General features: G+C 72.1%; 102 protein-coding genes, 3 pseudogenes and 1 riboswitch (2 of these 106 running past the window's edge). Of the genes and pseudogenes, 58 read left to right on the top strand and 47 right to left on the bottom strand.

What is annotated here, in order from left to right; translation table 11 throughout:
- A protein-coding gene (locus ACIPSJ_RS46180) for an arginine deiminase (protein ID WP_401355383.1) crosses the window boundary here: on the bottom strand, nt 1–76 show its 5' end (the start). 1,187 nt of this gene lie to the left of the window's left edge; the window shows 76 of its 1,263 coding nt (coding positions 1–76); its start codon is at nt 74–76; its stop codon lies off the left edge, out of view.
- A gap of 18 nt (nt 77–94) precedes the next feature.
- Nucleotides 95–1,525: a basic amino acid/polyamine antiporter gene (locus ACIPSJ_RS46175; RefSeq protein WP_401355381.1), complete on the bottom strand. Its 1,431-nt coding sequence runs from the start codon at nt 1,523–1,525 to the stop codon at nt 95–97.
- A 148-nt stretch (nt 1,526–1,673) separates the two neighbouring features.
- Here ACIPSJ_RS46175 and ACIPSJ_RS46170 point away from each other — a divergent pair, with 148 nt between their 5' ends.
- Nucleotides 1,674–3,419 carry an alpha/beta-hydrolase family protein gene (locus ACIPSJ_RS46170; RefSeq protein ID WP_359221942.1) on the top strand — a complete coding sequence of 582 codons (1,746 nt, stop codon included), beginning with the start codon at nt 1,674–1,676 and terminating at the stop codon, nt 3,417–3,419.
- A 19-nt stretch (nt 3,420–3,438) separates the two neighbouring features.
- Here the strand turns inward: ACIPSJ_RS46170 and ACIPSJ_RS46165 are convergent, their stop codons facing one another.
- Nucleotides 3,439–4,608 (bottom strand): MFS transporter, encoded by a 1,170-nt coding sequence (locus ACIPSJ_RS46165; protein ID WP_401355378.1) that lies wholly within the window; start codon nt 4,606–4,608, stop codon nt 3,439–3,441.
- Between the two features lie 678 nt (nt 4,609–5,286).
- On the opposite strand from ACIPSJ_RS46165, the gene ACIPSJ_RS46160 reads away from it, so the two are divergent.
- The 7 genes from ACIPSJ_RS46160 to ACIPSJ_RS46130 all read left to right on the top strand — a co-directional run bounded on the left by ACIPSJ_RS46160 (nt 5,287) and on the right by ACIPSJ_RS46130 (nt 9,613).
- The gene (locus ACIPSJ_RS46160) at nt 5,287–5,478 is read left to right on the top strand and encodes a hypothetical protein (RefSeq protein ID WP_401355375.1); all 192 of its coding nucleotides are present in this window, start codon (nt 5,287–5,289) and stop codon (nt 5,476–5,478) included.
- Nucleotides 5,479–5,493: 15 nt separating this feature from the next.
- Entirely contained in the window at nt 5,494–5,634 is a 141-nt protein-coding gene (locus ACIPSJ_RS46155) for a hypothetical protein (RefSeq protein WP_401355372.1), read from the top strand.
- The gene (locus ACIPSJ_RS46150; protein WP_401355369.1) at nt 5,613–5,906 is read left to right on the top strand and encodes a hypothetical protein; all 294 of its coding nucleotides are present in this window, start codon (nt 5,613–5,615) and stop codon (nt 5,904–5,906) included. Before ACIPSJ_RS46155 ends, ACIPSJ_RS46150 begins: the two co-directional genes overlap by 22 nt.
- 212 nt (nt 5,907–6,118) lie before the next feature.
- Nucleotides 6,119–6,296, top strand: a riboswitch (cobalamin riboswitch).
- Nucleotides 6,297–6,350: 54 nt separating this feature from the next.
- Nucleotides 6,351–7,415: an ABC transporter substrate-binding protein gene (locus tag ACIPSJ_RS46145; protein WP_401355367.1), complete on the top strand. Its 1,065-nt coding sequence runs from the start codon at nt 6,351–6,353 to the stop codon at nt 7,413–7,415.
- Entirely contained in the window at nt 7,412–8,425 is a 1,014-nt protein-coding gene (locus ACIPSJ_RS46140) for a FecCD family ABC transporter permease (protein ID WP_401355365.1), read from the top strand. Before ACIPSJ_RS46145 ends, ACIPSJ_RS46140 begins: the two co-directional genes overlap by 4 nt.
- A complete protein-coding gene (locus tag ACIPSJ_RS46135; protein ID WP_401355362.1) occupies nt 8,422–9,243 on the top strand; it encodes an ABC transporter ATP-binding protein in 822 nt (273 codons plus the stop codon). Before ACIPSJ_RS46140 ends, ACIPSJ_RS46135 begins: the two co-directional genes overlap by 4 nt.
- On the top strand, nt 9,224–9,613 hold the full coding sequence (locus tag ACIPSJ_RS46130) for a (2Fe-2S) ferredoxin domain-containing protein (RefSeq protein ID WP_401355359.1): 390 nt from the start codon (nt 9,224–9,226) through the stop codon (nt 9,611–9,613). Before ACIPSJ_RS46135 ends, ACIPSJ_RS46130 begins: the two co-directional genes overlap by 20 nt.
- A 562-nt stretch (nt 9,614–10,175) precedes the next feature.
- On the opposite strand, the gene ACIPSJ_RS46125 is transcribed toward ACIPSJ_RS46130, so the two are convergent.
- A complete protein-coding gene (locus ACIPSJ_RS46125; protein ID WP_401355356.1) occupies nt 10,176–10,334 on the bottom strand; it encodes a hypothetical protein in 159 nt (52 codons plus the stop codon).
- Between the two features lie 145 nt (nt 10,335–10,479).
- On the opposite strand from ACIPSJ_RS46125, the gene ACIPSJ_RS46120 reads away from it, so the two are divergent.
- From ACIPSJ_RS46120 to ACIPSJ_RS46105, 4 genes are all read left to right on the top strand, one after another.
- A complete protein-coding gene (locus tag ACIPSJ_RS46120) occupies nt 10,480–10,695 on the top strand; it encodes a hypothetical protein (protein ID WP_401355354.1) in 216 nt (71 codons plus the stop codon).
- Nucleotides 10,696–10,725: 30 nt separating this feature from the next.
- The gene (locus ACIPSJ_RS46115) at nt 10,726–11,130 is read left to right on the top strand and encodes a tautomerase family protein (RefSeq protein WP_401355351.1); all 405 of its coding nucleotides are present in this window, start codon (nt 10,726–10,728) and stop codon (nt 11,128–11,130) included.
- A gap of 105 nt (nt 11,131–11,235) precedes the next feature.
- Entirely contained in the window at nt 11,236–11,661 is a 426-nt protein-coding gene (locus ACIPSJ_RS46110) for a DUF1622 domain-containing protein (protein WP_359221949.1), read from the top strand.
- Complete coding sequence (locus tag ACIPSJ_RS46105) at nt 11,658–11,927, top strand: hypothetical protein (RefSeq protein WP_359221951.1); 270 nt, start codon at nt 11,658–11,660, stop codon at nt 11,925–11,927. The genes ACIPSJ_RS46110 and ACIPSJ_RS46105 overlap by 4 nt, the downstream gene beginning before the upstream one ends.
- Here ACIPSJ_RS46105 and ACIPSJ_RS46100 read toward each other — a convergent pair.
- A complete protein-coding gene (locus ACIPSJ_RS46100) occupies nt 11,912–12,166 on the bottom strand; it encodes a hexameric tyrosine-coordinated heme protein (RefSeq protein ID WP_359221953.1) in 255 nt (84 codons plus the stop codon). The two genes, ACIPSJ_RS46105 and ACIPSJ_RS46100, sit on opposite strands and share 16 nt — an antisense overlap.
- A gap of 176 nt (nt 12,167–12,342) precedes the next feature.
- On the opposite strand from ACIPSJ_RS46100, the gene ACIPSJ_RS46095 reads away from it, so the two are divergent.
- The gene (locus ACIPSJ_RS46095; protein WP_401355347.1) at nt 12,343–13,299 is read left to right on the top strand and encodes a MerR family transcriptional regulator; all 957 of its coding nucleotides are present in this window, start codon (nt 12,343–12,345) and stop codon (nt 13,297–13,299) included.
- Nucleotides 13,300–13,341: 42 nt separating this feature from the next.
- Nucleotides 13,342–14,025, top strand: a complete 684-nt coding sequence (locus ACIPSJ_RS46090; RefSeq protein WP_401355344.1) for an FMN-binding negative transcriptional regulator — start codon at nt 13,342–13,344, stop codon at nt 14,023–14,025.
- Nucleotides 14,026–15,024: 999 nt separating this feature from the next.
- Here the strand turns inward: ACIPSJ_RS46090 and ACIPSJ_RS46085 are convergent.
- A complete protein-coding gene (locus ACIPSJ_RS46085) occupies nt 15,025–15,762 on the bottom strand; it encodes an anti-sigma factor antagonist (RefSeq protein WP_401355342.1) in 738 nt (245 codons plus the stop codon).
- A gap of 129 nt (nt 15,763–15,891) precedes the next feature.
- Here ACIPSJ_RS46085 and ACIPSJ_RS46080 point away from each other — a divergent pair, with 129 nt between their 5' ends.
- The gene (locus ACIPSJ_RS46080) at nt 15,892–16,236 is read left to right on the top strand and encodes a helix-turn-helix transcriptional regulator (RefSeq protein ID WP_401355339.1); all 345 of its coding nucleotides are present in this window, start codon (nt 15,892–15,894) and stop codon (nt 16,234–16,236) included.
- A gap of 406 nt (nt 16,237–16,642) precedes the next feature.
- Here the strand turns inward: ACIPSJ_RS46080 and ACIPSJ_RS46075 are convergent, their stop codons facing one another.
- Entirely contained in the window at nt 16,643–16,858 is a 216-nt protein-coding gene (locus ACIPSJ_RS46075) for a tautomerase family protein (RefSeq protein ID WP_401355337.1), read from the bottom strand.
- A gap of 194 nt (nt 16,859–17,052) precedes the next feature.
- Here ACIPSJ_RS46075 and ACIPSJ_RS46070 point away from each other — a divergent pair, with 194 nt between their 5' ends.
- Nucleotides 17,053–17,916 carry a helix-turn-helix transcriptional regulator gene (locus ACIPSJ_RS46070; RefSeq protein ID WP_359221964.1) on the top strand — a complete coding sequence of 288 codons (864 nt, stop codon included), beginning with the start codon at nt 17,053–17,055 and terminating at the stop codon, nt 17,914–17,916.
- A gap of 309 nt (nt 17,917–18,225) precedes the next feature.
- Nucleotides 18,226–19,791, top strand: a complete 1,566-nt coding sequence (locus ACIPSJ_RS46065) for an SDR family oxidoreductase (protein WP_401355333.1) — start codon at nt 18,226–18,228, stop codon at nt 19,789–19,791.
- Nucleotides 19,792–19,889: 98 nt separating this feature from the next.
- Here ACIPSJ_RS46065 and ACIPSJ_RS46060 read toward each other — a convergent pair whose 3' ends face one another.
- Both ACIPSJ_RS46060 and ACIPSJ_RS46055 read right to left on the bottom strand, forming a co-directional pair.
- Nucleotides 19,890–20,297: an NAD-binding protein gene (locus tag ACIPSJ_RS46060; RefSeq protein WP_401355465.1), complete on the bottom strand. Its 408-nt coding sequence runs from the start codon at nt 20,295–20,297 to the stop codon at nt 19,890–19,892.
- A gap of 9 nt (nt 20,298–20,306) precedes the next feature.
- Nucleotides 20,307–20,795 (bottom strand): annotated as a pseudogene (locus ACIPSJ_RS46055) (NAD(P)-dependent oxidoreductase); the annotation flags it as partial.
- A 272-nt stretch (nt 20,796–21,067) separates the two neighbouring features.
- Between ACIPSJ_RS46055 and ACIPSJ_RS46050 the strand changes: the two are divergent.
- The 4 genes from ACIPSJ_RS46050 to ACIPSJ_RS46035 all read left to right on the top strand — a co-directional run bounded on the left by ACIPSJ_RS46050 (nt 21,068) and on the right by ACIPSJ_RS46035 (nt 24,630).
- The gene (locus ACIPSJ_RS46050; RefSeq protein WP_359221966.1) at nt 21,068–22,057 is read left to right on the top strand and encodes an AraC family transcriptional regulator; all 990 of its coding nucleotides are present in this window, start codon (nt 21,068–21,070) and stop codon (nt 22,055–22,057) included.
- 70 nt (nt 22,058–22,127) lie between these two features.
- The gene (locus tag ACIPSJ_RS46045; protein ID WP_359221967.1) at nt 22,128–22,910 is read left to right on the top strand and encodes a peptidoglycan-binding domain-containing protein; all 783 of its coding nucleotides are present in this window, start codon (nt 22,128–22,130) and stop codon (nt 22,908–22,910) included.
- Nucleotides 22,911–23,042: 132 nt separating this feature from the next.
- Nucleotides 23,043–23,297 (top strand): Smr/MutS family protein, encoded by a 255-nt coding sequence (locus ACIPSJ_RS46040; RefSeq protein WP_359221968.1) that lies wholly within the window; start codon nt 23,043–23,045, stop codon nt 23,295–23,297.
- Nucleotides 23,298–23,430: 133 nt separating this feature from the next.
- A complete protein-coding gene (locus ACIPSJ_RS46035; RefSeq protein ID WP_401355331.1) occupies nt 23,431–24,630 on the top strand; it encodes a hypothetical protein in 1,200 nt (399 codons plus the stop codon).
- Between the two features lie 54 nt (nt 24,631–24,684).
- Here the strand turns inward: ACIPSJ_RS46035 and ACIPSJ_RS46030 are convergent, their stop codons facing one another.
- Both ACIPSJ_RS46030 and ACIPSJ_RS46025 read right to left on the bottom strand, forming a co-directional pair.
- Nucleotides 24,685–31,497, bottom strand: a complete 6,813-nt coding sequence (locus ACIPSJ_RS46030) for a glycoside hydrolase domain-containing protein (protein ID WP_401355329.1) — start codon at nt 31,495–31,497, stop codon at nt 24,685–24,687.
- A 379-nt stretch (nt 31,498–31,876) separates the two neighbouring features.
- Nucleotides 31,877–32,530, bottom strand: coding sequence for a TetR family transcriptional regulator (locus tag ACIPSJ_RS46025; protein WP_401355326.1), 654 nt, complete (start codon nt 32,528–32,530; stop codon nt 31,877–31,879).
- 57 nt (nt 32,531–32,587) lie between these two features.
- Between ACIPSJ_RS46025 and ACIPSJ_RS46020 the strand changes: the two genes are divergently transcribed.
- From ACIPSJ_RS46020 to ACIPSJ_RS46010, 3 genes are all read left to right on the top strand, one after another.
- Nucleotides 32,588–33,265 carry a class II aldolase/adducin family protein gene (locus ACIPSJ_RS46020; RefSeq protein ID WP_401355323.1) on the top strand — a complete coding sequence of 226 codons (678 nt, stop codon included), beginning with the start codon at nt 32,588–32,590 and terminating at the stop codon, nt 33,263–33,265.
- Nucleotides 33,262–34,191 (top strand): carbohydrate kinase family protein, encoded by a 930-nt coding sequence (locus ACIPSJ_RS46015; protein ID WP_359221975.1) that lies wholly within the window; start codon nt 33,262–33,264, stop codon nt 34,189–34,191. Before ACIPSJ_RS46020 ends, ACIPSJ_RS46015 begins: the two co-directional genes overlap by 4 nt.
- 182 nt (nt 34,192–34,373) lie before the next feature.
- Nucleotides 34,374–34,769: a luciferase family protein gene (locus ACIPSJ_RS46010; protein ID WP_359221976.1), complete on the top strand. Its 396-nt coding sequence runs from the start codon at nt 34,374–34,376 to the stop codon at nt 34,767–34,769.
- A gap of 48 nt (nt 34,770–34,817) precedes the next feature.
- Here the strand turns inward: ACIPSJ_RS46010 and ACIPSJ_RS46005 are convergent, their stop codons facing one another.
- Nucleotides 34,818–35,597: a DeoR/GlpR family DNA-binding transcription regulator gene (locus tag ACIPSJ_RS46005; protein WP_359221977.1), complete on the bottom strand. Its 780-nt coding sequence runs from the start codon at nt 35,595–35,597 to the stop codon at nt 34,818–34,820.
- Nucleotides 35,598–35,721: 124 nt separating this feature from the next.
- Between ACIPSJ_RS46005 and ACIPSJ_RS46000 the strand changes: the two genes are divergently transcribed.
- Nucleotides 35,722–36,636, top strand: a complete 915-nt coding sequence (locus tag ACIPSJ_RS46000; protein ID WP_401355319.1) for an SIS domain-containing protein — start codon at nt 35,722–35,724, stop codon at nt 36,634–36,636.
- A 2-nt stretch (nt 36,637–36,638) separates the two neighbouring features.
- Nucleotides 36,639–37,499, top strand: coding sequence for a ketose-bisphosphate aldolase (locus tag ACIPSJ_RS45995; protein WP_401355317.1), 861 nt, complete (start codon nt 36,639–36,641; stop codon nt 37,497–37,499).
- Here the strand turns inward: ACIPSJ_RS45995 and ACIPSJ_RS45990 are convergent.
- The gene (locus ACIPSJ_RS45990; protein ID WP_401355315.1) at nt 37,486–38,616 is read right to left on the bottom strand and encodes a methyltransferase; all 1,131 of its coding nucleotides are present in this window, start codon (nt 38,614–38,616) and stop codon (nt 37,486–37,488) included. The two genes, ACIPSJ_RS45995 and ACIPSJ_RS45990, sit on opposite strands and share 14 nt — an antisense overlap.
- Before the next feature lie 67 nt (nt 38,617–38,683).
- Between ACIPSJ_RS45990 and ACIPSJ_RS45985 the strand changes: the two genes are divergently transcribed.
- Together ACIPSJ_RS45985 and ACIPSJ_RS45980 are read left to right on the top strand one after the other, a co-directional pair.
- Nucleotides 38,684–39,334, top strand: coding sequence for an alpha-ketoglutarate-dependent dioxygenase AlkB family protein (locus ACIPSJ_RS45985; protein ID WP_401355313.1), 651 nt, complete (start codon nt 38,684–38,686; stop codon nt 39,332–39,334).
- A 103-nt stretch (nt 39,335–39,437) separates the two neighbouring features.
- A complete protein-coding gene (locus tag ACIPSJ_RS45980) occupies nt 39,438–40,676 on the top strand; it encodes an ROK family protein (RefSeq protein WP_359221983.1) in 1,239 nt (412 codons plus the stop codon).
- Nucleotides 40,677–40,742: 66 nt separating this feature from the next.
- Here ACIPSJ_RS45980 and ACIPSJ_RS45975 read toward each other — a convergent pair whose 3' ends face one another.
- From ACIPSJ_RS45975 to ACIPSJ_RS45960, 4 genes are read right to left on the bottom strand one after another with little or no spacing between them, the layout of a single operon-like run.
- Nucleotides 40,743–41,651: a phosphotriesterase gene (locus tag ACIPSJ_RS45975; protein ID WP_401355311.1), complete on the bottom strand. Its 909-nt coding sequence runs from the start codon at nt 41,649–41,651 to the stop codon at nt 40,743–40,745.
- Nucleotides 41,648–42,232, bottom strand: coding sequence for a DUF4865 family protein (locus tag ACIPSJ_RS45970; RefSeq protein WP_401355308.1), 585 nt, complete (start codon nt 42,230–42,232; stop codon nt 41,648–41,650). The genes ACIPSJ_RS45975 and ACIPSJ_RS45970 overlap by 4 nt, the downstream gene beginning before the upstream one ends.
- Nucleotides 42,233–42,257: 25 nt before the next feature.
- Nucleotides 42,258–42,647 carry a cupin domain-containing protein gene (locus ACIPSJ_RS45965; protein WP_401355306.1) on the bottom strand — a complete coding sequence of 130 codons (390 nt, stop codon included), beginning with the start codon at nt 42,645–42,647 and terminating at the stop codon, nt 42,258–42,260.
- 5 nt (nt 42,648–42,652) lie between these two features.
- The gene (locus tag ACIPSJ_RS45960; RefSeq protein ID WP_401355304.1) at nt 42,653–43,207 is read right to left on the bottom strand and encodes a TetR/AcrR family transcriptional regulator; all 555 of its coding nucleotides are present in this window, start codon (nt 43,205–43,207) and stop codon (nt 42,653–42,655) included.
- A 229-nt stretch (nt 43,208–43,436) separates the two neighbouring features.
- Between ACIPSJ_RS45960 and ACIPSJ_RS45955 the strand changes: the two genes are divergently transcribed.
- The 3 genes from ACIPSJ_RS45955 to ACIPSJ_RS45945 are packed head-to-tail and all read left to right on the top strand — an operon-like array spanning nt 43,437 to nt 47,031.
- Nucleotides 43,437–43,727 carry an SHOCT domain-containing protein gene (locus ACIPSJ_RS45955; protein ID WP_401355301.1) on the top strand — a complete coding sequence of 97 codons (291 nt, stop codon included), beginning with the start codon at nt 43,437–43,439 and terminating at the stop codon, nt 43,725–43,727.
- The gene (locus ACIPSJ_RS45950) at nt 43,724–44,473 is read left to right on the top strand and encodes an ABC transporter ATP-binding protein (RefSeq protein WP_359221991.1); all 750 of its coding nucleotides are present in this window, start codon (nt 43,724–43,726) and stop codon (nt 44,471–44,473) included. Before ACIPSJ_RS45955 ends, ACIPSJ_RS45950 begins: the two co-directional genes overlap by 4 nt.
- Complete coding sequence (locus ACIPSJ_RS45945) at nt 44,470–47,031, top strand: ABC transporter permease (protein WP_401355298.1); 2,562 nt, start codon at nt 44,470–44,472, stop codon at nt 47,029–47,031. Before ACIPSJ_RS45950 ends, ACIPSJ_RS45945 begins: the two co-directional genes overlap by 4 nt.
- 311 nt (nt 47,032–47,342) lie before the next feature.
- On the opposite strand, the pseudogene ACIPSJ_RS45940 reads toward ACIPSJ_RS45945, so the two are convergent.
- Together ACIPSJ_RS45940 and ACIPSJ_RS45935 are read right to left on the bottom strand one after the other, a co-directional pair.
- A pseudogene (locus ACIPSJ_RS45940) lies at nt 47,343–47,748 on the bottom strand (ATP-binding protein); the annotation flags it as partial.
- A gap of 183 nt (nt 47,749–47,931) precedes the next feature.
- Entirely contained in the window at nt 47,932–48,255 is a 324-nt protein-coding gene (locus tag ACIPSJ_RS45935) for a hypothetical protein (protein WP_355721680.1), read from the bottom strand.
- Nucleotides 48,256–48,613: 358 nt separating this feature from the next.
- Between ACIPSJ_RS45935 and ACIPSJ_RS45930 the strand changes: the two genes are divergently transcribed.
- Nucleotides 48,614–49,738: a PLP-dependent cysteine synthase family protein gene (locus tag ACIPSJ_RS45930; protein WP_401355295.1), complete on the top strand. Its 1,125-nt coding sequence runs from the start codon at nt 48,614–48,616 to the stop codon at nt 49,736–49,738.
- Between the two features lie 21 nt (nt 49,739–49,759).
- Here the strand turns inward: ACIPSJ_RS45930 and ACIPSJ_RS45925 are convergent, their stop codons facing one another.
- Nucleotides 49,760–50,230, bottom strand: coding sequence for an SRPBCC family protein (locus ACIPSJ_RS45925; protein ID WP_401355292.1), 471 nt, complete (start codon nt 50,228–50,230; stop codon nt 49,760–49,762).
- A gap of 88 nt (nt 50,231–50,318) precedes the next feature.
- On the bottom strand, nt 50,319–51,137 hold the full coding sequence (locus ACIPSJ_RS45920; protein WP_359221996.1) for a DeoR/GlpR family DNA-binding transcription regulator: 819 nt from the start codon (nt 51,135–51,137) through the stop codon (nt 50,319–50,321).
- A gap of 529 nt (nt 51,138–51,666) precedes the next feature.
- Here ACIPSJ_RS45920 and ACIPSJ_RS45915 point away from each other — a divergent pair.
- A complete protein-coding gene (locus tag ACIPSJ_RS45915) occupies nt 51,667–53,931 on the top strand; it encodes a hypothetical protein (protein ID WP_401355462.1) in 2,265 nt (754 codons plus the stop codon).
- Here the strand turns inward: ACIPSJ_RS45915 and ACIPSJ_RS45910 are convergent, their stop codons facing one another.
- The 4 genes from ACIPSJ_RS45910 to ACIPSJ_RS45895 all read right to left on the bottom strand — a co-directional run bounded on the left by ACIPSJ_RS45910 (nt 53,932) and on the right by ACIPSJ_RS45895 (nt 58,723).
- Complete coding sequence (locus tag ACIPSJ_RS45910) at nt 53,932–56,358, bottom strand: right-handed parallel beta-helix repeat-containing protein (RefSeq protein WP_393546740.1); 2,427 nt, start codon at nt 56,356–56,358, stop codon at nt 53,932–53,934. It abuts the gene before it with no gap.
- 121 nt (nt 56,359–56,479) lie between these two features.
- Nucleotides 56,480–57,085 (bottom strand): hypothetical protein, encoded by a 606-nt coding sequence (locus ACIPSJ_RS45905; protein WP_401355289.1) that lies wholly within the window; start codon nt 57,083–57,085, stop codon nt 56,480–56,482.
- Nucleotides 57,086–57,399: 314 nt separating this feature from the next.
- Entirely contained in the window at nt 57,400–58,224 is an 825-nt protein-coding gene (locus ACIPSJ_RS45900; RefSeq protein ID WP_401355286.1) for an MOSC domain-containing protein, read from the bottom strand.
- 43 nt (nt 58,225–58,267) lie between these two features.
- Nucleotides 58,268–58,723, bottom strand: coding sequence for a DUF6643 family protein (locus tag ACIPSJ_RS45895; RefSeq protein ID WP_355726666.1), 456 nt, complete (start codon nt 58,721–58,723; stop codon nt 58,268–58,270).
- Nucleotides 58,724–59,002: 279 nt separating this feature from the next.
- On the opposite strand from ACIPSJ_RS45895, the gene ACIPSJ_RS45890 reads away from it, so the two are divergent.
- Nucleotides 59,003–60,367, top strand: a complete 1,365-nt coding sequence (locus ACIPSJ_RS45890; RefSeq protein ID WP_401355460.1) for a TerD family protein — start codon at nt 59,003–59,005, stop codon at nt 60,365–60,367.
- Nucleotides 60,368–60,380: 13 nt separating this feature from the next.
- Here the strand turns inward: ACIPSJ_RS45890 and ACIPSJ_RS45885 are convergent, their stop codons facing one another.
- A complete protein-coding gene (locus ACIPSJ_RS45885) occupies nt 60,381–61,556 on the bottom strand; it encodes a glycosyltransferase (RefSeq protein ID WP_401355283.1) in 1,176 nt (391 codons plus the stop codon).
- Between the two features lie 57 nt (nt 61,557–61,613).
- On the opposite strand from ACIPSJ_RS45885, the gene ACIPSJ_RS45880 reads away from it, so the two are divergent.
- On the top strand, nt 61,614–62,405 hold the full coding sequence (locus ACIPSJ_RS45880) for an aspartate/glutamate racemase family protein (RefSeq protein WP_359222003.1): 792 nt from the start codon (nt 61,614–61,616) through the stop codon (nt 62,403–62,405).
- An 89-nt stretch (nt 62,406–62,494) separates the two neighbouring features.
- Entirely contained in the window at nt 62,495–63,052 is a 558-nt protein-coding gene (locus tag ACIPSJ_RS45875; RefSeq protein WP_359222004.1) for a hypothetical protein, read from the top strand.
- Between the two features lie 97 nt (nt 63,053–63,149).
- Here the strand turns inward: ACIPSJ_RS45875 and ACIPSJ_RS45870 are convergent, their stop codons facing one another.
- Nucleotides 63,150–64,193, bottom strand: a complete 1,044-nt coding sequence (locus tag ACIPSJ_RS45870; protein WP_401355279.1) for an O-antigen ligase family protein — start codon at nt 64,191–64,193, stop codon at nt 63,150–63,152.
- 169 nt (nt 64,194–64,362) lie between these two features.
- Between ACIPSJ_RS45870 and lnt the strand changes: the two genes are divergently transcribed.
- The 4 genes from lnt (at nt 64,363) to ACIPSJ_RS45850 (ending at nt 69,459) form a co-directional block, all read left to right on the top strand.
- Nucleotides 64,363–65,976: an apolipoprotein N-acyltransferase gene (gene lnt / locus ACIPSJ_RS45865; protein WP_401355277.1), complete on the top strand. Its 1,614-nt coding sequence runs from the start codon at nt 64,363–64,365 to the stop codon at nt 65,974–65,976.
- 67 nt (nt 65,977–66,043) lie between these two features.
- Nucleotides 66,044–66,523, top strand: a complete 480-nt coding sequence (locus ACIPSJ_RS45860; RefSeq protein WP_359222010.1) for an NUDIX domain-containing protein — start codon at nt 66,044–66,046, stop codon at nt 66,521–66,523.
- A gap of 54 nt (nt 66,524–66,577) precedes the next feature.
- Entirely contained in the window at nt 66,578–67,390 is an 813-nt protein-coding gene (locus ACIPSJ_RS45855) for a 3-hydroxybutyrate dehydrogenase (RefSeq protein WP_401355274.1), read from the top strand.
- Nucleotides 67,391–67,467: 77 nt separating this feature from the next.
- Nucleotides 67,468–69,459, top strand: a complete 1,992-nt coding sequence (locus ACIPSJ_RS45850; protein WP_401355271.1) for a helix-turn-helix domain-containing protein — start codon at nt 67,468–67,470, stop codon at nt 69,457–69,459.
- A gap of 40 nt (nt 69,460–69,499) precedes the next feature.
- Here ACIPSJ_RS45850 and ACIPSJ_RS45845 read toward each other — a convergent pair whose 3' ends face one another.
- The 4 genes from ACIPSJ_RS45845 to ACIPSJ_RS45830 form a co-directional block, all read right to left on the bottom strand.
- A complete protein-coding gene (locus tag ACIPSJ_RS45845; protein ID WP_401355269.1) occupies nt 69,500–70,768 on the bottom strand; it encodes an MFS transporter in 1,269 nt (422 codons plus the stop codon).
- Between the two features lie 452 nt (nt 70,769–71,220).
- Nucleotides 71,221–72,243 carry a TolB-like translocation protein gene (locus ACIPSJ_RS45840; protein ID WP_359227098.1) on the bottom strand — a complete coding sequence of 341 codons (1,023 nt, stop codon included), beginning with the start codon at nt 72,241–72,243 and terminating at the stop codon, nt 71,221–71,223.
- Nucleotides 72,244–72,286: 43 nt separating this feature from the next.
- Nucleotides 72,287–73,549: an MFS transporter gene (locus ACIPSJ_RS45835; RefSeq protein WP_401355266.1), complete on the bottom strand. Its 1,263-nt coding sequence runs from the start codon at nt 73,547–73,549 to the stop codon at nt 72,287–72,289.
- A gap of 26 nt (nt 73,550–73,575) precedes the next feature.
- The gene (locus ACIPSJ_RS45830; RefSeq protein WP_401355265.1) at nt 73,576–74,463 is read right to left on the bottom strand and encodes a glycosyltransferase; all 888 of its coding nucleotides are present in this window, start codon (nt 74,461–74,463) and stop codon (nt 73,576–73,578) included.
- Between the two features lie 296 nt (nt 74,464–74,759).
- Here ACIPSJ_RS45830 and ACIPSJ_RS45825 point away from each other — a divergent pair, with 296 nt between their 5' ends.
- The 8 genes from ACIPSJ_RS45825 to ACIPSJ_RS45790 all read left to right on the top strand — a co-directional run bounded on the left by ACIPSJ_RS45825 (nt 74,760) and on the right by ACIPSJ_RS45790 (nt 86,028).
- Entirely contained in the window at nt 74,760–76,199 is a 1,440-nt protein-coding gene (locus ACIPSJ_RS45825; RefSeq protein ID WP_401355263.1) for a sugar transferase, read from the top strand.
- Between the two features lie 32 nt (nt 76,200–76,231).
- Nucleotides 76,232–77,281 carry a Gfo/Idh/MocA family oxidoreductase gene (locus ACIPSJ_RS45820; RefSeq protein ID WP_355726689.1) on the top strand — a complete coding sequence of 350 codons (1,050 nt, stop codon included), beginning with the start codon at nt 76,232–76,234 and terminating at the stop codon, nt 77,279–77,281.
- A gap of 30 nt (nt 77,282–77,311) precedes the next feature.
- The gene (locus tag ACIPSJ_RS45815) at nt 77,312–78,286 is read left to right on the top strand and encodes an SDR family NAD(P)-dependent oxidoreductase (RefSeq protein ID WP_359227089.1); all 975 of its coding nucleotides are present in this window, start codon (nt 77,312–77,314) and stop codon (nt 78,284–78,286) included.
- Nucleotides 78,283–79,422 (top strand): DegT/DnrJ/EryC1/StrS family aminotransferase, encoded by a 1,140-nt coding sequence (locus ACIPSJ_RS45810; RefSeq protein WP_401355260.1) that lies wholly within the window; start codon nt 78,283–78,285, stop codon nt 79,420–79,422. The genes ACIPSJ_RS45815 and ACIPSJ_RS45810 overlap by 4 nt, the downstream gene beginning before the upstream one ends.
- A complete protein-coding gene (locus ACIPSJ_RS45805) occupies nt 79,419–80,108 on the top strand; it encodes an acetyltransferase (protein WP_401355258.1) in 690 nt (229 codons plus the stop codon). Before ACIPSJ_RS45810 ends, ACIPSJ_RS45805 begins: the two co-directional genes overlap by 4 nt.
- The gene (locus tag ACIPSJ_RS45800; RefSeq protein WP_401355256.1) at nt 80,105–81,223 is read left to right on the top strand and encodes a DegT/DnrJ/EryC1/StrS family aminotransferase; all 1,119 of its coding nucleotides are present in this window, start codon (nt 80,105–80,107) and stop codon (nt 81,221–81,223) included. The genes ACIPSJ_RS45805 and ACIPSJ_RS45800 overlap by 4 nt, the downstream gene beginning before the upstream one ends.
- A gap of 81 nt (nt 81,224–81,304) precedes the next feature.
- On the top strand, nt 81,305–84,907 hold the full coding sequence (locus ACIPSJ_RS45795; protein WP_401355254.1) for a DUF4082 domain-containing protein: 3,603 nt from the start codon (nt 81,305–81,307) through the stop codon (nt 84,905–84,907).
- Between the two features lie 74 nt (nt 84,908–84,981).
- A complete protein-coding gene (locus ACIPSJ_RS45790; protein WP_401355251.1) occupies nt 84,982–86,028 on the top strand; it encodes a glycosyltransferase in 1,047 nt (348 codons plus the stop codon).
- Between the two features lie 17 nt (nt 86,029–86,045).
- Here ACIPSJ_RS45790 and ACIPSJ_RS45785 read toward each other — a convergent pair whose 3' ends face one another.
- Entirely contained in the window at nt 86,046–86,717 is a 672-nt protein-coding gene (locus ACIPSJ_RS45785; RefSeq protein WP_359226163.1) for a hypothetical protein, read from the bottom strand.
- A gap of 68 nt (nt 86,718–86,785) precedes the next feature.
- On the opposite strand from ACIPSJ_RS45785, the gene ACIPSJ_RS45780 reads away from it, so the two are divergent.
- The 3 genes from ACIPSJ_RS45780 to ACIPSJ_RS45770 all read left to right on the top strand — a co-directional run bounded on the left by ACIPSJ_RS45780 (nt 86,786) and on the right by ACIPSJ_RS45770 (nt 90,990).
- Nucleotides 86,786–88,816 carry an O-antigen ligase family protein gene (locus ACIPSJ_RS45780; protein WP_401355248.1) on the top strand — a complete coding sequence of 677 codons (2,031 nt, stop codon included), beginning with the start codon at nt 86,786–86,788 and terminating at the stop codon, nt 88,814–88,816.
- Nucleotides 88,813–89,712: a glycosyltransferase family 2 protein gene (locus ACIPSJ_RS45775; RefSeq protein WP_401355246.1), complete on the top strand. Its 900-nt coding sequence runs from the start codon at nt 88,813–88,815 to the stop codon at nt 89,710–89,712. The genes ACIPSJ_RS45780 and ACIPSJ_RS45775 overlap by 4 nt, the downstream gene beginning before the upstream one ends.
- 168 nt (nt 89,713–89,880) lie before the next feature.
- Nucleotides 89,881–90,990 carry an acyltransferase family protein gene (locus ACIPSJ_RS45770; protein ID WP_401355243.1) on the top strand — a complete coding sequence of 370 codons (1,110 nt, stop codon included), beginning with the start codon at nt 89,881–89,883 and terminating at the stop codon, nt 90,988–90,990.
- Between the two features lie 35 nt (nt 90,991–91,025).
- Here ACIPSJ_RS45770 and ACIPSJ_RS45765 read toward each other — a convergent pair whose 3' ends face one another.
- The 14 genes from ACIPSJ_RS45765 to ACIPSJ_RS45700 form a co-directional block, all read right to left on the bottom strand.
- Nucleotides 91,026–92,009 carry a class I SAM-dependent methyltransferase gene (locus tag ACIPSJ_RS45765; RefSeq protein ID WP_359226170.1) on the bottom strand — a complete coding sequence of 328 codons (984 nt, stop codon included), beginning with the start codon at nt 92,007–92,009 and terminating at the stop codon, nt 91,026–91,028.
- Nucleotides 92,003–92,680 carry a class I SAM-dependent methyltransferase gene (locus tag ACIPSJ_RS45760; RefSeq protein WP_359226172.1) on the bottom strand — a complete coding sequence of 226 codons (678 nt, stop codon included), beginning with the start codon at nt 92,678–92,680 and terminating at the stop codon, nt 92,003–92,005. The genes ACIPSJ_RS45765 and ACIPSJ_RS45760 overlap by 7 nt, the downstream gene beginning before the upstream one ends.
- A gap of 43 nt (nt 92,681–92,723) precedes the next feature.
- Entirely contained in the window at nt 92,724–93,536 is an 813-nt protein-coding gene (locus tag ACIPSJ_RS45755; RefSeq protein WP_401355240.1) for a glycosyltransferase family 2 protein, read from the bottom strand.
- A complete protein-coding gene (locus tag ACIPSJ_RS45750; RefSeq protein ID WP_359226176.1) occupies nt 93,533–94,621 on the bottom strand; it encodes a hypothetical protein in 1,089 nt (362 codons plus the stop codon). The genes ACIPSJ_RS45755 and ACIPSJ_RS45750 overlap by 4 nt, the downstream gene beginning before the upstream one ends.
- A 35-nt stretch (nt 94,622–94,656) precedes the next feature.
- The gene (locus tag ACIPSJ_RS45745; RefSeq protein WP_401355237.1) at nt 94,657–96,192 is read right to left on the bottom strand and encodes an oligosaccharide flippase family protein; all 1,536 of its coding nucleotides are present in this window, start codon (nt 96,190–96,192) and stop codon (nt 94,657–94,659) included.
- Nucleotides 96,155–97,021, bottom strand: coding sequence for a chain length determinant protein (locus ACIPSJ_RS45740; RefSeq protein ID WP_359226180.1), 867 nt, complete (start codon nt 97,019–97,021; stop codon nt 96,155–96,157). The genes ACIPSJ_RS45745 and ACIPSJ_RS45740 overlap by 38 nt, the downstream gene beginning before the upstream one ends.
- 51 nt (nt 97,022–97,072) lie before the next feature.
- A complete protein-coding gene (gene wecB / locus ACIPSJ_RS45735; RefSeq protein ID WP_401355235.1) occupies nt 97,073–98,203 on the bottom strand; it encodes a non-hydrolyzing UDP-N-acetylglucosamine 2-epimerase in 1,131 nt (376 codons plus the stop codon).
- Between the two features lie 3 nt (nt 98,204–98,206).
- A complete protein-coding gene (locus ACIPSJ_RS45730) occupies nt 98,207–99,466 on the bottom strand; it encodes a nucleotide sugar dehydrogenase (RefSeq protein WP_359226184.1) in 1,260 nt (419 codons plus the stop codon).
- On the bottom strand, nt 99,466–100,239 hold the full coding sequence (locus tag ACIPSJ_RS45725) for a WecB/TagA/CpsF family glycosyltransferase (protein ID WP_401355232.1): 774 nt from the start codon (nt 100,237–100,239) through the stop codon (nt 99,466–99,468). The genes ACIPSJ_RS45730 and ACIPSJ_RS45725 overlap by 1 nt, the downstream gene beginning before the upstream one ends.
- Nucleotides 100,236–101,405, bottom strand: coding sequence for a hypothetical protein (locus ACIPSJ_RS45720; RefSeq protein WP_401355229.1), 1,170 nt, complete (start codon nt 101,403–101,405; stop codon nt 100,236–100,238). The genes ACIPSJ_RS45725 and ACIPSJ_RS45720 overlap by 4 nt, the downstream gene beginning before the upstream one ends.
- A 284-nt stretch (nt 101,406–101,689) precedes the next feature.
- Nucleotides 101,690–102,289 (bottom strand): acyltransferase, encoded by a 600-nt coding sequence (locus tag ACIPSJ_RS45715; RefSeq protein WP_355727182.1) that lies wholly within the window; start codon nt 102,287–102,289, stop codon nt 101,690–101,692.
- Nucleotides 102,286–103,179 (bottom strand): dTDP-4-dehydrorhamnose reductase, encoded by an 894-nt coding sequence (rfbD, locus tag ACIPSJ_RS45710; protein WP_401355227.1) that lies wholly within the window; start codon nt 103,177–103,179, stop codon nt 102,286–102,288. The genes ACIPSJ_RS45715 and rfbD overlap by 4 nt, the downstream gene beginning before the upstream one ends.
- Nucleotides 103,180–103,277: 98 nt before the next feature.
- A complete protein-coding gene (rfbB, locus tag ACIPSJ_RS45705) occupies nt 103,278–104,264 on the bottom strand; it encodes a dTDP-glucose 4,6-dehydratase (RefSeq protein ID WP_359226194.1) in 987 nt (328 codons plus the stop codon).
- Nucleotides 104,261–105,328, bottom strand: a complete 1,068-nt coding sequence (locus tag ACIPSJ_RS45700; protein ID WP_401355224.1) for a glucose-1-phosphate thymidylyltransferase — start codon at nt 105,326–105,328, stop codon at nt 104,261–104,263. Before ACIPSJ_RS45700 ends, rfbB begins: the two co-directional genes overlap by 4 nt.
- Before the next feature lie 148 nt (nt 105,329–105,476).
- Here ACIPSJ_RS45700 and ACIPSJ_RS45695 point away from each other — a divergent pair, with 148 nt between their 5' ends.
- Entirely contained in the window at nt 105,477–106,235 is a 759-nt protein-coding gene (locus ACIPSJ_RS45695; protein ID WP_359226197.1) for an IclR family transcriptional regulator, read from the top strand.
- A 96-nt stretch (nt 106,236–106,331) separates the two neighbouring features.
- A pseudogene (locus ACIPSJ_RS45690) lies at nt 106,332–107,465 on the top strand (PP2C family protein-serine/threonine phosphatase); the annotation flags it as partial.
- A gap of 307 nt (nt 107,466–107,772) precedes the next feature.
- Here the strand turns inward: ACIPSJ_RS45690 and ACIPSJ_RS45685 are convergent.
- Nucleotides 107,773–108,198 (bottom strand): ATP-binding protein, encoded by a 426-nt coding sequence (locus ACIPSJ_RS45685; RefSeq protein WP_401355222.1) that lies wholly within the window; start codon nt 108,196–108,198, stop codon nt 107,773–107,775.
- Nucleotides 108,199–108,398: 200 nt separating this feature from the next.
- Here ACIPSJ_RS45685 and ACIPSJ_RS45680 point away from each other — a divergent pair, with 200 nt between their 5' ends.
- The 5 genes from ACIPSJ_RS45680 to ACIPSJ_RS45660 form a co-directional block, all read left to right on the top strand.
- The gene (locus ACIPSJ_RS45680) at nt 108,399–109,166 is read left to right on the top strand and encodes an IclR family transcriptional regulator (RefSeq protein WP_359226201.1); all 768 of its coding nucleotides are present in this window, start codon (nt 108,399–108,401) and stop codon (nt 109,164–109,166) included.
- Nucleotides 109,167–109,237: 71 nt separating this feature from the next.
- Nucleotides 109,238–110,758 (top strand): glycerol kinase GlpK, encoded by a 1,521-nt coding sequence (gene glpK, locus ACIPSJ_RS45675; protein ID WP_359226203.1) that lies wholly within the window; start codon nt 109,238–109,240, stop codon nt 110,756–110,758.
- 120 nt (nt 110,759–110,878) lie between these two features.
- Nucleotides 110,879–112,381 carry an FG-GAP repeat protein gene (locus ACIPSJ_RS45670; protein WP_401355219.1) on the top strand — a complete coding sequence of 501 codons (1,503 nt, stop codon included), beginning with the start codon at nt 110,879–110,881 and terminating at the stop codon, nt 112,379–112,381.
- 82 nt (nt 112,382–112,463) lie between these two features.
- Entirely contained in the window at nt 112,464–112,760 is a 297-nt protein-coding gene (locus tag ACIPSJ_RS45665) for a hypothetical protein (protein WP_401355217.1), read from the top strand.
- Nucleotides 112,761–113,027: 267 nt separating this feature from the next.
- Nucleotides 113,028–113,247: the start of a hypothetical protein gene (locus ACIPSJ_RS45660; RefSeq protein ID WP_359226207.1), read on the top strand. The gene runs 800 nt beyond the window's last position; the window shows 220 of its 1,020 coding nt (coding positions 1–220); it begins with the start codon at nt 113,028–113,030; the stop codon falls past the right edge of the window.

Raw genomic sequence — 113,247 nt, 5'->3', positions numbered from 1 at the left:
CCAGCACCCTGCGCAGTCTGCCGACCTCGGAGTGGACGCCGAACGCCGCCTGGTTCGTGGGGACTTCACTGCTCACGGTGCACCTTCCGGGGACTCAGAGGCTGATCCAGCCGAGCGCCAGGGCGAGGATCCCGACCACCGCCCCGGCGACCGACACGGCCAGGACGACGAGTTCACGCGGCGAGAACAGCCGCCGGCCCTGCTCCCGGCGGGCCATCACGAACAGCGCGGTCGCCGGGGCGTAGACGATGAACGAGACCAGGAGGTACTTCGGGCCCGCCGCGTAGACCAGGAACGCCGTGTACACCGTGGCGAGCAGGCCCACCACCAGCTCTCCCCGGCGCCGCGCGGGCCCGGCGATCCGCGCGGCGAAGGCCGCCGCCAGCAGGTACGGGATCAGCGACAGCGCACTGGTCAGATCCAGCGCGAAGTCGAAGGCGTCGTCCGAGAACAGCGTGACGATCAGCACCACCTGGGACAGCAGCGTGGTCATCAGCAGCGCCGGTTCGGGCACGTCCGCGGCGGTCGCCCGGCCCAGGAACCGCGGCATGTCGTCGTCCTTGGCCGCCACGAACAGCACCTCGGCGGCCATCAGCGTCCACGCCAGATACGCGCCGAGCACCGAGACGATCAGCCCCACGCTGACGAAGACCTGCCCCCAGGTGCCGACCGCGTGCTCCAGCACCCCGGCCATGGAGGGCTGGCGCAGCTGGGCGATCTCGGCCATCGGCATGATGCCGTACGACACGATCGTCACGGACGCGAAGACGCAGAAGACGCTGAGGAAACCGAGCAGGGTGGCCCGGCCCACGTCCGCGCGCCGCTTGGCGTGCCGGGAGTAGACGCTGGCGCCCTCCACGCCGAGGAAGACGAACACCGTGGCCAGCATGGTTCCGCGAACCTGGTCGAAGAGGGAGCCCGCGTAGGAGGCGCCGTGGAAGTTGGCGGCGAACACGTCCGCCTTGAAGTAGAACAGGGCCAGGATCACGAAGACCAGGATCGGGACGACCTTCGCGACCGTGACGATCCGGTTGACCGTCGCGGCCTCCTTCACGCCCCGCCGGATCAGCAGGAAGAAGGCCCACAGCCCGATCGTCGACAGGGCCGCCGCCGGCACGGTGTCGCCCTCGCCGAGCGCCGGCCACACCGCGCCCACCGTGGACATGATCAGCACCCAGTAGGTGACGTTCCCGACGCAGGCGCTCGCCCAGTACCCGAACGCCGAGAAGAAACCCAGGTACTCGCCGAACCCCGCCTTCGCGTAGGCGTACACCCCGGCGTCCAGATCCGGCCTGCGCAGCGCCAGCGTCTGGAAGACCAGGGCCAGCATCAGCATCCCCGCACCCGCGATCAGCCAGGCGATCAGCGCGCCCGCGACCCCGGTCTCCTCCGCGAACCGGCGCGGCAGCGAGAACACCCCGGCGCCGACCATCGAGCCGACCACCATCGCGGTCAGCGTGGGCAGCGTCAGCTTGGCCGCAGGCGGCGAGGAGCGCGGACTCTCGGTCGTCTGGGCCTGGGCCATGCCCACCACGATGGGATACCCGGTACCGCTCTGCACCTTTTGCCGCGCGGGCGAGTGCCCCTGAGGGGCCGTCCGGACGCGTGTCCCTGAAGGGCCGTCCGGATGCGGCGGCCGGTGCGGTGGCCGATCGTGGTCCCGAGGTGGCCAAGTGAGTGGTGCGGGCAGGGCTCTGAATCGTACGAAGGACCGGACCCGTCGGCTGACGGCCCGGCTGCGCCGGCACGCGGGCCCCGACCGGGTGGTCCGGCGGCGGCCGTGCTGGGGCGGGATCGCGGTGGCCGTCCTCTGCTACTGCCTGTCCCTCACCCCCTCCCTCCTGCCCCGCGCCTGGTGGCTGCAGGGACTCGCGGCCGGCGTCTCGGCGGCGGTCGGCTACGCCGTCGGCACGGTGGGGGAGACCGTGGTCCGGCTGCTGCTCCGCTGGGCCGGTTTCCGGATCCGCCCGCGCCTGCGCCGGACCCTGTGGGCCGCCCTGGGCGGGCTCGGCGCCGCCGCGGTCGTCACCGTCACCGCCTGGAGCGTCCGCTGGGAGGACGAGGTCCGCCGGGTGGTCACCCTGCCCCCGCACCTGGTCTGGTGGCAGTGGGCCCTGGTCCCGGTCGTGGCCGCCCTCGTCGCCACGCTGCTGCTCCTGGCCGCCCGTACGGTACGGCTCGGCACCCGCGTCGTCGCCCACGCCTTCGACGCCCTCGTCCCGCGCCCCGTCGCCTGTGCCACCGGGGTGGCCCTCGCCGTCTTCGTGATCGTCGGAGTCGTCCAGGGCTTCCTGCTGCGCGGAGCGCTCGACGCGATCGAGAGCGCCGCGTCCCTCGCCGACCAGGGCACCACCGAGGGCGTCCACCAGCCCGGCCTGCCCTCCCTCTCCGGCGGCCCGCAGTCGGCCGCGCACTGGGACACCCTGGGCGCCAAGGGCCGTGACTTCGTCGGTACGGCCACCACCCGCGCCGACATCGCCGCCTTCACCGGCAAGCCGGCGGTGGATCCGGTACGGGTCTACGTCGGCCTGCGCTCCGCCGACACCCTCGACGAACGCGCCGCCCTCGCCGTACGCGAACTCGAACGCACCGGCGGCTTCTCCCGCGGGATCCTCGCCGTCATGGGCACCACCGGCACCGGCTGGATCAACGACCAGGGCAGCAAACCCCTGGAGTACATGTGGGGCGGTGACACCGCCGAGGTCGCCATGCAGTACTCCTATCTGCCCAGCTGGGTCTCCGCGCTCACCGAGGACGAGGCCGCCGCCACCGGCCGCGCCCTCTTCGACGCCGTCTACGCGAAATGGCGGACCCTGCCCGCCGGCTCACGCCCCCGGCTCCTCGTCTACGGCGAGAGCCTCGGCTCCTTCTCGATGGAGTCCGCCCTCGGCGGCTCGCTGTCCCGGCTCACCTCGGAGACCGGCGGCGCGCTGTTCGTCGGGCCGACCTACGACAACCCGCTGTGGCGGACGGTCACCGCGCAGCGGCAGCCGGGCAGCCCCGAGTGGCGGCCCGTGGTCGCGGACGGCGCGCACGTGCGGTTCGCCCAGGTGCCGGCGGACTACGGCATCCCGGACGCGCCCTGGGGCGAGCCGAGGGCGGTGTATCTCCAGAACGGTTCCGACCCGGTGGTCTGGTGGTCGCCCGCCCTCGCCCTGCACCGGCCGGACTGGCTGGACCGGCCCCGGGCCCGGGACGTCTCACCCGCGATGCGCTGGTATCCGCTGCTGACGTCCTGGCAGGTGGCCTGCGACCTCGCCGGGGCGGACAGCGTGCCGGACGGCTTCGGGCACCGGTACGGGACCATGCCGACGAGCGCGTGGGCGGAGATCACCCGGCCGCCGGGGTGGACCGGGGCCGACACGGCGCGGCTGGCCGCGTTGCTGGAGTCGGTGCGGGAGCCGGGGCTGCTGGACTGATGTCCACAGGGTCTGCTTGTCACCCGGCGGTTGTGCCCATCCGGGTGGCCACGCCGATCAGGGTGGCCACCGCGGCCAGCACCGCGACGCTCGTCAGCGCCGTCGGCAGTGAGGTCCAGTCCGCGAGGAAACCGATGGCGGGCGGCCCCAGCAGCATGCCGCCGTAGCCCAGGGTGGAGGCGGTCGCCACCCCTGAAGGACCGGCCAGCGCCCCCGCCCGTTCCACGGCCACCGGAAACAGGTTGGCCAGGCCCAGCCCCGTGATCGCGAAGCCGAGCAGTGTCGCCCACACCCACGGAGCCAGGGAGCCGAGCAGCATGCCGGCCGCCGCCGTACTGCCGCCGAAGATCACCGTGCGGGACCGCCCGAGCCGCTCCAGCAGCCTGGTGCCGCTCGCCCGGCCCACGGTCATGGCCAGGGCGAAACACGTGTAACCGGCCGCGGCGAGACCCGCGGACGCGCCCAGGTCCTGGCGGAGATGGAGCGCGCCCCAGTCGGCCATCGCCCCCTCGCCGTACGCCGTGCACAGGGCGATCAGGCCGAAGACGAGAACCAGCCGGCGGGTCCGCGCGTCCGGTCGGCGCGGCGTGGCGCCGGGGCGCTCCTCGGTGTGCGGGACCGGGGCGTCGTACCGGAGCAGGGTGCGGCCGACCACGGCCGTGACCAGCAGGCCGATCACGGTGAGGGCGAGCAGGTGCAGGGTGGGGGAGAGGGAACCGGCGACCAGCCCTCCCAGCCCGGCGCCGATCATGCCACCGAGGCTGAAGGCCGCGTGGAAGCTCGGCATGATCGGGCGGCGCAGGGCGGCGACCAGGTCGACGGCGGCGCTGTTGAAGGCGACGTTCAGGCCGCCGTATGCCATGCCGAACACGAAGAGCACGGCGCCGAGGGTGAGTGCGGTGTGGGTCAGTGGGGGCAGGGCGACGCTGAGGGAGAGCAGGATGCCGAGGGCGACGGTCATGGGGTGGCTGCCGTAGCGGTCACACAGGCGTCCGGTGAACATCATGGTGGTGACCGCGCCGGCGGAGATGCCGAGGAGGGCGAGGCCCAGGGCGCCGGTGGAGGCGTGCGTCTGGTCCTTGATGGCGGGGATGCGGACGACCCATCCGGCGAAGATGAAGCCGTCGAGGGCGAAGAAGGCGGTGAGGGCGATGCGCAGGCGGGTGAGATCGGATCGGTTGCCCGGCACGGCGTTGTGCAGTCGGGCTTTGTTTATTAGCGGCACAAACTCAGGCTAGGCGAGGGCCGCTGATCGGGACAAGGGTGCCGCGTTCTCTCGGGGGAGTTGTCCACCTGGTGGCTTTGACCTGCCCGGGCCTCTTGTCTGCGTGGAGCCGGAACGGGCCCGGCGGTCCGGGCGGGATCGGCGCCTCGGGGTCCCCTTCGTGAGACGGGGTTCTCTCGCGGCCCGTCACATGGCTTCCTGCGTAGGTGACTTCGCTCGAAACTGATCACACTGAGTGAATGCTAAGGGGGCTCAAGGCCTTGGCTTCATATCGCCATCAAGTGGACCGGATGTATCGCTGACCAGGCCGTTCCGGGCGCGGATCTGCCCCCCCCGTGAAGATCACGTGACCTATCTGTTGATAGATCGCTCCTACCTGCCTTCCGGTTCTCGGAAGGCTCGTCACGGAGAGTGACTTGAGAAAAGTAGGGGTGGGGAGCCGGTCGCACCGGCTCAGAGCGGCGGCCGCAGCCGTGTCGCAGCACCCGTACCTACGACAGCGCGGGCCGGCTCACGGGCACCGGTTACGCCTACGACGCCCTGGGCCGTTCCACCGCCCTCGCGGACGGCACGTCCTTCGCCTCGCCTACGCCGCCGCCCGCCCGCGCCGCGTCCGCCAGACAGGAAACCCTCAAGGACGGGGTGTGGACCGCGAAGTACCCCTACGACGACCCGAACGGCCAGGTCGGCGGGGCCGCCCTCAAGGGCAGCGGCAGGAAGATCACGCACCAGGACGGCAGCGCCGACTGTTACCCGCCCGCCTCGATCTACACCAAGTTCTGCAACTGGCGGGTCGACTTCCACTACGCCGACACCAACGGGCGCACCTACTAGATCAACAAGGGACCCATGCGCAACACGTGTGTGTACGGCGACCTGATCCGCAAGCGGGAGACGGACCACACCCTGCCGCACTACGGAAAGGCGTGCGCGCACCTGTTCGTCGCGGGCAAGCGGAGGGAAGTGACATGCATCGACATCATCAGGTGAGCGACCGGGGAAAGCCCGAGGACGACGGCAGCGGTACGACCCGGCCGGCCTCCGTGCCGCCCTGGATGATCCCGCTGGAGAACGCCGTGTTCGTCGCCGTCACCGTGGCGGTGACCACGCTCGCACTGGTCTGCGTCCAGCTGGTGAGGTCACCCGTGGTGATCGGAACGGACGACAGCGCCCTCGTCCTCGCCGGGGCCGCGGCCGTCGGCGTCGCCGCCGCGACGCGCACCCGCGCGTGGGCAATGCGCCGGCGCACCCCGCGTCACTGACGCACCACCACCTCAGGGGCCGGAGCCTGTCGCTTCCGGCCCCTGAGGCATACCCCGAAGTCCCGGTCACCGAAAGCAGCCCGGTGGTACCGATGGCGTCGGGAGACCGAGATCCGTCATGCCCGCCGACTCGTCCACGCCGTCGGCCGGAACACCAGCAGGTTCGTGCCGTACCCCGTGACCGAGCGCACGGTCTGACCGCCCGGCGGAGTTGATAGCCTCAGCAGGCCAGTCGTGCCACATCCGTGGTCAGGGAATCCGGTGCGAATCCGGAGCTGACGCGCAGCGGTGAGGGGGACGGGCGGGGCACGCTTGCCACTGGGAGACCGGGAAGGCGCCCCGGCCGGACGAACCCGAGTCCGAAGACCTGCTGGCACCTCCGTGCCCCCGCGTGGAGGGACGTCCGTAGGCCAGGCTCCGCGTACGAGCCCCGACCCCAAAGGCATGCCCGTGCTCCGCACCTCCGCCGTTCTGCGCACCCCGGCCCTTCTCCTCACCTCCGCCCTGCTGCTGACCGCCTGCGGTTCTTCCGACGGCGACGCCGACGGCGACGACGCGAAGACGGAGCGGACCACTGCCACCGGATACCCCGTCACCCTCGACAACTGCGGCGACAGGGTCACCCTGAAGTCGGCCCCGAAGCGGGCCGTCTCCCTCAACCAGGGCACCCCCGAGATCCTGCTCTCCCTCGGTCTCGCCGACCGCATGGCCGGTACGGCCACCTGGACCGACCCGGTGATGAAGGGCCAGGAGAAGGCCAACGCGTCCGTGCCGCGCCTCGCCGACAACAACCCCTCCTTCGAGAAGGTCCTGGACGCCGAACCCGACTTCGTCACCGCCTCGTTCGTCTCCACCCTCGGCAAGGGCGGGGTCGCGACCCGCGAGCAGTTCGAGAAGCTGGGCGTGCCCACGTACGTCTCGCCGTCCGACTGCGCCGAGGGCAAGGACAACGACAGTGGCGGCGACGGATCCCGCTCCACACCCCTCACCCTCGACGCCGTGTACGGCGAAATACGCGACCTGGCCCGCGCGTTCGGCGTCGAGGAGCGGGGCGAGACGCTCGTCGCCTCGCTGAAGAAGCGGGTGAGCACGGCCACCGCCGGACTGCACGCCTCGGACGTGTCCCTCATGTACTGGTTCGCCAACTCCCAGTCTCCCTACCTCGCCGGCTGCTGCGGCGCGCCCGGCGCCATCACCCGTGCCGTCGGCGCGAAGAACGCCTTCGCCGACACCCACGACGAGTGGCCCCAGATCAACTGGGAGACCGTCGCCGACCGCGACCCCGACGTCATCGTCATCGGCGACCTGACCCGCAAGCAGCAGACCGCCGAGACCGCGAAGGCGAAGATCCGCTTCCTGGAGACCAACCCCGCCACCCGTGACCTGACCGCCGTGAAGAAGAAGCGGTACGTCCTGCTGAGCGGGCAGGCCATGAACCCGTCCATCCGCACGGTCGAGGGGATCGAGAAGGTCGCAGCCGGTCTGCGTGACTTCGGGCTCGCCAAGTGAGCGTCCGTGCCGTGTTGTTGGCGGGTGGGGGCCTGCTCGCGCTGCTCGTGTCGGTCGCCGTGGCGGTGACGATCGGCCCCGCCGACATCTCCACCGGTGACGTCTGGATGTCCGTCGCGGCCCATCTCGGCCTCGGTGAGGGCACGTTGGCGCCGCTGCGGGACGGCATCGTGTGGAACCTGCGGATGCCGCGCACGCTGCTCGCCGCCGTGTGCGGGGCCGGACTCGCCGTGTGCGGCGCGGTCCTGCAGTCGCTGCTGCGCAACCCGCTCGCCGACCCCTTCGTACTCGGCGTCTCCTCCGGCGCGTCCACCGGAGCGGTCGCCGTGGTCGTGCTGGGCGTGGGCGGAGGAGCGGTGTCCCTGTCGGCCGGCGCCTTCCTCGGCGCGCTGCTCTCCTTCGGCCTGGTGCTGCTGCTCAGCCACTCCCTCGGCGGCAGCACGGACCGGGTCGTCCTGTCCGGGGTCGCGGCGATGCAGCTCTTCTCGGCGCTGACCTCGTTCGTCGTCCTGACGTCCGCGGACGCGGAGACCACCCGGGGCGTGCTGTTCTGGCTGCTCGGCTCGCTCACCGGGGCCGACTGGGGACAGGTACTGCTCTGCGCCGTCGCCCTGGCGGTGGTGCTCGTCGTCTGCCTCGGGTACGCCCGTACGCTCGACGCGTTCGCCTTCGGCGAGGAGGCCGCCGCCGGACTCGGGGTCCGGGTCGCCCGCACCCGCTTGGTCCTGCTCTGCGCGACCGCGCTGCTCACCGCCGCCCTGGTCAGCTGCGCCGGTGCAATCGGCTTCGTCGGCCTGGTCCTGCCGCACGCCACCCGCGCTCTCACCGGCTCCGGGCACGCCCGGCTCCTGCCGGTGACGGCCCTGACCGGTGCCGTGTTCCTGGTGTGGGTGGACACCCTGGCCCGTACCGTCCTCGACCCCCAGGAGGTCCCGGTGGGCGTGGTGACGTCTCTGATCGGCGTGCCGGCGTTCGTGGCCGTGCTCCACCGCGGACGGAGCAGGGCATGACCAGCCTCCACGCGGACGGTGTCGTACGGCGCCTGGGCGACAAGGTCGTCGTCGACGACGTCACCCTCACTCCGCGCCCTGGCGAGACGGTCGGCATCCTCGGCCCCAACGGCTCCGGAAAATCAACCCTGTTGAGGCTCCTGGCCGGGGTCCTCGCCCCCACCGCCGGAGTCGTCACCCTGGACGGTCGCCCGCTCGCCGAAGTCGGCCGCCGCGCCACCGCCCGCCGGGTCGCCACCGTCGAACAGCACACCCACACCCAGACCGAACTGACCGTCCGGGACGTCGTCGCCCTCGGCCGCATCCCGCACCGCCGCGCCTGGACACCCCCGACGACGGCCGACGCGGCAGCCGTCACCGAGGCCCTGCGGTGCACCGGGCTGACCGACCGGGCCGGCCAGTCCTGGCACACCCTCTCCGGCGGCGAACGCCAGCGCGCCCAGATCGCCCGCGCCCTCGCCCAGCAACCCCGCGAACTCCTCCTCGACGAACCCACCAACCACCTCGACATCCAGCACCAGCTCGACCTCCTGGAGCTGATCGCCGGTCTGCCGGTCACCACGGTGATCGCCCTGCACGATCTCAACCTCGCCGCGATGTACTGCGACCGCCTGCTCGTCCTGCGCGACGGCCGCGCGGTCACGGAGGGCACCCCGGCCGAGGTTCTCACCCCCACCCTCATCGAGCGGGTCTACGGAGTCCGCGCCGAGGTGACCCACGACCCCGGCCACCCCGTGATCCGCTTCCTGCGCCCGGCCGCCCGGGACGGATCTCCCCTGGAGAGGAGTGCGGCGAGCGATGCCTCGACAGCGCCCTGAAACGGCCGGCACGGAACACAGCTCCGCCGAACCGGCACCGTGCCGCGTCGTCGTCTGCCGGGACTGCTGCTGCGGAACCCCCAAAGTCACCGGCGTGGATCACGACCGGCAGCTCGCGCGCCTGGCCGAGGAGGTACCCGTCCGCGTCTCGGACTGCCTCGACGTGTGCGAACACGCCAACGTCATCGTCGTCCAGCCCTCCGCCGCCGCCCGCGGGGCAGGGGCCCGCCCGGTCTGGCTCGGCCTCGTCAACGACCCCGAGGCCACCGAGGACATCGCTGCCTGGGTACGGTCCGGCGGCCCCGGCATCGCCCCCTGCCCCGACATCCTCGACCTCTACGTCTTCACCCCGCCACGCAGGTCGCGATGAGCGCACGCAAGGGTTCGCCTCCGCATCGGAGAAGCGGAGGCCGCCTACCCCGACCGTAGGCCGGCCGCCTGGCAGGTCATCGGGAAAAGGCGACCGGCGAGGATGTCCGCAACTTGGTGGTATTGAATGCCAGGGCGAATGCTCGGATGGCGAGCAAGGCGGAAGCCTTCGGATGGAAGGGGGCAAGTGATGGCAACGCTCGCAGAGGTCCGAGCCTTGCTGGGTGAACCCGGATTCAACTGGACAGATCCGGCGCCATGGTGCGAACTGGAGCGGGAGTTCGGAATCGAATTCCCGGCGGACTTCCGTGAGATCGTGGATGCCTACGGTTCGGTCCAGATCAACAATCAACTGTATCTGGAGCACCCCGCCGGCCATCTCCTGCACAATCTGGGGGAATCCGTCAGGGGTGATCTCGAGCTTTTCCGCGAGGACGACATGGCGGAGTACCTGCCGAGTCCGGCGGGGGCGGACCCCGGTGAGCTGATGCCGGTGGCGTCGGCCACGACGGGGGAATGGAACTCGTGGCACCAGCTGTCGCTCCGGAAGGCGAGGCAGTGGGTCACGCCGAACAACGGCGTGACCCCTCCCCACGCCTCGGCCCATGGGTCCGGGCGGATGCCGTCCGTGCCGGTGCCCCGGGGGCGATGGCCTTCAGTGCGGGGTGCCTCAAGGAGACCGCGGCCCACTGGGTGGCGCCGTAGCAGGAGTCGCCGAACATGCCGACCCGGCAGGTGAGGCATGCCGGCCACCGGAGAGGCAGTTCCGCTCACCGCCACCGGGTGCCTATCGTCGAGGACGGAGCGGCTCGGACCGGCACCCCAGGACGGCCCTCCTCCTGCAAGGCCGTCCTTGACCTCGGAGGGTTGAGCATCGCCCACCGCACGCCAGGTATCGACGCCTGCGTCCTCCATGGCGGCGCCGCCCGGGTTCCCGGCACGTTCCGCGAACGCATGGCCAGCCTCCGAACAGCCATCGAGCGCGCGTTCGACGACGCGGGCCGCACCTCCGTCCGGGCCGTCGCCGACCACGGCACCTGGCTCCCGCTGAAGCTCCGAAGTCCTGAAGTCCTGAAGTCCTGAAGCCCGCTGTCCCTCTGAAGGAGTCCGACCATGCCCCTCGTGCGCATCGACCTGATCCGCGGCCGTAGTCCGGAGAACATCAGGGCCATCGCCGACGCCGTCCAGCAGTCCCTCATCGACGTCCTGAAGATCCCCGAGCGGGACAGGTTCCAGATCGTCACTCAGCACGACCCGGACGAGATCATCGCGCTCGACGCGGGCCTCGGCTTCCAGCGCACACCTGGCACCGTCATCATCCACATCTTCACCCAGCGCGGCCGGGCCACCGAAGAGAAGCAGCATCTGTACCGGACGCTCGCCGGCCGACTCGGCGAAGCCGACGTCGACGGCAAGGACCTGTTCATCAGCTACTTCGAGAACGGACCCGACGACTGGTCCTTCGCGGACGGCCGCGCCCAGTACGTCGAAGGCGACCTCCCCGTCCCCGGACGCTGACCTCCCGGCCCGGCCCGGCCCGGCCCACGCCCCGCGCGGCACATTTCCTCCGGCCATGGGGGTGGCGGGCACGAAGCTGTGCCCGTGTGAGCCGACAATGCCCCCATGCACGCGGACCTGCTGCCGGAATCAACGCTGAGTGGCGCCGTCGACCTGACCGTGCGTCTGGTCGAGTTCGCCGGCGCCCTGATCATCTTCGTGGGCGCCGCCTGGGCGTTCGTCCAGTTCATCGGGTACGGCGCGGTTCGGCTGCGGGACTGGAAGGGCTCTGCGGGCGCCGCCTTCGGCTTCAACAGGATCCGGCTGGCCCTCGGCCGGTTCCTGGCCCTCGGTCTTGAATTCCAGCTCGCCGGAGACATCCTTCGTACAGCCATCGCGCCCACGTTCACGCAGATCGGTCAGCTGGCGGCGATCGCCACGATCCGGACCGCGCTGAACTACATCCTCGGCCGGGAGATCGAGGAGGAACGCCGGGAGATCGAGCGCCTCTCCCCGCCAACCGGTGCCACGCCCCAGGGAACCGGCCGGTGACCGGGAAGATGACCCAAGCCGCCCTTCTGATCACCGTGTTCGGACTGATCAGCGCAGTGTGCGCCGGCCTCCGGCTCCGCCAGGTACGGCCCGGCCTGGCGGTGCTCACGGACTTCCTCGTCGCCGCCGGCATCGTCTGCCTCGCGGGAGGCTCCTCCTGGACGACGCTCGCAACCGCCTCCGCCGCCGTGGGCGTGCGGCTCGTGGTCGGCTCCGGCCTGCGATCGAGACCGGAGCCGCGAGCCGCTGTTCAGGGCCGCCAATAGTTGTTGGCGGCCGCGATGGTCTGGAACTCGACCGCCACGACCCGGGACGCGTCGATCAGGCTGTCCGGGGTGGTGGAGTAGTTGGGCCGACCGCCCTTGAGCACATCGAGGTCGGGCTGGATGTTGTGGATCGTGTGGCGGGCCAGCGTCAGGGCCAGGGCACGCCCTTCTTCCGGTGAACTCGTGATCAGGGAGTTTCCGGGGACCAGGACAAGACCTTCGTCGGGTACTCGGTTCATGGCGCCAATGTCGCCCTTGGCCAGGGCCCGGATGACCCCTGACACGCGTCACAGGGCCGAAGGGGTGAGCGATGACCAGGATCGGCCGAGCCGTCAAGCAGGGATTCGAGGCGCGGCGAAATGGCGCTTGACTCTACCCCTCGGGGCAAGGTTTAGCGTTGAGCGAGGTGAGCGGCATGAAGATCAGTGAACTCGCGCATCAGGCCGACGCGACAACGAAGGCCGTCCGGTACTACGAATCGCTGGGGTTGATCACACCCGAGCGTCTCGCGAACGGCTACCGGAACTACACCGAGGACGACGTGCGCCTCGTACGGGAGATCAGGGCCCTGCACCAGCTGGGTCTCCCGGTCGAGCGCACCCGGCCCTTCCTGGAGTGCCTGTCCGCGGGCAGTCCGCACGCGGACGACTGCCCGGCCTCCCTGGCCGGCTACCGCCAGGCCATCGACGAGCTCACCGACCGCATCGAGGCGCTGGCCGCCCGCCGCGCCACGCTCATCGCCAACCTCGACGCCGCAGCCCGCCGCGGCAGTCGCGTCGTACCGCCCGATCAGGCCGAAGCCGGAGGTGAGGACTACCTGTCGCTGCCCAGGGACCTGCGCGCCCCCACGGACGACGGGGCCGCCGATCACCTCCCGGGCACGAGCATGCCGCGGCTCGCTCTGCCCAGCACGGCCGGCAAGACGGTCGGACTGGACGCGCTGGGGCCCCGCCGCACAGTGATCTACGTCTATCCCCTCACCGGGCGTCCGGGCACCGACCTGCCCGAAGGATGGAACTCCATCCCCGGTGCCCGCGGCTGCACCCCGGAGACCTGCGGCTTCCGCGACCACTTCCAGGACCTCCTCGAAGCCGGCGCAGGCCGCGTGTACGGGCTGTCCAGCCAGGACACCGACTACCAGAACGAGGTCGTGGAACGGCTCGGCCTGCCTTTCGGCATGCTGTCCGACCCCGCGCTCGACCTGGCCCGCGCGATCGGGCTGCCGACCTTCGAGGCCGGCGGGAACCGGCTGTTCAAGCGGCTGACCCTCGTGGTCCGCGACAACGTGATCGAGCACGTCTTCTATCCGATCTTCCCGCCGGACCAGCACGGCCGGCAGGTCCTGACCTGGCTGCGCGACAACCCGCTGTAGACCCCCCTTTTTTTCGCTGTTCATGCGAAAGGTTGCTCACTCATGTACGTCCCCGAGCGCTTCGTTCCCGACGAGGACGCGGTCCGTGACCTGCTCACCCAGCACGGAGCCTCCGACCTGATCACCGTGACCGAGCATGGCCTGCTGGCCACCCTGCTGCCCTTCGAGTACGACCCGGACGCCGGAGAGCACGGCGCGCTGATCGGCCACATGGCCCGGGCCAACAACCAGTGGAAGGTGCCGGCGCTGGGCGAGGCCATGGTGATCGTCCGAGGGCCCGAGGCGTACATCACTCCGACCTGGTACGCCACCAAACAGGAACACCACCGGGTCGTACCGACCTGGAACTACATGATCGCCCACGTCTACGGACAGTTGGTCGTGCACGACGACCCGGCCTGGACAGAGGCGCAGGTCCGCCGTCTGACCGACCGTCACGAGGCCGGCTACGACGAGCCGTGGTCCGTCGACCAGGCCCCGCCGAAGTTCATCGAGCGACAGTTGCGCGCCGTCGTCGGCGTCGAACTGGCCATCAGCCGCATCGAAGCGAAGTTCAAACTCAGCCAGAACCAGCCGCAGGAGAACATCGACGGCGTCATAGCGGGCCTCGAAGCCCGCGGACAGTCCGACGACGTCGTGGTGGCAGCCGCGGTCCGTGCCAACAGTCAGGCGGACGGGGCCGGCGTCACTGTTGATTCCATGACGGACCGCTCTCCCGTGAGCTGAAACAAGCTTCAAGACGGACCGCGGTACCTAACTTGAGGGTGTATGCAAGATAAGGGGAGCGGACATTGACGGCGCAGGTGAAGCCGTTGTGTCGCGACGCGCGGGACGACGCGGCCAGGGTGCGCGCCGCCGTGGGCGTGGGCGTCGGCACCCTCTGCAACCGCTTCGGCTCCCGCGAGGCCCTGATCGACTCGGTCATTCCCGAGATCGCGGGCAGCCGACTCAAAGTGCTCGGCGAGAAGGGTGGCGGGCGGGGCAACGGCGCGGGAGCGGCTGGAGCTCCTCACGCTCGGCATGATCGACATTCAGCACCAGGATGCGGCCCTGAATGACGCGATCATGCGCCGCTTCCCAGGAGCGACTGCCGTGATCGACACCTGCGAGGTCTCTTCGTCCCTCGGACGCGATCTCGTCGACCAAGCACACGAGGAGGGCTCCCTCTCGCCCGCGGTAGGCGTCCCAGGCTCCACGCCCCTCCTCTTCGAGACCGGTGCACGCCTGCCTGCCTCGAAGCCGCTGGGTGCCCTAAACGGACACGACAGCAGGCCGGGCGATCAGGTGGAGGTCGCTCACTTGGCCAGTACCACCTGGCGGTTTCGGAGCCTCGGGGCCGACGGCCCGACCAGGGCGGTCCTGGCCTTGTCGCCGGACGGGTGCCGGAACGTGAGGAGACGTGCATGCGGGTCTGGCGTGAACCGTCCGGGCCGCGTTCGGGACGCGGGTCGGACGCGAGGATCGGAAAGGAACGACAGGGGTCGCCAAGATCCTCGAAGGACTCACACTCCGCTGGAGCTCATGCGGCACGCAAGGCGCCGTGCACCACATCAGTCTGTGGAATCAAGGTTGGGGCACCTGAGCAGGAGCTCGTGGAGACATCGAACTCGGTGCAGGGGGAAGGTGCCCCCCTGTCGGAGGGCTCTCCACGGTGGCGGCCCGACCTCGTCGACTCCGCCGAGGTCCTCCATGACGATCTCGCACCGCTACGCCGCAGAGCACATGTCAGCGCTCCCCAGCTCCTTGTCCACGGGCCGGTGTCCGGTCAGTGGGCTGCTCGATGTGCGTTTTGACCGCGCTGGCCAGGTGGTCGGCGATGGGTTCGGGCAGGTCGTGGCCGTTGGTGGTCTGCACGAGGGCGTCGGCGATGCGGTGGAGTTTCGTGTTGCTGTGCTGGGAGGCGGCGACCAGGACCTGCCAGGACTGCGATGCGGTCAGCCGGAACGATCCCATGAGCATGCCCTGGGCCAGGTCGATCGTCGCGCGGGTCTCCATCGCTCGGTGCAGCTGTGCGTTCTCGGTCGCGAGGTCGTCGTCACTGTGGGTGGGCGGCGGCTGCTGGTCGGGCTTGCGGGGCGCCGCGGTGAACAGGGGGCGGGTGTCGGTGAGGGCCATCAGGCGTTCCACTGCCGGGCTGCTGGCTCGCAGGACGAGGGTTTTCGCGTCGGCGCGTGCGCGGTGGTGTACGCGCAGCAGGACGTTGAGGGCGGAGCAGTCGCAGAAGTCGACGCCGGCGAGGTCCAGTTCCACGCCTCCGCGGGCGTGGTCGAGCGCGTCGCTCAGCGTCTGCTGCAACTGCTGGTCGCTGTCGAGATCGAGTTCACCGCGGACCGTCACCACGAGCCGGTCGCCGTTCGCGTCGACGTTCAGGGTCACCGGCGTCGGCGCCTGGGCGCGCTCGAACGCGGTGCCGCACTCGGTGCAGGGCCCCTCATCTGGGGGGAGAGCCGCGTGAAGGGACATTTCAAGCTCCCGCGCATGCCGTCTTTTCGAACATTCCCAGAATCACCCCGGAACCCGTTCACGTCAACCAAAACATGAAATTTGATACGTCCTTTTGTATGCGTGAAACAGTGTGCTTACCCTGGGGGTATGGACCGAGCGCCGGAACCCCATGCAGGCTGGACGTTTCTCACCAACCACTCGCGGGTGCTGGCCGCGATCTCCGAGGACCACACCACCCGGGTACGGGACATCGCCGCGCGCTGCCGGCTGACCGAACGCGCCGTTCAGAAGATCATCGCCGACCTCGAAGAGGGCGGTTACCTCACCCATGTCCGAGAAGGCCGCTCGAACGTCTACCGGGTCGTCCCCGACACGCTCCTGCGCCACCCCGCGGACGCACCGGCCACGGTCGCCCAGCTCCTGGCGATCCTCGACCGGCACGAGAGCGTCCGCCCCCAGGGGCCGGTGGGCGGCGAGCAGCCGGCTTCCTGACCCGGGCGACCTCTCGTACGGAGAACCCGCAACCGCCGGCCCGCGCCGTCCCCCGGAGCCACCGCCGGCCAGGTGTTCCGCCTCGCCCGCTCACACGCGCAGGTCCAGCGGCCACTGGTGCGAGGCCGCGCGGAGGGGTGCGACACAGGAGGCTGCGTACCGCCCCGTTCCGCCGGCCATGGCGGCGCGCTTCAGCCATACCGGAAGGCCGGGAGACCCGCGCCCGACAGCGTCCTGCGGAACGGGGACCGAGGCGTGCCGCGTCTTGGGCGGGTGCCACCGAGGAGGGGCCTGCCAAGACCGTGGCTCATGTGGTGAGGCGGACGTTGCCCCGGCGACCGCGAGCGGGTTCGTCGCGGTGCCGCGATACGGCGGTGCGGCGACCGCCGTGGATCATCCGGTGTCGTCAGTCTTCGGTGGGCTGCTGGAGCATGGCCAGGGTCAGCACGTTGCCGCCGATGCCCCAACCGCCGTCGACGACCTCCTCGACCAGGACCATGGTGTTGGCCCGGGCGCGTTCGCCGTAGATCTCGACGAACAGCTCGGTCGTACGGGTGACGATCGTCTCCTTCTGCTTCTCGTCGAGGGTTCCGGTGGGGACCTTGAAGTTCGCGAACGGCATGGTGGTCCTCTTTCGACAGCTGACTACGGGAAAGTGCCTGCGGTGCCGGTGCGAGCACGGAGACCGTGCACCGTGCAACGGGCCGTGGCTGCACCGCTCTTGGCTCCAGAGTGGTCTGGTCCGTCCGCCTCAGCCAGGGCTGTTCCCACCCGGGGGTTGCCGTCCCCTGGCTTGCGTCCGCCGGTGCCGCGACCATGGGAGACGTGAATCATTCCGTACTCGCCGCGTTCCTCAGGTCCCGGCGCGACCGGATCCGCCCGTCGGACGTCGGCCTGCCCAGCGGTCCGCGGCGCCGGGTGCCCGGTCTGCGGCGCGAGGAGGTCGCGCATCTGGCCGGGCTGTCCGCCGACTACTACACCGAGCTGGAACGCGGACGCGGTGCCCAGCCCTCGGCCCAGGTCCTGGCCGCGCTGGCCCGGGCGCTGCGGCTGAACGGCGACGAACGCGACCATCTCTTCCACCTCGCCGACCGGCCGGTACCCCCGGCGGCGCACGGTCCCACCGCGCATGTCCAGCCCGGTCTGCTCGGCCTGCTGGACCAGCTCACCACCACCCCTGCCCAAGTCATCACCGACCTGCACGAAACCCTCGTCCAGAACCCGTTGGCCGTCGCACTCGTCGGCCGGCCTCCGGCGCTGCGCGGCCCCGAGGCGAGCCTCGTGCACCGCTGGTTCACCGACCCCGAGGCCCGGAGGCTCTATCCGCCCGAGGACCACGACCACCACTCCCGGGTCTTCGTCGCCGACCTCCAGGCAGTCGCCGCCCGGCGCGGCGGTGACAGGGAGGTGAGCCGGATGGTGGCCGTGCTGCGCGGGCGCAGCCGGGAATTCGCCACCCTCTGGGACACCCACGACGTCGCCCTCCGGCGAGCCGACCACAAACGCATCGTGCATCCCGCCCTGGGGGTCATCGAGCTCGACTGCCACAGCCTGTTCAGCGAGGACGGACGCCAGCGCCTGTTGTGGTTCAGCGCTCCACCCGGCACGGAGGGCGCGGCCCAGCTGAGCCTGCTGTCCGTCATCGGCACGCAGGACATGACAACCTCGACGGCTGTCTGAAGGCGCCCGGACCGTTCGTCGTGTTCCCTCCCCACCGGCGCCGGGCCACGGCGGATCCGTGGGTCACCGGCCCGCGATCCGGCCGTTGGCGCGCATGCGGAGAGGCACCGGGAGACGACGGCCCCCGAGAGCCCTGTGTCACCCGGATGCCGCAGTCGCCCGGCGTACCCGGACGGGTCGGCGGCACCGTAGAGGTGTCGGGGGCACCAGGGTTCAGGGACGACGACTGAGGCGGTTCGGGTGGCGGACGAGACGGCCGGGACGACGGCGAACGGGAGCGCAACGCCTGCCGGGCGTCCGAGGACCTGCTTGGTGACCGGTGCCAGTGGCTATATCGGCGGGCGGCTGGTGCCGGAGCTGCTGGATGCCGGGTACCGGGTGCGCTGTCTGGTGCGTACGCCCCAGAAGCTGCGTGACCATCCGTGGGCCGGGCGGGTGGAGGTCGTCCAGGGCGATGTCACCGACGCGGGCTCGGTGGCGGCGGCGATGGCGGGCGTCGACGTGGCCTACTACCTGGTCCACGCGCTCGGCGCCGGCCGCGGCTTCGAACGCACCGACCGGCAGGCGGCCGAGGTCTTCGGCGAGCAGGCCCGCAGGGCCGGCGTCGGCCGGCTGATCTACCTGGGCGGGCTGACCCCGGCCGGTGTGCCCGAGCGGGAACTGTCGCCGCACCTGCGCTCCCGCGCGGAGGTCGGCCGTATCCTCCTCGGCTCGGGCGTGCCGACGGCCGTGCTGCGGGCCGCCGTCATCATCGGTTCCGGCTCGGCCAGCTTCGAGATGCTGCGCTACCTGACCGAGCGGCTCCCGGTGATGGTCACGCCGTGCTGGGTGCGCACCCGCATCCAGCCGATCGCCGTACGGGACGTGCTGCGCGTGCTGGTGGGGTGCGCCGGCCTGCCGAGCGACGTCAGCCGCACCTTCGACATCGGCGGCCCCGAGGTGCTCACCTACCTCGACATGATGCACCGGTACGCCACCGTCGCGGGGCTGCCCCGGCGGCTCATCATGCCCGTGCCGGTGCTGACGCCCGGCCTGTCCAGCCAGTGGGTCGGCCTGGTGACGCCCGTACCCGCCTCCATCGCCCGCCCGCTGACCGAGTCGCTGCGCCACGAGGTGGTGTGCCGGGAACGGGACATCGAGCGGTACGTGCCCAGCCCGCCGGGCCACCCGGTCGGCTTCGACCGCGCCGTCGCCCTCGCGTTGCGGCGCGTGCGGGACGCCCAGGTCGACACCCGCTGGTCCTCCGCCTCCGTGCCGGGTGCTCCGAGCGGCCCGCTGCCCACCGACCCGGAGTGGGCCGGCGGCAGCCTCTACACCGACGTGCGCGAACGCCACGCCGACGTGGCTCCCGACGCGCTGTGGGATGTGGTCGAGAGCATCGGCGGCGAGAACGGCTGGTACTCCTTCCCGCTGGCCTGGGCGGTACGCGGCTGGCTCGACCGCCTCGTCGGCGGGGTGGGCCTGCGCCGGGGGAGACGTGACGCGCGGCGGCTGCGGGTCGGTGACTCGCTGGACTTCTGGCGGGTGGAGGAGATCGAACGCGGGCGGCTGCTGCGGCTCCGCGCCGAGATGCGGCTGCCCGGCCTGGCCTGGCTGGAGATGCGGGTCGACGAGGAGAGGGCCGGCGGCGCCCGCTACCGGCAGCGGGCCCTGTTCCACCCGCACGGACTGCTCGGCCAGCTCTACTGGTGGAGCGTGTCGCCGTTTCACGCGGTGGTCTTCGGCGGCATGGCGCGCAACATCGTCCGTGCCGCCGAACGCACACGGAAGCGGGACACCGGTCCCGGGCCGGGCGGTGCCACGTCCGGGCCCACCCCGGCCGCGCACGACAACGCCGTCCCTGCCGACCGCCGCCGTCCCCCGGCGGGAAGCTGAGACCGACGTACCCCTCGACCGTTTCGTCCGCCTCCGGCGGTGAGGAGTCCGGGCGTGGGGCCTTCGCCGCCAGGCCGCCGCGACTGTCCTCGCGGCCGCTAGGGGCGCAGCAAGGTGCCGGCGATCTCCTCCAGGAGGGCCACGGCGAGGAGTTCGCCGTTCACGGGACCGAAGCGCTCCAGGGCCCGCCGGTGGAGACGGAGCACCGTGTCGGCCATCTCGTGCGGGGTGCCGAGGTCGCGGGCCTCACCCGTGATGACCTCCAACTGGTCGTGGATGCGGTCGAGTCCGTACGAGGGGAGGTAGTCCCCGGCGAACAGGGCCGAGAGGTCCCTGCGGATGAAGTCGCTCCCGGCCGCGCTGGCGGCCAGCGTGTCCCGCAGGACGGTGAGGTCGATGCCCGCTCGGCGTCCCAGCAGAAGGGCCTCGGCGGTCGCCGCGGCCTGCCCGAACCAGAGCAGGTTGATGAGGAGTTTCGTCGTGTGGCCGGTTCCCGGGCCGCCCATGTGGCTGATCCGGTCCGAAGTCGTCACGGCCTCCAGCAGCGGCCTGCACCGGTCGAGGACTTCGGGAGAACCGCCCACGAACAGCCTCAGGCGCCCGTGTTCGGCATCGTCCGGGCTTCCGCCGAGGGGCGCTTCGAGGACATCGACGCCGTGGGCGGCCGCGCGCGCCCGCAACACCGCAGCAACCGCCGGGGCGTTGCTCGTCATGTCTATCCAAACCGCCCGGGGGGCCAGGGCGGAGAACACGGCGTCCGGAAGTGCCGCCTCGGCCTCGCCGGGCCCGGGTACCACGGTGATCAGCACGTCCGCCCCGGCCGCGGCCGTCACGGCGGACGGCGCCCAGCCGGCGCCCGACGAGCGCACCGGTTCTTCCCGTTCGGGACGCACATCGAAGGCGGTCACCGTGTGGCCCGCCGAGACGAGGCGTCCGCACAGAGGTGTCCCCATACGGCCGACACCGAAGAGGGCTACGCGCGAGGGCACAGCATCACCGCCATGGCAGTCGTCGCGTCCGTCCTGTCCAGCCGCGTGGAGGTACTCGTGATCCCCCGGAGGATCACTGCGGGCATCCTAGGGTCTGCTCCGGCGCCCACGTCATCCTGCTCAGGTGAGTGATCGGGGTGACCCTCGGGACGTAAGACGACGGCAAGTTGACCCGGTGGTTGCGAGCGCGAAGGAACCGTTTGGGGCTTCCATGACGGTGCGTTGAATCTGCTGTGCTGTCCTGATTTCGTTGACTTTCCGGGGGAGGACAGCACGTGATCGTGACCATGCGCAGTGAAGACCTGCCGGCCGCCGACCGGTTTCCGTGGTGGTGCGAGCAGATGGCCCAGGACATCGTGCCGTCGACGGTCAGCAGCCCGCACGCCGACGACTTCCGGTCCGTGGTGACGGTCGCGGAGCTGGGCCCGGTCCTGTTGACGACGATCGACTACCCCGAGCTGAGATCCGTGCGCTCCTCGGTCCTGGTGCGCCGCTCGGACCCCGAGCGGTACGGGCTCAGCCTCCTGCTGGCGAACGACCTGTACATCGCCCAGCGGGACAACGAGTCCCGGCTGTGCCCGGGGAACCTGCTGCTCCACGACACCTCCCAGCCCATGGACACCCGCGCCCTGCCCGGGACCGGTCGCGGCGAGATGGTGATGCTGCAACTGCCCAAGTCCACACTGCCGTTGCGCCCGGAGCGGCTGAACCCGTTACTCGCGCAAGGGATCTCCGGCGGCGCCGGCATGAGTGCTGTCTTCGCCCGCTACATCGTCAGCGTCGCCGGGGCCGTCGGGCGCGGCGAGGTCGGCGACCGCGAGGCCGCGCGGCTGGGCGAGGTGGCCCTCGACCTGGCCGCCGCGACCCTGGCCTCGTACATCGAGGCCGAGGACCGGCTGACCCCGGAGACCCGCCGGCAGGCGCTGCTCGCGCGGATCGAGACGTTCGTCGAACTCAACCTCGCCGACCCGGAGTTGACCCCCGCGGTGATCGCCGCCCACCACCACATATCCCTCGGCTATCTGCACCGGCTCTTCCAGCCCCGCGAACGGACCGTCGCCGCCTGGATACGGCATCTGCGCATCGAGCGCGCCCGGGCCGACCTCGCCGACCCGCGGCTGCGCCACCACCCGGTGCACGCCCTCGGCGCGCGCTGGGGCTTCCCCCACGCCGCCGACTTCAACCGCGCCTTCCGCGCCGCGCACGGCATGCCCCCGGGCGACTACCGCCGCCGGTCCCTCGGCACGGCAGTGGACGCAGCGTCAATGAACAGGTGACCCTGCGCCAACGACGTCACCCCCTGCGCACTGACACCGTGTCCAACAGGTTCACGAACAGGAGTGCAGGATGAGTACAACCGCTCAGGCAACCACGGCACAGGTCCGTCAGGCGATGGTGAGCAACTGTCTCTGGGGGGTCCAGCACGAGCCCGACATCCACTACTTGGAGACCCGGCCCATGCCCATCGGCATAGCCGTGCACCACCTCCCCTTCACGACCGACTGCTCCGGCTTCGCCACGCTCATGGCGAAGTGGAGCGGGGCCGGGGACCCGAACGGCTCGGGGTTCGACGGGCAGGGCTTCACCGGCACGATGCTCGACCACTGCGAGCACATCACCGCGGCCGAGACCCAGCCCGGTGACTTCGTGGTCTTCGGCCCCGGTGGGGGTGAGCACGTGGTGATCCTCATCGAGAGCGCGGCCAAGGGGCTGGGGGCGCTGTGCGTCTCCCACGGCCAGGAGAAGGGGCCGCTGCGGACCACGGTGCAGGACGAGGCGAACACGCACGACAAGCCCCTCACCTACCTCCGGCTGCCCGGCGGCGGCACCGGCACACCGACCCCGCCGTCCTCGAACCACAACCCGTACTGCCCGCTCACCGTGGACGGCGGGTTCGGACCGCTGACCACCAAGGCGCTCCAGTGGGTGCTGGGCGTGACCCCCGACGGCGAGTTCGGGCCGAACACCAAGAAGGCTCTCCAGAGCCACCTCCATGTGCCCGTCGACGGCCAGATCGGTCCGCAGACCATCAAGGCTCTCCAGGCGCACGTCGGAGTCACCCAGGACGGGCAGTGGGGGAAGCTGACCACCGAAGGACTGCAGAAGGCGCTCAACGCGGGCCGCTTCTGAGCGTCCGGGCCCAGCCCGGCCCGCGGCTGCCACCTGTGACGACCCCATCCCGTTCGCGGAGCCTGGCACCCGGGCGCGGGCGACTACACTCGGCCGGGGTCGTCACAGGCGGCGGCAGCGGGAGGTAGCACCTTGCTGACATTGGACTTGCACCCGATCTTCCGGAACAACCGCGACATCGAACTCTCGCTGCGGCAGATCGTGTTCCAGGCGAAAAGCACGGGCGAGCCCGTCGTGCAGATCATTCACGGAAAAGGCACCGGGCAGCTCAAGGGGCGGGTCCTCGCGTTCCTCGGTCAGAAGCACATCAGGAAGCTGTACGACCGCGTGGAGATCGACACGGCGAACACGGGCCGGATCCTGGTCCACTTCGCACCACGCCCCTGAACCCTCTCCCGGAGCAGCGCGAGGCCCCGTGTGCCGGCCGTCTTGTCTGTGGCTGAACGTCCCCTGTGTGGCCCATCGGAACTGATGTACATGTGGAGGCCGATGGCAGCAAACGATGGTTTCAGGGGGGATCATGCGCATACGTATGCATTTACGTGCCTGGATTCTGGTCGGCGCGGGCCTGCTCGCAGCGGGGGCCGGTCCGGCGTACGGGGCGGGCGCGTCGTCGGCCGGGTCTGTGGCGGGGTCCGTGGAGTACACCGTGCGGGACCTCGGCACCCTGGGCGGTACCCGTAGCGAGGCAACCGCCATCGACGGCTACACGGTCGTCGGGAGTTCACAGACGAGCGGTGACGACACCGAACACGCCTTCGCGTACGACCTGCGCAGACACGTCATGACCGACCTGGGCACGCTGGGGGACGCCAGCCGGGCGACCGGCGTGGCGGGGAAGTACGTCGTCGGGGAGTCGGACCTCTCGGCCGGCGGCCCGACCCATGGATTCGTGTACGACCTCCGGACCCGGCGGCTCGTCGACATCGGCACGCTCGGCGGCGGCAGCACCCACGTCACCGGCCTCCACGGCGATACCGTGGTGGGGACGTCGTCGCTCTCCGGTGACGCGGTCACCCACGCGTTCGCGTACAGCCTGCGCACCCGGACCATGACCGATCTCGGCAGCCTCGCCGGTCCGTCGGGCGACAGTACCGCGGCGGCCGTCAGCGGCTCGGTCGTCGTGGGGAGTTCCTCCCTGCCGGACACGCCGGCCGGCACCACGCACGGGTTCGCCTACGACCTGCGCACCCGGACGATGACCGACCTCGGCACCCTCGGCGGAAGCTCCAGTACCGCCAACGACATCAGCGGTCCCGTGGTGGTCGGTCAGTCCCGCACGGCCGGCAACGGACTCACCGGGTACGCCTACGACCTCCGCACCGGCGTCCGCACGGACCTGGGGTCCCACTTCCTGATCGCGCAGTTGGTCAGCGGGAACACGGTCGTCGGCGGCGACAGCCTGCTCTCCACGACGTACGACCTCGTCACGCACACGAGCGCCGTGGTCGGCTCCGGGCGCGGCGTCACCGAGGTCAAGCAGATCACCGGGAACGTCATGGTCGGCGACGACTTCGCCCCCAACTCCTTCGCCTTCGTCGCCCGCGCCGACAACGGCGACTTCACCTACCTGGCCTCCCTCGGCGGCCTCAACTCCGCCGCGACGCAGGTCGACCGCCACGGCGTCGTCGCAGGCAGCGCGGCACTCCCGCCCGCCGACCCGGTCTCCGTCAACGGCCCGTTCCATGCCACCGTCTGGGTGCCGCACACCGTGGGGTAGGGCGCCCGTGGCCTGTCCGTCGTATCCAACCCCGGACAGGCCACGGCGGTGACGTCAGCGGCCCGCGTGCTGGAAGCCCACCGTGTAGTTACGGGTGACCGAACCGTTGGGCGAGGTCACCCTGATGGTGCGGGTGGTGAGGCGGGAGCCGGCCGTGGAGAGGACGGAACCGCCGTCGGTGACCTTCACCCGCGCGCCGGGGCGGGCCGGTACGGCGGTGACGGCCGGGATCCGCGCGGTCCTCGGCCAGTCGACGACGTACGTGGCCACGTCCGGATCGAAGCCGTCGATCGGGACGCCCCCGACCGTGATCGCCTCGGCGTCGGCGATGCTCGCCTTGGTGGCGTCCGCGTGGTTCGTCACCGTGACCGACCCGTCGGCGCCCACGACCACGTCCGCCGTCATCGCCGCCGCCAGGTTGATCCGCTGCCAGCTCGCCTCGCCGTCCGCGGTGAGGTCGAGCGGGTACCCGGAGTCCGTCGCGGTCTGTTCCAGGATCTCCGTGCGCTGCTCGGCGGTGAGGCCGGGGAAGGCCGTGATCAGGAGCGCCGCCGCGTCGGACGGAGTCCGCAGGGCCTGTCCGGCCTTGCCGACCTGGGAGAATCCGTAGGTCAGACGCCGGGTGTAGAGGTCGACGTCCTGCGCCGTGCTCAGGGCGTCGTAGGGGGTGCCTTCGCAGGCCGTGAGCGTGTCGCCGTACCCCTCCGTCTCGCACCGGGCGAGCAGCACGTTCTCGATCTCGGTGTGGGCCTGCGCCAGCAGGGCCGCGAAGTCGGGGTCCGCCCACCGGTGCGCCACGGTGGCCTGACCGGTGATGCGGCCGCCCATCACGTCGAGCGGGTAGTGGAAGCCGAGCACGATGCGGTTGTTCCCGTACTCCGAGGTGCGCGCGAGGATCGACGGCGCCAGCTCCGGCAGCAGCGTGGCGAGGATCGTCCCGGCCTCGTAGCCGCCGTAGGTGTGGCCGCTCGGGTACGAGCCGCTGGTGGCGAGGCCGGTGTAGGAGCCGTCCTGCGACTCGTAGATGTCACCGCCGTCGCCGACGAACCCGAGCCGCACGTACGGGCGCGGATAGCCGTAGTGGTCCTTCGCCGCGTCATGGGTGTCGAGGCCCCGGGTGACCCGGGAGAACAGCGCGCTGGTCTTGGGGAGCCGGCCGCCGTTCAGGGCGTCCAGGTAGATCCGGCCGAGCCGGGAGCCGAGGCCGTCGGCCAGCGTGAGCGTGGCGCTGTTCGTGGCGTCCACCTCGGCCCGGTCGACCTCCTTCTGCGTCGCCGCGTTGTTGACGGACACGGCGATCTCGTCGTTCTCGGCGGTCGGCGAAGTGCCCTCGGCGATCCGGGTGTCGGAGCCGAGGATGCCGGAGCCGAGGTCGTCGATCCCGCTGAGGAGATCGTTGAAGTAGTCGGTTCCGTCGGCGGTCGCCGGCCACTTGTCCGACGTGTAGGCCGCGTCGAGTGTGCCGTCCGGGAAGGGGGACGGGTCGTACGTCGCCGGGTCGGTGGGGGTGGCCGCGGACGAGGTGGTGGTGGGGGCGGCCGAGGATCCGGCCAGGGTGAGCGCGGTGACGGTGGCCGTGTGCGCCTTCGCCCTGCCCTTGGTGACGACGAGCGCGGTGTCCGCGGTGGCGGGCAGGTGCGCGGTGGTGCCGTCGTCGAGGGTCACGGTGTAGCCGATGAGCGGGAATCCGCCGTCGCCGGCCGCCCGCCAGGTCACCCGGACCTGCCCGCCGTCGGTGGTCACCCCCGTCACGGTCGGCGCCTGCGGGGTGCTGCCGCCGGTGACCACGGGGGCGGTGGCCGCGCTCGGGGCCGACCTGCCGACGGCGTTCACCGCGCGGACGCGGGCCGAGTACGACCGGCCCGACGGCAGCCGGGTGAACGTCGTGCTCCGGCTGCCCGGATCGTGGACCTCGACCCGGTGGCCGTCGCCGAGGGCGATCGCGTAGCCGGTGACCGGCGAGCCGCCGTCGTCCTCGGGCGCGGACCAGGCGACCGTCACGCCGGTGCCGGACGAGGTCGCCGACACGGCGTCGGGCGCGGCCGGTACCGTCTTCGGCTTCGTGACGAGCGCGGACCGGGCGTGGTCGAGGGCGTCGTACCGGGTGGTGAGGGTCCCGTCCGTCGCCGAGTCGTCCGCGAGCGCGGTCCTCGCCTCGGCGAGCGCGGCGGTGAACGACTGCCACGACGCGTCCGTGTAGCGCGACTTGGTGAGGGCTGACGCGGTCGTGACCAGGTTCTCCAGCTTCAGCCTGGGGAGCGGGGTCAGCTGGCCGGCGGCGAGGGTGAGACTGCGGGTCCCGGTGTCGATGTCGAGCTGGGTCGCGGTGTCCGCGCCGGCCAGGGCGCGTGCGGCGGCGAGTTCGCGCAGGTAGACCGCGAAGTCGATGGTGTCGTACCGGTCCGGGTCGTCGGCGAGTGCCGCGTAGCGGTCGATCGCCTTCCGCAGGGCGGTCGTGTCGGTGCCGGCGGGGGTGTCGACGTGGCTGAAGGTGATGCGGCCCAGGTTCGCGACGTACGGATGCGAGGAGTCGGGGGTCGTCGTCAGGCGCAGGTGGACGGCGTGGGTGCCGGTGATCGCCTTCGGCAGGGTCAGGCTGGTCGTCCCGCCCGAGGACCACGCGGATCCGGTGACCGGCAGCGGGACGGTCGCGTACGGCGTGCCCGGGTTCGCCGCGTCGAAGGAGTCCAGGTAGAGCTGGACGGCCGAACCGGTGCCGCAGCGCGCGGAGTTGTTGACGTAGGTGAGCGTGACGGTGTTCTTGGGCGAGCTGCCGAAGCCGATGTCCCCGTAGTCCAGCCAGGCTCCGTCGTAGGTGCCGCCGAGGTCGGTGGCGGAGCCCGCGCCGCTCCAGCCGGCCGTCTCGCTCTTGAGGCCGCCGCCGCTGTTCGAGGTGAACGCCGTGGCGTCGAAGGCCACCGGGGCGTCGGCGTCCCGCGTCAGGGTCAGCGAGTAGACGTTGGCCACGTAGGGCTGGGAGGTGGACTGGGTGCCGGAGACGAAGTCGGCGTACACGTCCTGGACGCCGGTGAAGACGCCGGGGTCGAGCCGCACGGTCGTGGTGGCGAGGGTGCCCCAGCCCGAACCGGTGTAGGCGAGCGGGATGTCGACGCTCCGCTCGCCGTCCTTCGATCCGAGGTGCAGTTCGATGTGCGAGTCGGAGGCCGCGCGCGACTGCGGCTTGTCGTAGCTGACCGTGACGGTGTCCGCGCCGGTGCCGAGGCCGGTGTCCCGCCATTCGGCCCAGGCGCCGTTCGTGGTGTTCTCGAAGATGCCGTTCACGAGGGTGAGCGGGAGTGAACCGCCGCCGGTCGTCGTGGTGTTCGCGGCGGTCAGGGTGGCGAGCGTGGTCGAGGCGGCCTCGTACGGCGAGAACCGGTACCAGTCGAAGTTCGACACCCATTGCTGCCCGGACGGGGCGTGGAACACGAAGGTCGCGCCGGCGGCCGCCAGCAGGGCGTCCGGGTCGGTGACGGCCGCCTGCACGGTGGTGTAGTACTGCCAGCCGCCGGTTCCGGGGAGCGGGACGGTGGCGACGACGGGGCCGTCGGCGGCGCCCGCGTGGATGTCGACGCTGCTCGGCTGCGCCGTCGTCGCCTGTGCGTTGGCGTAGCGCACCGAGACGCTGCGCGGGGCGACGCCGCCGAAGTCGAGCTTGGTGAACCGCTCCCAGGAACCCTCGGTCACACCGCCGAGGTCGCCGTCCGAGTAGTACGCCTCGCTCTTGAGGCTGGGGCCCTCCTTCTGGTCGGGGTCCTCGGCCTGCAGGACGGCGTAGCCGCCCTCGTCGACGGTGAGCGCGTCGGCGGCGGATCGGAGCGCGTCGCGGGCGGCCATCAGCGTGGCCGTCGCGGAGGCGGTGTCCGCGAGGACGGTCCGCGCGCGTTCGAGGGCCGACCGGAACACGCCGAGGGAGCCGTCGGAGTAGTGGCCGTCGCGTACCAGGGACGCCTGGTCGACGAGGGCGGTGAGGGCCTTGCGCTGCACCGCGGCTGCGGAGACGCGCAGCGGGTCGGTCGGGGAGATCCCGGTGCCGCGCACCGTCGCGGCCGGCACTCCATGGGCGAAGGCCGCGTCGCGGAACGTGAGGCCGAAGCGCGCGTCGACGTCCGTGGTACCGGTGAGCGCCAGTGTCGCCGTGCGCGCGCCGGTGACGCGGAGGTCCGCCGTGACACCGTCCGGCAGGCCGGTCACGGTCGCCGCCCCGGTCGCGGTCAGGCTGGTCCCCTTCTTCGCGGAGAACGCCGCCGGTCCGGACGACAGGGTGAGCCGTACGCTCCCGTCCACGGTGCCGTCCGCGGCGGTGGCGACGGTGTCCGGGCGGGCGGAGACAACGGTCGTGCCGGTGCCCGGGCCGCCGGTGCCCGTGTCGCCCGAGTCGGTGTTCAGCGAGTACGCGGGCTCGGTGCGGGTGCCCCAGGCGGAGGGCTTGGAACCCATCGTGAAGTCCAGGGTCCCGCCCGCGACGATCTGCGAGTAGTCCAGCCAAGTGTTCGTGAACCGGGCGCCGTTGAGGGTTGCGCTCTGTACGTAGTAGTCGCTCGGCGACACCCCGTCGGCCTTCACCGTGAACGTGCTGCCGTTGGCGTAGGTGATCGTCGTGGAGTCGAAGAACGGGCTGCCGATCTGGAACTGGCTGGAGCCGGCGGTCACCGGGAACAGCCCCAGGGCGGCGGCGACGAACATGGTCGACATGGTGCCGGCGTCGTTGTCCATCGTCGGCAGGAAGCCGTGCGGGGAGAGCTGGTAGACCCGGGTGCGGACCGGCGGGGTGAACTCGCCGCCGGAGCTGGGGGCTTCGTTCGTGGAGCCGGTCGCGATGTAGCGGTTCCAGGTCGTGCCGGTGTAGATGGACCGCACCCACTTCTGCGTCAGGCTCGGCTCGCCCACGTAGTTGAAGAGGTAGGGGGCCTGGAGGTCGATCTCGTTGGCGTTGGAGTGCAGCATGGTCGAGCCGTCGTCGGCGGTGGAGTCCTCGCCGAACATGTGCTCCACGGCGGCCTTTCCGGCCTTCGCGCCGCCCATCGCCTGGATCAGGCCGCCCATGTCGTAGGCGTCGTACCAGTGGTACTGCCAGAGCGTGCCCTGGTAGAGGCCCGCCGCCTCGAACTTCTCGTAGTCGGCGCCCTGCCAGTCGCCGCCCGCGGCGTGCGGGGTGAGCAGGCCGACCTCGGTGCCGTCGGCCGCGGTCCAGGCACCCGACTTCACCAGGTGGTCGATCGCCATGGTCGACTGGGTGCGCAGCTTCCTCGCGTCCGCGTCCCTGCCGAGCGCGTCCGCGACGACGGACAGCGCCCACTGGTCGTAGCCGCGCTGGACGGTCGTACCGGGATCGCCCGCGATGTAGCCCTGCCGCAGCTGCGTCCCCGTGTAGTAGCCGGTGTACGACCTCAGCGCCGGGTACGCCTCGTCGAGCCGGTCGAAGTTCCGGTAGCCCTTCGACAGGGCGTCGGCGATCACCACGGCCGAGCGCTCCCAGCGCACGGTCGGCACCGAGTGGGTGAGACTGCCGAGGCTCTTGCCCGAGGTGTGCGCGTCGGCGAACAGCACGATCAGCGACTGCACCAGGTCCCGGTAGGTGTCCGGGTCGACATAGGCCTCGACGGAGTACTTGCGGAAGTCGTCCCACGTGGACCAACCGTCGTAGTACGTCCAGCCGTTGGTCCTGTGCACCGCTCCGTCCGCGCCCCGGTACGTGCCGCTGGTGCTGGTGGCGTTCACCGGCAGCGCGTACATGCGGTAGAGGTGCGTGTAGAACTCCTTGGTGAGCGTCGAGCCGGGGTCGGACGTCGCGGAGGACCGCACGGCGACGGCGCCGAGCGTGCTGTTCCAGGCCGCCTTCGTCTGGGCCCGCGCCTGGTCGAAGGTGAGGTCGCCCACCTCGTTGCGCTGGTCGGTCGCGGCCTGTTCGGCGCTGATCGGCGAGAGCGTGATGCGCAGCTCGATGTCGTCCCCGGCGGACTTGTCGAAGCCGAGGATCGCGCCGGTGTCGGTGCCGTCCCGCGTGGTCGCCTCGCTCAACCCGCCGTCGTCGCCCCAGCTCCGCAGGGAGGTCACGGGGACGTTGGTGGTGGCGGCGTAGTACAGCCGGTAGGCGGCGCCGTTGAACGACCCCGCGACGAGTCCGGTGATCGAGGCGGTGCCGTCCGGGAGCGTGGTCGCCTTCATGGTCGCGCGGGTGCGGCTGGTGAAGTTGTTCGCGAGGTCGAGGACGAGTTCGGGGTCCGCACCGGCCGGGAAGCTGTACCGTTCGAGCGCCGTACGCGTCGTCGCGGTCATCTCGGCGTCGATCGTCCCGGAACCCTGCGTCACCGCCGAACCGGTTCCGGCCGGCGCCCCGAGCCCGACCCGGTAGGAGCCGGGCGTCGCGCTCTCGTCGTCGTGGCGGTACGAGTGCGCGTAACTGCCTTTGTCGGGGCGGCTGTCGTACTTCACGGACGTCGGTACGACGAGCAGGTCGCCGCCGCCTCCCGAGCCGCCGACGCCGTCGAGGTCCGTCGCGGTGAACCCGGCGATGTGGTCCTCGTCGTAGTCGTACCCCGAGTGGTTGCGGTCCGGCGTGGTCAGCGGGTTGACCTTGGCCAGACTGTGGGGCGCCTCGGCGCCCGGCAGATCGTTGCCGTCGTCACCGCCGGTCGACACGAACGGATCGACGAGCTCCGTGTAGTCCGTGCCGCCGGACGTCCCCGCGGACGTCGGGGCCAGGGGCACCGCCGCGGCCGTACCGGCCCCGGACAGCAGGGCGAGGCCGAGCGCCCCGGCGAGCAGCGCGGCGACCGCCGACCGCAGGGGCGCTCGGCCCCGCCGGCGGACGGCGGTTGCCGGACGGATGACACGGGGCTGGGGCACGTCGGGTCTGACAGGCACGGAACCTCTCCATCGTCGCGGTCCACACGCACGGTCCGGCCTAGTCCGGGATAACGTTGTCATCCCGGACACCCGGAGCGCGCACCTTCGGGGCGAGACGGCGGCGGACACCCGGGACCACGCCCGTCATGTCCACGACCGTCGGCCATCAGACACGGAGAAGGCGTACGGCGGGCAAACGGGGTTCGTACGCCCGAGGTTCGCCTCGACGGCCGCCGCACCACCGGCAACGCTCCCGGTTCTCCGCCCGCCGGTCGGGTGGTGCGGCGCGGTCCGGGCCGGGAACAGAGCCGCGTCGGCGACCTGCGGCTCGTCCCGGGTGGCCGGCCGGCGCGGGGACGGGCTCGCGGCACGGAGTCATGCCCGGCCCACTCCACGCTCAGGCGTCCCCGTGTTCCTGCCGCCCGGCGATGGCCGTGAGATAGCCGCGCAGCATCACCTTCGCCTCCTCCAGGAGGGCCGTGTCACCCCCGGCGTCGCGGCGGAAGGCCTCCTGGGCGAGGGCGTCGGCGGCGAGGAGCGCGGCGTGGCAGGCGCGGCCGAGGCCTTCGGAGTCGCCGGCGATGCCGAGCGCGAGCAGCACCCGGCGCACCCCGTCGGCCATCCGGCGTTTGTGCTCGCGGTCCGTCTCCCGGGTCCGGTCGGTCAGGCCGCTGCCGAACCACAGGGCCCGGAAGCCCTCCTCGGTGCGGTAGAGCCCGGCGTAGGTGTCGATCAGCACGCCGACCGGGTCCGGCCACTGCTCGGTCGCCGCGCTGCGCACGAACTCCTCCATCACCGCTTCGAGTTGGGAGAAGTAGGTGGCCGCGAGCGCGTCGATGATCGCGTCCCGGTCGGGCAGGTACTGGTACAGCGAGCCGACCGACACCTTGGCCTCGGCGGCGACCCGGGTCGTGGTCAGCGCCTGGACGCCCTCGGCGACCAGCACCCGCTCCGCGGCTTTCAGCACCCGCGCCAACCGGGCCTTGCTGCGGGCCTGTTGGGGCGTCCGGCGCAGTACGACCCCGGTCTCGTCGGCGGTCGGCTCGCTCACGCACGGCTCCTGAATCTGAACGTGACTTTGTTTCAGGTTTACGTTAGCGTCGCGGCCATGACGGACTCAAGCTCCGCGCTGGTTCAGGAGCGGGCCGCGGTGGCGGACGTCTGCCGCCGCCTGGGAGCGGCGGGACTGCTCGTCGGCACGGCGGGAAACGTCAGCGTGCGGGTGGGGGACCGGATAGCGGTCACCGCGACCGGTGCGGTGCTCGCCCAGCTCACCGCCGGCCAGGTGACGGTGGTCGACCTGGACGGCAAGGTGTGCGCCGGAACCCTGCAGCCGACCTCCGAACTCGACCTGCATCTCGGGGTCTACCGGCGCTACGGCGCCGGCGCGGTCGTGCACACCCATGCGCCGATGGCCACCGCCCTGTCCTGCGTGCTCGATGAACTTCCCTGTATCCACTACCAGTTGCTCGCACTCGGCGGCGCCGTGCGGGTCGCGCCGTACGCCACCTTCGGCACCCCGGAACTCGCCGAGTCGGTGCTCACCGCGCTCGACGGCCGCAGCGCCGCCCTGATGGCCAACCACGGCTCGGTCACCGTCGGCCCGACCCTGGACAAGGCCGTCGAGAACGCCCTGCTGCTCGAATGGGCCTGCGGTGTCTACCAGCACGCGGCGGCCCTCGGGCAGCCCCGCGTCCTCGACGAGCAACAGCAACTCGCGGTGATCGAGGCCGCGATCGCCCGGAACTACGGCACCACCCAAACCCTGCGGGAGGGCAAGTCATGAGAGTCGTCACGATGGGCGTGCATGTGCTGGACGTGCTGGTGCGGCCGGTGGACGCGATACCCGAGGGGCAGGGCGCCACCCTGGTCGAGGACATCAGGATGACCGCCGCGGGCACGGCCGGCGGGACCGCGCTCAGCCTGGCCAAACTCGGCGCCGACGTACTGAGCGCCGGGGCGATCGGCAACGACGCCACCGGCGACATGCTGGTGCAGCTGCTCGACAGGGCCGGGATCGACACCGGGTTCCTGGTGCGCCGCATCGACACCGGCACCTCGGCGAGCGTGCTGCCCATCCGCCCCAACGGCGACCGGCCCTCCCTCCACCTGCTCGGCGCCAACGTCACCTACGGCCTCGACGACGTGCCCTGGGACGCCCTCGCCGAGGCCACCCATCTCCACCTCGGCGGACCGGAGTTGATCGGCGTCGACGTCGCCGCGCGCATCCTGCACTTCGCCAAGGAGCACGGGGTCACCACGTCCGTGGACCTCCTCGCCCCCGGCGTGTTCGGCAGTTTCGAGCAGATCGCGGCGGCGCTGCCCCACATCGACCACCTGCTCCCCAACGAGGACCAGGTGCTGGGCTTCTCCGAGGAGGACGACCTGGTCGCCGGCGCCAAGAAGCTGATCGACGCCGGGGCCGGGCTGGTCGCCGCCACGCGCGGCGGCGACGGCACGCTCCTGGTCACCGCCGAGGGCACCGAGACGGTCCCCACCTTCGAGATCGACGTCGTGGACACCACCGGCTGCGGCGACGCCTTCTCGGCCGGTTTTCTCCGTGGCATCGGGCTCGGGCGCACCCCGCAGGAGGCCGCGGTGCTCGGCAACGCCGTGGCCGCACTGGTCGCCCAGGGTCTCGGCAGCGACCACGGGGACTTCGACCTCGCGGCCGTCGACGCGTTCGCGGCGGCGAGTGCCAGACGTGCGTAGAACGTGACGTTCGCCACGGCCGTCCCGGACGTCCGAGAGGTACCTTCCGTCCCTCGAACCACTGAAGTCCTGCGGATATTCGATCGCCCCCTGCGACTGTGTTCGGACAGAGTGAGGCAACAGCTCGGTTAATAACTGCTCGCTAGTTGGTTACCGGAGAGTGAGCGGGCCATGATGGCCCCATGACGTTGGCCTCGCGCGCTCTGGCGCAACTGGCGACCTGGCCCGACCTGACCGAGGCGGTACCGAGCTGCGGTCTGGGTCAGGCGGTGAGTTCGTCGCAGGGCGAGATCGCGCACTTCCACTCGGACCGCGATGTGGACCTGCGTCTCACCACCCGTGCCATCCTGCATTTCGCCAAGGACCTCAAGAGCACCGGGGCGATCCGTATCGTCCCGGGCTCGCAGTGGGTCACCATACGACTCGACGCCGCGAGCGACGTCGATCTGCTGCTGACCCTGGTCAGCGTCGCCCTCCAGGCCCAGCAGAGCTGGCCGGACCCCGTCGACCGGCCCGTGTTCGGCTGCAACGACCAGCGCGGCGCGGGATTCGTCAGCGCGGACACCAGCGGCATGTGACAGCGATGTCCGGCGGCGGCGCCGGACAGAGGTCCGTGACCGCCGCCGTCACACGGCCAGGACGCGGATCCCCGCCTCCTCGAACCGGCGCACGACTTCGGGCGCCGCCGCCGTGTCCGTCACCAGCGTGTCCACCAGTTCGGCCGCGCAGATCCGGGCGAACGCCCGCCCGCCCAGCTTGCTGGAGTCGGCGGCGACGACCACCCGGGCCGCCCGCTCGCACAGCAGCCGGTTGATCGCGGCCTCGGCCTCGTCATGGGCGGCGGCCCCGTGCGTGACGTCGAAGGCGACCACCCCGAGCACCGCCACATCGAGGGTGATCTGGCCCAGCACCCCGTCCGCGAGCGGCCCGACGAGCTCGTACGACTGCGGGCGCGCCACCCCGCCCGTCACCACGATCTTGAACTGGGGCCGTACGGCGAGTTCGTTGGCGATGTTCAGCGCGTTGGTGACGATCGTCAGCGCCGGCGCGCCGCCCGCGAGGTCGCCGCGCACGGCCAGGGCGCGGGCCACCTCCGTGGTGGTCGTCCCGCCGGTCAGCCCCACCGCCTCGCCCGGCGCGACCAGTTCCGCCACCGCCTTGGCGATCCGCTGCTTCTCCGAGGCCCGCCGGGCCGTCTTGTAGCGCAACGGCAGCTCGTACGACACCCCGTGCACCACCGCCCCGCCCCGGGTGCGCACCAGCATCTGCTGCTCGGCGAGCTGGTCGAGGTCCCGGCGGATCGTGGCCGCCGACACCGCCAGCTCGGCCGCCACCTCCTCGACGTCGAGGCGGCCGCGCTCGACGAGCAGTTCGAGCAGCGTCTTCCAGCGGGCGTCGCGCGACATCCGCCGCCTCCGTTCCTCGATCTCCCGGCGACCTTAGCGCACGTGGGTTCCGGCTGGATGCTTGATTGTGTTCGGAAAGTGGCTCTATCTTGCAAGAAAAATCACCGTGGGGAGGGGTAGTGGTATGTCACATATCACCGAGGAACTGGACAGCCAACCCGCCTGCTGGACCCGGGCGGCCGAATCCGTGAACCTCCACACGGAGGCGTTGCCCGCGCCGGGGGAGCGGGTCGCGATCGTCGGCTGCGGCACCTCGTACTTCATGGCCCAGGCGGCGGCCGTACTGCGCGAGTCCTCGGGGCAGGGGGAGACCGACGCCTTCGCCGCCTCGGAGTTCCCGCGCGGACGGTCCTACGACCGGGTGCTCGCCCTGACCCGGTCCGGCACCACGACCGAAGTGCTGGACCTGCTGGGGCAGTTGAAGGGAAGCACGCGCACGGCGGCGATCACCGCGGACCCGGACACCCCGGTGCCGGAGGCCGCCGACGACCTCGTCGTCCTGGACTTCGCGGACGAACGCTCCGTCGTCCAGACCCGGTTCGCGACGACCGCGCTCACCCTGCTCCGCGCCCACCTCGGCCTGCACACCGACGCCGTGACCGCCGACGCCCGTACCGCGCTCTCGACCCCCCTGCCGCCGGGGCTCGTCGACCGTACCCAGTTCACCTTCCTCGGGTCCGGCTGGACCGTCGGACTCGCCAACGAGGCGGGACTGAAGCTGCGCGAGGCCTCGCTGTCCTGGACCGAGGCCTACCCGGCGATGGAGTACCGGCACGGACCGATCGCCGTCACCACCGGCTCCACGGCCACCTGGATGTTCGGCCCCGCGCCCGCCGGGCTCGCCGAACAGGTCGCCGCCACCGGGGGACTGTGGGTGGAGGGCACCCTGGACCCCCTCGCCGAACTCGTCCGCGCCCAGCGCCTCGCGGTCGCCGTCGCCGCCGCCCGGGGCCTCGACCCCGACCGGCCGCGCCATCTCACCCGCTCGGTGATCCTCACCCCGCCCTGCACCCCGCCCGGCATGTCCGGGAAGGAGTGACCGTGCCCCTCGCAGCCACCGGCGAGCTGCTGACCCGGGCCGCCGAAGCCCGGTCCGCCGTCGCCGCGTTCAACGTCATCACCCTGGAACACGTGGAGGCCGTCGTCACCGGCGCGGAGGCGGCCGGCGCACCCGTCGTCCTCCAAGTCAGCGAGAACGCGGTCAAGTTCCGCCACGGACGCCTCCTCCCGCTGGCCCGCGCCGCCACCGCGGCCGCCGAACGGGCCGCCGTCTCCGTCGCGTTGCACCTCGACCACGTCCAGAGCGACGACCTGCTCCGGCAGGCGCCCGGCGCCGGCTTCAGCTCCGTGATGTACGACGCCTCCCGGCTCCCGTACGCCGAGAACCTGGCCGCGACCGCCGCCGCCGTCGACTGGGCGCACACCCAGGGCCTGTGGATCGAGGCCGAGTTGGGCGAGGTCGGCGGCAAGGACGGCCGCCCGCCGCTCGACGCCCACGCACCCGGCGCCCGCACCGACCCCGGCCAGGCACACGCCTTCGTCACCGGCACCGGGGTCGACGCCCTGGCCGTGGCGATCGGCAGCGCGCACGCCATGACCACCCGCACCGCCGCCCTCGACCACGAACTGCTCACGAGGCTCTCCGCCGCCGTGCCGGTCCCGCTCGTCCTGCACGGCTCCTCCGGGGTCCCGGACGCGGGGCTGGTGGCCGCCGTCGCGGGCGGCATCGCCAAGGTCAACGTCGGCACGGCGCTCAACATGGCGATGACCGCCTCGATCCGCCGCTTCCTCGCCGACCACCCCGAGGCGGTCGACTCCCGCAAGTACCTCGGCGTCGGCAGGGAGGCGATGGCCGACGAGGTGGCCAGGATCATCGGCGTCCTGGGGCCTAACCCCGCTTGACCGCCTTCAGCACCACGAACTTCGGGTCGCCGGCGACCAGCAGGCTGTTGCCGAACAGCCTGCGCAGCGTCACGTGATAGCCCAGATGCCGGTTGCCGACGACCCACAGCTCACCACCCGGCCGCAGCGCCCGCTTCGCCCCGCTGAACATCCGCCACGCCGTCGCGTCGGTGGTCGCCTGGTGCGAGTGGAAGGGCGGGTTGTTCAGCACCACGTCCACACTGCCGTCCGCGACCCCGGCCAGCCCGTCCCCGACCCGGAACTCGGCGTGCCCGGGCACCCCGTTGGCCTTGTAGGTGGCCTCCGCCGAGGCCACCGCCTGGAACGACTCGTCCACGAACAGCACCTCGGCCGTCGGATCGGCCAGCGCCACCGCCGTACCGACGACCCCGTTGCCGCACCCCAGGTCCACGATCCGCCGGCCGCCCGCCGGCAGGTGCGCGAGGAAGAACCGCGTACCGATGTCGAGACGGTCGGCGCAGAAGACGCCCGCGTGGTTGACGACCGTACGGCCGGAGACCGCCCCGATACCCTCCGGGAGCGCGTAGCTGTGCGGCCACGGACTGGCCGGGCGCGTCAGCGACGGATCCGGCGTGCAGTGGATCAGCCGGGCCTTCTGCTCGGCGAGCGAGGTCCTGGTCGGTCCGAGGATCCGCTCGAACAGCCGGAGCGTCGAGGTGTGGATCTCCTTCACCATGCCGGTGCCGATCACGACCGTGTCCGCGTGCACGGCGGGCGCCAGCCGCAGCAGCTGGTCCTCCAGCAGGGCCAGGCTCTTCGGTACCCGTACCAGCAGCACGTCCACCCGCTCCGGCGGCGGATCCTGGGTGATGAGCAGCTGCACGGCACCCGGCTCGACCCCCGCGCGCGCGAGGTTCGCCCGGGTCGCCTCCTGGCTCAGGTACGAATCGGTGATCTGGGCCGGCCGGTGCTCCGCCAACGCCGTGACCAGCGCGCCCCAGCGGTCGCCGAGGACCACGACCGTGCCGGACAGCCCGGTGCGTTCCGCGGCGAGATGCCTCAGCAGATACGCGTCGGAGGCGTCCCAGGCACGCAGCCGGTCGCGCGGATCCTCGGGGAAGCGGGACAGCTCGAACTCGCCCCACGCAGTCGTCATACGGTCGCTCATCGTGGGTCCAGGCTAGCGGAGCCCCAGCTCAGACCCGGTCGGGCAGGATGGGGGCATGGAGGATGAGCTGTTCCCGAGGGCGCGCGCCCCCCTCGCGCCGGGCGCCGTGCACGTCCCCGACTGGCTCGACCCGGAGCAGCAGCGCGCGCTGCTGACCGCCTGCCGTGACTGGGCCCGGCCCCCGGCGGGCCTGCGCACGGTCCGCACCCCCGGCGGCGGCACCATGACCGCCCGCCAGGTCTGCCTGGGCTGGCACTGGTACCCCTACGCCTACGCCCGCACCGTCGTCGACGGCGACCACAGCCCCGTGAAGCCCTTCCCGGCCTGGCTGGACGACCTGGCCCGCCGCGCGGTGACCGACGCGCTCGGCCCGGCGGCGGTCGGCGGATTGTCGTACGACATCGCACTGATCAACTTCTACGACGCGGACGCCCGCATGGGCATGCACCGCGACGCCGACGAACGCTCCCCCGCGCCGGTGGTGTCGCTGAGCCTGGGAGACACCTGCGTGTTCCGCTTCGGCAACACGGAGAGCAGGGGGAGGCCTTACACGGACGTGGAGCTGAGGTCGGGCGACCTGTTCGTGTTCGGTGGAGAGTCGAGGCTCGCCTATCACGGGGTGCCGAGGGTGTACCCGGGTACAGGACCGGCGGGGCTGGGATTGACCGGCCGCCTGAACGTCACGCTGAGGGTGAGTGGCTTTTGAAGCGTCCTGGCTGGAGCGCCCCGTCAGGGGCGCGGGGAACTGCGCGACCAGCCACAACGCACCGACTCTGTTCAACACTACGGATCATGGCAGACTCCCCCTCATGAGCGGCAAGGCACACCCCCGGCCCGCGGGGGAAGGGACCACCTCGAAGACTAGGTTGGACAGAGGACGCGGCGCACTCGGCCCCGCCTTGGAACTCGTGCACACCGGCCGCGCCCCCACCCGCGCCGTGCTCACCGCCGAACTCGGCGTCACCCGGGCCACCGCCGGCGCGGTCGCCGCCGAACTGGAGGCGCTCGGCCTGATCACGGTCGACGCCCACCCGGGCGCCGCCGCCGGATCCCAGGGCCGGCCCTCGCACCGCCTGGAGGTCGCCGAGAACGGCCCGGTCGTGCTGGCCGCGCAGGTCCACGCGGACGGTTTCCGCGCGGCGCTGGTCGGCCTCGGCGGCCGTATCGTCGCGACCGCGCCCGGCTGCGAGGCGGTCGACGCCGACCCGGCGAAGGTGCTCGGCTCGGTCGTCGAGGCGGGCGCCGACCTGCTCGGCACGACCGGCCGCCGCTGCGTCGGCGCCGGACTCGCCGTGCCGTCCGCCGTCGCCGAACCGGAGGGCCTGGCCCTCAACCCCCTCCACCTGGCCTGGCCGGTGGGCGCGCCGGTGCGCCGGATCTTCGCGGAGTGCGTACGCGCGGCCGGGATCACCGGCCCGGCGTTCGCGGGCAACGACGTGAACCTGGCCGCGCTCGCCGAGCACCGGCACGGCGCCGGCCGGGGCGCCCGGGACCTGCTGTGCGTGGCCACCGGGCACCGCGGCGTCGGCGGCGCGCTGGTCCTGGACGGCCGTCTGCACACGGGGAGTTCAGGGCTCGCCCTGGAGGTCGGCCACCTCACCGTGAACCCGGAGGGCCGCCCCTGCCACTGCGGCAGCCGGGGCTGCCTGGATGTCGAGGCGGATCCGCTGGCGCTGCTCGTCGAGGCGGGCCGCGAGCCCGGCCCCGAGGTGTCGCTGCTCCGGCAGGCCGAGGACCTGGTCCGCGACCACTACGACGACCCGACGGTCCGCAGAGCCGCCGAGGCCCTCATCGACCGCCTCGGCCTGGGCCTCGCCGGACTGGTCAACATCCTGAACCCCGACCGCATCATCCTCGGCGGCCTGCATCGCACCCTCCTGGACGCCGACCCGGAACGACTGCGCGCCGTCGTCGCCGACCGCAGCCTGTGGGGCCAGAGCGGCGGCGTCCCGATCCTGCCGTGCACCCTGAGCCACAACAGCCTCGTCGGAGCAGCCGAGTTGGCCTGGCAGCCGGTCCTGGACGACCCGCTGGGGGCGCTGCAGTAACGCCCAGGCCCGATCCAGCCGCACCGGCAGACCCCACGGCACCCCCTGGGGCGGCGTCTTCGTCGCCTAACGCCCTTCCACGGCGAATGCCCGGGCCGGGTTGGCGGTCAGGATCCGGTCGACCTGCTCCGTGCCCAACTCCGCCACCAGCCGCGGCCGCACCCGCCGCAGCAGATACGGCATGCCGGGACCGCCGTCCACGGATCGCGCGCCCGCCACCACGGTGTCGCCGCCCAGCAGCAGCCGGTCCCCGAAGCCGGCCTCGGACAGGGAGCGCACCGCTTCCGGCATGCGCCAGTCGGTGGCGTGATGGGCGCGGGAGGGGCCGTCGAAGGCGAGCCAGCAGCCGGAGGCTGCGGCCTCGCGCTGGAGGACGAGGTCGGGGGAGCGGTTGAGGTGGCCGAGGATCACGCGGTCGCCGGGGACGCCCAACTCCCCGCAGAGCAGGTCGAGTACGTCCAGCGCGGCGGTGCCCAGCTCCAGGTGGACGGCGATCGGCGCACCCGTGGCGCGGTGTGCCTCGGCCGCCGCCGTCATCGTCCAGCGGGCGTGGGCGTCGAGGGCGTGGAAACCGCTCGCCACCTTGATGAGCCCGGCGCGCACTCCCGAGGTGCCGATGCCCCGGGTCAGTTCGTCGACGAAGAGGCCGGCGAGCCCGCCGCGCAGCCGGTCGAGCAACTCGGGGGCGTAGTGGGCCGCTTGGTGCAGTCCCGTCGCGCAGATCAGGTGCACTCCGGCAGCGCGGGAGAGCAGCGGCAGGTCGGCGGCCCGCCGTCCCATCCCGTACGGGGTCCACTGCACGACGGCCGCCCCGCCCGCGGCCCGGAACGCCTCCAGTTCGGCCCGCGCGGCGCTCGCGTCGTTCAGCTCCTGGCCCGGGAGCCCGGGGCTGCGGAGGAAGAGGTGGTCGTGCGCGTCGCACACGCCCAGGTCCTCGGGCCGGATGTCCCCGAGGACCGTACGGACCGTGCTCACCACTGCCGTCCGCGCGGCAGCCCGGCACGCCCCGGTTGCGACAGGTGCAGCACCTGGAAGACGTCGCCCTCGGCCTTGGCCGCGTCGTGCTCCCAGAGCGAGAAGTGGACCAGTTCCCAGGTGTGCGTGTCCACGGCGGACGCGGCCAGCACGGCACCGTCCTCGGCGGCCAGCCGCCCGGTCTCGGCCGCGGCCTCCGCCATGAACGCGGCCAACTCCACACCCTCAGGCACTGGTTGGCGCCGCCGGACGGCGAGCGAGGCGGGGGAGCCGGCGGCGGTGCCCTCCTCGAACGCCAGGCCCGTCCACTGCCGGATCCGCGGCCGTCCGAAGTCGTCTACCGGGCCCTGGAAGGCGCCTCCCCACAGGAAGTCGTTCATTCCCTCCACGGTGTTCCAGAGGTAGAACGGCCCGTACTGGTTCACCGGTGAGCCGTGCACACCGCGCTCGCGCAGCAGGTACGTCTTGATGCCGAGGCCGCGCCAGTCGTCGAGGAGGTGCCCGACGCGGGTCACCCGGGAACGGATGATGCCCATGTCGTAGTCCGCGGGGAGTACGAACTCGTACTGCATGGCGTGCATGGTGCGGTTCCCTTCGCAGGCCGGGTCAGGCGGGGTAGTCGGTCACGTGCTCGTGCCACTCGACGGTCGTGCCGTCCTGCGCGGCCTCCACGACCGCGAGATGCGTCATGAAGGTGCGGGGACCGGCGCCGTGCCAGTGCCACTCGTCCGGCTCGATCCACACCGTGTCGCCCGCGCGGATCGCCGCCACCTCGCCGCCCCTGCGCCGCACCAGCCCCTCGCCCTCCAGGACGTGCAGCACCTGGCCGTGCGGGTGCCGGTGCCAGGCGGTGTGGGCGCCGGGTGCGAAGTGGACGTTGAACAGCCGCAGCCGGGACGGGGCGGCGGGCGCGGCCACCTCGTCCAGCCAGACCGTGCCGGTGAAGTTCTCCGCCGGGCCCTGCCGGGTGTCGGGGCGGTTCCTGGTGATGTGCACGTAGGTCAACTCCTCAGCAGAGACAGCAGTCCGCGCACGCCGGCGTCGAACGCGGCGGGTGAACCGGAGGCGCGGGCGAGGACGTAGCCGCCCTGCACGGTCGCGAGGACGGTGGCGGCGATCTCCTCGCCGTCCACCTGGGGCCCGAACTGCCCCTGTGTCTTGCCCTCTTCGACGATTCCGGCGATCAACTCCCGGATCCGGTCCAGTGTCTCGTCGACCGGCGCCCGCAGTTCGTCGCTCGCGATGATGTCCGGGTCCATGGTCAGCCGGCCGACCGGGCAGCCGCGCAGTACGTCACGCTCCCGCAGCAGATACGCCTCGATCCGCTCGTACGGCGTGCCCGGCCCGGTCAGTACCCCCTCGGCGGTGGCCAGGAGTTCCCGGGCGGTCCGCCGGATCGCGGCCAGCGCCAGGTCCGGCTTGCCCGTGAAGTGGTGGTACATGCTGCCCTGGCCGGCTCCGGCGCGCTCCAGGATCGCCTTGGGGCTGGTGCCGACGTAACCCCGCTCCCACAGCAGCTCACGGGTGGACTCGATCAACCGCTCCGACGTGCTCATGCGAGCACTGTACATACTAGTAGGTACAGCCCGCCAGCCCGTGAGTCCGCCAGCCCGTGAGTCCGCCGGTCCGTGAGTCCGCCGGTCCGGCTGGGAGCAGGCGCCGTCGGCCCGTGTACTCCCCGGGAGGTACGGCCACTGCCGCCGGCCGCACGACGACCCGGACCCGGCCCCGCGGTCAGTCTCGATGCAGCACACCCCGAGCCTCTGACAAGGGAGTTGAACCGAGATGCAGACCCTGGCGAACTGGGACGGCGGGCCCGGCCCGTGGATCCTGTTCTTCCCGCTGATCTGGGCGGCCGTCGTGATCGGCGCCGTCACCGTCCTGCGCCGCACCGTCTGGCGCGGACGCGGCGGTCCCTGGCGCCCGATGGACGCCGGCCGTCCGGCCGGCGACTCGCCGCTCGCGGTCCTCGGCCGCCGCTTCGCCGCCGGTGAGATCGACGAGGACGAGTACTGGCGCCGCCTGTCCGTCCTGGAGGAGCACTTCGGCCGCCTCGGCAAGGGCGGTGCGGCATGACCACGACGACAGCGGTACGGGCCGCGGCCCGGGTCGTGGGCGCGGTGAAGGTGTACGGCGGTGGCGACACCGCCGTCCGCGCCCTGGACGGCGTGGACGTGGCGTTCCCGGAGGGCCGCTTCACCGCGATCATGGGCCCTTCGGGCTCCGGCAAGTCCACCCTGATGCACTGCGCGGCCGGCCTCGACACCCTCACCTCCGGCGCCGCCTGGATCGGCGACACCGAGCTGGGCCCGCTCGACGACCGGCGGCTGACGCTGCTGCGCCGCGACCGGGTCGGCTTCGTCTTCCAGGCGTTCAACCTGCTGCCGACGCTGACCGTCGCGGAGAACATCACCCTGCCGCTGGACCTGGCGGGCGGCCGCGGCGACCCGGAGTGGATCGACGCGCTCGTCGACGTCGTCGGACTGCGCGACCGGCTGCACCACCGCCCCTCCGAACTCTCCGGCGGCCAGCAGCAACGCGTCGCCGTGGCCCGGGCGTTCGCCGGCCGCCCCGAGGTCGTCTTCGCCGACGAGCCAACCGGCAACCTCGACTCCCGCTCCGGCGCCGAGGTCCTCGGCCTGCTCGGCGACACCGTACGGCGGACCGGCCGCACGGTCGTCATGGTCACCCACGACCCGGTGGCCGCCGCCCACGCCGACGAGGTCGTCTTCCTCGCCGACGGGCGGCTGGTCGACCGGATGCAGTCCCCGACCGCCGACACGGTCCTGGACCGGATGAAGGCCTTCGAGGTGCGGTCGTGAACGCCTCCGTACGGCTGAGCCTGTCCTCCCTGCGCGCCCACCGGCGCCGGTTCGCCGGCACCTTCCTGGCCGTCTTCCTCGGCGTCGCCTTCCTGGCCGGGACCCTGGTCATGGGCGACACCCTGCGCGCGAGCTTCGACTCGATGTTCGGCGAGGCCACCAGCGGCACCGGCGCAGTGGTGCGCGGCGCCGACGCCATCACCACACCGGGCGAGGCACAAGGGGTACGACAGCCCGTCCCCACGTCCCTGGTGAACGCCGTCGCACGGGTGCCCGGCGTCGCGGCCGCCGCGCCGGACATCCAGGGCGCCGGACAGCTGGTCGGCGCCGACGGCGAACCCGTCGGCGGCAAGGGCCCGCCGACCCTCGCCGGTAACTGGATCACCGACCCGGAGCTCAACTCCTACCGGATCGCGGAGGGCCGCGCCCCCGCCAGGTCCGGGGAGGTCGTGGTCAACCGGGGCGCGGCCAAGAAGGGCGGCCTGAGGATCGGCGACACGACCGTGCTGCGCACCCCGGACCCGGTGAAGGTGACGATCGTCGGCCTCGCGACCTTCGGCGGCGAGGACGGCATGGCCCAGGTGACCTTCACCGGCATGACCCGCGCCGACGCCGAGAAGTACCTCACGGCGAAGCCCGGCGAGGCGGCCTCCATCCTGGTCCGGGCCGGTCCCGGTGTCGGCCAGAAGGAACTGGTCGACCGGCTGACTCCCGTACTGCCCAGGGGAGTCGAGGCCATCACCGGCCGGCAGGCGGCACAGGAGAACACCGACATGATCTCCAGCCAGTTCCTGACCGTCTTCACCACCTTCCTGCTGGTCTTCTCCGGGGTCGCCCTGCTCGTCGCGACCTTCTCCATCCACAACACCTTCGCGATCGTCGTCGCCCAACGCACCCGTGAGAACGCCCTGTTGCGGGCCCTCGGTGCCGCCCGCCGCCAGGTGGCCGTGTCGACCCTGACCGAGGCGAGCGTGGTGGCGGTCACCGCGTCCGCCGCCGGACTCGCGGGCGGCATCGGGGTCGCGGCCGGGCTGCAGGCACTCTTCCCGGCGATCGGATTCCCGTTCCCCGGCGGCGACTTGGTGATCAAGTCGCTCTCGATGGCCCTCCCGCTCGCGGTCGGAGTGGTCGTCTGCCTGGGCTCCGCGCTGCTGCCCGCCGTACGCGCCGGACGCACCGCACCGCTCGCCGCCCTGCGCGAGACCGCCGTCGACTCCTCGGGCGCGTCCGGCCTCCGTGCCGTGCTCGGCGCGGGCCTCGGCGCGCTGGCCGTCGCCCTCGCGCTCACCGGCGTCCTCGTCTCACCGTCCGTCTGGCTCGCCGGACTCGGCGCCCTGCTGGCCCTGGTCTCCTTCGTGGTCCTGGGCCCGGTCGCCGCCACCACGACGGTACGACTGCTCGGCGGCCCCCTGGACCGGCTGCGCGGAGTGACCGGCGGCCTCGCCCGGCGCAACGCGCTGCGCAGCCCCCGGCGGACCGCCGCCACCGCGAGCGCGCTGATGATCGGGGTGGCCGTGGTCTCGCTGTTCACCGTGTTCGGCGCGTCCCTGAAGGCCACCATGGACCAGACCGTCTCCCGGTCCTTCGCCGGCGACCTCGCCGTCAGCAACCCGTCCTTCGGCGCGGGTGGCAGCGGACTCAGCCCCCGGCTGGCCCCGGCCGTCCAGCGGCTGCCCGAGGTGGACACCGCCGTCGGACTCGGCCGCGGGGTCGCCGAGGTCGACGGCCGGGGACGCGCGCTGACCGTCACCGACCCGGCCGCCCTCGCCCGCACCTTCGACCTCGGCACCGTCCAGGGCTCGCTCACCCGGCTCGGCACCGACGGCATCGCCGTCACCCGGACCGAGGCCGACCGGCAGCACCTGCGCACCGGCGACACCGCCCGACTCACCTTCACCGACGGCAAGGAGCAGGACTTCACCGTCCGCGCGGTCTACGGCCGGTCCGAACTCGCCGGCGACTACGTCATCACCCGTGCCGCCTGGGCCCCGCACCGCATCCAGGACTCCGACACCCTGGTGGCCGTCACCCTCAGGTCCGGGGTGCGTGCCGACGCGGGCAAGGCCGCGGTGACCCGGGTGGCCGCACGGTACGGCGACCCGCGGGTGCAGACCCGCGACGAGTACGCGCAGTCCTCGGCCGGCGGCATCGACATGATGCTCACCCTCGTCTACGCGCTGCTCGCGCTCGCCGTGCTCATCGCGCTGCTCGGCATCGCCAACACCCTGACCCTGGCCCTCCACGAACGCACCCGGGAACTCGGCCTGTTGCGGGCCGTCGGCCAGACCCGCCCCCAGCTGCGCGCCATGGTCCGCTGGGAGTCGGTCCTGGTCGCCGCCTTCGGCACGGCCGGCGGACTGGGCCTCGGCGCCTTCCTCGGCTGGGTCCTGGTCAGGGCCTCGGACGGTACGAGCGACACCGCGTTCGCCTTCGCCCTCCCGCCGGGCCGGCTGGCGGTCGTGGCGCTGGTCGGGCTGGCGGCGGGCGCCCTCGCGGGCCTGCGCCCGGCCCGGCGAGCGGCCCGCCTGGACGTGCTGCGAGCGATCGCCACGGAGTAGCGCCGGCGAACAACAAGGCTCACCGCCCGCTCAACTGGCGACAGCCGAGCGGGCGGGAGCGTGTGCGGGGGCCGGAGCGACCGCCGTCGCGGGGGCGACGACGGGGGTGCCGACGGCCGCCGGGGCGGGGGTGGGGGCGGAGGATCCGGCCGTCGCGTGAGCGTGTGCGGGGGCCGGGGGTCCGGCCGTCGCGTGCGCGGGACTCGGCGCGGGTGCCGTCGTACGTACGGGAGAGGGCGCAGTCGAGGTCGCGGGTTCCGGTCCGACGATGCGGCGGGCGGCCGGTTCGGCCGTACGGCGCGCCGGGCGGGCCGGCTTGGGCGCGGGCAGGGTGAACCACACGACCTTGCCGTCGTCGTGCGGCCGTACGCCCCAGCTCTCGCTGACCGCGGCCACCATCGCCAGGCCTCGCCCGCAGGTCGCGTCCGGCGCGGTCTCCGTGCCGTCCTCGACCACGGGAAGACGCGGATCGTGGTCACGGACCGACACCGTGAGCCGGTCGAGCTGGAGCTCGATCTCCACGGTGCAGTTCTTGTCGGGCTGGGCGTGCCGGTGGACGTTGGTGAGCAACTCCGTCACACCGAGCGCGGCCCGGTCGATGAGCGGGTCCAGACGCCAGTAACGCAACTGCGCAGATACGATTCTGCGGACCTGGCCGATCCGCGAGGGCAAAGCCTGAAGCTCCACCGAGCAGTGTCTGCTTGGGTGTTCGATCACGACTGCGACTCCCCGACGTGAGGTCCGGAAGAACACGAAGAACGAATCCAGCAGGGTGCCGCCGTCCATGGGGCCGCCTGCTGTCGTGGCCGGCGGGCTGGTTCGCAGCGTTATCGCCGGTAAACCCAGAGTGACGTGAGACAAGCGTGACCCAGCGCGTACGGTCCCGCAACTCGCCGTGGTTCAGCGGTCACGCCCCGCGGCCCGCCGTACCGCCTCGATGAAGCGGCGCGCCGCGGGCGGCCCGGGCTCGCCCGGCGCCGGATCGTGGTCACCCAGAGTGAGTGAGTAGCGCTGGCCGTTGAGGTCGGCCAGGGCCCGGTCCTCCGACGCGAACCACGGCTTGGAGGCCCGCACCGCCTGCACGGGCGCGCTGTCGATCTCGCTGCCGTAACTCGTCAGCAGCTGCAGCCTGCCGTCCTCTATCCGGACCTGCCCGGCCCTGGTGAGCGAACGCAGGCGTTTGTCGATCCGCACGCCCATCGCCGTGAACTCCGGCTCCGCCATTTCGCCCCGCCCCTTTTCGAGTACCTCGGCCGCCGGTCCGGAAGCTTGTGGCCCCGGCCGGCGTGCACCGGCTCGTGTCGTGATCCAGTGTGCGCCCCCGTTCGGGACGTTCGTCCCGTCCGGTGGCAGTCTGCCCGCCCCCGGCGACGAGCACCAGTGCGCACGGCCCGCCGGGCAGGGGGCGCTCGGAGCACTCGCCGCAATGCGCCCCCGAAGGGATCCCGCCACGGTGCCCCAGGGGTGCCTTTGAGGCGCTCAAAGATGCGTTTATGCAGGTGAGAAGCGTGCGCAAGGTGTCTATGATCGGTGTGTCGGCCGTGTTCGAACGCCGTCGGCGCGCAGCCTAAGGAGTCCCGCCGTGAGCACCATCCCGCAGATCCGGACCGGCGCCACCCTCGACGTCGACCGCAGTGACACCGCGTACCGCGACTGGCTCAAAGAGGCCGTCCGCAAGGTCCAGGCCGACACGCAGCGCTCGGCGGACACCCATCTGCTGCGCTTCCCGCTGCCCGAGGACTGGGGCATCGACCTCTACCTCAAGGACGAGTCGACCCACCCGACGGGCAGCCTCAAGCACCGGCTGGCCCGCTCGCTCTTCCTCTACGGGCTCTGCAATGGCTGGATCCGGCCGGACCGCCCCGTGATCGAGGCGTCCAGCGGCTCGACGGCCGTCTCCGAGGCGTACTTCGCCAAGCTGATCGGCGTGCCCTTCATCGCCGTCATGCCGCGCACGACCAGCGCCGAGAAGTGCCGGCTCATCGAATTCCACGGCGGGCAGTGCCACTTCGTGGACGACTCCCGGAAGATGTACGAGGAGTCCGGCCGCCTCGCGGTGGAGACCGGCGGCCACTACATGGACCAGTTCACCTACGCCGAACGGGCCACGGACTGGCGCGGCAACAACAACATCGCCGAATCCATCTTCCGCCAGCTGGAGTTGGAACGGTTCCCGGAACCGGCCTGGATCGTGGCCACGGCGGGCACCGGCGGCACCTCCGCGACGCTCGCGCGCTATGTCCACTACACCCAGCGCGACACCCGGATCTGTGTCGCCGACCCCGAGAACTCCTGTTTCTTCGAGGGCTGGACCACCGGCGATCCGGACGTCACCTGCGACTGCGGATCCCGGATCGAGGGGATCGGACGGCCGCGCATGGAACCGAGCTTCGTGCCGGGAGCCGTCGACCGGATGATGAAGGTGCCGGACGCGGCGAGCGTGGCGGCGGTACGGGCGCTGGAGCGGGCGATCGGGCGCAAGGCGGGCGGTTCCACCGGGACCGGGCTGTGGAGCGCCCTGAAGATCGTCGCCGAGATGGTGGCCGAGGGCCGGCACGGGAGCGTGGTGACCCTGCTGTGCGACCCGGGCGACCGCTACCTCGACAAGTACTACTCGGACGCCTGGCTCGCCGGGCAGGGCCTGGACATCGCGCCGTACACGGCGGCGATCGACTCGTTGCTGGAGACGGGCGTCTGGCCGGGCTGAGCGGCCGTCGGCGGCTACCGGCTATCGCGAAAGGCGCCGGTCCAGTTCGGTGACCGCGCCCCGGAAGGCCCGGCCGAGTCCCGCACGCGCCACCCTGACCGCGAAGCGGAAGGGTGCCGTGCCGTCCACGGCGAAGGTCCACCGCACACGGGTCCCGCCGTCGGACGGCACCAGCCGCCACTCCTCGGCGATGGCGTGCGCACCGGGCGCGTTGGTGCGGTCCACCCGGTAGGCGTACACCTCCGCCTCCTTGGCCGCGATGACCGTCTCCCGGAACCACCCGCCGCCCTTGAGCCGGATGTCACGCCCGGCACCGTCGTCGACGGACTCGGCGCGGGTCACCGCGGCGAACCACTCCGCCCAGCCGGGCACGTCGTCGTTGAGCGCGTGGAAGACCCGCTCGGGCGGTGCGGACATCTGCTGCGCGAAGACCAGACGTACGGGCGCGGTTTCGACGAATTCGAGCTCCACGGGGCGCAGTTGGCGCGGCATGGGCGAGAACCCCCAGGACCGAGAAGGCGGTTGACCGGCTCCGCCAAGATAACTGGCGGCCCGTCAGATGTCTGTACCGCCGCCGCGATCAGTCCTCCGCCTCACCCGCCACGACCAGCCGGCGCAGATGCTCGGAGATCTCCGCACGCGCCGCGGCCGGCAGGCCCGCGTCGGTGACCAGCGTGTCGACCTGCTCCAGCTTGGCGAACGAACTCAGGCCCACCGTGCCCCACTTGGTGTGGTCCGCGACCACCACGACCCGCCGCGCGGACTGCACCAGACGGCGGTTGGTCTCCGCCTCCGCGAGGTTCGGGGTGGAGAGGCCGGCCTCGACCGATATGCCGTGTACGCCGAGGAACAGCAGGTCGAAGTGGAGCGCCGCGATCGCCTGGTCGGCCACCGGGCCCACCAGCGAGTCGGACGGGGTGCGCACCCCGCCGGTCAGGACGACGGTCGCGGCGCCCTGACGCTGCCCCGAGACCCGCTGGGCCGCGTGGAAGACGTCCGCGACCCGCACCGAGTTCGTCACCACGGTGAGGTCGGGGACCTCCAGGAGCTGATGGGCCAGCGCGTAGGTCGTCGTACCGCCGGACAGGGCGATCGCCGTCCCCGGCACGACCAGCTCGGCGGCGGCCCGGGCGATGTCCTCCTTGGCGGTCAGCTCCAGCCCCGACTTGGCCTCGAACCCCGGCTCGTGGGTGCTCGCCTCGACCACCGGCACCGCGCCGCCGTGCACCTTCTCCAGCACGCCCTGCCGGGCCAGCGCGTCCAGGTCCCGGCGCACGGTCATGTCCGACACGCCGAGCTTGCGGGTCAGCTCGTTGACCCGTACGCCGCCCCGGCGTCGGACCTCGTCCAGGATCAGGGCGCGGCGCTGCTCCGCGAGGAGGTTCTGGTTCTCGCTCACGTACGCTCCGGTCCTCTCGCCTCAGCTGCCCGACACGCCCTGCGCACCAGCTCCGACCAGGACATTCCGCTCGGCTCCGGTGCACGGGCGCCCCATCCTTTCACGGGACCACACCGGTCGCGCTACTCCCTGTGTCGGTGCGCACATGTCATTCGGTCACCACGTGTTCCACCGGGTGTCACACACAACGGGGAGATTCCGTGACCAGTGGTGTGCGTCACATCGAAATCGGCGATCCTGAAACCCGCACGGACAGAGACCATCGGTGCGTCACGGGGGAAGTGCGAAAAGAGTGGAACGCGCGCAGGAACGTACCTTCGGCGACCCCGCCGACCGACCCACAACCACCGCCACGGAGCCGGCCACCGCGCCCGCCTCCCGTCCCGGCACCACGAAGACCGACCCGGCGAAACACCCCACGGCCACGGGACCGGCCCTGGCCGAGCGGCCCACCGGGACGCCCACCGACCCGGTCGAGCGGCCCGCCGTCGAGAAGGCCGGTCCGGCCGGGCGGACCGCCGGGTCGGAGATCGATCTGGAACTGCTGGTGCACGGAGTCGGTGGCACCACGCCCGAGAAGATGCTGGACGACGCGCGGACGGTCCGGATCACCGGTGATGACACGGCCGCCGTCTTCCGGCGCGCCGAGGACGTCGATGCCGAGGCGCGGCCCGGCGACTACCGCGACCGGCCGGTGCCCGAGGCGTACGTCTGGTGCAACCTGACCTCCGGGAACGCCTCGCGCGCCCTGTGGCTGCTGCTTCTGCCGTTCATGGTGGTCAACCTCGCCCACTGGATGCGCCCCGCCGCCCAGGACCGGCCGCGGACCGTGCGTTTCTACGGCCTGCTGGTCCGGCTCGCCGGGCTCACCCTGACCGTGCTGCTGGTGGCGGCTGCCTGCGAGGTCGCCCTGGACCTCGCGGCGTGGCAGTGCGCGGGGACGGCCGCCTGCGCCGCCCGCCATTCCTGGCTCGGTTTCCTCTCGCCCACCGGCTCGGGCGGCGGCTGGTGGAGCGCCCCCGGCCGCCGGCTCGCCCTGGCCGCGCTGGTGCCCACCGCCCTGACCGGCCTGCTCTGGTACCTGTCGCACCGGACCTGGAGCGCGTACGAGTCCACCCGGCCGCTGGCCGTCGACCCCGAGCCCGGCCACACCTCGCTCGGCAGCCCCGGCTTCTGGTACGGGCGGCGGCTGGTCGCCCGGCTGCGGGCCGCCCACACCGCCGCGGGCCTGCTCACCGTCGCCGCCGCGATCCTCGCCCCGGCGGCCTCCTTCGACCGCCGGACCGGCGGACCCGCCGTCCTCGACACGTGCGGCCGGGTGCTGACCGGTGCGCTCGTCGTCGGGGCCGCCGCCGCGGTGTGGGTGGTCTGCCGCCGGGGCCGCAGCGAGAACCTCCTCGACCAGGAACTCGACCGCCGTCTGGTACGACGCCTGCCGCTCGGCGCCCTCGCCCTGCTGCTGCTCGTCGCGTTGTACGCCGGCTGGTCCCGGCCGGGGTGGCACTCCGTGGGGCGGCTCGCCGGGGACACGACCTTCGGCGGCCTGGCCCTGGCCCAGGGCGTGCTGGTGATCGTCCTCTGCGTCGTCGCCCACGACCTGCACCGCCGGCTCCCCGATCCGCGCGCCGCGATGCGCGGGCTCGGCGGCCCCGCGGTCGCGCTGCTGGCCTGCGCGCTGGGCGGGGTGATCTCGGGCGGGGTCGCCCAGCGGGTCTCCGACTGGCTGGACGGCACCGGAACCTCCCTCGCCGGGCCACCGGTGCTGCTGACCTGGCAGGCGTCGGTGATTCCGCCCGTCCTCGTGGTGCTCCTCGGCGCGGTCGCCTGGCTCTCCTGGCGCACCTCGCGGCTCGGCCGTACCGAGCGGGTGGCCGTCGACCTCGACCATCGCGGGGAGCCGGAGGACACGGCACGCACCCGTCGTATCGCCCGGGTCCGGGCCATGGCCGTCCTCACCGACCGGACGCCGCTCGTCGTGACCGTGCTGTGCGCCGCCACGCTGGTACTGGGCGCCGGGGCGCTGATGGGCGCGCTGGCCACCGGGAAGACGCCGGACGCGGCCGCCGACGGCACGTACGCCCTCGTACACGGCACGGCCGAGGCCTCGCAGGCGCTCGGCTCCTGGCTGGTCGGGCTCGGCTTCATACTGTTCGTCACCTGGGGCCGGCGCGCCTACAAGGACGCCTCCGCGCGGCGCACCATCGGCATCCTCTGGGACGTCGGCACCTTCTGGCCGCGCGCCGCCCACCCCTTCGCCCCGCCCTGCTACGCCGAGCGCGCGGTGCCCGACCTGACCTGGCGGATGGACACCTGGACCCGCCGTACCGGCGGCCGGCTGGTCATCTCCGGCCACTCCCAGGGCAGCGTCCTCGCGGCCGCCGCGGCCTGGCAGCTGACCCCGTCCGTGCGCAGCCGGGTCGCCCTGCTGACGTACGGCTCCCCGCTGGAGCGGCTGTACGGCCGCTGGTTCCCCGCGCACTTCGGCCCGGCCGAACTCGGCTCCCTGCACCGCGAGGTCGCCTGCTGGCGCAACCTCTACCGGCTCACCGACCCCATCGGCGGACCGGTGCGCATCCCCGGCACCGACGGCCCGGAGGTCGACCACACCCCGTTGAAGGACCCGCTCGCCTACGGCCGTACCCCGGGCCATCCGCTGCCCGCCCCGATCCTGGGCCACTCCGACTACCAGGCGGACCCGGACTTCGCCGTGGAACGGGAACGGCTGCTGGCCCGGCTGCGGCCGGACCTGCCCGGACCGCGGCCGGCCGCCCGGCCGGTGGACCGGGCGGACTGATCAGGCCAGTTCCGGGAGGTCCTCGGCGTAGAGCAGGGTGAGGTCGTCGGTGGTCGGGTCGGCGAGCTGGGCGACCCGGCTCGCATGCCGCTCGACCATCGCCTCGAAGGTCTGCCGGGCGGTACGGCCGTTGCCGAACGCGGGGCCCTTCGGGATCGCCGTGAAGTACTTCACCAGGCCCTCGGACGCGCCCGGCGCCAGCCGGTACTCGTGCTCGTCGGCCTGCTGCTCCACGATCCTCAGCAGTTCGTCCGGGCCGTAGTCGGTGAAGGTGATGGTCCGGGAGAAACGGGACGCCACACCGGGGTTGACCGAAAGGAAGCGCTCCATCTCCTCGGTGTAGCCCGCGACGATCACCACCACCGAGTCCCGGTGGTCCTCCATCAGCTTCACCAGCGTGTCGATGGCCTCCTTGCCGAAGTCACGGCCGGCGTCCTCCGGGGACAGCGCGTACGCCTCGTCGATGAACAGCACACCGCCGAGCGCCCGTTGGAAGGCCTCCTGGGTGCGGATCGCCGTGGAGCCGATGTGCTCGCCGACCAGGTCGACCCGCGACACCTCGACCAGGTGCCCCTTCTCCAGCACCCCGAGGGAGGCGAGGATCTCGCCGTAGAGCCGGGCCACGGTCGTCTTGCCGGTGCCCGGGGAGCCCGTGAACACCAGGTGCCGCTTGACCGAGGCGGCCTTCAGACCGGCCTGCTGGCGGCGCCGGCCGACCTCGATCATGTCGGTCAGCGCACGGACCTCGCGCTTGACGCTGTCCAGACCGACCAGCGCGTCGAGTTCACCGAGGACGGCCGTGGAGGTGCGGGCCGGCTCCTCGGGCGCGGCCGGGGTGAGGAGCGGTTCCTGCTCGGTGGTGCGCTGGCCGGGGATCGCGCCCAGCAGGCCGGGGGACTGGTGCGCGGTCTGCACGGCCGGCTCGGGCGCCGCGGGCTGGCGCAGGCTGCCGCTCTCGTCGCTGGTGCAGTCCTCCACCACCGGGCCGGTGCCCGGGCCGCCGTCCGCGAACTCGTAGCCCCCGCGCGCGCAGCGCTCCGTGCGGCACTTGCGCAACGTCGAACGGCTGCCGTCGATCACATGGAAGCCGTAGCCCGCGCTGCCGGTGACCCGGCAGTTCAGGAAGGAGCCCCGGCCGCCCGCCGAGACGTAGAAACCCGCCTCCGCGGGGGAGTCCACCGTGCAGCGCTCGATGGTGGGGTCGGCGCCCTTGGTGACGATCACTCCGGTCTGAGTGCCGTCCACCGTGCAGTTGTTGAGGGTGCCGCCACTGCCGTGGTCGCGGAACCAGGCGCCGGTGGCCGCGTCCCGGATCCGGCAGTCGTCGAGCTGCGCGGTCGCCCCGTCGCTCACCGACACCGCCGTGTTGCGCACCTGGGAGAGGTCGCTGTCGACGACGTCCGCGCGCGAGCCGCGGTCCAGCACGAACAGCGCGTCCGGCACGTCGTGCACCCGGCAGGACTCCAGGACGGCGGTGGCGCCGTCGCTCACCCAGACCGCCGGGTAGTCGCCGGTGCTGTCGAAGATCTCGCACTGGTTGGCGTCCACCCGGGTGCCCGGGTCCCACACCGACAGGCCGTTGCGCCCGAACTGACGCACCGTCGTGCGGGTCAGCGTCAGCACCGAACGCGAGCGCAGGTCGACCGCGTTCTCCGGGATGTCGTGGATCCGGCAGTCGGCGAGGGTGAGCACCGCGTCGGTGTCGAGGGTGACCCCGTCGGCGGTGGTGCGGTGCACATCGCAGTCGGTGAGGTGCGCCGTGGCCCGTGCGGTGACCTGCACACCGGAGCCCCGCACCTCGTAGATCTCGCAACCCACCGCTTCCAGCGAGGAGTTCTCCCCGGTCGCGGTCAGACCCGTGCCCGAGGCGTGGTGCACCCGGCAGCGCTCCAGGCGCGGACGGCCGCCGCCGCGCACCGCCACGCCCGCCTGACCGGCCGCCACGACCTCGCACTCCTCGAACACCCCGCCACCGCCGTCGAGTACGGCGATCCCGATACCGGCCGGGTTGTCCACGGTGCACCGGCGCACGGTCGGCCGTGCGCCGCCGCGCACCTCGATGCCGGCCGCGGACCGCGTGACGATCCGCACGTCCAGCAGCTCCGGCGTGCCCTCCTCGACGAGCAGCGCGGGCGCGGCCGCGTCCTGGCCCTCGACATGCAGGTCCTGTACGACGGCGGAGGCCCGCACGGTCAACGGCACCCCGTCCGCGGGCGCGATCCGCACCGAGCCGGGCGAACCCTCGGGCCCGCGCAGCGTCACCGCGCGCTGGACGACGAGGTTCTCCCGGTAGGTGCCGGGGGCGACCGTGAGGACGTCACCGTCCGCGGCGGCCTCCAGGGCGGCGGCGAGCGACGCGTACTCACCCGTGCGGCGCCGCCACCGCGATGTGCCGGTGTGCGTCACCTGGACCGTGCCCTGTGCCATGGCGTTGCCGTGCCCCCACCTCGTCGTACGGATCGCTCGCGCGGGTCGATACCGAATGCACTTCGGCCGGTCCACCGTAGCGTGCGCCGAGGTGGTGGAATGACCAGAGGCGAAAAGGTGGTCAGCTGCCGGTACCGGCCTTGCCCCAGTCCGGACCCGCCCGGTCCCAGGCCTGGTCCCACCGCGCGTATCTGCGACGGACCATGCGCCAGACGATCATCCGTCTGCCGCCCTCGACCAGCCCCGCTGTCAGCAGGGCCGCGCCGAACCCGGCCAGCACGGCGTGCGTCGTCGCCGTGGCGGAGTCCAGCGGACGGGCCGTCACGGTGCCGTGCGGGTCCGTCCAGACGCCGAAGTGGTCGCCCTTGTGCGGGGACTTGAGGACTGTGAGCACCGGGCCGTGCTGCCGGGTGCCGTCCGGCGCGGTCCAGTCGGCGAGGACGCGGCTGCGGGTGTCGTGGGCGCTGGTGGCGTCCGGGTCGGGCTCCACCGGGGAGCCGCCCAGCTTCCGGACGACCGTCGCCGTGACCAGATGCCGGTCGTGGTGCTGCTGCCGGACCGACCGCTGGAGGGCGTCCTCGGCGGCGGCGCCCACGAGCGAGCCGAGCACGGGCGCGGCCACCGCGATCAGCAGCAGTGCCGCCAGCGCCACCCAGGCCTCGGCCAGGTCCGTCGCGCGGCGCAGCGGATTGCGCCGCCAGCACCACAGGCCGCGGATCACTCGCACCGTCCACCACCCCCTTCCCGCTCCGTGATAACCCCCGCCCGGGCCGTTCACCCGCGACCCCGACCGAAGAGAGAGCGAAATCACCCCCGGCCGGGACTTTCATGAACTTCTCACCACCCCCAACGACCGGGCCGCGGGCTTGGGTTCCCACCGGGAGACGGAGATCGCACAGCCGGGCGGAGGTGGCGGGCCGGGGGGAGAGAGATCGCTCGGGTGGGGACGGACCGCAAGGGCCGAGGCGGAGTGGAAGGAGGGGGTTCGGGTGGAGGTGGCGGTCGCTGCGGGCGGCGGGCCCGGGACGCTCGGGCGGGGGCTCAGGCGAGGACGTGTACCGGGTCGCCGACCCGGATCGTGCCGCGGGAGCAGGGGATCAGGTTCTGGCCGAAGACGAGGCGGTTGCCGAATCTGCGGTGCCGGGCGAGCGTCCGCAGCGGCTCTCGGCCGCGCTCGGCGGTGGTCTGGTCGGTCGTGGTCACGACGCACCGCCCGCACATCTTCGTCACCCGGAACTCGACCTCGCCGACGGCGATGCGCATCCAGTCGTCCTCGGCCCAGGCGTCGGTGCCCCGCACGACCACGTTCGGCCGGAAGCGGTTCATGGGCAGGGGCCCCTCGCCGGCGTGATCGCCGAGCGCGATGAGGGAGTTGAGGGCGTCGAGCGAGCCCTGCGTGGTGAGCAGCAACGGATAGCCGTCGGCGAAGCTCACGGTCTCGCCCGGCAGCGCGTGGTCCGGGTCGATCGGGCGGCGGACGGCGGGATCGTCCATGTACGCGAGGCGGACGCCGGTCCGCAGATAGTCGGCGCACCACGAGTGCGCGGCCTCCGCCGCCAGGACCGCCTCCACCTTCGTGCCGAAGATGTCCACCGGCACGATGGCCGCCGGTCGCGGGACCGGCACCGCCAGGGGCGCGCGACCGGGCGCGGACAGCCTGACACCGCCCCCGGGCAGCGGCTCGGCGGCGGCCAGCGCGAGGCGCGGCTGTTCACGCTGGGTGACGACCTTTCCCCCGTCGTCGATCAGAACCCAGCGTCGGTCACCGGCCAGCCCCCAGGGCTCCACGACGGCCTCCCGGGGCGAGAACCCCCGGAGCGCCTTGACCGGGTGAACGTGGATCGACTGCAGTTCGGCAAGCCCCATGACGCCATCGTGCCAGGCCGCACGGACATCCAGGGGCCGCCGATCAGTAGCCGCGGTACTGCTGCTGTTGCTGGTTGTTGTACGGGTCCTGGTACGGAGCCGACTGCGCGGGGCGCGGAGCCGCCGGGCGCATCGCCTCGTAACCCGTGCCGCCCATCATGGGACGGGGCGGTTGCGGCTGCTGCGCGGGGTAGCCGCGCGGGCCCGTCGCCTGCTGGGGGATGTACGCCGAGGGCGCCTGCTGCAGCGGTGCGGGCTGCTGCATCTGCTGGGGGTAGCCGTAGCCGGGGGCCGGCTGGGAGGGACCCGCGGGGAGCGCGGGCAGTGCCGACGGCAGCGCGGGCAGGTTCAGGCTGCTCGGCGTGTCGTAGGCGGGAGGCACCCGGATCGGGGCGATCTGCGGGGTGCCCCGCTCGGCCACGAGCGAGTCGTAGATCGGGGTGTCCGGGAAGGAGGCGGAGTAGTAGCCGCCGCCATAGGTGGAGCGGGGGGAGGTCATGGCACATAAGTTAAGCCCACGATGTGCTGGTTGGGGAGACCGATAAGAGGGTTGTTTTCCGTGTCGGCAGTGACGCCGGATCCCCAATCCGAGCGAACTCGGCAAAAAAGGACGGCAATCAGCGTTCTGATCGTGTAAAGGCCGAGTTCCACCCTGGTTACCGGCAGTTGGCCAGGGGTCTTCCTGTGCCGCTCGTGGGTGTTCGCTGTCCCCGGGAATAGGTTGTGCGGGTAGGGATGATCTGGGACCGCCGGGGCGCGCCCGGCATGCCGACACATGATGGGGGCGGACATGTCAATGCCGAAAGGATCGAATGCGCCGGTGCCGACCACGGCGCTGCGCGTGGAATTGGGCTGGCGCTCAGGCCCGGGGATCCCCGACGCGGACGCCTCGGCGCTGCTCCTGGTCGCCGGGAGGGTGCGCTCCGACGAGGACTTCGTCTTCTACAACCAGCCCGCACACGCCTCGGGCGCGGTCCGGCACGAGGGCAAGCGGCGGTCCGGCGACCGGGTCACCGACACCCTTTTCGTCGACCTCGCGCGCGTGGAGACCCCGATCGAGAAGATCGTCCTCGCGGCCTCGTCCGACGGCGGAACGTTCGGGCAGGTTCCCGACCTCTATATCGAGGTCCGGGACGGGGCGGACGGAAAGGTCGTCGCCCGGTTCGACAGCGCCGGCGCCACGGTGGAAACCGCTTTCGTGCTCGGTGAGTTGTACCGGCGCCAGGGCGGCTGGAAATTCCGTGCCGTGGGACAGGGCTACAGCAGCGGGCTCGAAGGGCTCGCCACCGACTTCGGGATCACGGTGGACGAGCCGCAGCACCAGGCACCGCCGCCCGTGCCGCGCACCGCCCCGCCGGCCGCGCCCGCGGCCGCCCCGCCCCCCGCCGCCCCCCGGGCGCCCGCACCGGCCCCGGCCCCTCCGCCTCCGCCGCCGACCGGTGGTCTCCCCTTCCCGCAGCACGCGGCGCCCACCTCGGCGGGCCTGCCCGTCCCGCCGCCGCCCCCGCAGGCCGCACCCGTGCGCCTGTCCAAGGTGACGCTCACCAAGGCGGCGCCCTCCGTCTCGCTGGCCAAACAGGGCGGCACCTCGGGCTCCCTGCGGGTCAACCTCAACTGGCAGGTCCGCAAACAGCTCCCGGGCTGGGGCGGCCGGCGCGGCGGGTCCGACCTCGACCTCGACCTGTGCGCCCTGTACGAGCTCGCCGACGGCCGCAAGGGCGTCGTCCAGGCGCTGGGCAACGCCTTCGGCTCCGTGAACCGGCCCCCGTACATCCATCTCGACGGCGACGACCGCACGGGTGCCGTGTCCAGCGGGGAGAACCTCACCGTCAACCTCGATCACAAACAGGACTTCCGGCGCATCCTGGTCTTCGTGACGATCTACCAGGGCGCCTCGTCCTTCGCCGACCTGCACGCCACGGTCACCCTCCAGCCGCAGCACGGCGCCCCGATCGACTTCTCCCTGGACGAGTGCACGGTCCCCTCGACCGTGTGCGCGCTCGCGCTGCTCACCAACACCGGCGGCGACCTCGTGGTCCAGCGCGAGGCGCGCTATCTGGTGCCGGAGCGCGGGGTGAGCCCGCAGCGGACCGTCGACCGCGTCTACGGGTGGGGCATGAACTGGACGCCCGGCCGCAAGTGACCGCGGCCGGCGGTCACCCCTCGTCGGCGACCGTGCCGGGGCGCGCGTACGTACGGCCCTTCCAGGCCGCGCCGCGCCCCCGGTAGTGCTGCACCGCCGAGTCCACCGTCATCAGGAGATAGAGGAACGCCGTGAACGGCAGCAGGGGCGCGAGCCACAGCGGCTGCCGGTAGTAACGGAGCATCGGCACGTAGGTCGCGGCCATCACCAGCCAGGCCGCCGCCCCGACGAGCGCCGTCGCCGCGCTGCCGGCGACCGCGCCCGCCAGTACCGCGGCCGGGGGCACCAGGTACACCAGCGCGAGACCGGCGACCGTACCGAGGAGCAGCAGCGGGTTGTGCCGCAGCTGCGCGTAGGCGCTGCGGGAGACCATCCGCCACAGGTCGTGCAGCCGTGGATACGGACGCACGCTGTCCACGCGGTCGGCCAGCCCCAGCCAGATGGGGCCGCCGGAACCCTTCACCGCGCGGGCCAGCGCCACGTCGTCGATCACGGCGTGCCGGATCGCGTCCGGGATCCGCGCCCGGTCCGCCGCGGCCGCGCGCAGCAGGACGCAGCCGCCCGCCGCTGCCGCCGTCCGCGAGCCCTTCCGGCCGATCCGGCGGAACGGGTACAGCTGGGCGAAGAAGTACACGAAGGCGGGCACCACGAGCCGTTCCCAGAGACTCTCCACCCGCAGCCGGGCCATCTGCGAGACCACGTCGAAGTCCCCGGTGCGCGCCGCCGCCACCAGCAGCCGCAGGCTGTCCGGCTCGTGCGCGATGTCCGCGTCCGTCAGCAGCAGGAACTCGGGCTCACGCGCGCGTGCCAGGGCGATGCCGTGCCGGACCGCCCACAGCTTGCCCGTCCAGCCCGCCGGCGGCTCACCGGGAGAGTCCACCGTCAGCGGCAGCCCGCCGTGGCGCGCGGCCAGTTCCCGGGCCAGTTCCCCGGTGCCGTCCGTACTGCCGTCGTCGACCAGGAACACCTCGGCGCGCCCCGGATAGTCCTGCGCCAGCAGCGACGGCAGACTCAGGGGCAGTACGGCGGCCTCGTCCCGGGCCGGGACCACCACGCACACGTCCGGCCACTGCGCGGGATCCCGCCGGGGCGGCAGCCGGACGTCGGTGCGCCAGAAGAAGCCCTGGCAGAGCAGCAGCCACAGCCAGGCGGCGAGGGATACGGCGGCGGTCCACGCGATGGCGCTCACCCGCGCAGTCTGCCCCACGGGGCCGGCCCCCAAGGGCCCATCGTCTATCGTGGCCGGGTGAAGATCGCGCTCATCGACTCCGGAATCGGCCTGCTGGCGGCCGCCGCAGCGGTACGGCGGCTGCGCCCCGACGCGGATCTCGTCCTCTCCTTCGACCCCGAGGGCATGCCCTGGGGGCCGCGCACCCCGGAGGGGGTCACCGAGCGCGCCCTGGCCGTCGCCGAGGCCGCGGCCGCCCGCCGTCCCGACGCGCTGATCGTCGGCTGCAACACGGCGACCGTGCACTCGCTGCCCGCGCTGCGCGCCGCTCTGGAGCCCGGGATCCCGGTCATCGGCACGGTCCCGGCCATCAAGCCGGCCGCGGCCGGCGGTGGCCATGTCGCGATCTGGGCGACCCCCGCCACCACGGGCAGCGCGTACCAGCGCGGCCTCATCAAGGACTTCGCGGGCGGTGTGCCGGTCACCGAGGTGCCCTGCTGGGGTCTCGCCGAGGCCGTGGAGCACGCCGACCGGGCGGCCATCGACACCGCGGTGAGCGCGGCGGCCGAGCTCACGCCGGACGAGGTCACGACCGTCGTGCTGGGCTGCACCCACTACGAGTTCCTGGCGGAACGTATCCGCGCCGCCGTGCAGCGCCCCGGCGCCGCCCCCCTCGCGCTGCACGGCTCCGCCGGAGCGGTGGCCGCACAGGCGCTGCGCCGGATCGGTGCGCGGCCCGCACCCGAGGCACCGGCCACCGGCACGGTGACCGTGCTGCTCAACGGCCGGGAGGGCGAGCTGCCCGAGGCCGCGCTGACCTACGCCGAGGGCCGGCTGCTGCGCGCGGTCACGCCCGTCGCGTCCCAGTGAACCCTCCGGGGCCGGGGATTCCACCGATGTGAGCAGTCACCCTCCGCGACGCGGTACCCGCGCAGCGAAACCTGAGTAATCTCGTAGACATGAGGGACCACCCCCACGACCGCCCCCCGGACGAGGACGCCCCGCACCCGGACGTCTGGACCGGGCGCGCGACGAACCGGGTCCAGTGGCTGCTGGCGCTGGTCGGCGCGGCCTGTATGGCGCTCGGCATCGAGCTGGCCGTGGACTCCGCCTGGTCCGCCGGTGTCGCCCCGCTGGTGATGTCCGTGGTGGGCTGCATCGCCGCCGGACTGCTGGTCCTCTTCGGCACCCTCGCCTTCGTGCACGTCGACCTGAGACTCGACAAGGAGTGCCTCGAAGTCCGCTGCGGACACATAGGAGTACCGCGCCGCCGTATTCCGCTCTCCCATGTGGTCGGCGCCGACTTCACCCCGCAGATCACCCCGCGCCACTGGGGCGGCTGGGGTTACCGCTGGCGGCCCGAGAAGGGCACGGCCGTCGTCGTCCGCCGTGGCGAGGGCATCGTCCTGCGCCTGTGGGACGGCCACACCTTCACGATCACCGTGGACAACGCCGAGTCGGCGGTCCGGGCCATCAGGGAACGCCTGCGGACCATCACCCCGGGTACGGCCCACTGACGCGGACCGCAGGCGTGTGGCCCGACCACATGTGCGGGGAAGACGCCTCTCCGGTGCGCGGGACACCCGCGACTCAGCTGCGTGGGACACCCGCAGCTCAACTGCGTGGGACGCCCGCGACCCACGGTCGCGCCGTCGCCAGGCCCGCCAGCAGGCCCGCGCCCACCGACACCGTGGTGAAGCTCAGCGCGTTGCCGGCCGCCGCGATCACGGCGAGTGCCGTCAGGGCCGCGCCCGCGGTGAGGGCGACCGGTGTGGAGCGGGGCGAGCGCCACAGGGCGTACAGCAGCCAGCAGAACGCGGTGACCAGCAGGAGAACGCCGACCAGACCCTGTTCGGCGGCCTGCTGGAGCGGCGCGGAGTGCGGCTTGCCGTCGGGCAGCAGCGCGTCGGACGCGGCGCCGCTCAGCTCGCCGAAGCGCCCGGGGCCGATGCCGAAGGCGGTGTTCCGGCGGGCGAGGTGCAGAGCGTCCCGCCACAGCTGGACGCGGTGCGAGCCGAGCGGGCCCTCCAGAGCGGAGGCGGGGCCGGCGGGCAGCGCGTCCGCGGCCACCGCCCAGACCGTACCGGTGACCAGCGCGGCCGTCAGGCCCAGTCCCGCGATGCCCGGGCCCCGGTGCCGCATCCGGCCAGCGGCCAGCGAGCACAGCAGTACGGCGGCACTCGCGGCGCACCCGGCCGCCGAGCCCATGGCCGCCCCGGCCACCGCGATCCCGGCGGCCAGCGTCCGCAGCGCGAACCGCAGCGCCGGGACGGGCGTCGCCCATGCGGCACAGCACACGCCACCCGTCGCGAGGGCCAGCAGCGCGGCGACCGCACCGGCGTGGCCGAGCGGATCCGTGAACTGGGGACCCGGGGCCACCTGAGGCATCGCCACCGCGAGTCCGAATCCGGCCAGCGCGCCGACGCACAGTGCGGACACCGGCAGCAGCGATCCGGCCATCCGGCCCGCCGCATAGCCCGCGGCCACCGCGAGCACCGCCAGCAGCACGCCCTCGGGCCGCCCGTCGCGCCCGGCCGCCGAGATCAGCGGCCACACGGCGCAGGCGCCGAGCACCACGACACCCACCGCATCAGAAACGTTTCGTCTGTCGCTGTCCGCCTCCGTGCCGGCAGCGGACGTCGTCCCGGTCGACCCCATCGTCGCCCCCCGTACCCGGTCCCCCGACCTGTGGCAGGCCCCGCCGCCCGCCTCGGCACACCGTAACCGCCGATGACCGCTTTGTGGACGACTTGAGCGGGAACGATGGGGTTCCTGCATGCCGAGACCGTGCTGTCGGCCGCAAGGTCCACCGCCGTACACTCCCCGAGTGACCGTCACCGCAACTTCCGTCGACCAGTCGGACCAGCTCACACCGCGTCCCACGCCCCGCGCGCGCGGCCTCGCGCTGCTCCGCCGCCTGGTCCCGGCCGCCGCCTCCGCGCTCAGCGGAGTGCTGCTGTACGTCAGCTTCCCGCCCCGCCCCCTGTGGTGGCTGGCCCTGCCCGCCTTCGCCGGCTTCGGCTGGGTGCTGCGCGGCCGGAGCTGGAAGGCGGCCCTCGGCCTCGGCTATGTCTTCGGACTCGGCTTCCTGCTGCCCCTGCTGGTGTGGACCGGTGTCGAGGTCGGCCCCGGGCCGTGGCTCGCGCTGGTGGCCATCGAGGCGATCTTCATCGCCCTGGTCGGTGTGGGCGTCGCCGCCGTCTCCAAGCTGCCGGCCTGGCCGGTGTGGGCGGCCGCGATATGGATCGCCGGCGAGGCGGCACGCGCGCGTGTGCCCTTCCGCGGCTTCCCCTGGGGCAAGATCGCCTTCGGCCAGGCGGACGGCGTCTTCCTGCCGCTCGCCGCGCTGGGCGGCACCCCGGTGCTCGGCTTCGCGGTCGTGCTGTGCGGATTCGGCCTGTACGAGGCCGGGCGCCTCGTCGTCGAGGGGCGCCGGACGCGGGAGCTCCGGCGCGGGGCGGCGGCCGTGGCCCTGCTGAGCGTGGCCGTCCCTGTGGCCGGCGCGGTCGCCGCGCGGGCGCTGGTGAGCGACAAGGCGGAGAACGGCTCGGTCACCGTCGCGGTCATCCAGGGCAACGTGCCGCGCGCGGGCCTCGACTTCGCGTCCCAGCGGCAGGCAGTGCTCGACTACCACGTCAAGGAGACGCTGAAGCTCGCCGCCGACGTCAAGGCGGGCAAGGTCGCCAAGCCCGACTTCGTGCTGTGGCCGGAGAACTCCTCCGACGTCGACCCGTTCGCCGACGCGAGCGCGGCCGCCGTGATCGACGAGGCCTCCCAGGCGATGGGCGTGCCCATCTCCGTCGGCGGCGTCGTGGAACGGGGCGGCAAGCTGCTCAACGAACAGATCCTGTGGGACCCGGTCAAGGGCCCCACGGCGACCTACGACAAGCGGCAGATCCAGCCCTTCGGCGAGTACCTCCCGCTGCGCGGGCTGGTCGGCGCCATCAACAAGGACTGGACCAGCATGGTCCGCCAGGACTTCAGCCGGGGCACCAAGCCCGGTGTCTTCGACATCGACGGCACCAAGGTCGGCCTGGCCACCTGCTACGAGGCCGCCTTCGACTGGGACGTGCGGGACACCGTCACCCACGGCGCCGAGATGATCTCCGTGCCGAGCAACAACGCCACCTTCGACCGCAGCGAGATGACCTACCAGCAGCTCGCCATGTCCCGCATCCGCGCGGTCGAACACAGCCGGACCGTGACCGTGCCGGTGACCAGCGGTGTCAGCGCGATCATCATGCCGGACGGGAAGATCACCCAGAAGACCGGCATGTTCGTGCCCGCCTACCTGGTCCAGAAGGTGCCGCTGCGCACCTCCGAGACGCCCGCGACCAAGCTGGGCATCCTGCCCGAGATGGCGCTGCTGCTGGTCGCCGCGGGCGGTGTCGGCTGGGCGATCGGGGCCGGGGTGCGCGCCCGGCGCGCCGGTGACGCGTAGCCGTACGCCCGCCGTACGCCCCGTGGCTTCGGCGGGGCCCGGGGAACCGGGCCGTTAGGGTCGCCTCATGGCTACTCCTGACTTCATCCGCGAGATCCGGGCCTCCGCCGGTCACCAGTTGCTGTGGCTGCCCGGGATCACCGCCATCGTCTTCGACGACGAGGGCAGGGTGCTCCTGGGCCGCCGTACGGACACCCGCAGATGGTCGGTCATCGGCGGTATCCCGGAGCCGGGGGAGCAGCCCGCGGCCTGCGCCGTGCGGGAGGTCTTCGAGGAGACCGCGGTGCGGTGCGTCGCCGAACGCGTGGTCCTCGTCCAGGCACTGAACCCCGTCACCTACCCGAACGGCGATGTCTGCCAGTACATGGACATCACCTTCCGCTGCCGGGCCGTCGGCGGCGAGGCCCGGGTCAACGACGACGAGTCGCTGGAGGTGGCCTGGTTCGACGTGGACGCCCTGCCGGAACTGAACGAGTTCGGGGTCTTCCGGATCAAGCAGGCCCTGTCGGACGCACCCACATGGTTCGACGCCACGGCCTTCAGCTGAGGTATGTGGGCTGACCCTATGTGGGCCCGGGGGAGGCCCGCCTAGGGTCGGATCATGAGTTCGCCCAGCGCCCTCCCGGGCCCGGATCCCACCGCCCTCGACCTCCGCGGCCGCACCGCCCTCGTCACCGGCGCCGCCGGCGGCATCGGCCGTGCCTGCGCCCTGCGTCTCGCGGCCGCCGGGGCGCGGGTCAGAGCCGTGGACCGGGACGCGCCGGGGCTGGCCGAACTCGTGGACGCGGCCGGACGGGCCCCGGGAGCGGCGGACGGGGCCGTCGAGCCGTACGTCCTGGACCTCACCGACCTGGACGCGGCCGAGCGGGCCGCCGCCGGCACGGACGTCCTCGTCAACAACGCGGGCATCCAACTCGTCCGCCCCATCGAGGAGTTTCCGCCGGACGTCTTCCACACCGTGCTGACGGTGATGCTGGAGGCCCCGTTCCGGCTCATCCGGGGCGCCCTGCCCCACATGTACGGGCAGGGCTGGGGGCGGATCGTGAACATGTCCTCCGTCCACGGGCTGCGCGCCTCCGCCTACAAGTCCGCCTATGTGGCCGCGAAACACGGACTGGAAGGACTGTCCAAGACGGCCGCCCTGGAGGGCGCACCCCATGGGGTGACCTCGAACTGTGTGAACCCCGGCTATGTGCGCACCCCACTCGTCGAGAAGCAGCTGGCCGACCAGGCCCGGGCGCACGGCATCCCCGAGGAGCGGGTGCTCTCCGAAGTACTCCTGACGGACAGCGCGGTGCGGCGGCTCGTCGAGCCGGAGGAGGTCGCCGAGGCGGTGGCCTACCTCTGCGGTCCCCACGCCTCCTTCGTCACGGGTACCTCGCTGGTGCTCGACGGCGGCTGGACGGCTCACTGAGGGGCCGTGCGCCCGTGCGGTCCGCGAGTTTTCCACAGGCCCGACGGGCCCGAGCGGCGATGCGGAATCCTGTGACCATGTCTCGCGATCACGTGCAGTCCGCCAGGAGGCCGGCCCCGGCCGACGCGGTCGGCGCCCGCCACGAGGGTGCCCCGCCACCCGGGGGCGCCGAGTCGGCGTACCTCGAACTGCTGGCCAGAGGCGCCTCGGTGGAGGCGTACGAGCAGCCGGTGCTGGTCGCCCGCGCCGAGGGCCGGGCGCCGGAGCGGATCGCCGCGCTGGAGCGGGCCAAGCTCCTCGCGCTGCGGGTCCGCGGCGAGCTGGAGGGCAGACGGCGGCGTGAGGCGGAGCTGTCCGCGCTGTTCGAGACCGCGCACGACCTGGCGGGGCTGCGGGACGTGGACGCCGTGCTCCAGGCGATCGTGCAGCGCGCCCGGTCGCTGCTCGGCACGGACGTGGCCTATCTGAGCCTCAACGACCCGGCGCGCGGCGACACCTATATGCGGGTCACCGAAGGGTCGGTCGCGGCCCGGTTCCAGCAGCTGCGGCTTGGCATGGGGGAAGGGCTCGGCGGGCTCGTCGCCCAGACCGCCCGGCCCTATGTCACCGAGGACTACTTCAAGGACGACCGCTTCCAGCACACGCTCACCATCGACGCCGGGGTGCGCGACGAGGGCCTGGTCGCCATCCTCGGGGTGCCGCTCATGCTGGGGCCGCACGTCATCGGCGTGCTGTTCGCCGCGGACCGGCGGGAGCGGGTCTTCGAGCGGGAACAGATCGCGCTGCTCGGCTCCTTCGCCGCGCTCGCCGCGGCCGCCATCGACACGGCGAACCTGCTCACCGAGACCCGTTCGGCCGTGGCCGGTCTGGAGCGGGCCAACGAGATCATCAAGGACCGCAGCGCGGCCGTCGAACGCGCCTCGGACGTCCACGACCGGCTCGCCGAACTGGTGCTGCGCGGCGGCGGGGTCCAGGACGTGGCCGTCGCCGTCGCCCAGGTCCTGGACGGAAAGGTCGAGTTCGCCGACACCACCGACACCCGGTCGACCGACACCGCCGCCCCCCGGTCGCTGGAGACGTCCCGCGCGGAAGGACATGCCGTACGGCACGGCGACGACTGGATCGCCGCGGTCGCCGCGGGCGGCGAACTCCTCGGCGCGCTGGTGCTGCGCGGCCGTGCGGACCTCGACCCGGTCGACCAGCGCACCCTGGAACGCGCCGCCATGGTCACCTCGCTGCTCCTGCTGGCCCGCCGGTCCGCCGCCGACGCCGAACAACGGGTGCGCGGCGAACTGCTGGACGACCTGCTCGACGCCCGGGACCGCGACCCCCGTCAACTGCGCGACCGCGCGGCCCGGTTGCACGCGGATCTCGACGCCACCCATGTCGTGCTCGCCGCCCGGCTGGACGGCCCGGCGGCCGGCGCCGGGGACGAGGCGGCCGCCCGCCGCCGGCTGTGGTCGGCCGCCTCCCGCCTTGCCACCGCCCGGCACGGCCTGGCCGCCGCCCGCGACGGCGGCACCGTCCTGCTGCTGCCCCTCGACCCCGGCGACAGCGCCACCGAGGTCGCCCGGCGCACCGCCCGCCGGCTCGGCACCGCCGTCCGCCAGCCGGTGACCGTCGGCGCCTCCGCCCCCGTCACCGACCACACCGCCCACCCCGAGAGCGTGGCTGCCGCGTACGCCGAGGCCCGCCGCTGCCTCGACGCGCTGGACCTCCTCGGCCGCGGCGGGGACGGCGCCGCCGCCGAGGACTTCGGCTTCCTCGGCCTGCTCCTGGCCGGCGAACGGGACGTCGCCGGGTTCGTCACCCGCACCATCGGCCCGGTCGTCGCCTACGACGAACGGCGCGGCACGGAACTCCTGGACACCCTCGACGCGTACTTCGCCTCGGGGATGAGCCCGGTCCGCACGAAGGACGGACTCCATGTCCATGTGAACACGGTCGCCCAGCGCCTGGAGCGCGTGGCCCGCCTCCTCGGCGACGACTGGCAATCGCCCGCACGGGTCCTGGAGGTCCAACTCGCGCTGCGCCTGCACCGGTTGGGGGCGGCATCGGGACGCGGCTGATCCGGGACCGGGGCCCGGCGGCCGGTGGGAACGTCGTCCGTCACTGCCGAGTGGCGACCATGCGCAGGGTGGCGTCGTCGCGGAGCCTGACGAACGTGGCGACCAGGGCGAGAGCCTGGACGAGAGCGCAGACCAGGATGACCTTGCCGAGGTGCGAGGGCGGAGTGAGTGCGACGAGTACGCCTGCCGCCGGGAAGGGCAGCAGCAGGAGGAGCATGGTCAGCGAGAGCGTGGCACCGAGGGCGTGGGGCGGGATGATCAGCGAGCGCACCGTGCGCAGCACGACCGTGAGGCCGCCGTCCCCGGCCATGAAGATCGCCACCAGGACGGTGTACGAGGGGTAGGACGGGGCCTCGGCGACGGCCAGGCACGCGGCGGAGGCGAGCGTCGCGGACACCACGCCCACCGCCCAGAGATCGAGGCGGCTCAGTACGAGCCGGCAGCAGGTGATGGCCAGCAGGGTCGCCACGGCGGCGCCGGACCACATGGTGCCGACGTCGGCGGCGGAGCGGCCGAACGTCTCCACCACGATCACCGGGCTGGCGGACTGGAGCAGACCGAGGGCGAGGTTGGAACAGGCCAGCCCGGCCACCAGCCAGCTCAGGGCGGGCAGCGTCAGCAGCGTCCGCAGACCGAGGCGCAGCGCGCGGTCCTTTCCGGCGGCGTCGGCCCGGACGACCCGCAACGGGGTCGGCGGGGTCTGCAGGCCGAGCACGGCGGCGAACAAGGAGATCGCGCTGAGGCATCCGAGCATCCACTCCGGTCCCGCCAGCAGCAGGAAGCCCGCGAGCAGCGGACCGCCCACCGCGGCCGTCTGGTCGATGCCGACGAGGACCGCCTGGATCCCGTGCGGCCGCGCCTGGTCGCGCCGGGTGACGATCGCGCCGACCGCCTCGTTGGCGACGAATCCGAACTGGGAGAGGGTGCCGGTGACGGCCGCCAGCACCAGCATCACCGCCGTCTCGGCGGTGCCCCTCGGCAGCATGACCAGGGCGACCGCCGAGACCGCCACCACCGTGGCCCGGGCGAGCGAGGCGATGAAGCAGACGACCGCCGCGCCCCGGCGGTCGACCACCTTGCCGGCGAGGACGAACGCCGCGATCCGCGGAGTCCACTCCAACGCGAACGCCAGGCCCGTCAAGGACGCGGAACTGGTGATGGTGAGCACCAGAAGCGGCATCGCGTACGTAGCCATCGAAAAGGCCAGCGCGTCGCTCACGCGCGGAGCATAGATTCGCCGAAAGAGACTGCCGGACGGAACGGCGGCATGCCGGCCCGCGGGCCGGTTCTCGTGCACGGTGATGGCCACGAAAGAGGGAGACTTTCGGTGAGGGGGGAGATAGTGCGAGAGGGGTGGGGGGATAGCGGTTGCCCGTTTACCCGCATCGGAAATGCGGATGCGGAAATTGAACTACGCCGCGGCGGGTTGTCGTGATGGTTGTTCAGGACAGTCCGTGGCGTGCCGAGTCGTGTCCCCGCCCGTCACGACGCGCACGTGGGACACCTGGCCTCCGCTCTGAGGAAGGGTGGGGTACTGGCGTGCGAGCACGGGCAGTTGACGGCTGCACTATAGCGCTCTCCCGGCCGGTGTGACGTATCCGGCCTGGGCGTCTTCCGGGTAACGGAGTGATGGCGTTCTCCGGCCTGAACGCCGTTATCGGTGCCCAACCCTTCAATTCGGGCACTTTTCCGTGGAGCGGCCCAGTGGGACGGAATATGTGCGGAGATCATCAGCTGTCGTAAATGCCGCAAAGATGGGCCCTAAAGCGGCGCCGGGGAGGACGCGCCCGCGATCAGCAGGCGCGGCTTTCCGGTGCCGTCGGCGGGGACGGACCAGAGGTCGGTGCTCTTGACGTCGCCTTCGGAGGGGAGCGCGTAGGCGACGGTGCGGTCGTCGAGCCAGGTGGCCTGGTCGTCGACGCTGTGGCGTTCGGCGAGCGGTGTCTCGCGGAGGGTCTTCAGGTCGAGGACGTACTCGTGCCAGAGGTCGGTACGGGAGAGCACCCGCTTCTTGAAGGCGACCCGGGTCCCGTCGGGGGAGAGCGAGGGGCACTCCACGTTCTCCACGAGGGTGGTGACCGTTCGCCGGGACAGCGAACCCCGCACCAGGTAGGTCTTGTTGGCGGTGTTGAGGGTGGCGTAGAAGGTGTCGTCGTCGGCGGCGAAGGTGACGCCCCAGAAGTTGACGTCCGAGGCGTGGTAGGACTTGCCGTCCTTGGTGATGGCGAAGGTCTCCAGGCTGGGCGTCAGCTTCATGGTGCGGGTGTCCAGGACCGAGGTCCGGGTGGAGAAGAAGGCGGACGAGTAGGACTCGCCGGAGACGAAGACGGTCCAGGCGACGAAGCGGCCGCTGGGCGAGACCCGGGCCCGGCTGGGGGTGCCCGCGAGCGGGAAGGTGCGCCTGGTGCGCAGGTCGGCGTCGAGGAGCAGGGCCTGGTTGCTCTGTTTGAGGACACCGGGGTTGGACTGCAGGCAGACCCCGGTCCCCGCCGCCGCGTAGAAGCGGACGCACTTCAGGCCGGAGGCGGTCCGGCCGCCCCCGGGGTCGGCCGACGGGACCGAGGCGACCGCGGTGCGGTGCGGTCCGGCGGCCGCGTTGACGAACATCAGCCGGCTCTTCTGGTCGAGCGTCGGCCTGCCCGCGCTGACCGTGGGGTCGCCCGCGTGCGGCTGGTTCGCCCGGTCCGCGCGGTTCGCGGCGTGCAGGACCACGCCGGTGCCCACGCCCGCGAGCACCAGGACCGCCGCGAGGAGGACGAGCAGACGGCGGCGCATGGAAGTCATCTGGTTCCCTTGGTTCCTGTGGTTCTCGGTGGGGCGGTGGTGGTCATCGGGTCGGGTCGGCCGGGCGCAGTACCAGGCCCGCGACGGCGGCGCAGCAGAGCAGGCCGACGGCCGCGCCGGCCAGCGCGGGGCCGTCGCCCCACACCGTCCAGGCGGCGCCGAAGGCCAGCGAGCAGCAGAACCGGGCCAGTGCCTGGCTGGTGCCGACGATGGCGAGCCCGCTGGCGCGCAGCTGTTCGGGCACGATGGAGGCGAGGGCCGCCGGGAGCACCCCGTCGGTCGCCGCGTAGAACGTGCCGTGCAGGGCGAGGACGAGCGGGACCAGGGCCGAAACGGCCGGGGCCCACAGCAGGAGGGCGTAGGCGGTGAGCAGGGCCGCGTGTCCGGCGAGGAACACCGTGCGCCGTCCGATCCGGTCGGCGAGCGAGCCGAGCGGGACGGCCAGCAGCAGGAACACGACGGCGGTGCCCAGCGGCAGCAGCGGGAACCACTCCTCGCCGATGCCGGCGCGCCGCTGCAGCAGCAGATAGACGAAGGCGTCGCTGACGGTGGTCAGGCCGAGCAGCGCGGCACAGCCGGCCAGCGCCCGGAGCCGGGGGATGCGCAGCAGCGCGAGGGCTTCACGGACCCGGACGGGAGGCTTGGCGTCGCTCTCCTCCGCTGCCCCGGTCCGCCGTCTGCCCGGCACGAACAGCACCAGCACCAGCACACCCAGTACGGCGACGCAGGCGCTCACCCCGAACACCGCGTCGTAACCGTCCGCCGCCGCGCGCAGGATGAGGAAGGCCGCCAGGGGGCCGAGCATCGCGCCGGTGGTGTCCATCGCGCGGTGCACGCCGAAGGCGCGGCCCTGGCGGGCGGCCGGGGTGGAGAGGGAGATCATCGCGTCGCGCGGGGCGGTGCGCAGTCCCTTGCCGGTCCGCTCCAGGGCGAGGACCGTGCCCAGGGTGCCGATGCTGCCGGCGAACAGGAGCAGCGGCTTGCACAGCGCGGACAGGCCGTAGCCGAGCCCGGCGAGCAGCTTGTGGTTGCGCACGCGGTCGGCGAGGTGGCCGCCGGTGAGCTGGACCAGCGCGCTGACCCCGTTGTAGACCCCGTCCAGGGTGCCGAACCCCAGCGGGCTGAAGCCGAGCGTGGTGACGAGGTAGAGCGGCAGCACGGCGGTGACCATCTCCGAGGAGATGTCGGTGATCAGGCTGACCGTGCCCAGGACCAGCACGACCGGGGCGACGCCGCGCCCCGGCCCGCGTCTTCGGCCCTGGTCGGTGTCCGCCTGGGCTGGCTGCGAACGGTCGGTGAGATACAAGAAGGGAACCCCCGGGTGCGGTGCGATCAGTTCTGCCGGCTGCTCTCGTCCCGTAGCCAGGTGCCGAAGTCCTGGGCCCGGACGGCCTTCGCCGCCTTGCGCCGGGCGGCGACCGCCGCCGAGAGGAAGACCACCATCGCCACGAAGAGCCGCGGTTCCCGGCGCAGCAGCGCTTTCAGGTCGGCCTTGCTGGTGCGCGCCGAGGCCCCCTGCGGCCCCTGGTGCTGCTCGACCTGGGCGGTGGAGACCGCCGCCCGGACCCGCCGTCTGATCAGATCGCGCCAGGTGCGCGGGGGTTGGATCACCACACCGGCCGTGTCGACCACGCGCCGCTCCTCCGCCGTGAAGGCGAGGGACGCGGCGAGGTCGTCCGCCATCAGCGGCGGCAGCGCGGCGAGCCGGGCGTGCCCGGCCTTGGACACGGCGATGACCCCCCGGCCGAACAGGCCTTCGCGTACGGCGGGCAGCCGCTGCCACACCTGGTAGTAGGCGCGCACCCGCCAGGCGCAGGAGGCCAGCGGGATCCGGCGGACGGGGGCGGTGGCGAGGATGCCCGAGGTCTCGTCGGCCAGCGGCTCGGTCAGCGCCCGTACGTCGGCGCCCGCGATCACCACGTCGGCGTCCACGTAGAGGCGCGGGAAGCCGTGCGCGTGATCGTCACCGGCGCGCAGCGCAGCGTGCTTGGACGGCACGGGTATCTCCACCACCCGGACGCGCGGGCCGCGGGCCGCCGCGATCTCGGCGGTGTCGTCCGTGCAGCCGTTGCACACGACCACGATGTCGGTGTCGTCCGCGGAGTCCCCGAGGCCGCCGGAGCCACCGGAGCCCGTGGGTCCGGAATCGGCCAACAACGAATCGAGGAGCCGGCCGATGACGCGGGCCTCGTTGTGGGCCGGGATCACGATGCTGGTCACGGGGGCAGTATGCCGTCGGCGTCACTATTGCGACATGTGTTTCGTCCAACTGTTCCCGAGACTGCGCCGCGTGGTCTAGATTGATGGCCGCCGGACCGGTTTGGGTGGGGAACTCGTTCTTGACTGCACGTCATGGACCGGCCGTTGAACGGATCTGAACAATCAGAACAACCAGTACGTACCAGCATGCCGGGGGCATCAAGCGGTTGGGGAACCGCTGAAGCTCCCTCGCTTTCCAGTGCCGCTCGGTCCAGGGCACTTCGGTCAGGGGTAGCCGCGCATGTGGTGGGGGGCGCATGACCATTGAGGTCACGCATGAGCAATCGGTCGTGGAACGCAGACTTCCACAAGGCCGCCGAAGACGGTGGGAACGCAAGTACCGCATCGTCCTGCTGGTCGCGGACGGCCTCGCTGCCGTCGCCGCGGCCTTCCTGGTCCACGCGGCGTACGGCCGCTGGGCGGTGGCCCTCGTGCTGCCCCCGACCTGGATCGTGGCCATGCTGGCCCACCGTTCCTACGACCGGGGCACGCTCGGTCTGGGGACCGAGGAGTACCGGCGGGTGCTCCGGGGGGCCGTCGCGCTGCCGGCACTGGCCGCCGTCGCGTACTGGCTGTTCATCCAGGATTCGGGCCTCCTTCATGACATGATCATGGCGGCGGCACCTGTCGCCGCGATCGCCCTCGCGGTCCGCTACACGCTCCGCCGCCGGCTGCACCGGCGATGGGCCCAGAGCCGGGACGGCAGCGCGACACTCCTGGTCGGGCCGTCACAGGGCATCGTGGAACTGGTCGCGGTACTCAGACGCGGCGGCACCCCGAAGCTCCAGGCCGCCGGAGTCTGCCTGACCGACCCCGAGAACGCCCGCGAGATCCGCAAGTTGGGGCTCCCCGCCCTCGGCGGCGTCGGCGGTATGAACGACGTCGTCCGGGCCCTGGGCATCAACACCGTGGTGGTGCTGCCCGCCCCCGAGTTCGACGCCTCCGTGCTGCGCCGGATGTCCTGGACGGCGGCCGTGCAGGGCGTCGACTTCCTGCTGGCCCCCGTCCTGACCGACGTGGCCACCGCCCGGCTGGCGGTACGGCCCACCAACGGGGTGCCGCTGGTACGGATCAAGCCGCCGAACCTCTCCCGGCTCTCCCGGCTGCCGAAGGAACTGCTGGATCGTTCCCTCGCGGCGGTGCTGCTCCTCCTGCTCGCGCTGCCGATGCTGGCGATCGCGCTCGTCGTCCGCCTCGACAGCGCCGGCCCCGCCCTCTTCCGGCAGCAGCGGGTGGGCCGCTACGGCGACCACTTCACCATGCTCAAGTTCCGCACCATGCGGCCCGACTCGGAGGCCCTGCGCGCGGAACTGGAACACCTCAACCAGAACAGCGACGGGCTGCTGTTCAAGGTGAAGGAGGACCCGCGCATCACCCGGGTCGGCTCCTTCCTGCGCCGCAGCTCGCTCGACGAACTCCCGCAGCTCCTCAACGTCGTCAAGGGCCAGATGTCGCTCGTCGGGCCCCGGCCGCCGCTGCCCGAGGAGGTCGAGGAGTACTCGGCGGACATCAAGCGCCGGCTGCTGGTGAAGCCCGGCCTCACCGGACTGTGGCAGGTCAGCGGACGATCCGACCTGCCCTGGGACGAGGCGGTCCGGCTCGATCTCGGATATGTGGACAACTGGTCGATGGGCCTTGACCTGTCGATCCTGGCGCGCACCGGGGCCGTGGTGGTGCGCGGAACGGGGGCCTACTGATGGACCACAGGAATCAGCGGAAGAGGCAGACAGTGACGCAGGAGCCGTTGGGGGTCGCGGTCGTCGGGGCCGGCTACTGGGGCCCCAACCTCGTACGCAACTTCCAGGCCAGTGAGGGTTTCCGGCTGCGTTGGCTCTGCGACCTCGACGTGGACCGGGCCCGTCGGGTCCTCGGCGGCTACTCGACGGTCGAGGCCACCGCGGACTACGCGGCCGTCCTCGCCGACCCCACCGTCGCCGCCGTCGCCGTGGCCACACCCGCCGGCACCCACCTCGACATCGCCCTGGCCGCCCTGCGCGCCGGAAAGCACGTCCTCGTGGAGAAGCCCCTCGCGGCGACCTACGCCGACGGGATGCGGCTGGTCACCGAGGCCGAGGAACGCGGCCTCACCCTGATGTGCGACCACACCTACTGCTACACCCCGGCGGTGGGCCGGATCCGCGAACTGGTCCGCTCCGGGGAACTCGGCGAGATCCACTTCGTCGACTCGGTCCGCATCAACCTCGGGCTCGTCCAGAAGGACATCGACGTGCTCTGGGACCTCGCCCCGCACGACCTGTCCATCCTCGACTTCATCCTCCCGGACCACGTCGAACCGGTCGCCGTCGCCGCCCACGGTGCCGACCCGATCGGCGCCGGACAGGCCTGCATCGCCTACCTGACCCTCCAGCTCAACACCGGCGCCATCGCCCACGTGCACGTCAACTGGCTCTCCCCGACCAAGGTGCGGACCACCATGGTGGGCGGCTCCAAGCGCACCCTGCTCTGGGACGACCTCAACCCGCTGCAGCGGGTCTCGGTCTACGACCGGGGCGTGGACATGGCCGCACCGCAGGAGATCGGCGCGGACGAGCGCCGGGAGATGCTCATCTCGTACCGCTCCGGGGACATGGTCGCGCCCGCCATCGGCGAGAAGGAAGCGCTGCGCAGCATGGTCGACGAGTTCGGCGACGCGATCCGCGGGGGCCGGGCGCCGCTGACCGACGGCCGGGCGGGCCTGAGGGTGCTGGACATCCTTGAGGCGGCTTCCCGCAGCCTCGAATTCAAGGGCGCGGTCGTCGGCCTGCGCGCCGGGCGTTGACAGAACCACTTCGCTGAAAGGCAAGAACAGTTGAGCAGCGTACGCGGCAAGAAGATCCTGGTCACCGGGGGAGCGGGCACCATCGGCTCCAACCTCGTCGACCTGCTGGCCGAGGGCGGTGCCCGCGAGGTCGTCGTACTCGACAACTTCGTGCGCGGGCGGCGGGCCAACCTCGCCCAGGCCCTGCCCAGCGGTGTCGTGGAGATCGTCGAGGGCGACGTGCGGGACGCCGACACCGTACGGAAGGTCACCGAGGGCGCCGACCTGGTGTTCCACCTCGCCGCGATCCGCATCACCCAGTGCGCGGAGGAGCCCCGGCTCGCCAACGAGGTACTGGTCGACGGCACGTTCAACGTCCTGGAGGCGGCGGCCGCGGCCGGCGTCGCCAAGGTGGTCGCCTCGTCCTCGGCGTCCGTCTACGGCATGGCCGAGGAGTTCCCGACGACCGAGCGCCACCACCCGTACAACAACGACACCTTCTACGGCGCCGCGAAGGCCTTCAACGAGGGCATGCTGCGCAGCTTCCACGCCATGTACGGCCTGGACTATGTGGCCCTGCGCTACTTCAACGTCTACGGCCCCCGGATGGACATCCACGGCCTCTACACCGAGGTGCTCATCCGCTGGATGGAGCGCATCGAGGCGGGCGAGCCGCCGCTGATCCTCGGTGACGGCACCCAGACCATGGACTTCGTCGACGTCCGCGACATCGCCAGGGCCAACGTCCTGGCCGCCGAGTCGGACCTCACCGACGAGGTGTTCAACGTGGCGAGCGGCACGGAGACCTCGCTGAAGGAGCTCGCCGAGGGGCTGCTGGAGGCGATGGGGGCCGAAGGACTGGAGCCGGTGCACGGGCCCGCCCGCTCGGTGAACTCGGTGGTCCGCCGGCTCGCCGACACCTCGCAGGCCGCCGGGCGGCTCGGCTTCACGGCCGAGATCGACCTGCGCACCGGGCTGCGCGACCTGGTCCAGTGGTGGCGCGCGGAGCGGGAGGCCGCCAAGTGAGCACCGACCGCATTCCGGTGATGATCCCCTGGCTCGGCGAGGAGGAGGCCCAGGCCGCCTCCGACGCGGTGCTGTCCGGGTGGGTCGCCCAGGGCCCCCGGGTCGCCGCCTTCGAGAAGGCCTTCGCCGAGCGGGTGGGCGCCGAGCACGGCATCGCCGTCAGCTCGTGTACGACGGCCCTGCACCTGTCGCTCGTCGCCCTGGGCATCGGCCCTGGCGACGAGGTCGTGGTGCCCTCGCTGTCGTTCATCGCCACCGCCAACGCCGTACGGTACGTCGGTGCCGAGCCGGTGTTCGCCGACGTCGACCCGGCCACCGGCAACCTGACCCCGGCCACGGTGAACGCGGTCCGCACCGCGCGCACCGCGGCGGTCCTCGCCGTCCACCAGGGCGGCGTCCCGGCCGATGTGCACGCCCTGCGCGCCGCCTGCGCCGACTGGGACCTGCCGCTGGTCGAGGACGCGGCCTGCGCCATCGGCTCCACCGTCGGCGGCAAGCCCGTCGGGCACGGCGCGCTGCTCGCCGCCTGGTCCTTCCACCCGCGCAAGCTCGTCACCACGGGCGAGGGCGGCATGATCACCACCGACGACGCCGAGTGGGCGGCCCGGCTGCGCCGGCTGCGCGAGCACGGCATGAACGCCTCGGCGGCCGACCGCCACGCGAGCAACAAGCCGGTCCTGGAGAGGTACCTGGAAGTCGGCTTCAACTACCGGATGACCGACGTCCAGGCCGCCATCGGCCTGGTCCAGCTCGGCAAGCTCGACGCGATGATCGCCCGCCGCCGCGAACTGGCGGCCCGCTACGACGCGTCGCTGCACGACGTCCCCGGCCTCACCCCCGTACGCGACCCCGCGCACGGCACGAGCAACTTCCAGTCCTACTGGGTACTGCTGGACGAGGACTTCCCGGTCGGCCGGGACGAACTCCTCGCCGCGCTCTCCGAGACGGGCGTCTCCGCCCGGCGCGGGATCATGGCCGCGCACCTCGAACCGGCCTACGCGGACCACCCCCGCGCACCGCTGCCGGTCACCGAGCGCCTCACCCGCGACTCGCTGATCCTGCCGCTGTTCCACACGATGACCGAGGCCCAGCAGGACCGCGTCGTCACCGCCCTGCGCGAACAGGCCCGAAGATGACCGGACTCGTGATCGTCGGCGCGGGCGGCTTCGCCCGGGAGACCGCGCAGGCCGCGGCGGACGCGGGCGAGTTCAAGCTGCTCGGGCACCTGGACGACAACCCCGCCCTGCACGGCACCGACGTGGACGGCGTGCCCGTCCTCGGCGGCTGCGACCTGGTCCACGAGCTGACCGGCGCCCGGGTGGTGATCTGCGTCGGCAACCCCCGGGACTACGCGGCCCGGGCCCGCCTGGTCCGCCGGCTCGCCCTGCCCGCGGACCGCTACGCCACCGTGATCCACCCGACGGCCTCGGTCTCCGCGACCTCCGAGGTCGGCCCCGGCACGGTCCTGCTCGCCCACTGCGCCCTGACGGCCGCGGTGCGGGTCGGCGCGCATGTCGCCGTGATGCCCCAGGTCGTCCTCACCCACGACGACGTGGTCGAGGACTTCGCCACGCTCACCTCGGGCGTCCGCCTCGGCGGCGGAGTACGGCTGGAGCGGGGGGCCTACGTCGGCTCCGGCGCGCTGGTCAGAGAGGGTACGACGGTCGGCGCCTGGTCGCTGGTCGGGATGGGCAGTGCCGTGCTCGGCGACATACCGCCGGGCGAGGTCTGGGTGGGGAGCCCGGCCCGACGGCTGCGCGCGGCGGAACCGCCCGCGCTGGTACAGCTGGCGACAGAGACAGTGGGGGGACCGCTGACATGAACCAGATTCCGCTCGTGGACCTCAAAGCGGCCCACGAGGAGGTCGCCGACGAGGTACGGGCCGGATTCGAAAGGGTCCTGGCCAACACCGCGTTCGTCGGCGGCGACGAGGTGCGCGCATTCGAGCGTGAGTACGCCGACTTCGGCGGCGTCGCGCACTGCGTGGGCGTCGCCAACGGCACCGACGCCGTCGAACTCGCGCTGCGGGCCTGCGGGGTCGGTCCCGGCGACGAGGTCGTGGTGCCCGCCAACACCTTCATCGCCACGGCCGGCGCGGTCGCCCGGATCGGCGCCCGCCCGGTCCTCGCGGACTGCCTGCCCGACAGCCACCTGCTCGACCCGGAGGCCGCGCTGGACGCGGTCGGCCCGGCCACCCGCGCGGTCGTCCCCGTCCACCTCTACGGACAGATGGCCGACGTCACGACGCTGAGCGACCGACTCCCCCCGGAAGTACAGGTAGTCGAGGACGCGGCCCAGTGCCAGGGCGCGACCCGCGACGGCCGTACCCCGGGCAGCGGATCCATCGCCGCCACCAGCTTCTACCCGGGCAAGAACCTCGGCGCCTACGGCGACGCGGGCGCGGTGCTCACCGACGACGAGGAACGCGCCGACCTGGTACGGGCGATCGCCAACCACGGTGGAGTCGCCAAGTACCGCCACGACGTGCCCGGCTTCAACAGCCGACTGGACGGACTACAGGCCGTCGTCCTGCGGGCGAAGCTGGCACGGCTGGCGGACGGCAACGCGGCCCGCCGGGCGGCCGCCGCCCGCTACGACGAACTCCTCGCCGGCCTGGCCGCCGACGGCCGGATCGTCCTCCCGGTCACCGCGCCCGGCAACGTCCACGTCTGGCACCTGTACGTCGTCCAGGTCGCCGACACCGACCGGGACGACGTCGTCGGCAAGCTCAACGCCGAGGGCATCGGCGCCGGGGTGCACTATCCCGCGCCCGTCCACCTGACACCGGCGTACCGCCATCTCGGGTACGACCGGGGCGACTTCCCCCACGCGGAGAAGACCGCGGACCGGATCCTGTCGCTGCCGCTGTACCCACAGATCACCCCCGACCAGCAGCAGCGCGTCGTGGACACGTTCACCGACGCGCTCGGCGGCTGATCCCCACCGGCTTCAAGCGCCACCCCCCGCTTCATCTCGGCCCCACGGGCCGGACCAGCACAGCACCGCTGAGAGGTACACATGAGAAAATGGAGCAGACGGATCCGGGGCGGGCGCCTCGCCGTCGTAGTGGCATTGATCCTGGCGGTGCTCCCGCTGGCCGCCTCCGCACAGGCGGCGTCCGATCCGTGCGGGTCGGGTTCCAACCCGATCGTGTGCGAGAACTCCAAGACGGGCACCCCCAAGGACGACTGGTTCTCGCCCAACGCCTACGGTGACATCAAGGGCTTCACCACCAAGGAGAGCGTCCAGGCGGGCGACACGGTCCAGTTCAAGGTCCAGTCCCCGGTCTCGTACAACATCCAGATCTTCCGGCTCGGCTGGTACGGCGGCGACGGCGCGCGCCAGATGTCGACCGCGGCCCAGGCAGCCGTGACGTATCCGGCCAACTACACCAGCAAGGCCGCCAGTTGCACCACCAAGAGCAGCACCGGCCTGGTGGACTGCGGCAACTGGCCGGTGACCGCGACCTGGACCGTGCCCAGCGACGCCGTGTCCGGCCTGTACATCGCGAACCTCACGCAGACCGACGGCGACGGCCTGATGCCGTACCCGTTCGTCGTCCGCAACGACTCCAGCACCTCCGCCGTCGTCGTACAGACCAGTGACCAGACCTGGCAGGCCTACAACGACTACGGCGGCCAGGACCTGTACGGCGGCACCGGGCCCGCGCCCGACGGCCGCGCCTACGAGGTCAGTTACAACCGGCCGCTGGACATCGGCGGCGACAACGGCATCTACGGCTCCGAGTTCGAGATGCTGTCCTGGCTGGAACGCAACGGCTACGACGTCAGCTACGTGTCCGGTGTGGACGTGTCGTCGAGCAGCGGCGCGACCCTGCTGGAGAAGCACAAGATGTACATGTCGTCCGGGCACGACGAGTACTGGACGCAGAGCCAGTACTCCAACGTCCTGGCGGCCCGGAAGGCCGGCGTGCAGCAGGGCTTCTTCAGCGGCAACGAGGTCTTCTGGAAGACCCGGCTCGCCCCCAGCATCGACGGCACGAGCACGGCCGACCGCACCCTGGTCTGCTACAAGATGACCAAGATGGCGTTCAACAACGGCGTCGCCGATCCCAGCGGCACCTGGACCGGCACCTGGATGGATCCGACCAGCACCAACTACGGCCAGACCTACCAGCCGCCGAACATCCTCACCGGGTCCATGTTCCAGGCCAACGGCTACCGTGCCGACGCGATCACCGTCCCCGGCTCGTACGGCAAGAACCGGATCTGGCGCAACACCTCCATCGCGAGCCTCACCTCCAGCCAGACAGCGACCTTCCCGACCGGCACGCTCGGCTACGAGTGGGACAGCGACCTCGACAACAGCACCCGGCCCGCCGGTGAGATCGACGTGTCCTCCACGACGGTGGACATCACCGACGGCACCTACCGGCTCGACTGGGGCAACCTGTACGGCAACGGCACGGCGACGCACAACCTCGTCGAGTTCCGCGACCAGGACTCCGGGGCCCTGGTGTTCGGCACCGGGACCGTGCAGTGGTCGTGGGGCCTGACCAACGTGCCCACCTACAACCCCGACGACACGGTGGTCACCGAGGACTCCCGGATGCAGCAGGCGACGGTGAACATCCTCGCCGACATGGGCGTCCAGCCGCTGACCCTGCAGAGCAACCTGGTCGGTGCCACGGCCACCACCGACACCACCGGCCCGACCGTCACCGTGACCAGCCCGGCCTCCGGGGCCACCGTCCCGGCACTGAAGGCGGTCACCATCAAGGGCACCGCCACCGACTCCGGCGGCGTGGTCGCCCGCGTCGAGGTCTCCACGGACGGCGGCACCACCTGGGAGGCCGCCACCGGCCTCGGGTCCTGGACCTACAGCTGGACGCCCACCACCCCGGGATCCGAGTCCATCAAGGTCCGCGCGGTCGACGACAGCGTCAACATCGGCGCCGTCACCACCGTCCCGGTGACGGTCGGCCCCCAGGCCTGCCCGTGCACCATCTGGCCGGCCTCGGCCGTGCCCGGCACCGTCAACGCCGGCGACGGCGGCTCGGTGGAGCTCGGCGTCAAGTTCCGTACCACCGTGGCCGGTTCGGTCACCGGTGTGCGCTTCTACAAGTCGCCGGTCAACACCGGCACCCACATCGGCAGCCTGTGGACGGCCTCCGGGACCCGGTTGGCCACCGGCACCTTCACCGGCGAGACGGCCTCCGGCTGGCAGCAGCTGAACTTCTCCACCCCGGTGACCGTCAAGGCCAACACCACCTACGTCGCCTCGTACTTCGCCCCGAACGGCGGATACTCCTACGACCCCTCCTTCGCCGGCAGCGGCGCCGGTCTGGCCCCGCTGACGGCCCTGCAGACCGGGGTCGACGGCGGCAACGGCGTCTACCACTACGGCTCGACCAGCTCCTTCCCGTCCTCGGCGTCCTCGGGCAGCAACTACTGGGTGGACGTGGTGCTCGACACCTCGACGGCCAGTACGACCCCGCCCACCGTCTCCTCGACCTCCCCGACGTCCGGGGCGACCGACGCGTCGATCACGTCGCCGGTGTCGGCCACCTTCAGCTCGGCCGTCGACACCGACAGCGTGACGTTCACCGTGAAGGACGCCGACGGCAATACCGTGCCCGGCGCCGTCACCTTCCCCGCGTCGAACAAGGCGACCTTCACGCCGTCGACGGAGCTGGACCTGCACACCACGTACACCGCGTCCGTCCAGGCCTCCGACGTGTGGGGCAACGCCATGGCGAACCCGGTGACCTGGTCGTTCACCACCAGCTCCACACCGCCGGCGGTCACCTGCCCCTGCTCGCTGTGGGGTTCCTCCGCCACACCGGCCACCCCCGACATGACCGCCGACCCCAACTCCGTGGAGCTGGGAACCCGGTTCACGTCCTCCGCGGCCGGCTGGGTCACCGGTGTCACCTTCTACAAGGGCACCGGCAACACGGGCACCCACACCGGCAGCCTGTGGACCGACGACGGCACCCTGCTCGCCAGCGGCACCTTCACCAACGAGACGGCCTCCGGCTGGCAGACGCTGACCTTCGCCACCCCGGTGGCGATCACCGCCGACACCGCCTACGTCGTGTCCTACCACGCGCCGAACGGCAACTACGCGGTGGACGGCGGCTACTTCGCGGCGGCCCACAAGTCCTATCCGCTGACGGCCACGGCCGACACCACCGCCCACCACAACGGGCTCTACAAGTACGGCGACTCGGCCTTCCCCAACGGCTCCTACGGATCCGCGAACTACTGGGTCGGCCCCGTCTTCACCGCCGACGACCCGAGCGCGTCCCTGGCCGCGTCGGTCGCCGCCTCGGAGGTGACCGCGGCCACCGTGGCGCACACCGCCGACGTGGCGAGCCCCCTCGTCGTGACCGTGCCGGTCAAGGCGGCGGTGGCGTCCGTCAAGGCGACCGTGACCGTCCTGAAGGGTTCCCAGGCGGCGAAGAAGCTCCACGTCACGGCCGTGGTCACCTATGACCGGAAGACCCACAGGGCGACCGTGCACCTGTCCGCCCCGCTTCCGGACGGCACCCGGTTCAAGATCACGGTCACCGCGAAGGACAAGCACCGCGACACGCTGAAGTCCCGGAGCTGGACCCTGACGAGCAAGACCACCTTCAAGAAGAACAAGAAGAACTGACCCGTCCCCACACACCGTCGGTGGTCCGTGCCCGGCAGAGCACGGACCACCGACGGGGATTGGCTTCACCACCGATGAGCAGCGTCAGCGTTGTGATCCCCTGCTACAAGTACGGCCATTTCCTCGCCGACTGCGTGAGCAGCGTCCTGGACGAGCAGGACGGCGTCGACGTCCGGGTCCTCATCATCGACGACGCCTCGCCCGACGACTCCGCGGAGGCCGCGCTCAAGCTGGCCGCCGCCGACTCGCGGATCGAGGTCCTCGTCCACGAGAAGAACAAGGGTCACATCGCCACGTACAACGAAGGCCTGATGGAGTGGGCCGACGGCGACTACGTGGCCCTCCTGTCCGCCGACGACCGGCTCGTGCCGGGCGCCCTGGTCCGCGCCGCCGCGCTCCTGGACGCCCACCCCGAGGCCGGGTTCGCCTACGGCCGCCCGCTGCGCTTCCAGCACGGTGGCCCCCTGCCCAAGGCCCGCACGCAGAGCACCGGTTCGGTCGTCTACCCGGGCCAGTGGTGGCTGGAGCGCCGCTTCCGGGAGGGCACCGGCTGCATCACCTCGCCCGAGGTCGTCGTCCGCACCGACCTCCAGCGCAAGGTCGGCGGCTACGACCCCGCCCTGCCGCACGCCGGCGACATCGAGATGTGGATGCGGCTCGCCGCCCACGCCGACGTCGGCTACATACGCGGCGCCGACCAGGCCTTCTACCGCGTCCACGGCAACAACATGTCCACCGTCGACTTCGGCGGCCAGCTCGACGACCTGCGCCAGCGCCTGGTCGCCTTCGACTCGGTGCTCGTGAAATGCGCCGACCGGCTGCCGAACGCCGACCACCTGGCCGAGCAGGTCCACACCCGCCTCGCCCGCTACGCCCTGCGCCGCGCCTACCGGGCCTACGACCGGGGCCGCACCGGCGTCGTACCGGTCGACGAGTGCGTGGAGTTCGCCGAGCAGTGCCTGCCGGGATACGCGGCGCTGCCCGAGTACCGCGCACTGCGCCTGCGCAGACGGATCGGACCGAAGGCGATGCCGTACCTGCAGCCCCTGGTGTGGTCGGCCGTGGCCGAACGCGGCCGGGAGGCGCTGTGGTGGGAGTCCTGGAAGCGCCGCGGTATCTGATGCGCCACCAGATCGACTCAGCCCGCCACCGCGATGCCGTCGGCCCGGCGGACCGGCTCCGGGCGGCCGCCGTCCCGCCCCCTGCGGCGCAGCGCGTACCGGTCGAACCAGAGCGCGCCCAGGATGCCGGCGACCCCGCCCAGCAGTGCCGTACCGGCCAGGGCGCGGGTCCTGGTGCCCTGCACGGGCGAGGCGCTCGCGGCGACCAGGACGGAGGCGCTGATCCGCGAGGCCGGCGCGATCCCCTCGGCGTCCTGGAGAGCGGTCACGTGCGCGGTGTAGGCCTCGATGACCCGGGTGACGGCGGTGTCGGCCTCGACGGCGCCGCCCCGCTGTGCCTGCACCTGCACCGAAGGGATCAGATAGCGGGGCGTCGCGCTGGTGCCGCTGTTGCGCGGGATCAGCTGGTATGTCCCGTGCACTCCGGCGGCCGCCAGCTCCTTGCGCCCGGCGGGCGACTCCAACTGCTGGATCACGCCGTACGAGAGGGTGGCGAGCGGCGGTTGGAGGTTCGTCAGCTGGTTCGGCTGGTTGCCCGTCACGGGCGGCTTGAGCACCACCACCGCCGAACTCAGGTACTGGGGAGCCGGATGCAGCACCTTGTACGCTCCGGCGGCCGTCAGAGCGAGCGCGAGCAGCAGCACGTACCAGCGGCGGAGCAGCGCTTCGGCGACGTCACGAGGCGACACGGGGATTCCTTCCGTCGCCACAGATCCTCGCAGGCGCCGGGGCGAACCGCCACCAAAAGGGAGATCTCATGAGCCTCGCCGACCTGTTGGCCATCATGCGCAGGCGCTGGTACTTCATGGTGCCCCTCACCCTGCTCAGCCTGCTCGCGGGCGGCTATCTGTACCGCACCATCCCGGTGTCCTACGAGTCGCAGAGCTCCGTCACGCTCCTCGACTCCACGGCGATCGCCAAGCTGGCGCCCACCTTCGGCAACCCCCTGTCGAACGCGGGCGGTTCGCTGGTCGTCACCGCCGACGTGCTGATCAGGACGCTGCAGTCCGGTGACTCGGCCAAGGAACTGCACTCCCGCGGTGTCACGGACCCGTACACGGTCGGCTTCGCGCCGGACGCCGACAGCCCGCTGCTCACCCTGAGCGTCACCGGCACCGACCGGGCGAACGTGCTCCGCGAGACCACCACCCTCACCAGCTTCGCCGGGGAGCAGCTCAAAGCCCTGCAGACCGCCTCCAAGGTGCCGACGGTGTACACGGTGCAGACCGCTCCGGTCGTCATGCCGCAGACCCCGGTCTCGCAGTCGAAGAGCCGGTACCAGGACGTCGCAGCGGTCGTCATCGCCGGACTGGTCAGCGCGTTCCTGCTGTCCATCCTGGCCGAGGGCGTCGCCGTGGTCCGCCGCCGGGGACGCGCCGTGGCCGGATACGTGCCCCGGCGCCATCGGGCCCATCCCCCCGAACGGCCCAAGGGCCTGCTGGTACGACGCCTGGACGCCACCACCGTCCTCACCGGCTACCTGGTCCTGGCCTTCTTCGTCCCCTCGAACCTCACCCTGCCCGCGCTCGGCGGTGTCGGCACCCCGGCCAACGTCTTCGCCCTGCTGGGACTCCTCTGGTACCTGGCGACCTGGCTCGGCGGCCGCATCCTGCCGGCCCCGGGTACCAGGCTGCCGCGCGTGGCGATGTGCGTGCTCGCCGCGGCGGTCCTGCTGTCGTACCTCGCCGACGCGACCCGGATGAGCTCCCACGAGGAGGTCCTCGGCGCCGACCGGGGGCTCATCCTGCTCGGGGTGTGGGTGGCGCTCGTCGTGCTGTCCTCGGCCGGCATCCAGGACCGCAGCCGCCTGGAGACCCTGATGCGCAGGCTCGTCGTCCTGGGCACGGTGGTGGCCCTGATCGGCTACTACGACTTCTTCGCCGCGACCAACATCGCCGACTCCATCCACATCCCCGGCCTGCATTCGAACACGGTCGGACTCAGCGCCATGGACCGCGGCTCGTTCACCCGGCCGCGCTCCACCACCGCCCACCCGCTGGAGTTCGGGGGCATGCTCGCCATCCTGGTCCCCTTCGCCGTCCACCAGGCCTTCGACCCGGTGCGCCGGCACGCGGGCGCACTGCGCCGCTGGGCCCCGGTGGCCATCATGGCGGGCGCACTGCCGCTGACGGTGTCCCGGACCTCGATCATCGGCGCCTTCATCGTGATCCTGGTGATGGTGCCCCGCTGGAAGCCGCAGCGCCGCTGGGCCGCGCTCGGCATCGTCCTGGGCTCGGTGGCAGGCTTCAAGGTGATCATCCCCGGGCTGATCGGCACCATCACCAACCTGTTCGCCACCTTCCTGTCCAACTCCGACAGCAGCACCCAGGCGCGCACCGTGAAATACAGCGCGATCGTCCCCTACCTCAGCGAACACCCCTGGTTCGGGCGGGGGTTCGGCACCTTCACCCCCGATCTGTACTTCTTCACGGACAACCAGTACATGCTGACCCTGGCCGAGACGGGCGCCCTGGGGCTGGTCGCCCTGCTCGTGCTGTTCGTCACCGGGATCCACCAGGGCGGTGCCATCCGCCGGCTCGCCCGCACCGAGTCGGACCGGGAGCTCGGGCAGGCCTTCCTCGCCTCGGCCCTGGTCGCCCTGGTCATCAGCGCCACCTTCGACGCACTCAGCTTCCCCATGTACGCCGGGATGTTCTTCCTCACCCTCGGCGTCGGCGGCAGCTACCTCGGCTTCATCCGCCGCGAGGCTGCCGAGGCGACCGCCGCGGTCCCCGTCCCTCACAAGGTCCCCGAAGCCGAGCTCCCCCAACTCGTGGAGTCCCGATGAGTACCGTCGCCGTCATCGTCGTCACCTGGAACAGCGCCTCGGTGCTCCCCGGGTTCCTCGCCGCGCTCCCCGACGGCATGGCCGGTCTCGACCACCGGCTCGTCGTCGCCGACAACGACTCCGCCGACGACACCGTCGAGGCGCTCCGTACCCTGGCCCCGGGCGCCACGGTCGTCCAGACGGGCCGCAACGCCGGGTACGCCGCCGGGATCAACGCGGCGCTGGGCGCGGCCGGCGCGTACGACGCCGTACTGATCTGCAACCCCGACGTCCGGCTGCGGCAGGGCTGCGCCAAGCGCCTCGTCGACAGCCTCACCGACGGTGTCGGGATCGCCGTACCCCTCCTCTACGAAGAGGGCAGTGCCACCCCCCACCACTCGCTGCGCCGCGAGTCGACCGTCCTGCGGGCGCTCGGCGAGGCCCTCATCGGCAACACCCGGGCCGGCCGCTTCCCGGCCCTGAGTGAGCTCGTCACCGCCCCCTCCGCCTACCAGCGGCCCACGCGTGCCGACTGGGCCACCGGCGCGCTGATGGCGATCTCGGCCGACTGCCTTGCCTCCTGCGGCCCCTGGGACGAGTCCTTCTTCCTCTACTCCGAGGAGACCGAGTACTGCCTGCGGGCCCGCGACCACGGATACGCCACGCAACTCGACCCGACTGCCGAGGCCTTTCACCTGGGCGGCGATTCCCAGGTCTCCCCCCGCCTCTGGACCCTCCTCACCCTCAACCGCGTCCGCCTCTACCGCCGCCGTCACGGCCCCCTCGCCACCGCCGCCTTCCGCACCGCCGTCCTCCTCCGCGAAACCTCCCGCGCACTCCTCGGCCGCCCGGCCGCCCGAGCAGCGGCAGCAGCACTGGCCCGACCAGGGGCCCTGCGTAAGACGCCTGGGCCATAGCGCCCCACAGGGCACGGGGCTGTGTCGATATGCGGCTCACCCGCGTGGGCGCGACCAGCCACAACGCTCCCGCAGCCGCCCGACGACCTGCCTCACCACATCCAGCGGCGCACCACACCCCACCCACGTTCCGACAACCCGCCCGCTCACCGGGCCTCAGGAGATCCCATGGGCGCAGTCGAGGCCACCGACAGATCGGACAGGCCCACCGCCACGCACACCGACGGCTCCCGGCTCCCGTCCCTCACGGGCCTCCGATTCCTCGCGGCGTTCACCGTCTTCTGCTTCCACATCTCGATATCGGGACTGCTCGCCCCCTCGTCGACCCAGCACGCCTTCGCCCGCGCGGCAGGCGCGGGCGCCGTCGGCGTCTCCTTCTTCTTCGTCCTCAGCGGCTTCGTCCTGACCTGGTCCGCCCGGCCGGGCGACACCGCCCGCGCCTTCTGGCGGCGCCGGGCGGCGAAGATCTACCCGAACTACGTCGTGGCCTTCGTCATCTCCGTCGTCGGCCTGTACGCGACCGGTCACACCGTCGGCGTGCTGGTCGGCGCGGCCAACCTGGGCCTCGTGCAAGCATGGTGGCCAGACCCGGGTGTCTACTTCGGTGCGAACTCAGTCAGTTGGTCCCTCGCGTGCGAGGCGTTCTTCTACGCTCTCTTCCCGGCGCTGCTCCCCGTCGTGCGGCGCATCCGCCCGGAGCGGCTGTGGGCGAGCGCGGCGGTCTGCGTGGCGGCCGTGTTCGCGGTGCCCGTGGCGGCGACGCTACTGCCCGCGGACCGGCACTACTGGTTCGTGTACATCTTCCCGCCGGTCCGCCTGCTGGAGTTCGTGCTGGGAATCCTGATGGCGCTCGTCGTGAAGAGCGGGCGCTGGCCGCGGATCCCGGTGTGGTCCGCGTCGGTGCTCCTCGCCGTCGCATATGCCGTGACGCCGTACTTCCCGCCGGACGCGGAGACGTCGGCCGTCACCGTGATCCCGTTCGCACTGCTGATCCCCGCCGTGGCCGTCGCCGACGTCGAGGGGCGGCGGAGCGTGTGGCGCGGCCGGTGGGCGGTGTGGCTGGGGGAGATCTCGTTCGCCTTCTACCTGATCCACCAGTCGGTGATCGTGGACCTGATGCGGGGACTCGACGCCGAGGGTTCGGCGCCGGCAAAGGCATGGGCGCTCACCGTCGGGGCGCTCGCTCTCTCCGTGGCGCTCGCGGGGCTCATGCACCGGTTCGTGGAGGTGCCCATGATGCGGCGGTTCGGACGCGGGAGGACGCGCGTCCCCGCGTGAACGGGGACGGCCCGTCGACGGCCGTGGCGAACGGCCTACGCCGCACTCCGCGGCCGGCAGACCATCGCGATGAAGTCGTGCCCCACCTCCGGCAGAGCCGCGTCCTCGGCCGCGAAGCACCGCTCCAGCAGAGCCAGCGTCTCCGGTTCCTGGTCACGGAAGTTGTGTGCGATGCCGGAGAACGCGATGTGCAACACCGTGCCGCCGTACGGCCGTTCCTCGACGACCTCGAACTCGCGCCGCAGGCCCGGCAGCAGTGCGGCCGCGTCGACCGCCTCCGAGGGGTCGTCCAGCACCATCGCCAGCCTGCTGGGCCGCACGACCCGCTGCTTGATCCGCCCGTCGGCCAGCCGCCGCCGCTCCTCCGGCAGCTGGGCGAGCAGCAGGTTCGCCGCGTCCAGCTGGGCGTCGGTCCACTGGAACCGGGTGGGGCCGACGAACTCGTCGACGACGAACGTGCCACCGGGCTCGATCAGCTGGGACAGCCGTGGCAGCGTCTCGTCGAGGTGGTCGAAGTGGTGCAGCGACTGCAGGCCCAGCAGGACGTCGAAGCGTTCGCCGTCGGCGGTCATCCGGTTGACGTCGGTGACCCGGAAGCGTAGGACGTCGGCGAGACCCTCCTCCGCGGCGGTCCGGGTGGCGAAGTCGATCCGCTCCGGCGCCACGTCCACGCCCTCAAGGAGGGAGAACGCGCCGGTCTTCGCCCACAGCAGTTCGTTGCCGCCGGTGCCGCAGCCCAGGGACAGGCCGCGCAGGTCGGTGTGCGGCGCGAAGTGCTTGGCGGCCACGTACTCGGGAAACGACGTGTCCGCGTCGCCGGTCATCAGCAGATTCCAGCGCCTGATGACCGACGGGATCGCCCACCACTCGGTCAGCGACGGGTCGACCTGGGACCAGTGCTGGACGACCCGGGCGCCACCGCGCACCCGCAGCTTCGCCAGCACCGGGTCGAGGTCCAGCTTGCGCACCTTGCGCAGCAGTCGGTCCGCGTCATGTCTGTTGACCAGGTTGTTCAGCATGCGGGCTCCGTTCTCACGGCGATGAGCGACTTCGGGGCACCGAGCACCCGCTCGCTGAGGAGTTCCGACCGGGGGAAGAGGTAGCGCATCTCGGTGCGGGTCAGCAGCTCGATGTTGATCACGGCGTTCATCGCGGACTCCGGGCTGTCCGGGCGGCTGTGGACCAGCGGCCAGTGCCGCACCAGGCGGGCCCGGGCGGCCAGCGGGAGGAACTGGAAGCCCGGCGCCACGAAGTGCGGCTCGACGGGGAAGTAGCGGTACGGCGTCTGGATCCAGTGCAGCGGCGCCAGTTGCTCGACGGCGGCGACGAACTTCTGCCGCTGGCTGTGACCGCCCACGTGCTCGATGGTCGAGTTGGAGAACACCAGGTCGTAGCCGCCGTCGGCGCTCAGCTCGGCGGCCACCGCCGGGTCGGTGACGTCGGCGTTCTCCGCGGTGATCCACTCGGGCAGCTCGGCGGGGTGCGCCTCCAGGTTGATCAGGTGGACGTGCTTGGCGCGCACCGGTGCGCGCAGCCACATCTCGGCGGTCCCGCCCAGGTCCACCACGCTCATGTTCTCGATGCCGGGGAAGCTGCGCCGGAACCTCTCCCAGCGGGCGATGCGCAGTCGTTCGCCGAGCGAGCCCGGGGCGTCGACGAACTTGTTCCTGAGAGCGCGGGATCGTGGCACGGGATCAACCACCTGTGGTCGGAGCGGACGGGAGGCTGGGCCCTCAACTGGGCTGTCGCCATTGGGTGTAGAAGCTGGCCGGGTTCATCAGGTACCGGACGGTGGGGTGCGGCACGTGGCGCACCCGGTGCCTGCGCCCGTACCGGCGGATCAGCTCCCAGTCCTCCCGGGGCAGCACCTCCGGAGTCCGGCGCAGACGGCTGAAGTACAGGGAGCGGGTGCGGCGGGCTACGAAGGCGTTGGTGTCCAGGAAGGCCTCGCGGGCGGCGCGGCGGCGGTCGTAGGGCACCGAAAGGACGTCCTGCTCGCTGCCGTCGGGCAGCACGCGGCGCAGTGCCGTGTAGACGCCGTCGGGTCCGCCGGGGGACCGCAGGACCGCCAGCGCCCGTTCCAGGTGATCGGGTTCCCACAGGTTGTCGTCGTCCAGGAACGCCACGTACCGCGAGCGGGTGAGGCGGATGCCGACGTTGCGCACGACGCCCGCCACTCCGGTGTTGCGGGCGAGGGAGACGGCGAACAGCCTTGGATCTGAGGGGAGTTCGGGCAGCCCCGCGCCGTCGTCGATCACGATGACGACCTGGTCGCGGACGGTCTGGTCCAGGGCCGAGCGCACAGCGGCCCGTAGCGCCTCGGGGCGCCGGTGGGTGGCGATCACGGTGGCGACCAGCGCCGAGGGTGCCGAGGGGAGTCCGGCCGCCAGGCGTCGGGTCTCGGCGTCCTCGAACCGGCGCAGCCGGACCGCGCTCGGGGCCAGCAGGACCTTGTTCCTGGCCTCGAAGAGCACCAGCCAGCCGAAGAGCGCCTTGAGGAGCGTCCAGGGTGCCCGCGCGACCCGGCGCGGCAGACCGCCGCTCACGAGGCCGGCTCCGGGGTGACCGGGCGGCCGTCGGACATCCGGTTGTTCCGCCACACGTTTCCGGCGCCCTCCGCGTTCCAGTGGGCGACCGGGCCGTAGCCGCCGGAGGCGGGGTGGTACTCGGTCGAGAAGACGTTGTTCGTGACCTTGATCCCGGTGGCGCCGGTGTCACCGCCGTAGAGGGCGTACGCGCCGCCGGCTATCCAGTTGCCGTCGACGGTGACGTTGCGGACCACCCCGCTGTCCGCGAACAGGCCGATGCTGCCCGAGGCGCCCTGCTTGAGGCTCGTCGGGTTGAGCAGCGTGTTGTGGCGGATGACCAGCTGCCCGTCGTTGCCGCCGCTGCTGATCACCGCGTTGGTGTGCTGCCACTCGCCGCCCTTGTTGACGAACGGGGCGATGTCGTGGACGTAGTTGTCGTGCAGGTTGCCCTGCCCCATGGCCAGCGCGTCGCCGAACACCGACACGTCGCACCAGCCGACCTCGATGGAGCTGGTCCCCATGTTCGACACCGCGTAGTCCACCCCGCCGTTGTCCGGTCCCTTGCCGGGCACCGCGGTGATGGTGGAGTGCAGGATCCGCAGGCCGTGGTACCCGGGACGCAGGTTGACGCCCCACCAGTTGTCCGAGGTGATCTTCGTGTCGATGACGGTGACGTCGTTCGCGTAGATGTCGAGCGAACCGGTGATGTCCCAGCCCCGGATGACCATCCCGTCGGTACGGACGGCCTTGTAGCCGGTCTTGTGGGGCGTGAGGGGGACGCGGGGGCCGGTGGTGCGGGCGTCGGGGAATCCGCAGGCGCCGGGGGAGGAGCAGGCGGCCTTGGCCGCGGGTGTGCCGGACGCGTCGCCCTTGCCGGCCGTGGTGGCGGACGTTGCCGTGGGGGACGACGGTACGGCGGTGGTGCTCCCCGGCGTCCCCGTCGTCTTGTCGGCCGTGGTCGGCGGATCGCTGCTCGGGGCCGCCGAGGATCCGCTCGCGGGGCAGGTGAGCGCGGTGTCCGGGCAGTCCGGCAGCGCGGAGTCGTCCGATCCCGAGCAGGCCGTGGCCAGGACCGCCAGCAGGACACCCAGCGTCGGCCACACGCACGAGCTCCGGCTGATCCGCCGTGGCATCCGGCTCACCTCGACTCCCGTTGTCCGGCGCCCCGCAGGAAGCCGAGGCTGGGCAGTACACACACCGCGTACGCGGCCAGGGCGACGGTGCCGATCGTGAGCAGGGCGAGCCGCCCGTCGCCGAACACGTGCTGCAGGCCGAGGACGATCACGGCCATCACGGCTCCGCCGAGGAAGGGCCAGGCGCAGGCCCGGGCGATCCGGCCCAGACCGATGCCGCCACGGCCGAGGGCGACCAGGAAGACCGGCACCACCAGGCCGCCGGCCACCAGGACATGTCCCTCGGAGACGCCGACGATGCCGTTCAGGTGCGCGGCGGCGAGGAGCACCGGGATCAGGGCCACCAGCCACAGGCCCTGCACCAGGAAGAGCGAACGGCGCTGGCCGATCGCGACCAGGCAGTCGTAGGCGAGTTCGCTGCCGATGCGGATCAGGCCGAGGGCCATCAGCCAGGGCAGCGCCGCGGCGGCGGGGGCCCACTGGCTGCCGTAGATCAGCCGGATGAGCGGCTCGGCGAGGCCGGCCAGCAGCACGCACAGCGGGACGGTGCCGGTGATCACCACGCCCAGGGCGCGGCTGAAGCCCTGGGCCAGTGCCTGCGGGGACCCGGCCAGCCGGGAGAACCCGGCGAAGGAGACCCGGCGGGCGGCCTCGGAGATGATCCGCACGGGCCAGCCGGAGATGTTGAAGGCGAGGACGTAGAACCCCAGCGCGACATTGCCGAGGGTCGCGCCCACCACCATGGTGTCGACGTTGACCACCGCCAGGGCGAGCATGCTCGCCCCCGCCAGCGGCAGCCCGAACCGCAGCAGCGCGCGGGCCTGCCCGGGGTCCCAGCCGAACCTCAGGGTGCCCGGGGCCGCCAGCGCGCAGCCGATGAGGGTGACGACGTTCCCGACGACGGCGCCCCAGGCGAAGCTCATCGCGCCCCAGCCCTCGAAGGCGAGCAGCAGGGTCACGGCGGTGCCGAGCACGAAGTTGAGCCCGTCGATGACCATCCGCCTGCCCTGGGCGAACTCCCGGGTGAGGAAGCCGCCGGGGACCTGTGCCACCCCGTCGATCACCACGCACAGGCACATCACCCGCAGGACGTTCGCGGCGTCCGGTGAGCCGAGCAGTCCGGCCACCGTCGGTGCGGCCGCGAACAGGGCCACGTACAGCAGTCCGCTGGAGAGGGTGCTGAGGGTCAGCACGGTCGGCGCGAACCGGCGCGCGTCGCCCTCCCAGCGCACGATGGCCAGGCCGACGCCCAGTTCGTTCGCGGACAGCAGCACGAGCAGCACGGTCTGGGCGATGCCGTACACGCCCCACTCCGCCGGGCCCAGGGCGAAGCGCGCCAGCACGATGCCGGTGGCGAAGTTGCCCAGCCGCAGGACGACGGTGTTGATCAGGCTCCACCGGGCCGCCGAACGGACCTTGCGGCCGAGGGAGGGAGCGGCGGGTGGAACCGCCGGTCCGGCAGGGGGTGTTACGGGGTCGGGAGGAGCGGGCGCGTCGCTCGTCTCACCGGTCCCGCTGTCCGGTGCGCGGGCGATGTCCATGAGTCGACTCCTCGTCGAGCGGCTCTGCGGCGGATGCCACGGCCATGGCGGGCTGTGGTGCGTCGGGTTCCGCGGCGGGCGCACCGTCCGCGGAGGTCTTCGACCAGCGGGGCGGCTGCCGGATGGCGAGGGTTTCCTCGACGATCGATTCCCCGGCCGGGCGGGCGGGGGCGGCGCCGGCCGCCTCCCGTGTCGGCTCGACGGGTCCGGCCTCCGGCGCGGGTGTGCGCGAAGACCTCTTGCGCGCCTCCACGTAGAAGGCGACGGCCAGGGTGAGCACCAGGCCGAGACCCCCGGCCATGACCATGTACTCGAGCCGTGTCTTGGTCTGCGCCACCGGGTTCTGCGGCGGCACGATCGTCGTCATCCGGATCATGGCCTTCGGGGCGACCGACTGCTCCTTCTGGAACTGGTCCAGCCGTTCCTTGGCGTACGCGGTCAGGATCTTGTCCGAGGACAGGACCGAGTCCTGGTCGGTGCCGGTGACGGTGAGCCACATCAGCGGTCCCTGCGCGTTGTCGGCGAGCTTGGCCGCGAACGTGCCCTTGGCGCCGCGGGCCTTGAGATCCCGCAGCGAGTCGTCGGAGTTCAGGTTGCGGGCCAGGCTGTCGGCCATGCCGGTGAGCGAGGTCTGGGTGCTGAGGAAGGGGTTCCCGTCGTAGGCCTGGGTGGCCTTCTGGGAGTTCAGCAGCACCACCGTGCTCTGCGACTGGTACGTGACCGGGACCAGCACGGTCACCGCGACCACCAGGCCGGCGGCCAGCAGCAGTCCCGGCAGCAGGACGTACCAGCGCCTGCGCATGACCCGGACGATCTCAGCGAGATCCATGACGGTCCCCCCTCGCGACCAAACGTTCGACGAGCATAAGTTGCAAGCGGATCATATGGGGAACGTTCGATCCTTGGGTCCGGGCTGGTCGGTCGGTCTCATCCGGGTACTCGCGGTGCCGCCCGTCAGCAGCACCTCGGCGATACGGTCGCTCGCGCGGCCGTCCCAGAGGTCGGGCCGGCGGGGCGCGGGCGGCCGGTCCAGTACGGCGTTCACGGTGGCCGTGATCCGCGCCGGATCCCGCCCGGCGAGGACGTTCGTGCCCTGCTCGACCGTGACGGGCCGCTCGGTGTTGTCCCGCAGGGTCACACACGGCACGCCCAGCGCGGTGGTCTCCTCCTGCACCCCGCCGGAGTCGGTGAGGACGACGCGCGCGGAGTCCTGCAGGGCGATGAAGTCCAGGTATCCGGCGGGCGGAACGAGCCGGACGCCCCCGGGGACGCCGATCTCGGCGAGCCGTCCGGCCGCGCGCGGATGCACGGGCAGGACGAGCGGCAGGCGCCCGGCGATCTCGCCCAGGGCCTTCAGCAGCCCGGTGAGCACCTCCGGGTCGTCGACGTTGGCGGGCCGGTGCAGGGTGACCAGGCCGAACTCGCCCCCGGCCAGGCCGTACCGGTCCAGGACGTCGGAGGCCCGGGCCCGGTCCAGGTTGGCCAGCAGCGTGTCGATCATGACATTGCCGACCAGGTGGATCTGGTCCTCCCGGTATCCCTCGGCGCGCAGGTTGTCCACGGCGTCGGGGGAGGGGGCCAGCAGATAGTCGCTGACCCGGTCGGTGGCGACCCGGTTGACCTCCTCCGGCATGCTCCAGTCGCGGCTGCGCAGCCCGGCCTCGACATGGGCGAGCAGCGGCCCGGCCTTGGCGGTGACCAGGGCGCAGGCGAGCGTGGAGTTGATGTCGCCGACCACGACCACGACGTCCGGGCCCACCTCGGCGAGGAGCGGCTCGAACGCGGTCATCACGCGGCCGGTCTGCTCGGCGTGGCTGCCGGAGCCGACGCCGAGGAAGCGGTCGGGCGGGCGGATGCCGAGGTCGGTGAAGAACACGTCGTTCATCGCCGGGTCGTAGTGCTGGCCGGTGTGGACGAGGAGGACCTCGGTGTCCCGCCGCTCCAGGGCGTCCATCACCGGTTTGATCTTCATGTAGTTGGGGCGCGCCCCGGCCACACACACGGCTCGCATGGTTCAGAGCACCTCGATGGTGGGTCCGGACGGCAGCCGGCGGCGGCAGTCCAGGACGAAGGGGGCGTGTTCGGCGACGAGTTCGTAGTCGAAGCCGTCGTGGTCGGTGAGCAGGACCACCACATCGGCGTCCGCCAGCTCCCGCTGGGTCGGTTCGACCCGCACCAGCCGGGTGTCCACCGGCAGGCTCTCCACGACATGCGGGTCCGCCGCCCTGACCTGGGCGCCCATGTCGAGCAGCAGCTGGGAGATGCGCAGCGCGGGCGACTCCCGGGCGTCGCCGGTGTTCTTCTTGTACGCCAGGCCGAGCAGCAGGATCCGCGAGCCGTTCACGGACCGGCGCCGCTCGTTGAAGTGGTCGCTGATGCGGCGCGTCACGTACTCGGGCATGTGGCTGTTGATGTCGTTCGCCAGCTCCACGAACCGGAAGTTCTGGCCGAGTTCGCGCTGCACCCGCCAGGACAGGTAGGAGGGGTCGATCGGCAGGCAGTGGCCGCCGACGCCGGGACCGGGCGTGAACTTCATGAAGCCGAACGGCTTGGAGGCGGCGGCGTCGATGGCCTGCCAGACGTCGATGTCCAGGTGGTGGGCGAACATCGCTATCTCGTTGACCAGCGCGATGTTCACATGCCGGAAGGTGTTCTCCAGGAGCTTGGCGAGCTCGGCCTCCTTCGGCGAACTCACCGGCACGGTGGTGTCGACGAGTTGGGCGTAGAAGTCCTGGACGGCCTTGAGGGAGGCCTCGTTGACACCGGAGACGACCTTCGGGGTCTCCTTGAAACCCCACACCGCGTTGCCGGGGTCGATCCGCTCCGGGCTGTAGCCCAGGTGGAAGTCCGAGCCCGCGGTGAGGCCCGAACCCTCCTCCAGGATCGGGGCGAACAGCTCCTGGGTGGTGCCCGGATAGGTCGTCGACTCCAGTACGACCGTGGCCCCGGGGCGCAGATAGCGGGCGAGGGTGACCGCCGACTCCCTGATGTAGCGCAGGTCGGGGGTGCCCTCGTGCAGCGGGGTCGGCACGGTCACCACGGCGATGTCGAATCCGCCGCAGTCCCGGGCCGACTCGCTCGGACGGTAGCTGCCGTTGTCCAGGGCCGCCCGGATCCGCTCGGAGGAGACGTCCTCGACGAAGGACTCACCGGCGGCGAGGCTCTTGATCCGCCGGGTGTCGACGTCGTAGCCGATCACCTCGTGTCCGACCTCGGCCGCCCGGACGGCCAGCGGCAGGCCCACGTATCCCTGTCCCACCACGACGACACGCATCAGCGGCTCCTGTTCGCGGAAGCGGCGGCCGACGGGGCGGGCCGCAGCAGCTCCCGTGCCGTCATGAGGAGGAAGGAGGCGTTGGTGGTGAGGTAGCGGCGGCCCAGCCGGCGGGGCTCCTGCAGCGCCCGGTAGAGCCACTCCATGCCCAGCCGCTGCCAGGACTCGGGGGCCCGCTTGGTGACCCCGGCCAGGATGTCGAAGGAACCGCCGACGCCGTGCACGACCCGGGCTCCGGTGCGGGCGCCGTGGGCGGCGGTGAAGATCTCCTTCTTGGGGGAGGTCATGCCGAGGAACAGCATCTGGGCGCCGCTGAGGGCGATGGAGTCCGCGATCTCCTCCTGCTCGGAGTCGTCGAAGTAGCCGTTGCGGCTGCCGGCCACCTTCAGACCGGGGAAGCGGTCGGCGACCCGGAGCAGCATCCGGTCCAGCACCTCCTCCTTGGCGCCGAGGAAGTACACCGGGATGCCCGTGGTCTCCGCCTCGGCCAGCAGCCGCAGGAACAGGTCGATCCCGGCCACCCGTTCGGGCAGCGGGGCGCGCAGCACCCGCGCCGCCCAGACCACGGCCTGCCCGTCGGCGAGCACCAGGTCGCAGCCGGCGACGGCCGTGGCGAGCCGCTCGTCGCGCCGCATGTTCACCAGCTTCGCGGCGTTGACCACGCCGATCTCCAGCTGCCGGCCGTCCCGGACCGCCGCCAGGCAGTGTGCCACGGTCTCGTCCATGGTCAGCGGGTCCAGCTCGACCCCGAACAGGGTCCGTCTGCCGCTCATATCCGGCCCCCCTGCCAGGCGTGGAGCAGCCAGCCGAACTCGTACGGCCGGCATTCGCGGTCCACGGACAGCGGCCGGTACACCCGGTCCAGGGACTTCAGGCGCAGACCCGGCGCGACCCGGGTGGACAGGCCCCGGGCGGCGCGTACCGCCTTCTTCGGGTCGCCCCGGTAGACCTTGCGCCAGGTGGCGCCCAGCTCGTCGAGGATCATCGGCTCCCGGTGCGCCGAGCCCGCCAGTTCGGGTACGTCCGTCATCCAGCGCAGGCCCTTGCGGATGGCCGCGCCGAAGTCGCCGCCGCCCGCGTCGGTGAGGTCGAACAGGGCGGTCGGGGCCATGGCGTGCTGGTGGACGCTGTAGACCGGGTAGCCCTCCACGACCCCGCCGGTGCGCGCGTCGTAGTGCCACCACCACTGCCCGCCCTCGCCCTGCAGCTCGCAGATGCGCCGCGCGCACGCCTCCGCGGCGGCCAGCGCCTCCGGATCGCCGTCCCCGTCGCCGCTGGCGTGGGCGCGGGCCAGGGCCTGCAGCGGGTACGTCTGGTCGGCGAAGCAGCTGACATGCGCCCGGTACCAGGGCAGCAGGCCGGGTCCGGTGGCGTGCGGGAACAGCGGGCCGGCGCCGATCCGGGCCCCCAGCAGCCGGTCCCTGGCTGCGGTGAAACGTCTCTCCACATCGACGGTGGAGCGGGCCGCCGCGAGCGCGGACAGCACCCAGGCGGCCTCCACGGTGTACTGCGGACGGCCCTCCACGTCCAGCGCCTCGACCCGCGCCAGGGCGTCGGAGAGTTTGGGGTGGTCGGTCTCGGCGGCGGCCCAGGAGATGAGCGCCGCGTCCCCGAGGTTGGTCACCGCGGGCAGCGACTCGACGAGCAGCCCCGCGAACTCCTGGGCCGTACGCCCGCCGAGCACCGCGCGCTGGCGGTCCTCGGGGAGGTAGCGGGCGCCCAGCACGGTGATGGCCGCGTACCGGGTGCTGATCCCGCGCCGCTCCAGGGTCCAGGAGCCGTCGGGGTCCTGGTGTCCGGCCATGGTGAAGGCGAAGGCCTCGCCGCCGGGAAGCAGCATCGACGGCAGCCCGGACTCGGCGACTTGGAGGAGTCGCTGGGCGAGTGCGAAGAGCGGCGGATCCTCATGACCGAGCGCCGCCAGACGTGTGGTGGTCATCGTGTGGGCACACCAACCCCCCTGTGGGTCCTCTTTGTGCGCAGACTTGAGAACGCCTCGGCGTAGGCCGCCGGGCGGAACAGAAGAAGGCAGACGTCAGTCGTCAGCCGTCGGAGCGGGTGTCGCTCCTGGCTGCAGGCAAAGGTGTCCCCACCACCCCGTAACCCCCCCTGGGCACTGCTGGCTTGTGTGCTCATTGTGCTTGGTCTGCACAGTTCGCGCACATGTTATGCCTGTAGATGTTCGAGGAATTGCGTTTTGAGGGAAACAGCTGAAAACAGCTGTCATGCGCGTTCGGTGAGTTCCCCGTCCTTCTCGTCGTAGAGCGCGCCCGTCTCGGGACACTCCCAGGTCCCGGGCTCGCCCTCCCGCTCGGCCAGCCGTACGCCGGCCCGCCCCACCCAGCCGATCCGGCGCGCCGGAACGCCGGCCACGAGCGCGAAGTCCGGCACGTCCCGGGTCACCACGGCGCCCGCCGCGACCAGTGCCCAGCGCCCCACGCGCACCGGCGCCACACACACCGAACGGGCGCCCAGCGAGGCGCCTTCGGCCACCACCACGGCCACGGCCTCCCAGTCGCCGCCGCGCTTGAGCCTGCCCTCCGGGTCCACCGAGCGCGGGAAGTAGTCGTTGGTGAGGACCGCCGCGGGGCCGACGAACACCCCGTCGCCGAGCACCGCGGGTTCGTAGACCAGCGCGTAGTTCTGGAGCTTGACGTGGTCGCCGATCCGCACGCCCGGGCCGACGTACGCGCCCCGGCCGATGATGCAGCCGTCGCCCAGCCGGGCGTCCTCGCGGATCTGGGCCAGGTCCCAGACCGTGGTGCCGTCGCCGATCGTGGCTCTCTCGTCGACCTGGGCGGTGGGCTGCGCCGTGAAGTTCACCGGGCTGAACCTTTCTTCGCATCGAGCAGGAGGGGAAACGCCGTCTCCAGGGCCTCGCGCCAGGGACGGATAGGGTCGATGCCCGCCCGGCGCCAGCCGTCGTGCCCCAGGACGCTGCAGGCGGGCCGGGGAGCGGGCCGTACGAAGGCCGTACTGGTCGTCGGCCGGACCCGTGCGGGGTCCGCGCCGAGCAGCCGGAAGACCTCCCGGGCCAGGCCGTACCAGGTCGTCTCCCCGCCGCTGGTGCCGTGGTAGACCCCGGCGGGCGCGGCGCCGGCCAGGGCGGCCCGGCCGAGCCGTACCAGCCGGTCCGCGAGGTCCGCCGTCCAGGTGGGCTGTCCGCGCTGGTCGTCGACCACGTCGACGGTGTCCCGGGCCGCCTCAAGACCGATCATCGTGTCGACGAAGTTCCGGCCCCCGGCCCCGTACAGCCAGGCCGTGCGCACCACGTACCCCGCGTCCGGGAGCGCCGCGAGGACCGCCTGTTCCCCCGCCAGCTTGGTCCGTCCGTACGCGCCGCGCGGCGCCGTCGGGCCGTCCTCGGGGTACGGGGCGGTGGCGTCGCCCGCGAACACGTAGTCCGTGGAGAGCTGGATCAGCCGGGCGCCCGTCTTCGCGCAGGCCGCGGCGAGATGCCCGGGCCCGTCGCCGTTGACCCGCAGGGCCTCCGCCTCGCGCGCCTCCGCGTCGTCGACGGCCGTCCACGCGGCGCAGTTGACGACGATCCGGGGCCGGTGCGCGTCGAGGGTGTCGTGTACCGCGTCGGCGTCCGTAATGTCGAGACCGCTACGCGCCAGGCCGACGGCCGTCTCGCCGTCCCGGCGCAGCAGCGCCAGGACGTCCTGCCCGAGCATGCCCGTGGCGCCCGTGAGCAGCCATGTGGTGGTCAATGGTCACCTGTCCGTCGTCGGAGAAGGAGGAGGAAGGGGGAGGCAGGAGGAGGGAGGGGGAGGCAGGAGGGGCCGAGAGCGGGGCTGCGGAGGGGGCCTCAGAGCGCCGCGCGTTGCTTCAGCGGTTCCCACCAGGCGCGGTTCTCGCGGTACCAGGCGACCGTCTCGGCGAGACCGGTGGCGAAGTCCTTGCGGGGCTCGTAGCCCAGCTCCGTACGGATCTTGGTGCAGTCCACCGAGTAACGGCGGTCGTGGCCCTTGCGGTCGGCGACGTACTCGACGCTGTCCCAGTCCGCGCCGCAGGCCTGAAGGAGCAGGTCGGTCAGCTCCTTGTTGGACAGTTCCGTGCCGCCGCCGATGTTGTAGACCTCGCCGGGCCGCCCCTTCGTGCGCACCAGTTCGATGCCCTGGACGTGGTCGTCGATGTGCAGCCAGTCGCGGACGTTGCCGCCGTCGCCGTAGAGCGGGACCTTCCCGCCGTCCAGGAGGTTCGTGACGAACAGCGGGATGACCTTCTCGGGGAAGTGGTGGTGCCCGTAGTTGTTGGAGCAGCGGGTCACCCGCACGTCGAGACCGTGGGTGCGGTGGTAGGAGAGGGCGATCAGGTCGCTCGACGCCTTGGCGGCCGCGTAGGGCGAGTTGGGGCGCAGCGGGTCGGTCTCCGGCCAGGAACCGGAGTCCAGGGAGCCGTACACCTCGTCGGTGGAGATGTGCACGAAGGTCTGCGGTCCTCGGTGGCGCAGCGCCGCGTCCAGGAGGGTCTGGGTGCCCAGGACGTTGGTGCGGACGAACTCGCCCGCGCCCAGGATCGAGCGGTCCACATGGGACTCGGCGGCGAAGTGGACGATCTGGTCGTGCCCGGCGAGCACCTCGTCGACCAGCGCGCCGTCGCAGATGTCCCCCTGGACGAAGGCGAACCCGGGGTGGTCGCGGACCTCGTCGAGGTTGGCGGGGTTGCCCGCGTAGGTGAGGCTGTCCAGGACCGTCACCGCCACATCGCCCGGGCCGGCCGGACCGAGCAGCGTGCGGACGTAGTGCGAACCTATGAAACCGGCACCGCCGGTCACCAGAATGCGGGTCGTCATGACGCTATCTGCACCTTGCTGTGGTCGCCGAGGACGAAGCGGTGGGCGGCGGGCTTGCGGGGCGCGGGGGTGACCTCGACGTTGCGGCCGATCAGGGAGGCCTCCACCCGCCGGACACCGCTCATCGAGGAGTCCCGCAGCATGATGGAGTACTCGATCTCGCTGTCCTCGATCCGGCAGTCACCGGCGATCGAGGTGAAGGGACCCACGTACGAGTCCGTGATCACGGTGTCGGCGCCGACGACCACCGGACCCACGATCCGGCTGCCGGTCACCTTCGCGCCGGGCTCGATCCGCACCCGGCCGATGATCTCGCTGTCGTCGTCGACGGTGCCGTCGATCCGGCGCTCCAGGGTCTCCAGGACCGAGCGGTTGACCTCCAGCATGTCGGTGACGTTCCCGGTGTCCTTCCAGTAGCCGGAGATCGTCGTGGACCGCACGTCGCGCCCGGTGTCGATCAGCCACTGGATGGCGTCCGTGATCTCCAGCTCGCCCCGCGCGGACGGCTCGATCGCGCGGACCGCCTCGTGCACCGCCGGGGTGAACAAGTACACGCCCACCAGCGCCAGTTCGCTCTTGGGGCGGGCGGGCTTCTCCTCCAGGCCGATCACCCGGCCCGCCGGGTCCAGCTCGGCCACGCCGAACGCGGTCGGGTTCGGCACCTTCGTCAACAGGATCCGGGCGTCCGGGCGTTCGGCACGGAAGGCGTCCACCAGAGCGGTGATGCCGCCGACGATGAAGTTGTCGCCGAGGTACATCACGAAGTCGTCGTCGCCCAGGAACTCCCGGGCGATCAGCACCGCGTGGGCCAGCCCCAGCGGGGCCTCCTGCGGAAGGTAGGTGACGTGGAGACCGAACGCGGAGCCGTCGCCGACCGCCTGCCGGATCTCCTCGGCAGTGTCCCCGACGATGATCCCGACCTCGGTGACACCCGCCTCGGCGATCGCCTCCAGACCGTAGAACAGCACCGGCTTGTTCGCGACGGGTACGAGTTGCTTCGCCGAGGTATGGGTTATGGGGCGCAAACGGGTACCTGAGCCACCAGACAACAAAAGTGCCTTCATGTACATCACACTACTTACACCGGACGTGCCGACGGAGGGGTTTCCGCACGGCTTCCTCACGGTTTCCGCACACCCCGGGGCGCGCCGGAACCCGCTCGCCGGAACCCCGCGCCTTGCCCCTCCCGGGTGTCCGGCGCACGCTGGTGGCATGAGCGTTCACGAGAGCCCCACGCTCATCATGTCCGTGCAGCGCGCTTTCCGGCTGCTGGAGGCGGTGAGCGCGCACGAGAACGGCGCGCCCGCCAAGCAGCTGGCACGGGAGACCGGGCTGCCCCTGGCGACCGCCTACCACCTGCTGCGGACCCTCGTGCACGACGGCTACCTGCGCAAACTCGCCGACGGCGGCTTCGTGCTCGGCGACAAACTGCAGACGCTGCACACCGCGGGCCGCGCGCAGGCGCTGCTCAACCGGGTCCGGCCGACGCTCGCCGCGCTGCGCGACGAGCTGTCCGCCGCCACCTACCTCACGTTCTACGAGGGGGGCGAGATCAGCGTCGCCGAGATCGTCGACGGTCCCCGCGCGCCCCGGGTCGACCTCTGGGTGGGGTTCGAGGACGCCGGGCACGCCACCGCGCTCGGCAAGTGCGTCCTGCGCGAGCTGGGCGAGGACGCCCGCCGCGACTACCTCTCCCGGCACCACCTCGCCGACCTGACGCCCCGGACCATCACCAGCCTCCCGGAGCTGCTCCGCAGGCTCGACGCCGCGCCGCTGGACCCGGCCGTCACCGACCTGGAGGAGTACGCCCTGGGCACGGTCTGCGTGGCCGTGCCCATCCTCCGCGGCGACGTCCTCGGCTCGCTCGGCGTCTCCCTGCCGGCGGACCGGCTCTCCCGGCTCCCGGAGATCCGGGCGCGGCTGATCCCGACCGCGGACCGCGTGACCAGAAGCCTCTCGCTCACTATCTGAAATTCCCCTCCTTGTGGCGTGCCGACGCAACCTCTTTCCTGGATGAAACGGATAAGTCGGGATTATGGCCCGTGCGAGTGAGGATTGCGGACAGTAATGAGCCAGGCGCGAGACCACGCTGACGACCACTGGCCGGTGCGGCCGCTCAGGAAGCGAGCGGCCGCCGGAACCCCGGTGATGCCGGTTCTCCTCGTCGCCGGCATCGTGTCCGTGGACCTGCTGGGCGGATCGGGGATGTTCTGGCTGCCCCTGCTGGCCGTCGGGCCGGCGCTGGCCGCCAGCACCAACGGCCCCCGGGGCGTGCTGTGCGTCGGACTCCTCGCCGGGGTGCTGGGCGCGACGCTGGGCACCGGGCACGGGGTCTCCGGGCGCGAGCTGGCGGTCGTCCTCTCGGCCCTGCTGGCCGTCACCCTGGCGAGCGCCCTGGCCAGCGCCCTGCGGGGCCGGCGGGAGCGGGTGCTCGCCGCCGTCCGCTCGGTCGCCGAGGCCGCCCAGCACGCCGTTCTCACGCCCGTCCCGGAGACCGTGGGTCCGTTCCGGGTCGCGGTCCGCTACAGCGCCGCGGCGGCGGAGGCCCGGATCGGCGGCGACCTCTACGCCCTGGTTCCCACCCCGCACGGGGTACGGCTGATCGTCGGCGACGTGCGCGGCAAGGGGCTGACGGCGGTGGGGACCGCCGCACTCGTCCTCGGCGTCTTCCGCGAGGCCGCCTACGACGAGCCCGACCTCCTCGACGTCGTCGGCCGGATCGAGACGAGCCTGGCGCGCAACCTCGGGCCCGACGACTTCGTCACCGCGGTCGTCGTGGGACACCCGGGCGGGGGCCGGCTGGAGATGGTCAACTGCGGGCACGCGCCGCCGCTGCTGATATCGGCGTCAGGAGACGTCGTCCCGGTCGAACCCGCCTTCCCGGCTCCGCCCCTCGGCCTGCGTGCCCTGGTCGGCGAGCCCCCGTGCCTGGAGATCCTGCCCTTCGCCGAGGGCGACCAGCTGCTGCTCTACACCGACGGGGTCACCGAGGCCCGGGACCGGGCCCGCGCGTTCTACCCGCTGGCCGAGGGCGTCTCGCGCCACGTGTCCGACGAGCCGGAGCACGTCCTGTCCGCGGTCCACGACGAGCTGCTGGCGCACGTGGGCGGCCGGCTGCACGACGACGCGGCCCTGCTGCTGCTCCGGATGGGGGCGGCGGACGGGACGCGGGACGCGGAGGAACCGATCGCGGCCGCGCCGACGGTATCGGCCCCGGTGGCTACGGACACGACCCCGGTGGCTACGGACACGACACCGGCGGTGTCGGAGACGGCTTCGGCGGTGTCGGAGACGGCCTCGGCGGTATCGGAAACGGCCCCGGTGGTATCGGAGACGGCCCCGGTGGTATCGCGCACGGCCTCGGCGGCAACGGAAAAGGCCCCGGTGGAACCGGGGCCAGTGGCGGAACGGAATTCGGTCGGCCGGGTGGCGGAGTCCGCCTCCGGGTGTGGGCCGTCCGCGCTCATGCTCGGCGCGGGAGCGTGCGCTTTCGCACCGCTGCGGGGTCTCACACCGCGACGAGGTCGGCCCATCGGGTGACCCGGCCCGGGCGGACTTGCATGCCGTAGCGGGCCGCCAGCGCGTGCACGATCTCCTCGCCCCGGCCGTGCTCGTCCGGGTCGATCCCCGCGCACGGCTCTCCCGCCGGACGCGCGCATCCCCCGTCGGTGACCTCGATGTGCAGGGTGCCGAGCCCGCCGCCGCGCACCCACGAGAGCCGCAGCACCGCGGGGGGCAGGGCGTGCACGATGGCGTTGGTGAGCAGTTCCGACACCACCAGCAGGGCGTCCTCGACGATCTCCGGGGACACCTTCCAGGCGGCCAGAACCGCGCCCGCCCGGCGACGTACGTCCGAGACGGCACCGGCGACTGGCGGCATCGGGAAGACGCGTTCGTGTGCCTCCCGTACCAGCGTGTTCAGCTCTACCGTCATCTTGTGTCTCCAGGGGTGAGCGCTGTGGGCCCGCCGTCGATCGCCTCGGCGCTCTGCCGGGCCTCATTGCACGCTAAGGAGCCGGGACGGGTGGGTCAATGAACGGGGGTCGGCATTACCGAACGCCCCCGCCGGAGCCCCGGCCACGGCGTCGACCTGCCCGCACGGCGGTCCCGGCGGGACGGTAATAAGCTCGATTCATGGCCGGTCCGGTCCAGTCGATCGAACGGGCGGCCGCGATCCTGCGCCTGCTCGCGGGTGGGCCTCGCCGACTCGGGCTCGGCGAGGTGGCGGCCAGCCTCGGGCTGGCCAAGGGAACCGCCCACGGCATCCTGCGCACCCTCCAGCACGTGGACTTCGTGGAGCAGGACGCGACGACCGGGAAATATCAGCTCGGGGCCGCTCTGCTGCATCTCGGCACGAGCTACCTGGACGTCAACGAGCTGCGGTCCCGCTCCATCAACTGGGCCGACGCCCTGGCCGCCCGCAGCGGGGAGGCGGTGCGCCTGGGCACCCCCCTGGAAGGCATGGTCCTGGTCGTCCACCACGTGTTCCGGCCGGACGACACGCTCCAGACCCTGGACGTGGGCTCACTGCTGCCGCTGCACGCCTCCTCGCTGGGCAAGGTCCTGCTGGCCTACGGGACCGCGCCCCTCGACTCCGCCCTGGAGTCGGGTCTGGAGGCCTACACCCGGCACACCCTGGTCACGCCGGAGCAGCTCACCCGGGCCCTCGCCGAGGTCCGGGAACTGGGCTGGGCCGTCGAGGCGCAGGAGATGAGCATGGGCGAGGCCGGGCTCGCCGTGCCGATCCGGGGGCACGGCGGCCTCGTCGTCGGCGCCATCGGACTGTCCGGGCCGGTCGAGCGGATCTGCGACAGCCAGGGCCGCCCCCGGCCCACCCTGATCACACTGATCCGGGAGGCCGCGCGCGCGATCTCCCGGGACCTCGGAGCCGCCCGCTGGTAAGCCCCCTGCCTCTGCCCCCCTGCCCCCTGCTCCCCCTGCTCCCTCCGCGACCTCGGAAGGCGGACCCGATCATGGTGGAACGGTATGTGATGTCCATCGATCAGGGCACCAATTCCACGCGCTGCATCCTGTTCGACCGGGGCGGTCGGCTGGTGTCCGTCGCACAGCGGGAGCACCAGCAGCACTTCCCCAGGCCCGGCTGGGTCGAGCACGACGCCGTCGAGATCTGGCAGAACCTGCGCCGGGTGGTCTCCGACGCCCTGTCCGGGTCCGGTGCGGCCGTCGGGGCGGACCAGGTCGCCGCCATCGGCATCGCCAACCAGCGGGAGACCACCGTGCTCTGGGACCCGCGCACGGGCGTCCCGCTGGGCCGGGCGATCGTCTGGCAGGACACCCGCACGGCACCGCTGGTCGAGGACCTCCGACGGGATCCCGGCGAGGAGTACTTCCTCGACCGCTGCGGCCTGCCGCCCTCCACCTACTTCTCGGCCCTGCGGATCCGCTGGCTGTTCGACCACGTCAAGGGCCTGGAGGAGCGGGCCGGGAACGGTGAGGTGCTGTTCGGCACGATCGAGAGCTGGCTGATCTGGAACCTCACCGGCGGCGCCGACGGCGGCCTGCACATCACCGACGCCACCAACGCCAGCCGCACCATGCTGATGAACATCCACACCCTCGCCTGGGACGACGAGCTCCTGGCGTTCTTCGGCGTCCCCCGGCCGATGCTGCCCGAGATCAGGTCCAACGCCGAGACCTACGGCGAGGCCGGCGCGGTGCTCGCCGGGGTGCCCATCACCGCCGCGCTCGGCGACCAGCAGGCGGCCCTCTTCGGCCAGACCTGCTTCTCCCCGGGCGAGGCCAAGTGCACCTACGGCACGGGCAGCTTTCTGCTGCTCAACACCGGTACCGACCTCGTACGGTCCCGGCACGGACTGCTCACCACGGTCGCCTACAAGATCGGGGACCGGCCGCCGGTCTACGCCCTGGAGGGGTCGATCGCCGTCACCGGCGCACTGGTCCAGTGGTTCCGCGACCGGCTCGGGCTGATCAACAGCGCGCCGGAGATCGAGACGCTCGCCCGGACCGTCGAGGACAACGGCGGCTGCTACATCGTCCCCGCCTTCTCCGGTCTCTTCGCACCCCGCTGGCGCAGCGACGCCCGCGGCGTCATCGTCGGCCTCACCTCCTACATCACCAGCGGACACCTGGCCCGGGCCGTCCTGGAGGCCACGGGCTGGCAGACCCGGGAGGTCGTCGACGCCATGAACGCCGACTCCTCGGTGGCGCTGAAGGAACTGAAGGTGGACGGCGGCATGACCGCGGACAACCTGCTCATGCAGTTCGTCGCCGATGTGCTCGACGTGCCCGTCGTACGGCCCATGGTCTCCGAGACGGTCTCCCTGGGCGCCGGCTACGCCGCCGGGCTCGCCGCCGGCTACTGGTCGGACCTCGAGGTCCTGCGCCGCAACTGGCACCCGGCCGCCCGCTGGCTGCCCGACATGGACCCCGGCCACCGGGAGGCCGAGTACGACAACTGGCAGCGCGCCGTCGAACGCTCCCTGGGCTGGATCCGGCAGCCCCCCTCCACCTGACCGCACCGGGCACAACCCCGCGGCCGGTTCGGGTGTCCCACACATGACGGCCGGGAACGGGCCCCCGCGCCGCCCCCGCCCTTCCGTGCCCGGCCACGCAGCCATCCCGGGAGCCCCATCGTGCGGAGCCGCAGACCCTTCACCGCAAGCGGGACCGGCCGCACGGCCGGCACGGTCGCCGCGGCCCTGCTGCTGACGATCGGCGCCACGATCACCGTGGCGGCGCCGTCCGCGGCTGTTCCGCCCGCGCCCATCACGCACGACGACTTCGACAACGACGGCTACCGCGACCTCGTGGTCTCCGCGCCGGGCGGCACGGTCAGCGGGAAGAAGGGCGCCGGTTACGTGGCCGTCCTCTACGGCTCCGCGAGCGGACTGTCCACCACCCGCCGGGCGACCTTCAGCCTGAGCACCCCCGGCATCGAGGGCCTCGCCGCGACCGGCGACGGATTCGGGCAGGCCACCGCCACCGCCGACATCGACCGGGACGGCTTCGACGACCTGATCGTCGGCGCGCCCGGCAAGGACATCGGCGCGGCGGTCGACGCGGGGTCGGCCACTGTGCTCTTCGGCTCGGCGGGCGGGCTGCGCGCCACCGGCAGCCGCCGACTGGGGGAGATCACCCCGGTGGCGGGCAACCGCTTCGGCACGGGCCTGGCGGCCGGGTGGTTCAAGGTCGACGACTCGTCCGTGGCGATCCTGTCCAAGGACTCGCTGTGGGCCTTCTCCTTCGAGGTCACCTCCCGCGGCCGGCGGATGGTGACCGACCACAACCCGCTCTCCCGGTTCGTGCCCGCGGACTTCCGCCCCACCGCCCTCACCATGGGCGACTACAACAAGGACCGCGCGGACGACCTCGTCGTCCTCGGCAGCGGCACCTACGACACGGCGGGCGTGTACGGCAGGGCCGTGTACGTGTCCGGCAGCCGGGGCGGCTGGGCGGACCACTACGAGCTGTCCGGGGGCGGCCCGGTCGGCGCCTCGGGCGATGTCGACAAGGACGGCTACGCCGACGTCGTCGTGGGTTCGCCCGATGAGCGCGACTCCCAGGGGCACCCGTCCGGCGCCGGGGTCGTCTACGTCCACTTCGGCGGACCGTCCGGGCCGGGCAGCGCGACCGGGGGCCGGAACCGCCAGTTCTGGACGCAGAACTCGCCGGGCGTCCCGGGCGTCAACCGGTCCGGTGACCGTTTCGGCGCCGCCGTCACCGTCCGCGACGTCGACGGCGACGGCTATGACGAGGTGGCGATCGGCGCGCCCGGCAACGACGTCGGCGCCGCCGCCGACGCGGGCACCGTGTGGGTGCTGCGCGGCTCAGCGACCGGACTGACCACCCAGGGCGTCCGGGTCGTGAGCCAGAGCCCGCGCGCGGTCCCCGGCGTCCCCGAGCAGGGGGACCGCTTCGGCGGCGCGGTGCGGCTGATCGACGCCGACCGTGACAAGCGGGCCGGTCTGGTCGTCGGTGCCCCCGGCGAGAACGGCGGCGACGGCGGTGTGTGGGTCCTCCCGGCCACCTCCGGAGGCCTCTCCTTCAACCGTTCCTGGTCCTTCGACGGCGGCACGCTGCACGCGCCCGTCCCCGGTGCCCGCTTCGGGGAGACGCTCGCGCCGCACGGTCGTTGAGCGGACCGGAGACGAACCGGGCGCCGGTGACTTGGAGTTGGCGATTTCACGCGGATGTCGGGGCACGTTTATGATCTTGGTCATGACTGTGCAGAGCCCCGACAGGTCCCTCTCCCGCAAGCAGCGGCTCCAGGAGAAGCAGCGCCGCCAGCTGGCGGTGGTCGACACGGTGGACAAGGCCGAGGTCAAGGCCCGCAAGGCGGAGGCCGAGCTGGCCGTCGCCGTCGCCGACGCGGTGCAGGTGTTCGGCGACGAGCGCTCCGCCTCGGAGGGGCTCGACATGCCCGTGGAGGCCATCCGGCGCTTCGTCGCCATCGCGGCGAGCGAGTCGGACGCCGCCGACCCCGTCGACCCGGTCGGAACCGCCGGAACACCGTGAGCCGGAGCCCCACTTGTGTGCTTCGCGTGAGGATCGCGCGCGGACGGCCGGGGCGCCACGGAACCGGCTTGCGTCATGTGCATGCTCGGTGGCTAGGGTGGCCACAGGCCGGCAGAGGCCACACGGGGGCAACGGGGACGCAGGAGACGCATCGGCATCACCCAGGGGCGCGCGCAGGCGTGCCGCGGTCCGGCCGTCCGGCGGGCAGCGGCCGTGCGCATGCCACCGCCCCCTCCGCGTCAGTGCGTTCGAGGAGATCACTGCCCCATGTCCCGATTCATGACCCGCCGCGCCCGCTCGCCACGTCCCGGGGCGGCGGTCGCCGGTGCCGCACTCGTGTTCGCGCTCACGGCGTGCGGCTCGGGCTCGGACACCGACGCGGCCTCGGCCCCGAGCAGCAGCGCCGCCGCCACCGAGCAGGGCGTGGTCGGCCGGGCGGCCGCGCAGAAGGTCGTCGACACCTACGAGAAGGTCAACAACCAGGCCA

Source organism: Streptomyces sp. NPDC090088 (assembly GCF_044747345.1).
Taxonomy (GTDB): Bacteria; Actinomycetota; Actinomycetes; order Streptomycetales; family Streptomycetaceae; genus Streptomyces.
The sequence above is the reverse complement of the archived record's forward strand: the minus strand, read 5'-3'. Positions and strand labels throughout refer to the sequence as shown.

Bases quoted from the DNA above. Each gene is read 5' to 3' on its own strand.
- ACIPSJ_RS45770 (WP_401355243.1), top strand. From the start codon at position 89,881: ATGGGCGCAGTCGAGGCCACCGACAGATCGGACAGGCCCACCGCCACG.
- ACIPSJ_RS45740 (WP_359226180.1), bottom strand. From the start codon at position 97,021: ATGGATCTCGCTGAGATCGTCCGGGTCATGCGCAGGCGCTGGTACGTC.
- wecB (WP_401355235.1), bottom strand. From the start codon at position 98,203: ATGCGAGCCGTGTGTGTGGCCGGGGCGCGCCCCAACTACATGAAGATC.
- ACIPSJ_RS45685 (WP_401355222.1), bottom strand. From the start codon at position 108,198: ATGACGGTAGAGCTGAACACGCTGGTACGGGAGGCACACGAACGCGTC.
- ACIPSJ_RS45895 (WP_355726666.1), bottom strand. From the start codon at position 58,723: ATGACCTCCCCCCGCTCCACCTATGGCGGCGGCTACTACTCCGCCTCC.
- ACIPSJ_RS46005 (WP_359221977.1), bottom strand. From the start codon at position 35,597: ATGTCGCGCGACGCCCGCTGGAAGACGCTGCTCGAACTGCTCGTCGAG.
- ACIPSJ_RS45855 (WP_401355274.1), top strand. From the start codon at position 66,578: ATGAGTTCGCCCAGCGCCCTCCCGGGCCCGGATCCCACCGCCCTCGAC.
- ACIPSJ_RS45950 (WP_359221991.1), top strand. From the start codon at position 43,724: ATGACCACGACGACAGCGGTACGGGCCGCGGCCCGGGTCGTGGGCGCG.
- ACIPSJ_RS45805 (WP_401355258.1), top strand. From the start codon at position 79,419: ATGACCGGACTCGTGATCGTCGGCGCGGGCGGCTTCGCCCGGGAGACC.
- ACIPSJ_RS46050 (WP_359221966.1), top strand. From the start codon at position 21,068: ATGCGCAGTGAAGACCTGCCGGCCGCCGACCGGTTTCCGTGGTGGTGC.
- ACIPSJ_RS46110 (WP_359221949.1), top strand. From the start codon at position 11,236: ATGCACGCGGACCTGCTGCCGGAATCAACGCTGAGTGGCGCCGTCGAC.
- ACIPSJ_RS46095 (WP_401355347.1), top strand. From the start codon at position 12,343: ATGAAGATCAGTGAACTCGCGCATCAGGCCGACGCGACAACGAAGGCC.
- ACIPSJ_RS46145 (WP_401355367.1), top strand. From the start codon at position 6,351: ATGCCCGTGCTCCGCACCTCCGCCGTTCTGCGCACCCCGGCCCTTCTC.
- ACIPSJ_RS45860 (WP_359222010.1), top strand. From the start codon at position 66,044: ATGGCTACTCCTGACTTCATCCGCGAGATCCGGGCCTCCGCCGGTCAC.
- ACIPSJ_RS45665 (WP_401355217.1), top strand. From the start codon at position 112,464: ATGACTGTGCAGAGCCCCGACAGGTCCCTCTCCCGCAAGCAGCGGCTC.
- ACIPSJ_RS46130 (WP_401355359.1), top strand. From the start codon at position 9,224: ATGCCTCGACAGCGCCCTGAAACGGCCGGCACGGAACACAGCTCCGCC.
- ACIPSJ_RS46035 (WP_401355331.1), top strand. From the start codon at position 23,431: ATGCGCATACGTATGCATTTACGTGCCTGGATTCTGGTCGGCGCGGGC.
- ACIPSJ_RS45720 (WP_401355229.1), bottom strand. From the start codon at position 101,405: ATGACCACCACACGTCTGGCGGCGCTCGGTCATGAGGATCCGCCGCTC.
- ACIPSJ_RS45900 (WP_401355286.1), bottom strand. From the start codon at position 58,224: ATGGGGCTTGCCGAACTGCAGTCGATCCACGTTCACCCGGTCAAGGCG.
- ACIPSJ_RS46070 (WP_359221964.1), top strand. From the start codon at position 17,053: ATGGGAGACGTGAATCATTCCGTACTCGCCGCGTTCCTCAGGTCCCGG.
- glpK (WP_359226203.1), top strand. From the start codon at position 109,238: ATGGTGGAACGGTATGTGATGTCCATCGATCAGGGCACCAATTCCACG.
- ACIPSJ_RS45725 (WP_401355232.1), bottom strand. From the start codon at position 100,239: ATGAGCGGCAGACGGACCCTGTTCGGGGTCGAGCTGGACCCGCTGACC.
- ACIPSJ_RS45980 (WP_359221983.1), top strand. From the start codon at position 39,438: ATGAGCGGCAAGGCACACCCCCGGCCCGCGGGGGAAGGGACCACCTCG.
- ACIPSJ_RS45955 (WP_401355301.1), top strand. From the start codon at position 43,437: ATGCAGACCCTGGCGAACTGGGACGGCGGGCCCGGCCCGTGGATCCTG.
- ACIPSJ_RS45840 (WP_359227098.1), bottom strand. From the start codon at position 72,243: ATGACTTCCATGCGCCGCCGTCTGCTCGTCCTCCTCGCGGCGGTCCTG.
- ACIPSJ_RS46100 (WP_359221953.1), bottom strand. From the start codon at position 12,166: ATGAACCGAGTACCCGACGAAGGTCTTGTCCTGGTCCCCGGAAACTCC.
- ACIPSJ_RS46085 (WP_401355342.1), bottom strand. From the start codon at position 15,762: ATGTCCCTTCACGCGGCTCTCCCCCCAGATGAGGGGCCCTGCACCGAG.
- ACIPSJ_RS45745 (WP_401355237.1), bottom strand. From the start codon at position 96,192: ATGGACATCGCCCGCGCACCGGACAGCGGGACCGGTGAGACGAGCGAC.
- ACIPSJ_RS45910 (WP_393546740.1), bottom strand. From the start codon at position 56,358: ATGGCACAGGGCACGGTCCAGGTGACGCACACCGGCACATCGCGGTGG.
- ACIPSJ_RS46115 (WP_401355351.1), top strand. From the start codon at position 10,726: ATGCCCCTCGTGCGCATCGACCTGATCCGCGGCCGTAGTCCGGAGAAC.
- ACIPSJ_RS45680 (WP_359226201.1), top strand. From the start codon at position 108,399: ATGGCCGGTCCGGTCCAGTCGATCGAACGGGCGGCCGCGATCCTGCGC.
- ACIPSJ_RS46045 (WP_359221967.1), top strand. From the start codon at position 22,128: ATGAGTACAACCGCTCAGGCAACCACGGCACAGGTCCGTCAGGCGATG.
- ACIPSJ_RS46150 (WP_401355369.1), top strand. From the start codon at position 5,613: ATGCATCGACATCATCAGGTGAGCGACCGGGGAAAGCCCGAGGACGAC.
- ACIPSJ_RS45700 (WP_401355224.1), bottom strand. From the start codon at position 105,328: ATGAAGGCACTTTTGTTGTCTGGTGGCTCAGGTACCCGTTTGCGCCCC.
- ACIPSJ_RS45875 (WP_359222004.1), top strand. From the start codon at position 62,495: ATGAGGGACCACCCCCACGACCGCCCCCCGGACGAGGACGCCCCGCAC.
- ACIPSJ_RS45890 (WP_401355460.1), top strand. From the start codon at position 59,003: ATGGGGGCGGACATGTCAATGCCGAAAGGATCGAATGCGCCGGTGCCG.
- ACIPSJ_RS46010 (WP_359221976.1), top strand. From the start codon at position 34,374: ATGACGTTGGCCTCGCGCGCTCTGGCGCAACTGGCGACCTGGCCCGAC.
- ACIPSJ_RS45730 (WP_359226184.1), bottom strand. From the start codon at position 99,466: ATGCGTGTCGTCGTGGTGGGACAGGGATACGTGGGCCTGCCGCTGGCC.
- ACIPSJ_RS45970 (WP_401355308.1), bottom strand. From the start codon at position 42,232: ATGCACGCCATGCAGTACGAGTTCGTACTCCCCGCGGACTACGACATG.
- ACIPSJ_RS45775 (WP_401355246.1), top strand. From the start codon at position 88,813: ATGAGTACCGTCGCCGTCATCGTCGTCACCTGGAACAGCGCCTCGGTG.
- ACIPSJ_RS45960 (WP_401355304.1), bottom strand. From the start codon at position 43,207: ATGAGCACGTCGGAGCGGTTGATCGAGTCCACCCGTGAGCTGCTGTGG.
- ACIPSJ_RS45790 (WP_401355251.1), top strand. From the start codon at position 84,982: ATGAGCAGCGTCAGCGTTGTGATCCCCTGCTACAAGTACGGCCATTTC.
- ACIPSJ_RS45870 (WP_401355279.1), bottom strand. From the start codon at position 64,193: ATGGGGTCGACCGGGACGACGTCCGCTGCCGGCACGGAGGCGGACAGC.
- ACIPSJ_RS46155 (WP_401355372.1), top strand. From the start codon at position 5,494: ATGCGCAACACGTGTGTGTACGGCGACCTGATCCGCAAGCGGGAGACG.
- ACIPSJ_RS46000 (WP_401355319.1), top strand. From the start codon at position 35,722: ATGTCACATATCACCGAGGAACTGGACAGCCAACCCGCCTGCTGGACC.
- ACIPSJ_RS46075 (WP_401355337.1), bottom strand. From the start codon at position 16,858: ATGCCGTTCGCGAACTTCAAGGTCCCCACCGGAACCCTCGACGAGAAG.
- ACIPSJ_RS46020 (WP_401355323.1), top strand. From the start codon at position 32,588: ATGACGGACTCAAGCTCCGCGCTGGTTCAGGAGCGGGCCGCGGTGGCG.
- ACIPSJ_RS46125 (WP_401355356.1), bottom strand. From the start codon at position 10,334: ATGTTCGGCGACTCCTGCTACGGCGCCACCCAGTGGGCCGCGGTCTCC.
- ACIPSJ_RS46015 (WP_359221975.1), top strand. From the start codon at position 33,262: ATGAGAGTCGTCACGATGGGCGTGCATGTGCTGGACGTGCTGGTGCGG.
- ACIPSJ_RS45925 (WP_401355292.1), bottom strand. From the start codon at position 50,230: ATGCCGCGCCAACTGCGCCCCGTGGAGCTCGAATTCGTCGAAACCGCG.
- ACIPSJ_RS45935 (WP_355721680.1), bottom strand. From the start codon at position 48,255: ATGGCGGAGCCGGAGTTCACGGCGATGGGCGTGCGGATCGACAAACGC.
- ACIPSJ_RS46135 (WP_401355362.1), top strand. From the start codon at position 8,422: ATGACCAGCCTCCACGCGGACGGTGTCGTACGGCGCCTGGGCGACAAG.
- ACIPSJ_RS45795 (WP_401355254.1), top strand. From the start codon at position 81,305: ATGAGAAAATGGAGCAGACGGATCCGGGGCGGGCGCCTCGCCGTCGTA.
- ACIPSJ_RS46090 (WP_401355344.1), top strand. From the start codon at position 13,342: ATGTACGTCCCCGAGCGCTTCGTTCCCGACGAGGACGCGGTCCGTGAC.
- ACIPSJ_RS45825 (WP_401355263.1), top strand. From the start codon at position 74,760: ATGACCATTGAGGTCACGCATGAGCAATCGGTCGTGGAACGCAGACTT.
- ACIPSJ_RS46175 (WP_401355381.1), bottom strand. From the start codon at position 1,525: ATGGCCCAGGCCCAGACGACCGAGAGTCCGCGCTCCTCGCCGCCTGCG.
- ACIPSJ_RS45765 (WP_359226170.1), bottom strand. From the start codon at position 92,009: ATGCTGAACAACCTGGTCAACAGACATGACGCGGACCGACTGCTGCGC.
- ACIPSJ_RS45990 (WP_401355315.1), bottom strand. From the start codon at position 38,616: ATGACGACTGCGTGGGGCGAGTTCGAGCTGTCCCGCTTCCCCGAGGAT.
- ACIPSJ_RS45780 (WP_401355248.1), top strand. From the start codon at position 86,786: ATGAGCCTCGCCGACCTGTTGGCCATCATGCGCAGGCGCTGGTACTTC.
- ACIPSJ_RS45985 (WP_401355313.1), top strand. From the start codon at position 38,684: ATGGAGGATGAGCTGTTCCCGAGGGCGCGCGCCCCCCTCGCGCCGGGC.
- ACIPSJ_RS46060 (WP_401355465.1), bottom strand. From the start codon at position 20,297: ATGGGCGGCCCGGGAACCGGCCACACGACGAAACTCCTCATCAACCTG.
- ACIPSJ_RS45850 (WP_401355271.1), top strand. From the start codon at position 67,468: ATGTCTCGCGATCACGTGCAGTCCGCCAGGAGGCCGGCCCCGGCCGAC.
- rfbB (WP_359226194.1), bottom strand. From the start codon at position 104,264: ATGACGACCCGCATTCTGGTGACCGGCGGTGCCGGTTTCATAGGTTCG.
- ACIPSJ_RS46080 (WP_401355339.1), top strand. From the start codon at position 15,892: ATGGACCGAGCGCCGGAACCCCATGCAGGCTGGACGTTTCTCACCAAC.
- ACIPSJ_RS45800 (WP_401355256.1), top strand. From the start codon at position 80,105: ATGAACCAGATTCCGCTCGTGGACCTCAAAGCGGCCCACGAGGAGGTC.
- ACIPSJ_RS45695 (WP_359226197.1), top strand. From the start codon at position 105,477: ATGAGCGTTCACGAGAGCCCCACGCTCATCATGTCCGTGCAGCGCGCT.